The following is a 113933-nucleotide window of genomic DNA, read 5'->3' as shown; positions in this document are numbered from 1 at the left end:
GCTCTTCCGATCTAGCTCGTCGGGCGGCTTCGCGATCCGCCCGCGCCGCCCCGGTCATTGCCGCAACGATGCGCGTCGCCGCGCGCTGCGGCGTCGAACGCATCAAGCCGACAAGCGCGCGCACGATTTCGACGTCACGCGCGACGGCCGACTCGGCGCAAAGAAAGATCCGCGTCGCCGACTCGAGCGGGACGCCAATCGCCTTGAGCGCCAAAGCGAGCGCCTCGCCGAGATGGTCGGCGACAAGCGCCCGAGCGCGATCCTTCCGACACTCCAGCGTTTCGGCGAGGAGAGCCGCCATCGCGCCGCGGTCATCGCGTTGCGCCGCCGCTTCCATCGCCGCGACGAAATCCGCGTCGGCGCGAAGCGGGGCCTCGGTTGCGCCGCTCACCAGGATCTGCCGACAGACATTGAGCACGATCGCCCTTCTCTCGAGCCGGGTCGCCGCGAGGAACAGAGGCTCCGGATCCAGATCGAGATCGTCGCGATCAAGCAAAATGCGCGCGAGCGTCAGATCGTCTCTGGCCGCCATGACCAGCGCGCGCCGCGACGCCGCATCGAAATGCGCGGAGAGATTGCCGGCGAGCGCGCGCAACACCTTGCGCTCGCTGCGCGACGCCAGCGCCAGCATCGTCGAGCGATCGAGATCGCGCCGACGGGCGATGGCCGCCGCGAATTGCGCCGGCCCCTGCTCGGCGGTGGAGATCATGTCCCGCTGCGACAGATTGGGCGCGAATTGAAAGGCGAGCGCCGCGGCGGCCGCGCCCTTGTCGAAAAAACGGCCGAAAATCGAGGGCGGCGTTTCGGGATGGAAGCAGAGCGGCAGCGCAACGCGGGCGACCGTTTCAGAGTCGATGATATCAACGAGGCCGAGCGCGAGCTTTTCGAACTGCCTGATGTCGGCGGTGGGGTGCATCGATCGCTCGACAAATTGGTCGACGACCGCACGAAGCAGCGACGCATCGACGATCCGACGTTGTTCCTTACCGTCGCTCATCACAACACCACTCAGGACTCACACGCAACGTTGAGACGCTAGCATCCGGTCGTTGACGGAACATTAACCCTTGCCAATTCCTAATTGTCCCGGACGGCTGATTCATCGTCGGCGGAAGAAGCTTCGGAGGAGTCGCCATGGGAAAGGTCATCGCCCTCCAGCCGCGCATGCGAGCGACGTCGACGCGCAGACGCGCGCCGGAACGCGACGCCGAAATCCTGTTCTTTCTCGGCGTGCGCTACGTGCGCATGGAAGACGCTTTCGCCGATCGGTCGGAAGCCTGCGCCCCGAAATCATGCGACGCGCCGACCCGCGGCGGCAAACGCAGGCGCCGGGGCCGCGCCTGACTCAGTCCGCAAGAACAAGCGCCCAATAGACCTTATATTTTGCGCCGGGCGCATAGGCCGTCGCGATGCCCATTCGCCTCACGCGCCGATCCAGCATGCGCGCATTATGCGGCGCCGAGTCGCGCCAACCGGAAAAGGCTTCCGCCAGCGTGCGATAGCCCGCCGAAACATTCTCCACGGCGGCCGATGTCTGAATCCCTGCGCCGACGAGGCGGTCGCCGAGCGCGCCGCGCGCCGCAAGATCTCCGCTTCGCGCCATGTCCCGCGCCTGCGCCTCCGCGACGCGCTGCAACCCCTCATCAAGCGTCAGAGCGCCAAGCCCGCTGTTGCGTCGATACAGCGAGATCATGTCGCGCGCCGTCAATGGGTCGACGCGCGCGTCGTTCGACGCCAGCGAACGATACATCGACGGCTCCGAACCAGTCGCCGTCGTCGCTGGCTCCTGGCCGGCGTTGCACCCGCCGAGCGCGCCAAGCCCGAGAAGAACGGCGATACGAAGAAGAGGCGACGCGGACATGCGACGCATCTCGCGCCTCATTCTTTGACAAACAATGAACGCAAGGCGTTACTTTGCCGGCGCGCTGTCCAACGCGTGAGCGCTCTCTTTGGGGACATCGGGCCGTTCCGCTTTTTCGGCTTGGCTCTTGTCGCGCGCGAGACTGACCTCGACCGCAAGGGCGCCCGCAGTCGCCGCCGCGGCGATTTCGTCGAATTGCGGCATGTGCACGATCGTCTGCGTCGCCGCCGCCGCAAGGCCAATCGAAATCCCCGCCTTGTGGAGCCGCTGGTAGAGATCGAAGTGCAGATCGCTGCGCACGCGCACGGACTGCTCGACATCCTCGACATAGCACCACAGTTCGAATTTGAAGGCGTTCGACTCCATGCCGAGAAACATGACCTGAGGCGCGGGGATGCGCAGAACGCCTTCCTGCGCGCGCGCGGCGGCAAGAAGGATGTCGCGCAATTTTTCCGGATCGACCCCGGCATGGGGCGCGATCGCGATCTTGATGCGGCCGACCTTGCCGCCGCGCAGCCAGTTCTTCACGACGCCCGTGACGAGATTCGAATTCGGCACGATCATCGTCGCGCGATCGAAGGTTTCGATCTCGGTGGATCGAACATTGATGCGTTTGACATAGCCCTGTTCATCGCCGACCACGACCCAGTCGCCGACGCGAATGGCGCGCTCCCAGAGCAGGATAAGCCCCGAGACAAAATTGTTGACGATCGATTGCAGGCCAAAGCCGATGCCGACCGAAAGCGCGCCCGCGACGATGGCGAGCTTTTCAAATCCGAGCCCGACATAGGACAGCGCGAGCGCCGCCGCGAGAATGAACCCGGCGTAGCCGAGCGTCGCGCTGATCGAATTGCGCAACCCCGGATCAAGCCGCGTGAGCGGCAGGAAACGGGTGTCCAGCCAGCGCCGAAGGCCTTGCGCCGCTGCGAGCGCCGCGGCGAAGAGCAGCACCGCCACGAGGACGTTCGACGGAGAGACGGTGACGTCGCCGATCTTGAAGGAAATGAACGCCTGGCGAATATTGGCCAGAAAATCGCCCGACTCGAAGCCGAGCGGCGCGATCATCACCAGCGCCGCCGCGAGGAAACACAGCAGCGTGACGACGCCCGACAGCAGCACCGCAAGCGGCGCGAGCTGTTCCCGGCGAATGCCGAGGCCGCTGATCAAATTGCGGCCAAGAAAACTTGTCGGCGCAAGCGCCGCCTCGACGCCGCCGCGCAACAGGGTGACGACGACATAGAGAATCGCCAGGACCGCCGCGGTCCATCCAATTTGCAGAATGACGAAATTCGCGAACGTCACATAGCCGGCGCCGGCGGCCCCTAAGAGCACGAGGACCAGGAGAACGCCGAAGAATCGCGCAGCGCTCATCCAGTCGCGGCCCTCGGCGGTCGTCACGACGGCGCCTTCTTCGACCTGTTCGCGGCTCGGCAGATCAAAGAGTCCGATGACGATGAGCCCCGCAACGACCATCACGCCCAAGCCGCGCGTCACGATGACGAGCGGAAGGCCGGCCTGCACCGATTCCTCCAGCTGCTCGAGCAAACGCGCTCCGGAGAGAACCAGCGCGGCCAGGGTGATGAGTTTCGTGAGATGGCTGGCGAGACGATCGCCGGGATCAATGAGCCGCCACTTCGGATGCGACGGCGCAAACACCGCGCGCGCGATGGCGTAAGCGAAGGCGACGCTGGCGACGCCCTCGACGAAGCGCCGCCAGATCGGCTCAAACAGGGCGTCGATCAGATCGAAAGCGTCAAAGGCGAGACTTAGCGCGCCGACCGCCACAACCGGCGTGGCGGCGAGCACCAGCGCAGTCCATCCGGCGGCCGCCGCTTTGCGCACACGCGACGGAGAGGCTTCGTCGTCGGAACGCCGCGCGACGCGTTTCGAAAGGAAAAGCGTCAAGGCGACGCCAGCCGCGATCAGAACAAGGACGGCGATCAGCTGCGCGTGACGGCCGCTGTTGACGCGATCCGCGACATTCTTCACCCGATCGGCAAGAAAGCTTCCCGAGTCGCGAACAGTCTCGGACGCGCCATCCAGCGCTGCGCGCCACAGCGACGGCGTAAACAGGCCATTGGTGCGGAGAAACAGATTCTTCGCAAAGAGTTCCCGCTGGCGGGCGACGATCGTCGCAGAGATCTGCCGCGCCTCGAGCAACATCGCGCGCGCCCGTTTCAACGTCGCGTCGAGCGCGTCGTAGAGGCGACGCTGGTCCTCGAGTTCGGTATTGGCGCTGACGCGCGCCGCCGCGTCAGGCGAGCCGGGTTCGGCGGGCTTCGCCTCGGGAGCGGCGGCGGGCGGACCTCTCGCCGGCTGCGGCTTTTCGGCGCCGGTCTTCGCGGCGGGCTTCGCCGGCCGTTTGGGCTCCTCCTGCTTTTCAGGCGCTTTCTGAGGCTCCTTCGTCTCCTTGGGCTCCTCCGCCTTTGCGGCGATGGGCGCGAGCTCCTTCAGCCGCGCTTCAACCGCGACGAATTGCGGCGTCAGCTTCTCGATTGTTTCTTCCAGCTCGTGCGGCAGCGGTTCGATGCGCGCGCGCAGGTTGCGTAGCGCGCCGTCGGACAGATTGGGCTGCTCCAGAGCCTTCTGCATTTCGTCGAGCGTCGCGCGCGCGCGATCGAGGCGCGCGTTGAACTGTTCGATCGAGGCCCGCGTCTCGTCGGCGCGCAACGCGGAGGCGGCGAATGTCGCAATCAAGATGGCGATCAGGAGCGTCAGTTTGCGCACATGTTCTCCTTACGTGGCGAGCCGATGGAATCGGTTTCGAGCACAGGGAAGAAAGATCAGTCTTGCGGCGCTTCGAGCGCGTCGCGGTAGGACCGCGTCTCGCCGTTCCGGTCGACGATGGTCCATCCTCCCCGCCCGTCTGGCTCCGCCATGCCTTCGGCGACCCGCGCCTTGCCGAAGCCGCCGGGGATGTCGAGGACATAGGCCGGCAGCGCCACGCTGGTCACGCGTCGCGAGAGCTGCGCATAGATTCGCCGGCCTGTCGCGAGGCTCAGCCGAAAATGCGCGGTCCCCGGCGCGAGATCTGGATGGTGCAGATAATAAGGCCGGACGCCCAGGCTTGCCAACTCGCGCATCAAAGGCTCCAGAACGTCGGCGCTGTCGTTGACGCCCTTGAGCAGAACGGTCTGCGAGAGGAGGATCGCGCCCGCTGCGCGCAGCCGCGCGATCGCCGCGCGCGCCGCCCCGTTCAGTTCGCGCGCATGATTGACGTGCAGGGCGACGAGCAGCGTCTTGCCGCTGGCGCGCAGCGCCGAAAGGCGATCCGCCGTCACAAGCTCGGGCGCGACCGTCGGCGCGCGCGTATGAACGCGCAACAGGGAAACATGTGGGATTTCAGCAAGCCGGCGCGATACGGCGTCGAGTCGCCGCGCCGACAGCATCAAAGGATCGCCGCCGGTGAGAATCACTTCAAAAATCTGCGGCCGCTGCGCGACATAGTCGAGCGCCGCCGCGACATCCGGCTCGGGCAGCAGATCGCCCTTGCCGCGTCCGACGGTCTCGCGGCGGAAGCAGAAACGGCAGTAGACGGGGCAAACCGACAGCAGCTTCAAGAGCACGCGGTCGGGATAGCGATGCACGAGGCCGGGCAGCGGCGAATGGACGTCGTCGCCGATTGGATCGGCTCGCTCCTGCGGCGCAATCGTCGCTTCACGGAGGTCGGGAACAAACTGTCGCGCAATCGGATCGTTCGGATCGTCGCGATCAATCAGCGCAGCGACTTCCGGCGTGACGGCGATGCTGTAACGCTGCGCGACATCGTAGAGGCGCCGAGCGCTGATTTCCGCAATCAGGCGCGCCTCGACGAGATCGGCGAGCGACGTGAGCGCGTGCGACGGCGCGCGAGTTCGCGCAGCAGCGTCTCCCTCGTCCACGCAACTTATCCTTCCCCGCTTCGCGGGAGAACGACGCGACAGGGCGTCCGCCAAATCGATATTGAGGCGGTCCGTTATTGTTTCGCCCCGCGCGCGGCGCGCTTCGCCAGCGTCCTCAGCCGCAAGGCGTTGAGCTTGATGAAGCCTTCGGCGTCGCGCTGATCGTAGGTTCCGCCCTCTTCGAAGGTGACGAGGTCCTGATCATAGAGCGACCAGGGGCTTTCGCGGCCGACGAGCGTCGCCGAGCCCTTGTAGAGCTTGAGGCGCACGCGGCCGGTCACATGCTCCTGGCTCCTGTCGATCGCGGCCTGCAGCATCTCGCGCTCCGGCGAGAACCACAGTCCGTTGTAGATCAGTTCGGCGTAGCGCGGCATCAGCTCGTCCTTGAGATGCGCCGCGCCGCGGTCGAGCGTAAGGCTCTCGATCCCGCGATGCGCCACGAGCAGGATCGCGCCGCCGGGCGTTTCATACATGCCGCGCGATTTCATGCCGACGAAGCGGTTTTCCACGAGATCGAGCCGTCCGATCCCGTGAATACGCCCGAGATCGTTGAGCTTCGCGAGCAGCGCCGCAGGCGAAAGCCTGGAGCCGTCCACCGCCACGGCGTCGCCCTTCTCGAAGTCGATCGTGACATATTGCGGCGCGTCCGGCGCATCCTCGGGATTGCCGGTGCGCGAATAGACGTAGTCGGGCGTCTCCTGGCTCGGGTCTTCGAGCACCTTTCCTTCTGACGACGTATGCAGAAGATTGGCGTCGGTCGAGAAGGGCGCTTCGCCGCGCTTGTCCTTCGCGATCGGTATCTGGTTCTTTTCGGCGAAAGCGATGAGATCGGCGCGCGAGACGAAGTCCCATTCGCGCCACGGCGCGATGACCGTGATGTCGGGGTCGAGGGCGTAATAGCCGAGTTCGAATCGCACCTGGTCGTTGCCCTTGCCGGTCGCGCCATGGCAGACCGCGTCGGCGCCCATTTTATGCGCGATTTCGATCTGTTTCTTGGCGATGAGCGGACGCGCGATCGACGTGCCGAGGAGATAGAGCCCTTCATATTGCGCGTTGGCGCGGAACATCGGGAACACATAGTCGCGCACGAATTCTTCGCGCAGATCTTCGATGAAGATGTTTTCGGGCTTCACGCCCAGCAACAGCGCCTTCTCGCGCGCGGGCTCGAGCTCCTCGCCCTGCCCCAGATCGGCGGTAAAGGTGATGACTTCCGCGCCATAGGTCGTCTGCAGCCACTTGAGGATGATGGAAGTGTCGAGTCCGCCGGAATAGGCGAGGACGACGCGTTTGATTTCTTTCTTCGGGCGGTTCATTTTCGGCTCTGGCTCGGCGGGAAGCGAATGCGCGCGGACTATAGGCGCCGCGCGCGCGAGCGCAAGGCGGCGCGACGGTCCCGACGTCCACGCCAGGGAGAACGGCGTGCACCGAACACTGGCCCTGGCGGGCGTCCTTTCCATCTTCGCGCTTTCGGACCTCTCCGCCGAGACCGACCAGCGCGTCTGGACGCTTGGCGGTTTGGAGGAGAAAGCCTCCGACAGCGTCTATCTCGGCTATGGCGTGCCGGAGAGCGACGACAGCCTCGGCAGCTTCACCTGCGCGCCGGGGAGCGGCGTGGTCAAAATCTGGATCGCCGAGACAAGCGACAAGCTGAAAGCGGGCGGCAAGGCGACGGCGCTCCTGTCTGTCGGCCCGCAGTCGGCGAAGGTCGCCGGCAAGCTCTTCCCGAATGAAGAAGCGGGCGTGCCGAGCTTCGAGGGACGCCTCCCGGCGAAAGACCCGATCTTCGCCGCAATGGCCGGCGGGCAAACGCTCGACATCGCGATCGGCGGGGCAAAGCGCTCGGCGCCTTTGGCCGACGCGTCGGAGAAGTTCAGGAAGTTCGCGGCGGCCTGCGCCAAACGCTAAAGCCTCGTCTTTTGGGTCGGAGCCGCCTAAATTGACGCGATGACCAGTCGCACGACAAAAACCCTACGGCCCAGGGTCGCCGGCCTGACGCCGGCGCGCCGACGGGCGCTCGACATCCTCACGGAAGCGAACCGACCGGTCGGCGCTTACGAAATGATCGACCTCATGGCCGACGAAGAGGGCAAGCGTCCCGCGCCGGTGTCCGTCTATCGCGCGCTCGGCTATCTGATGGACAACGGTCTGGCGCATCGGCTGGCCTCAAAGAACGCCTATATCGTCTGCGGCCATGCGCATGAAGCCGAGGAGCCGGTGGTTTTCATCATTTGCGAGCAGTGCGGCGAGGTGAAAGAGGCGACCTCTCCAGGATTCGCCCGCGAACTCGGGGAGCTCATCGCGGCGGCGAATTTCAGCCCGCGGACGCGCGTCGTCGAGATCGCCGGGCGCTGCGCGCGCTGCGAAGGCAAATAGCGATGCGCGGCGCCGCGCGCTGGCTCGCGCCGCTTGTCCTGCTTCTGACGTCGCTGGTTCTGGGCTCGCTGGCCTTTGCGGCGGCGAATTATCCGCCGCTCACCGGCCGGATCGTCGATCAGGCGGACATCATTCCGCCGGCGACGAAGAGCGCGATCGAGACGAAGCTGAAGGCTCTTGAGGATAAGTCCGGCATTCAGCTCGTCGTCGCGTCGGTGAATTCGCTCGACGGCCGGGATGTCGAGAGCTACGCCAATGGCCTGTTTCGCGCCTGGAAGCTCGGAGAGGCAAAAAAGAACAATGGCGTTCTGTTCCTTGTCGCGCCGAACGAACGCAAGATGCGCATCGAGGTCGGCTACGGTCTTGAGGGGACGCTGACCGACGCGCTGTCGAAAGTCATTCTGACGAGCGCCGTCGCGCCGCGATTCAAGGTCGGAGACTTCGGCGCCGGCGTCGAACGCGGCGTCGAGGGAATCATCGAGGTGCTTTCCGGCGATTCCGCCGAATGGACCAAACGCGCGCGAGGCCCGCAGCCGACCGCCTTCGATCAGCTTTTCCCGCTCATCTTTTTCGCGCTGTTTCTGTTCATGTTCATCTGGATGGCGCGCAGCGCCCGCGGCCGGCCGCCGCCCTACCAGAGCTACAGGCGCGGCGGTCCGCCCGTCATCATTCTCCCCCCGAGCCGCGGCGGCTATTGGGGCGACGATTCCTGGGGCGACGGCGGGTGGAGCGGCGGCGGATGGAGCGACGGCGGCGGCTTTTCGGGCGGCGGCGGCTCGTCCGGCGGCGGCGGCGCATCGGGGGACTGGTGATGCAGCTCACTGCGCAGGATTTTGAGCGCATCGCCGAAACGATTCGCCGCGCCGAAGAAACCACGTCCGGCGAAATCGTCTGCGTGCTGGCGCGCCGCTCGTCCGATTACGCCTATGTCCCGCCGCTCTGGGGCGCCTTCGTGGCGCTGGCGTCGCCCTGGCCGATGCTGCTGTTCAGCGATCTTTCGACGCGGGAGATCTTTGCGGCGCAGATCGCGATCTTCATTGTCGCGACGCTCTTCGTGTCATGGGGGCCGGCGCGCTTCTTCCTGACGCCGCGCACGGTCAAACGCGCGCGCGCGGCGCGCGAGGCGATCGAACAATTCTTTTCGCGCGGCGTCGCCGCCACCAAAGGACGCACCGGCGTGCTGATCTTCGTCTCTTGCGCCGAGCGCTATGCGCGCATTGTCGCCGACGACGCCATCGCCGCCAAGATCGCCGACGACGAATGGCGTGACGCGCTCGACGCCCTGCTCGAGGACATGCGGCAGGAAAAAGTGGCGGACGGCTTCGTCGCGGCGATCGAGGCATGCGCGCGCCTGCTGGCGCAGCACGCGCCGCCCGGCGCGAGCGGCGGCGAACTGCCCGACAAGATCTACGTCATCTGATCTCGCCGGGCGCCCGACACAGGAACGCCCGCCGCGCGTCGCCGCTCAGCAGCGTTCTCGTTCGCGCGCGACCTCCCGCCAGCCGATGTCGCGGCGGCAAAAGCCGCCCGGCCAGTCGATGAGGTCGACGGCCGCGTAAGCGCGCGCTTGAGCTTCGGCGACGCTTTCGCCGAGCGCCGTGACGTTGAGCACGCGCCCCCCGGCGGCGACGAGTCGTCCGGCCTCCTCGCGCGTGCCGGCGTGGGTGATGATCGCGCCCTTGATGGATTGGGCGCTTTCAACGTTGCGGATCTCTGATCCGACGATCGGCGTCGCGGGATAGTTTTTCGCCGCAAGCACCACGGTCAGCGCCGCAAGCGGCGAGAAACGGGGCCGTTCCCGCGGCAATTCGCCTCGCGCCGCGGCAAGCATGAGCGCGAGGAGATCATCCTCGAGTCGGGGCAGAATGACCTGCGCCTCGGGATCGCCGAAACGGCAATTGTATTCGATGAGCTTTGGCCCCTCGCGCGTCAGCATCAACCCGGCATAGAGCACGCCCTTGAACGGCGCGCCCCTGTCGCGCATGGCGCGCATCGTCGGTTCGATAATTTCGTCGATGACGCGCGCTTCGATCTCCGGCGTCACGACGGATGCCGGAGAATATGCGCCCATGCCGCCCGTGTTGGGTCCGACGTCGCCGTCGCCGACGCGCTTGTGATCCTGCGCCGTGGCGAACGGCAGCGCGCGAAGCCCGTCGCAGATCGCAAAGAATGACGCTTCCTCGCCCTCGAGGCGCTCCTCGATCACCACCTCTGCGCCCGACTGGCCGAAGGCGCCGGCGAACATGGCTTCGACGGCGCGCTCCGCTTCCTCAAGCGTCTCGGCGACGACGACGCCCTTCCCCGCGGCGAGACCGTCGGCCTTGACGACGATCGGCGCGCCGACGTCACGCAGATGCCGCAGCGCCGGCTCAAGCGCGCCAAACCGCGCATAGCGCGCGGTCGGAATGCCGTAGTCGCGGCACAGATCCTTGGTGAATCCCTTGGAGCCCTCGAGCTGAGCCGCGGCCTGCGTCGGTCCGAAGGCGAGAATGCCGCGTCTGTCCAATTCGTCCACGAGGCCGCCGATCAGCGGCTGCTCGGGCCCGACCACGACCAGCGCGATTCCGGCGTCCCGACAAAAATCGATCACCGCGGCGTGATTGGCGACCTCGAGATCGACGTTATCGCCGACGCGCGCGGTTCCCGGATTGCCCGGCGCAACATAGAGCCGTCTCAGCAATGGGCTTCTCTTGAGCGCATTGGAGATGGCGTGCTCGCGGCCACCCGATCCGATCAGCAGTACATTCATCGCTACGCTCGCCGATTGCTTCGTTTCCGCTTCTTGAACGTGCGGAAGTCAAAAGGCAATCCGCGCCAAAACGCCATGCTTGCCCATTGCGTAAGCGACGCTAGCTAGCCGTCGGGGGGCCAGCGGCTGGAGTGTCCCACATGTCCATTACTCGAGATATCGCATCGCATGACAATGCGGTCGCTTATGGCGGCCTCATTGACGCGATAGGCGGCGTCGCCACGATCGTGCTGACCATTTGCGGTCTGGTCGGAATTGCGCCGCCTTTGATGGTGGCGATCGCGACGATCGTCTTTGGCGTCGCGCTCTTGATTCAAGGCGGAGCCATGCTGTCGGAATATGCGCAGGTCGTGTTTCCTGGCGGCGCCCGAACCATGTCGTCGGAGCAGATGGGCGGCAACAGCCTGGCGCTCGTTTTCCTCGTCGGCGCCGGCGGGATCGTGCTCGGCGTATTGTCACTCCTTGGCGTCAGCGCCGCGGTCCTGTCGCCGGTCGCGGTGATCGGCTACGGCACCGCTCTGCTTCTGAGCAGCAATGCGGTCTGGCGGCTTTATGTGCTGCGTCGCGCGGCCATGCATGCCGAGCCGACGATCGGGTCGCAGAACGTCGGCGCCGAAGTGCTGGCGAGCGAAATGGCGTCCGGTTCGGCCGGCATTCAGGCGCTGGCGGGACTGTCGGCGATCGTCCTCGGCGTTCTGGCGCTGGCCGGCAACACCGCCGATCTGACGCTGAATCTTGTCGCCCTGCTCGCGCTCGGCGCGACGCTCGTGCTCACCGGCAGCACGCTGAGCGCGACGGTCATGAGCTTCATGCGCAGCTGAGCGCAACGCCTCCTGAAAAACCCCCGGCCCCTGGCCGGGGGTTTTTTGCGTCCACGGCGGCGCGAACGGCTTTCCCCTCAACGCAAAAATGCTCTAAACACTGCGCCAATTCCATCGTTTGCGAGGCGATATGGCGCGCCAGTTCATCTACCACATGCAAGGACTCACCAAGACCTATCCGGGCGGCAAGAAGGTCTTGGACAACATCAATCTTTCCTTTTATCCCGACGCGAAAATCGGCGTTCTCGGCGTCAATGGCGCGGGCAAGTCGACCCTGCTGCGGATCATGGCCGGGATCGACAAGGAATATACGGGCGAAGGCTTCGTCGCCGAAGGCGCGCGCGTCGGCTATCTGCCGCAGGAGCCGCAGCTCGACCCCGCGCTCGACGTGCGCGGCAACGTCATGCTCGGCGTGGCGGAAAAGAAGGCGATTCTCGATCGCTACAACGATCTCGCCATGAATTATTCGGACGAAACCGCCGAAGAAATGACGCAGCTTCAGGACGAAATCGAAGCCAAGGGCCTGTGGGATCTGGACAGCCAGGTGGATCAGGCGATGGACGCGCTCGGCTGTCCGCCGGACGACGCCGACGTCACCAAGCTTTCCGGCGGCGAGCGGCGGCGCGTCGCATTGTGCAAGCTGCTGCTGGAGCAGCCGGAGCTGCTCCTTCTCGACGAGCCGACGAACCATCTCGACGCCGAAACGGTGAACTGGCTCGAAGGACATCTGCGCCAATATCCGGGCGCGATCCTGATCGTCACCCACGACCGCTACTTTCTCGACAATGTCACCGGCTGGATCCTGGAGCTCGATCGCGGCCGCGGCATCCCCTATGAAGGCAATTACACGAGCTGGCTGAAGCAGAAGCAGAAGCGCCTCGCGCAGGAAGCGTCCGAAGACAAGGCGCGCCAGCGCGCGCTCGAAGCCGAAAGCGACTGGATCGCGGCGTCGCCAAAGGCCCGTCAGGCGAAGAGCAAGGCGCGCATTCAGCGCTATGAGGAGCTCGTCGCCAAGCAGAACGACAAGGCGCCGACGACCGCCCAGATCATCATTCCGGTGGCCGAACGTCTCGGCGACAACGTCATCGAGTTCGACCATCTGTCGAAGGGCTATGGCGACAAGCTGCTGATCGACGATCTTTCCTTCAAATTGCCGCCCGGCGGCATCGTCGGGGTGATCGGCCCCAACGGCGCCGGCAAGACGACGCTGTTTCGCATGATCACCGGCCAGGAGACGCCCGACGCCGGATCGATCGAAATCGGCGACAGCGTGCAGCTCGGCTATGTCGACCAGTCGCGCGACGCGCTGCACGCCAACAAGACCGTCTGGGAGGAAATCTCGGAAGGCAATGACGTGATCTATCTCGGCAAACGCGAGATCAATTCGCGCGCCTATTGCTCGGCCTTCAACTTCAAGGGGGCCGATCAGCAGAAAAAGGTCGGCCAGCTGTCGGGCGGCGAACGCAATCGCGTGCATCTCGCCAAAATGCTCAAGAGCGGCGCCAATGTGCTGCTGCTCGACGAGCCGACGAACGATCTCGACGTCGAAACCCTGCGCGCGCTTGAAGAAGCGCTCGTCGATTTCGCCGGCTGCGCCGTCATCATCTCGCACGATCGCTTCTTCCTCGATCGCATCGCGACGCATATCCTCGCCTATGAGGGCGACAGCCACGTCGAATGGTTCGAGGGCAATTTCGCCGACTACGAGGAAGACAAGAAGCGGCGCCTGGGCGTCGACAGCGTCATTCCGCATCGGCTGAAATATAAGAAGTTCGCGCGGTAGCTGCGGAAAGCCGCTCTCAACGCGTCATGGCCGGGCTTGTCCCGGCCATCCGCGCCACAACAGCCCGGTCAGACATTTGCGCCGCGGGTCAACAACCCGCGCGCGCCGGCATGGGCGGCTCAAGCCGCAGGCCGCCCGAACGCCTTCCGCAGCTCGTCCTTCGCCCGTTCCAGCGCCTGCCGGCGTTCGTCGGGCAAATCCTTGCCCGCCCTGTTGATGTAGAAGGTCAGCATCGACATGGCGGAGCGAAACGGCGACGATTTCCGGCGTTCGCTCGCTTCCGCCGACCATTTCAGCGAGCGGGCGATCTTCGCCGGATCGTCCCAGGCGAACGCGCCCGGCTCCAGATCGAGCGCGTTGCTGTGGCGCGTGACCTCGCCGGACCAGTAAGCCGTTTCGGCCTTTGAGCTTTTGGCCGCGCCGCGACGCGGCGGCCGCTTCTGCGCCATCGCCATCCTCGTCTCCGGGCAGCTAGGCGACCGCCACCGGAAATCAACGGCGAAAAGCTTGGCCGCCACGAAATCGCCATGAGCGCATGGCGCATATCGAGCCTGGAAACGTCTCGCCAAAAGAGGGAATTGGAGCGATGCGCCTGTTCGGCTGGTCTAGCGCCTGCGCCGCTTTGAGCGCCCTCGCGCTCGCGGGCTGCGCGCCGCAGGAATCGCTGGTCGCGTCAGCCCCCGCAGCCTATGACGAGTCTGAAAAGGCGGCTGAACTCACCGGCCAGGACGGGCTGCACGCGCGAATCGCCCATTACGCCCGCGTCTACGACATTCCGGAATCGCTCATCCATCGCTCGATCCGCCGCGAGAGCAATTACAATCCCAACGCCCGGCACGGACCCTATTGGGGATTGATGCAGATCCGCCACGACACCGCGCGGCACATGGGCTATCACGGCCCGGCGCATGGCCTTCTCGACGCCGACACCAATCTCGCCTATGCGGTGCCGTACCTCGCCAACGCCTACAAGGTGAGCGGCGGCAATGAGGCGCGGGCGATCAAGCTCTACGCCGGCGGCTATTATTACGAGGCGAAGCGCAAGCACATGCTCGACCAACTCCTGACCGCGGCGCAGTAATTCTCGAAAATCTTACTGGCTCTTCGGGGTGAAGGTGCTGCGCACGCGGCCGCCCTGCGACGCCCCGCCCTGGACCGTCGCCAACCCCGTCCCGACGTCATAGACGAGCTTCTCGCCCTTCACGATATTCTCGCCCTGGGTGAGCGTGACGTTGCCCGTGAGATAGACCTTGTTTTCGGCCTTGTCATAGCTGCCGCGATCGCCCGTGCCGATCTGGTCTTTCGAAACGAGCGTGACCGGCCCGTCGGCGTCGATATGTTTGACGCGATCATTGTTCGTCGCCGCCGGCTCGCCGCCGCCCTTGCCTTCAAGGAAGATGACGAGGCGCGAGGCCTTCAGAGTGGTCGGGCCCTGCGTGACGATCACGCTGCCGGAATAGATGAGCTTCTGCTCCTTCTCGAAATAATCGAGCTTGCCGGCGTCGATATTGAGCGGGTCCTTGGCGGAGGCGCCCGGCAGGATGCCGCCCGAACGGCCGGCGGCGCTTGCCGGCGTCGCGGCGACGAGCGCAGCAATGAGAAGAGCGAAGGGTTGGGGGCGCATTTAGTCCTTGATCGCGGCGCCCGAAGCTTGCGGGGGCGTATCGCCCTCCCCGTATAGCACCGAATGGACGCCGCCTGCGAAACTCGCGCGACGCTCCTTTTGCGAGAATTCGACCGAATGCGCCGTGACCTCGCCGCCGTCGATTTTCAAGAGCACGGGCTTATCGGACGTCATCAGGCTGGCCTTCAAATCCAGCGCGGCCGACTCGAGCGTCATGTCGAAATTCTTGTCGTCCCGGATGGTCACGCCGCCGGACATGTCCGCGTGATCGGCCTTCCTGTTGTAGACGCCCTTCTCCGCGGCGAGGACAATGGAATTGTCCTTGGAGTTCTCGACCCGGACTTCGAGCTGTTCGAGTTCGAAGACGTCGGGCTTGGTCAAATCCTGTATGCCGACAACGGCGCGCACCTCGTAGGGACGTCCGTCCTTACGGTAGCCGACGAGCTTTGGGCTCTCAATGACGATGCGCGAGCCTTTGAGGGCGACGCGCGCCAGACTCAGATCGGCGGGCAGAAAGCGCAGCGAACTGACGAGCAGGCCAAGGCCGACGATTCCGACGACGCCGCCCGCCCCCCAGAGGATCCAGCGACGCAGGCGCGTGACCCGCGTCGTATGCCGCAGCGCCTCGGGAAAGGCGTTCCGGCGCGGCGCAACAAGCGCGTCAAGGCGATCGCGAGCGTTGGGCGTCGGGAAAACGTCGGTCATGGCGGGATCATGAGGCGCGCTGGTGGCGAATTCGAGGCGAAGCCAAAGCCTCACTCATGCGAGAAAATGTCCGTATCAGGCCAGCCGGCGAGGTCGAGGCGCGCCCGTGCGGGAAGAAAGTCGAAACACGCCTGGGCCAGTTCGGCGCGGCCTTCGCGGGCGAGCATGGCGTCGAGCCGGTCCTTGAGCTGGTGCAGATAGAGAACGTCGGAGGCGGCATAGGCCTGCTGCGCGTCGGAGAGGGTCGGCGCGCCCCAGTCCGAAGACTGCTGCTGCTTGGAAATCTCGACGCCCAGGAGTTCGCGCACGAGATCCTTGAGGCCGTGCCGGTCGGTATAGGTGCGCGCGAGCTTGGAGGCGATCTTCGTGCAATAGACCGGCGCAGGGACGAAGCCGAAAGTCTTGGCCAGGATGGCGATGTCGAAACGGGCGAAGTGGAACACCTTCAAAATGGCGGGGTCCGCCAGCAGGCGCTCCAGATTGGGCGCGCGCGTCTGCCCTTTGGCGATCTGGACCAGTTCGGCATGCCCGTCGCCGAAAGAAAGCTGCGCCAGGCACAGCCGGTCGCGGTGCGGATTGAGGCCCAGGGTCTCCGTGTCGATGGCGACGATGGCGCCGGCGCCGAACTCGTCGGGAAGATCGCCCTGGTGAAGGCGGATAGTCATGCGGCTCGAATCCGTTCGAGAGGGGTCGGACTGTCTATCGCAGAATGCGCGCGGCTTGTCGAAGCGGGCGCGCAGCGCCGGTCTCGCTCCCAAGCGCCCACGAAATGTGGTAAGCGTCGGGTTTAGGCCTTGGTCGACGGACCACGGCTCAGGAGTAGCCCCATGCGTTACATTCTCGCTGCGTTTCTCGTCTGCGCGCTCGCCGCGCCGGCCGCTGCGGCCGCATCGTCAAAAAACAGCGCCAAATCTTCTTCCGCGTCGAAATCGGATCAGGCGGCCAAGAGCGGCAAGCACAAACGGCAGCGCTCCGAGTCCAAGGGAGCCGGCGGCATTCATCCTTTGGTCGGCAGCGGCGATTATTAGTCGCGCGCACGCCGGCTCGCTGAACATCGGCTGGCGCGCGCGAACGGATGCTCTTGTCAGACGCGCGCCAAGTCGTCACCATATTGCGGTGCAACCTGAGCGAATGGCGAGAGAACGCCGGTGATCGATCCCACTAACGGCTTCAAGGGCGTGGAGCGCCGCTTCAATGCGCTCGTCATCGAACTGGCGATCCGCCTGCTGGTGATCGGCGTCCTTATCTATTGGACCTTCACCATCGTCCTGCCCTTCGCGGCGATCATTCTCTGGAGCGTCGTGCTCGCCGTTGCGCTCTACCCGATTTTCCGCGTCGTCGCGGAAATGATGGGCGACCGGCCGATCGCCGCCGCCATATTGATGACAATCGCCGGTCTCGTGCTGATCATCGGACCGGTCACCTGGATGGCGGTCGGCGCGATCGATCCGATCAAAACGGTGATGGCGGGAATCGAGACCGGCAATATCGCCGTGCCGCGGCCGCCGGCGTCGATCAAGGACTGGCCCTTTGTCGGCGAGCAGCTCTATTCCTTCTGGCTGCTGGCCTCGACCAATCTGCGCAGCGCCTTCACCCAGATCCTTCCGCAGCTGAAGCCCGCGGGAGAATTTCTGCTCGACATGGCGAAGAGCGCCGGCGCGGGCACGCTCAAATTCCTGGTCTCGGTTCTGCTCATGGGCTTCATTCTTGCCGGCGCGCCGCAAATGCTCTCCGGCGCGCGGGCGTTGTCGCGCCGCATCGATCCTTCGAGCGGCGAGAAATTCGTCGATCTCGCCGGCGCGACGATCAACGCCGTTTCGCGCGGCGTCATGGGCCTGTCGCTGTTGCAGGCCGTCGTGGGCGGCGTCGGCATGTATCTCGCCAATGTTCCCGGCGCGAGTCTGCTGACGATCGCCATTCTGGTGCTGGGCATCATCCAGATCGGTCCGCTGCTCGTCGTCGCGCCGGTCATCTTCTGGGCCTGGACGACGATGGCGTCGGGCCCCGCCCTGGCGCTGACGGTCTGCATGCTGAGCGTCAACTACATGGACAATGTGTTGAAGCCCTTCATCTTCGCGCATGGGCTGTCGACGCCGATCCCGGTGATTTTCGTCGGCGTGATCGGCGGCGTTCTTGCCCATGGAATCGCCGGCCTGTTCGCCGGGCCGGTCGTGCTCGCCGTCGTCTGGGAGCTGACCAAGGCCTGGATCGACGACGAACTCAAGGCGGTCGAACAACCGGACGTCGAGCCCGATTTCAACATCGAGACGTCGCCGAGCCTACCGTCCGCGCAAGGCGTTGAGAACCTTTAGGCCGGCGCGGCCGTTGCGCTGCATGCCGGCGCGCGACTGAAAATCGGCGATCGCCTCTTTCGTCTTCGTCCCGATCACCCCGTCGGCGTCGCCGACGTCATATCCGTGGCGGGTCAGAAGCGCCTGCAGTTCGCGGCGTTCGACGCGCGACAGGCCCGGATCGTCGGTCGGCCATGGAGTCTGGACGCCGGGGCGGCCGCGCAGCCGGTCGGACAGGATGCAGATCGCCAGCGCGTAGGATTCGGCCGCATTATAGGCGTAGATCGCGTCGAAGTTTTTCGTCACGAGAAACGCCGGCCCGTTGCGGCCCGCCGGCAACACCAGCCCCGCGCTCCCCTCGCCGAGGCCGCCCCCGTCGATGCGCGTCACGCCCTTCGAACGCCAGAAGCTCATCGACTGGCGACGCTTGCGTCCGGTCGGTCCCGAATAGCCTGCCGGCAGGCGCACCTCGAAGCCCCAGGGCATTCCCGCGCGCCAGCCGGCCTTGCGCAGAAAATTCGCGGTCGAGCCGAGCGAATCCGCCGCCGAGCTCGCGATGTTGCGCCTTCCGTCGCCGTCGAGATCGACGGCCGTTCCGAGGAACGTCGACGGCATGAACTGCGTATGCCCGAAGGCGCCCGCCCAGGAGCCGTAGAATTCCTCCGCCGCGATGTCGCCGCCGTCGAGAATCTTGAGCGCGGCGACAAATTCCTTGCGCCAGTATTCGTTGCGGCGCGGCGCCTCGCAGGCGAGCGTCGCCAGGCTCTGGACCACCGGGCGCTTGCCGAAATTCTTGCCGAAATCGGACTCGGCGCCCCAGACGGCGACGATGGTCGGCGCATCGACGCCATAGCGGCTCTCGGCGGCGTGCAGCGCGCGCGCATGCTGGCGCATCATCGCCCGCCCTTCCTCGACGCGCTCGTCGTCGACGAGCCCGGCGACATAGTCCCAGACAGGCGTCGTGAATTCCGGCTGCTTGTCCATGAAGCTGACGGCGTCATTGGCCGTCAGCCCATTCGTCGCCGAAGCGATCGTCTGCTGGCGGACGCCGGCACCGGCGGCGGCGGCGCGCAGACCGGAGAGACAGCTTGACCATTCGGCGCGCGCCGGCGCGATCGCGAACAGCAGCGTGGCGAACGCCACGAGAAGATGATTCGTCTTCATGTCGCGGACTCTAGCGGAAAGTCGCGGCTTTTTTGAGCCGCGGCCGTCAGGAACGCGCGTCACTCACAGACGCGGCGGGGGCGCGAGCCGATCACATCGCCATATTCGTCAAAGACCGGACGGCGCTCGATCCAGCACACGGGCGGCGGCGCGACATAGACAGGCGGCGCCGGATAGACGACGGGCGGCGCCGAATTGGCGAGCGCCCCGCCGGTGATGGCTCCAAGCGCAAAGCCGCCAATGCCCGCCGCGATGGCGGGCCCGGCGGAGTCGGCGCGCGCCGGCGCGATCGGCGCCAGCGCTGCGGCGCCGAGAGCCAAAGCCGCTGAAAGCGTCGCGATAGTTCTGCGCATCATACTCTCCCAAAACGGGCGAGCCGCAATCCGCGCGCGGCGCGGGACGGCTCGCACGAGCGGACAATAGGAGCGATCCCGTACACGAATCGTTAAAGGCCTGCGCGGCGAAGCTTAAGAGTTGGACACCTTCGGCTTGCCGGAAGGCTGCTTGGTCGTCGGCTTGACCGGCGCCGGTTCCGGGGTCTGCCGTCTTGCGCCCGCGCCGCGGTCCGTCTTCAGCGGCGGCGCGTCATTCGCCTCGGGCGCCGGCGCTTTGGCGCGGAACGCGGCGGCCAGCGCCTTGGCGGCGGCAAGCTCCTTCGAGTCGAGACGCGCCCCGATCTCATCGCGCTTTTTGGCCGCGTCTTCGTCGCCCTGTGCTGCGGCGGCCGAAAACCAGGCGTAGGACTGCTGCAGGTCGCGGCTGACGCCAAGACCGCGGGCGTACAGGATGGCGAGGTTGAACTGGCTGTCGCGAACACCGAATTCAGCAGCCCGGCGGAACCACTCCGCGGAGCCGGCGTAATCCGGCTTGCCGTCGCCGCCTTCGGCGAGCAGCACGGCGTAGTTATGCATCGCGCGCGCATTGCCCGCCTCGGCCGCGCGCTCGTACCACAGCCTAGCGCGGGCGTAGTCGCGCGCGACGCCAAGGCCGCGCTCATAGATTGAGCCAAGCCGGTATTGCGCGGGCGCCAGGCCGGTCTCGGCGGCCTTTTCGAACCAATGGGCGGCGGCCTTGGCGTCGCGCGGCGCGCCGCGTCCCTCAGAGAAACGCGCGCCCAGTTCATATTGGGCACCCGGATCGCCCTCGACGGCCAACAGCTTGATCGTCGCCAGAGCGTCGCCGGGCGACAGCGGCGGCGCCTCGATGGTTCCTGTCGGCGTCGGATCGATGCTGCGCGCGGCGACCGACGGCGCTGCGGACGCCGGCGGCGACGTTTCAGCCCGCGGCGGCCGCGCGCCCGTCTCGCCCGTCGCAGGAAGATCTGCGATCTTCTGCGATGGCGCGCGCTTCGACGCGAGCTTGCTTTCGGGCGCCCGCGTCGGTCGAACCGCTTTGGCCGGCGCCCTGGCCTCCTGCTGGTTGAGCGACGGCGCAACCGTCAGACCGTTCTGAACCCCGAGCCGCGCAACCTGATAGGCCCCGATCAGCAGCATCACGGCGCCGAGACCCAGCAGCAGCGGACGCTTTCGGTCGTGAAGAACGGCGGTGAATTTTACCACGGCGCCGCCCGGCGGCGCGTCGTCAGGCGTTCCGGACGCGCCTTCTGCGTCAGCCGCCGAAGCGTCGGAGACGGCGGCCGGGCGCGCCGCGCGCCGCGCCGCGGCGATGAAGTCGGACTGGACCGAGCTGCGGCCCCCAGCTTGGTCGAGCTCCACGCCCGGCGGCGCGATGAAGGGCTCGCGCCGTTCGCCGACCGGCAGCAAAAACTCCATCGGATCGACGAGCGCGAGCGCGCCGCTCTGATCCGCTTGCGACGCGCTGACGATCGGCGCTTCGGCGCCCTCGCCAGGAACATTGATTCCGGCGCCGGCCGTCGTATGCGGCTCGGCTTGCGGCGCCACGCCACGCGTTTCGTTCGATTGATCGTCGCCGCCGTCGAGCCGATCGACGACCCGCTCAAGCGTGCGCTGAAGCGCCGACAGAGTCTCATTCGTGCGCTGGCCGTTTGCGTCCTGCGTCTTGCGAAATTCGCTCAACTCGCGTTGCAGAGCGGCGCGAACCGCCCCCGGCTGAATGCTCGCCGCCTGACCGAGAATGTCGGAGGCCACCGCGCGGACCGCCGCTCCCGCGGCCTGCGTCGCTTCTGATCGCGTGTCCTCCAGGCGCGCCAGGAGGTCGTTCATCTTCGAGTCGAAGTCGACAGGCGCGCTTTTGCCCGCATCGATCCGCTCAAGCCGCAGCGCCAAGGCGTCGATCTGCGTTTCGAGCGCCTTCAGGCCGTCGGACCCGGCCGTGGGGCCAACCAAAAGGTTCAAACGGTCGGCGAGCGTCTCGACGAGCGCCGTCAGCTCGCCGTCTCGTTTCTCGGCGCCCTCTTCCACGCTCTGCGCGAAGGCGGCATGCATGCGATCGAGTCGCTCCGCGATCTCGTCGATTCTGGAATTCTGGTCGTTGAGCCTCGGCGCGGCGAACGGATCGTCGAGCCGGTCAATCTTGAAGGAAAGCTGCGCAAGTTGACGCTCGACCGCCTTCAGATCGAGGCTCCTTGCGTCGGCGGCGATCGCCGCGCCGACCTTCCTGTCGAGACCGCAGATGAGATCTTCGATGGCGGCGATACGTTTGGCGTCGTCCGCTTCGGCGACGCGTTCCGTCTGCGCGGCGATCGTTTGGCGAAGCTCATCGATATGCCGCGTCAGATCGGCGAAATGACGCTCGGCGTCCTGTTCGGCGAGAAGCGCTTCGATGCGCGCCAGAGACTCGGTCGACGCGCGCGCCGCGACGCGGCTATCGAGAAGGTCGAACCTGCGGCCGATCTCCTCGAACGCCGCAGCCTGATCCCCGCGCTCCAATGCTGAATCGATCTTCTTGGCGAGCGACGCGATGAGCGATTCAAGCGGCGCCACATTCGCCGCGCCGCGATCGATGCGCTGGACGAGCGTCTTGCCGAGTTCGTCGATGCGCGCGCCGATTTCGTCGAACCGCGCCGCCGCAGATTGTTCGACGACTTCGTCGAGCTTGCGCGCGAGCCGCTCGAGCCGCTTGTTGAAGGTCTCGAACCCCTTCCCGGTTTCTGTCGCCACGATAGCGCGGATCGTCTTGACGACTTCGCCAAGTTCCGCGCCGGACGCGCCATGCGAGAGCGTCAGTGCGTCAACGCGCTGCGCGACGTCAATGATGCGGGTTTCGATCCGCTCGAGCGGCAGCGGCCGCGCTATGAGCGCCGTCAGCTGCTCCCTGATGTCATGCGTATCGCGCGCGAGGTCGCGCACGGCCGCCGTATTGGCGACGTCTCCGGTCTGCAGCTTCTCCAGCCGGATGCCGATGGTTTCGACGTCCGAACGAAGATTGCGCACGATCGGCGTCGGATCGAGATCTTCGATCGTGGCGCGCAATTCGCCGATCATTCGCTCGGCGGGCGCAAGCGCCTCGTCGGAAGCGCCGCGATCGCGCTGGAGCTCGATGCGCTCGCGCAGATCATCCATCGCCGTTTCGACGGCGGCCACAGAGGCGCGCGGCGCGAGTTCGCCGATCGCTTGCGTCATGTCTCGGATTTCGCGCCGGACATTTTCGATCTGTCGCATCATCACGAGCTGCTGGTCGCCGCGTTCGGCGGCGTCCTCGCTGAAACTGTCCAAACGCTGCGCAACCGAGTCGATGGCGCGCTGCAGATCGCCGAAGCGAAACTCGGAAACCGGCTCCGAACCGACGCCGGCGTCATCGCGCGTGCGCTGGCTTCGGCGGAGTTCCGCGATCGCGTCGAGAAGCGGACGCCGCGCGGACGCATCGCCGCGCGCCTCGCGTTCGTCCAGTCGTTGCGAAACGCCGGCGAGATGCTGATCGAGGTCGTTCAGCTTCTTGGCGGCCTTCGCGCGGCGATCCTCGCTCGGCGGCCGGCCCAGTCGCGATTCAAGCTCCGCCAGCGCGCTGCGGATCGGCCGAGCGTTTGCGGAGGGCTGTTCCCCGAGCTGGCCATCGACGCGCCGTTTCGAGAGTTCGGCGATCGACCGCCAGATCGAATCGAGGTCGTTCTTGCGCTCGCGCGCCTCGGAGGCGTCGTCTGTGCGCGCGCCGCCGGCGTCGCGCCGCTGCGCATCTTCGGACGATGTCTCCCCTGCATGGCCTTGCGCCGCGCGTCCCGACTCGCGCGTCTCCGCGCGCGTCCCGGAATCCGAACGACCCTGATCAGGAAATTTCGCCTTGCTCATGTGGTGTCCGGCGGGAGTGGCCCGTGGAAATTTGGGAAAAAACGCGGTGAACCAACGCGAACGCGCGAATCGCGCGCGACCGTCGGCGCTCCGCCGATTGCGGCGACTTTCCGCCGACCAGGGTAAAGAAGCCGTTAAGAAACCGCTCTATAGCGGGCGTCGCGGTCCCGCGCGTCACGTGAGCGTCGCTTGCGCCCGCGGCGGCGCCTCTCTACCTATGACGCAGCCCAAGAGAATCGCGATGCGACGGCGCCGGCCGGGCGCCGCCTGCAAGTAGGAGGTGTTGATGCCGAACTACAAGGCGCCTGTGGACGACACCCTCTTCCTCTTGAACGACGTCTTGAATTTTCAGCGTTTCGGCAATCTCCCAGGCTTCGCGGACGTGACCCCGGACGTCATGTCGCAAATCCTCCTGGAGGCGGGAAAGATCTGCGAAGAGGCGCTCGCGCCGCTCAATCAGTCGGGCGACGAAAAGGGCTGCGTGCGCCACGACGACGGCTCCGTGTCCACCCCGCCGGGCTTCAAGGAGGCGCATGACGCTTTCGTTCAGGGGGGTTGGATCGGCCTGGCCGTGCCCGAGGCATATGGCGGACAGGGCCTGCCCTATACGCTGTCGATGGCGATGAACGAATTCGCCTCGTCGGCCAATATGTCCCTGGCGATGTATCCTGGCCTCACGCAGGGCGCGCTCGCCGCTCTTTTGCGTCACGGCGATGACGCGCAGAAAAGTCTCTATGCGCCGAAAATGACGGAAGGCCGCTGGTCGGGGACGATGAACCTGACCGAGCCGCAATGCGGCACGGATCTCGGCCTGCTGACGACCAAGGCGACGCCGCGCGACGACGGCTCCTACTCGATCACCGGACAGAAGATTTTCATCTCCGCCGGCGAGCATGATCTGACCGAGAACATCGTGCATCTCGTGCTCGCGCGCATCGAGGGCGCGCCCGCCGGCGTGAAGGGCATTTCGCTGTTCATCGTGCCGAAGTTTCTCGTCGACGGCGACGGCGCGCTCGGGCCGCGCAACGGCGTGAGCTGCGGCTCCATCGAAGAAAAGATGGGCATCCACGGCAACGCCACTTGCGTCATGAATTACGACGGCGCGCAAGGCTTTCTCGTCGGCGAAGCCAATCGCGGACTGAACGCGATGTTCGTGATGATGAACGAGGCGCGGCTCGGCGTCGCCATGCAAGGCCTCGCGCTCTCCGAGGTCGCCTATCAGAACGCGGCGCAATACGCCAAGGAGCGTCTGCAAGGCCGGGCGCTTTTGGGCCCGAAGGATCCCAGCAAGCCCGCCGACCCGATCATCGTGCATCCGGACGTGCGGCGGATGCTGCTCGAGATCAAGGCGTTCAACGAAGCGGCGCGCGGCTTTGCGCTGTCGGCCGCGCTCGACAGCGACATCGCGCACCGTTCGGACGACGCCGCGTCGCGCCAGGCGGCGGAAGATCGGCTCGGTCTGCTGACCCCCGTGCTCAAGGGCGTGCTCACCGACGTAGGCTTCGAAAACGCCGTGAAGGCCCAGCAGGTGTTCGGCGGTCACGGCTATATTCGCGAATGGGGCATGGAGCAGTTCGTGCGCGACGCGCGCATCAGCATGATCTATGAGGGCGCCAATGGCATCCAGGCGCTGGATCTCGTCGGCCGCAAGCTGCCGCGCGACGGCGGCCGGGCGATCATGGCCTATTTCAAGGACACGACAGAACTCCTGACGCCGCTCTTATCCGATGAGGCGATGAAGGTCTTCGCCGCGCCGGTCAAGGCGGCGCTCGACGATCTGCAAAAGGCGACGATGTGGCTGATGCAGAACGCGATGACAAAGCCCGACAACGCCGGCGCCGCCTCCTACGACTATATGCATCTCTTTGGCCGCGTCGCGCTCGGCGTGGTCTGGGTGAGGATCGCCCAGGCGGCGATGGAGAAGAAGTCGCAAGAGCCCCATGAGGCGGCCCGCATGGACGCCAAACTTCTCACGGCGCGCTTCTACATGGAGAGGATGCTGCCCGAAACGAGCCTGCGCCTGACGCGCATTTCAACGGGCGCCGACACGATGATGTCGCTGCCGGAGGAAATGTTTTAGGCGCTCGCCGGAAGGATTGTAGAGAGGACACGCTTGATGCCCGACGCATTCATCTACGACGCAGTCCGCACGCCGCGCGGCCGCGGCAAGCCGGATGGTTCGCTGCATGAGGTCTCCTCGCTCGGCCTCGCCGTCACCGCCCTGCAGGCGATCCGCGAGCGCAACGCGCTCGAAGGTCCAGAGGTCGACGACGTCATCCTCGGCTGCGTCGATCCCGTGGGCGAAGCCGGCGGCGACATCGCCCGCGCGGCGGCGATTTCGTCGGGCTATTCGTACAAAGTCCCCGGCGTGCAGATCAACCGCTTCTGCGCGTCCGGCCTGGATTCGGTGAATTTCGCCGCCGGCGAAGTGATGTCCGGCCAGCACGATCTTACGATCGGCGGCGGCGTCGAGAGCATGAGCCGCGTCGGCATCGGCGCCTCCGGCGGCGCCTGGCCCGTCGATCCGACGATCGCCATTCCTTCCTACTTCATGCCGCAGGGCGTGTCGGCCGATCTCATCGCGACGAAATACGGCTTTTCGCGCGACGATGTCGACGCCTATGCCGTCGAGTCGCAAAAGCGCGCGGCGAAAGCGTGGGAAGACGGCCGCTTCACACATTCGATCGTTCCGGTGAAGGACGTCAACGGCATTACGCTGCTCGACCGCGACGAGCATATGCGGCCCGGCACCGATATGCAGGCGCTCGCGGCGTTGAAGCCGTCCTTCGCCTTTTACGCCGAACAGGGCGGCTTCGATGCGGTCGCCATTCAGGCGCATCCCGAAATCGAGAAGCTGAACTATGTGCACCACGCCGGCAATTCGTCGGGCATTGTCGATGGCGCGGCGGCGGTGCTCGTCGGTTCGAAGGAGGCGGGCGAGAAACACGGCCTCAAACCCCGCGTCAAAATTCGCGCCTACGCCAATATCGGCTCTGAGCCGGCGCTGATGCTGACCGGACCGGTCGACGTGACGAAGAAAGTGCTTCACCGCGCCGGCATGAGCGTCGCCGACATCGATTTGTTCGAAGTCAACGAAGCCTTCGCCGCCGTCGTGCTGCGCTATCTCGAGGCCTTCGAACTCGATCCCGCCAAGGTCAACGTCAACGGCGGCGCCATCGCCATGGGCCATCCGCTCGGCGCGACCGGCGCCATGCTGATGGGAACCGCGATCGATGAGTTGGAGCGCACGGGAAAATCGACCGCGCTCGTCACGCTCTGCATCGGCGCCGGCATGGGCACGGCGACGATCGTGGAGCGGGTGTGAGGGTTGCAACATGTCCCCGTCCTTCGAGACGCGAGCTATCGCTCGCGCCTCAGGGCGGGGCAACGTTTTGAACCTTGTTCTGAGGCGCGCGCACAACGGGCGTCTCTAAAGGCGAGGTTCAAAATGGCGCAAGATCTTTTGGAGGCGAACTTATGAACCTCGTCAATTTCCGCTTCGAGACCGGCGCCGACGGCGTCGCGCTTGCGACCTGGGACATGCCCGAGCGCACGATGAACGTCATCACGCCGGACGTGATGGACGAGCTGGAGCAGATCATCGACGCGGTGGTCGCCGACCCCGACGTCAAGGGCTGCGTCATCGCGTCGGGCAAGAACGCCTTCTCCGGCGGCGCCGATCTCACCATGCTGCAGCATGGCGCCGCGCAATACGCCAAGGCGCTGAAAGAGCAAGGCGAAGAAGCGGCGAACACGCTGTTCTTCGAATTCTCGCGCCGGCTGTCGCTGCTCTATCGCAAGCTGGAGACCTGCGGCAAACCTTTCGCCGTCGCCATCCACGGCGTCTGTCTCGGCGGCGCCTTCGAACTCGCGCTCGCCTGCCACTATCGCGTGATGGCGGATGACGACAAAACCAAGGTCGGTCTCCCGGAAATCAAAGTCGGGCTGTTTCCCGGCGCCGGCGGCACGCAGCGCGTGTCGCGCATCATGCAGACGGGCGACGCGCTGCAATTCCTGTTCAGAGGCGATCAGCTCAAGCCCAAAGCGGCGCTCGGCGCGAAGCTCGTGCATGAGATTGCGCCGAAGGCGGAGATCGTGGACCGCGCCCGCGCCTTCATCGTCAAGGGCGGCAAGGCGCAGGCGCCATGGGACGTCAAGGAGTTCAAAAATCCTTCCGGCCGCGTGTTCTCGCCCACGGGCATGATGATCTGGCCCGCCGCCAACGCCATCTACCGTCGCGAAACATACGACAATTATCCCGCCGCCAAGGCCATATTGCACGCCGTCTATGAAGGGCTGCAATTGCCGATGGAACAGGCGCTGACCGTCGAGTCGCGCTGGTTCGCGCATATCCTGCGCTCGAAGGAAGCGGCGGCGATGATCCGCTCGCTGTTTCTCTCAAAGAATGAATTGGACAAGGGCGCGCATCGCCCCAAGGACGTCGGCCCGACCGATCTCAAGAAGATCGGCGTCATCGGCGCGGGCTTCATGGGCGCCGGCGTCGGCTATGTCAGCGCGCTGAACGGCCTCGAAGTCGTTCTCGTCGACCGCGATCAGGAGAGCGCCGACAAGGGTCTGGCGACGATCGACAAGCTGATGTCTGGCTCCGTCAGCAAGGGGCGCGCGACGGCGGCCGACAAGGACGCGCTGATGGCGCGCGTCGTCGCCACCGCCGATTACGGCGCGCTCAAAGGATGCGATCTCGTGCTCGAAGCGGTGTTCGAGGATCGCGCCGTCAAAGCCGAAGTCACCAAGCGCGCGCAGGACGTCGTTGGCGGCGACGCGATCTTCGCATCGAACACGTCGACGCTGCCGATCACCTCGCTCGCGGAGACTGCGCAGAAGCCCGAAAACTTCATCGGAATCCATTTCTTCTCGCCCGTCGAGAAGATGCTGCTCGTCGAAGTGATCCTGGGCGCGAAGACCGGCGACCGCGCGCTGGCGACCGCGCTCGATTTCGTCCGCATCATCAAGAAGACGCCGATCGTCGTCAACGATTCGCGCGGCTTCTTCGCCAATCGCTGCGTGCTCAACTACGTTCGCGAAGGACAGATCATGCTCGTCGACGGCGTGCCGCCGGCGATGATCGAAAATGTCGCCCGCATGGCGGGCATGCCGGTCGGGCCGCTGTCGCTCAATGACGAAGTCGCGCTCGACCTCGGATGGAAAATCCTGCAGGCGACGAAGAAGGATCTCGGCGAAGCCTCCGTCGATCCTGCGCAGGAGCGCGTCCTGCATTTCATGGTCGAGGAAAACGGCCGCTTCGGCCGCAAGAACGGCAAGGGCTTCTACGACTATCACGCCAATGGAACGAAAAGCCTGTGGCCCGGCCTTTCGGCCCTGGCGCAGAATGAACGCGATCCCGACACGCTCGACGTCGCCGAAATGAAGCAGCGCTTTCTCGTGACTCAGGCGGTGGAGGCGGCGCGCGTCATGGCGGACGGCGTCGTCACCGATCCGCGCGAAGCCGATGTCGGCTCCATCCTCGGCTTCGGCTTCGCGCCCTTCACGGGCGGCGTCATCTCCTACATCGACGGCATGGGCGCCAAAGCCTTCGTCGCGCTCTGCGACAAACTCGCCGCGAAATACGGACCGCGCTTCGAGCCGCCGCAACTGCTGCGCGACATGGCGGCGAAGGGCGAGACCTTTTACGGGCGGTTCATGCCGCAGAAGATGGCGGCGTGACTTGGCGCGCGGGTATTTCGGCGCGCGCGTGATTGGAAGGGCCGCCCCCGGGACATGACATCTGCAGGGCCGGCGGGTAAAAGACAGCCAGGGCGTGTAGGTTCGAAACCCGCGCCCGCGCCCGGACCTGGTGAATGCCCATTTTCGTCCTTCCCTTTCCAGTGGTCGATCCTGTCGTCGTCAACATCGGGCCGGTCCCGCTGCGGTGGTATGCGCTGGCCTATATCGGCGGCTTCATTTTCGGCTGGCTCGGCATGCGCGCGCTCGTCGCGAACGACGCGCTGTGGCGGCGCGGCCAGCCGCGGCCCACCCGCGAGTCGCTCGACGATCTGCTGGTCTTCGTCGCTTTCGGCGTCATCATCGGCGGGCGCCTCGGCCATGTGCTGATCTATGATCCGGCTTTCTATTTCGCGCATCCGCTCGAAATCCTGCAGACATGGAAAGGCGGCATGGCTTTTCACGGCGGACTTGTCGGCGCAATGATCGGCATGGCGCTTTACGCCCGGCGCAGCGCGATGCCGCTGCTGACCGTGAGCGACATTTGCGCGGCCGTCGCGCCCATCGGCATTTTCTTCGGCCGCCTCGCCAATTTCATCAAGCCCGAGATGTGGGGGCGCGAATCCGACGCGCCCTGGGCGATGGCGTTTCCAGGCGCAGGCGAGATCCCGCGCCATCCGAGCCAGCTTTATGAAGCCGGCCTCGAAGGCGTCGCGCTCGGCCTCCTATTATGGTTCGCGGCGCGTCACGGCGCGTTGAAGCATCCGGGACTCGTCACCGGCCTGTTCGGCGTCGGCTATGGATTGGCGCGGATTTTCTGCGAGTTTTTTCGAGAACCCGATCCGGTGCAGGAAGCGCTTCCCAATGGATTGACCATGGGCATGGTCCTGTCCGCGCCGGTTGTTTTGCTAGGCGCGGCGGCGATCATGTTCGCGCTGCGCCCAAGGAGCGCGACGGCATGAGCGCCTTGAAGAAAGAAATCATCGAGACGATCGCGCACGACGGCCCCATGTCGCTCGAACGTTACATGTCGCTGTGCCTGAGCCATCCGCGCTACGGCTATTACATGACGCGCGATCCTTTCGGCGCCGGCGGAGATTTCGTCACCGCGCCGGAGATCAGCCAGATGTTCGGCGAATTGCTCGGCGTTTGGGTCACCGAAGCCTGGCGCGGGGCGGGCGCGCCGGACGAGGCCCGGCTCGTGGAGCTCGGTCCCGGCCGCGGCACGCTGATGTCGGATGTGCTGCGCGTGACGCCGATCGCGCCGAACTTCTATTCGGCCGTGACCGTGCATCTTGTCGAGACCAGTCCGACGCTGCGCGAGGCGCAACGCCAGACGCTCGCCAGAGCCGCAAAGCCGGCGCAGTGGCATTCGGATTTCTCCGAAACGCCGCCCGGACCGGCTTTCATCATCGCCAATGAGTTTTTCGACGCGCTGCCGGTCAGGCACTATGTCAAGAGCGCCAGTGGCTGGCGCGAGCAACTCGTCGGGCTCGACGCCGAAGGCGAACTCGCCTTCGGACTGTCGGATCAGATCGAAACGGCGCTCAACGTTCAGGCGCGCGAAGGGTCGATCATCGAAGTCAACGTCGCGGCGCAAAAGCTCATGGCCGACATCGCCACGAGGCTTGTCGCCGAAGGCGGCGCGCTGCTGCTGATCGACTACGGCTATGAGCAGACGTCGCTCGGCGACAGTCTTCAGGCGGTGTCCCGCCACGCCTATGTCGATCCGCTGGCGGCGCCTGGAGAGGCGGATCTGACCGCTCATGTCGATTTCGCGGCTCTGGCGCGCGCCGCCGCCGCATGCGGCGCCAAGGTGATGGGCCCGGTGACGCAAACCGATTTTCTGCTGCAGCTTGGCATTGAACGCCGCGCCGAGACCTTGTCGAAAAAAGCCACGCCCGAACAGGCGCAGGCGATCGTCGACGCCTTTGAACGCCTCACCGGGATCGACAACGCGCGTCATCAGATGGGCGGCCTGTTCAAAGTGATGGCGGTCACGCATCCCGAGATGCCCGACCTGCCGGGATTTTTCGTGTAATATCGACGTGATGACGTCCGAAACGCCTGCGCTCACCGCGAAAAATCTCAATCTGCCGAACCTGCGCCACGCTTTTTTCACCCGCGCGGGCGGCGTCTCCGAAGGCGTCTACGCATCGCTGAACGGCGGCGTCGGTTCGCGCGACGCCCCGCCGAGCGTCCAGGAGAATCGCGCCCGCATGGCAGCGCGGCTCGGGGTCGACGCCGAGCGCCTGCTGGTGCCATTTCAGATCCATTCCGCAGAGGCGCGCGCCGTGCGCGAACCGTGGGACGCCGAGGCGCGGCCGCGCTGCGACGGCGTGGTCACGACCGAAGTTTCGCTCGCGCTCGGCGTCACCGGCGCCGACTGCGGCATGCTGCTCTTCGCCGATCCGAAGGCGCGCGTCATCGGCGCCTGTCACGCCGGCTGGAAGGGCGCACTCGGCGGCGTCATCGAAGCGACGGTCGGGGAAATGGAGGCGCATGGCGCGCGCCGCGCCGACATCCATGTCGCGCTCGGCCCGGCGATCGGCGCAATGAGCTATGAGGTCGGTCCGGAATTTGTCGCGCGGTTTCGCGACGCGGACGCCTCTTTCGCCCGCTTCTTTGCGCCGACCGACCGCGACGGCCACGCGACCTTCAATCTGCCGGGCTTTATCGCCTCCCGCGTCGAGGCGCTGGACGTAGCCTCCTTCGAAGACCTCAACGTCGACACTTACGCCGATGAAGCGCGCTGCTTCAGCTACCGGCGCAGCGTTCATCGCCGCGAGCCCGACTATGGGCGGCTCGTCTCGGCGATCGCGCTGGCGTAGGCAAGCGCGCCACGCAAGCCGCAAGCGCTACTTCGTCGCGTAGCTGAACAACATCGAATGCGGCAGTCCGCGCGGCGGCGGCGGGAATGGCGCGGCGCGGCGCACCGCCGCGAGCGCGGCGGCGTCGAGATCGGGCGCGCCGCTCGGCTGTTGCACGGCCTGATGGGTGAGATTGCCCCTCTCATCGATGTAGAATACGACCGCCCCCCTGCCGATCGCCCTGCTTCCGCGCACGCGCGGCGGAATGCGCATATGCGGCATGATCATGCCGTAGAGAATCGTCAGATAGGTCGTCTTCGCGCGGCCGCCGCCGACCGGAGAAAATTTGCGCGGCGCCGCGAGCTTATAGTCCGGAATCGGCGCAAGCGCCGCGAGCTGATCGGCGATCGAATTGGCCTCGCCCTTCTTGACCGACCCTTTCTCGTTCGGGTCGGGCTTCTCCTCCGGCTTCTTTTCCGGCTCGGCCTGCTCGATGATCTCGGCGTCGCTCTTGTCTTCGAGCGGGGTCTCCTTGGCCTCTTCCGGCGCCTTGGCCTTCCCCTCTTCGTCCTCGGCCTCCTTCATGCCCTGAGGCTTCTCGTCCTTGGGCGTGACATTTTCCTTCTCGGCCTCGTTCTTCGGCGTCTTGAGCTCCTTCTCCTCCGGCGCGTTGACGTCGGACTTGGTCTTGCTCTCGGCCTCGGGGGCGTCGAAGGCGGGCTTTTCGTCCTCGAGCGGCGGCGGGTGCGGCGGCTTCTGCTGCTTCTGCTGCTCCGGCGGCTTCTCCGGCTCGGGCTCTGGCGCAGGCGGTTGTTCCTGCTCGGGCGGAGGCGGCTCGGCGATCACCTCGACCGGGATTTCCTCAACGACGGCGGGCGCTTCGCGCGCGAAGCGCCAGTCCTGCCACAGCAGGAAGGCGAGAACCAACAGATGCGCCAGCAGGCACAGGAGGAGAAACGCGAGAAAGCGCGGGCGCGCGACGACGCCACGGCGGCGCCGAAGGTAATCCAAGGCCAAGGTCACGTTAGGGACGGATTGTCCGCTGCTGTCGTTCATAGCGAAGGAAAGCCGCGCTCCAGCGCCGCCGCTGCTTGCACAGTCGAACTGTGTCGGTGATCGGGCCGCGCCACTTTCGAAATTATAGCCGCCTTTAAACGAAAACGCGCCCCCACAAAACGATGACGCGTTTTGCCGCAGTTATCAATGGCAAGACTGCGCATATATAAGAGACCTCTAATTTAAGCGGCGCTCGAACGCCGCTCGGGGGAGGATTAATGGAGCGCTTCCGACCGTTGTCGCGGCGAGGGTTTCTGCTTGGCGTCGGAGCGGCGGCGATCGGAGCCTCGGCCTATGCCGAAGGCCATGCGATGCGCCGCATCGCGCCCAATCGGGCGTCAGACGCCTTTGATCCGGACGTCGACCTCGATTTGATCTGCAGGCGCGACGAGGCGTCGATCCTGACCGGCGCGCCGACGCGCGTCTGGCGCTATTCGGGCAATCTCATCAAGGGCCCGCCAAACGCCGTGACGGCGTCGCCCGATTCTTATCTCGGCCCGCTGCTGCGCTTCTCGAAAGGACAGAAGGTCCGCATTCGGCTGCGAAATGAATTGCCGGAAGAGACGATCACGCATTGGCACGGCCTGCATGTGCCGATGCTGATGGACGGCCATCCGACGGCGGCGATCGATCCCGGCGAAACCTATGTCTACGAATTCGAAATCCGCAACCGCGCCGGCATGTATTTCTACCATCCGCACACGCATGAAAAGACGGCGACTCAGGTCTATCGCGGCCTTGCCGGCGCAATCATCGTCGACGACGCTGAGGAGCGGGCGCTCGGCCTGCCATCCAGCGCATTCGAAATTCCGCTGGTCATCCAGGATCGCTCGTTCGACCGCGACAACCAGCTTGCCTATGGCGGCGACATGCATACGAGCATGTTCGGCTTTTACGGCGACCGCGCGCTGGTCAACGGACGATGCAATTTCGCGCTCGACGTCGCCAGTCGCGCCTATCGTCTTCGGATCCTCAACGGCTCCAACGCCCGCATCTACAAGCTGTGCTGGGACGATTCGACGCCACTGACCGTCATCGGCGTCGACGGCGGACTGCTGGAGCGGCCGGAAAAGCGGCCCTATGTGATGCTCGCGCCCGCCGAGCGCGTCGATCTCCTCGTCGATTTCAGCGGCCGTCCGCAAGGTTCGAAACTGACGATGCTGAGCGGCGAATTCTACGGCCTCGTTCCGCCCATGGCGCAGCGCATGATGGGAAGCGACCTGGCGATCGGGGAGGAATTCCCGCTGTTTACGGCCAAGGTGACGGAGGCCTCAAACGACTCCTGGAGGCTACCGGAGAAGCTCTCGAAGATCGAGCATTTCCGAAAGGAACAGGTCGCCAATCCAGATCAACCAATTCCGATCGCGATCACCATGGCGCATATGTCAATGCTCCTGAACGGGCGACCTTATGGCGACGACGATCTGCTGCCCTTCGAACGCATTCCGGTCGACACCACGCAGCTCATCGAAATTTATCATGAGCACGGGGGCATGGGCGGCGGAATGGGCATGGGCGGGGGCATGCGCGGGGGAATGGGCGGCGGCATGATGCGCGGCCGCATGGGCGGCATGGGCATGGGCGGCGGCGGCATGGGCGGCGGCGGCATGGGCATGATGCGCATGATGTCGATGGCGCATCCCATCCATCTGCATGGCCAGCAGTTCGAGATTATCGAACGCAGCTTCGAGGGCGACGAGGACGCCTACGCTTCCGTCCGCGACGGTTTCATCGACAGCGGCCTAAAGGACACGGTGCTCGTCGCGCCGGGCGAACGCGTGCGGATCGTCAAGCGGTTCGGCGATTTCAAGGGCCGCTTCATGTATCACTGCCACAACCTCGAACATGAGGATGCGGGCATGATGCGCGAATACTCGGTGGAATAGAACGATCGGTGGAATAGAACGACCGGCGACGCGCGCCGCGCGCCAATCGCATCCGCCAATTAGATCTGCAAAGCCATTCATCCAAATGCATCCCGGCCGGCCTGTCGCCAGCCGGGACGATTCTGCGCGCGGATCAGTGCTGCATGCCGCCCATTCCACCCATGCCGCCCATCATGCCGCTCATGCCGCCGCCCATGCCGCCCATGCCGCCGCCCATCATGTCGCTCATCGACTTGCCGACCTTCATGATCCCTGTCAGCGTCGCATTGGCGATCTTCCTCTGCTCTTCGCTCAAGGCGGTGAAGAGCGACTCGATGGCCGCCTTCTGCGCGCGAACGATCTCGAGATGGTCGGCCATATGGGTCTCCATCATGCTGAGCTGATTCAGCACTTCCGCCTTGGAGTGATCCATGCGCGTGTCGGTCGCGTCGCATTTTTGATTGGCCTTTTGCGCAACGGCGCGCCACGCTTCCTCAAAGGCGTTCCACGGCCCTGTTTGCGTGTCGGTCAGCTTCAATTCCGCCTTGAGATAGGCGAGACGCCCATCGAGATGTTCGGCAAAGCCGCAGACCATCTTCTTCATCATTCCGCCGCCGGAATGCGACATGCCGCCCATGCCGCCGCCGTCTTTGCCGCCGCCATGGCTCATTCCGCCCATGCCGCCCATGCCGCCGCCGCCGTGTTCCATGCCGCCCATGCCGCCGCCGTGTCCCATGCCGCCGCCCTGGTCGCCGCCGCCATGGCCCATTCCGGACATGCCGCCCATCATGCCGCCCATTCCACCCATGCCGCCATGATGGCCCGCATGACCTTCATCCGCCTTGCCCGCTTCGCTCTTCTGCTCTTCGGGCTTGCCGGATTCGGCGGCGTTCGTCTCCGATTTGCCGGGGTCCGCCCATTGCGTCGGGGCGTTCGCGCCGCCATGGTCCATCTTGCTATGGTCCATTTTGCTATGGTCCATGCCGCCGTGGTCGGGGCCGGCCTGTTGCGCCTGCGCAGCGGAGAGTCCGGCTGCGAGGAACAAAGCGGCGGCGCTCGCCGCAAGCAGTTTTCCGCGCGAGGCTTGTGTTCGCGTCGTCATGGCGCCCTCCCTGGCGATGTTGTCGCGAATGCTCCGTTCATCGCGAGCGCGATGAATCAGTTTTGGAGCTTCGCGCATATGACGCGCCTAGCCGAGCACCAGGCGCGATTGAACGTCTGCAACTTTGTCACAGATCAGGCTGTTCGGCGATAGGCGAATCGTCACGCGGGCGCGTCGATTCCCGACGCGATGCGGCGCATTTTCCGTGTGGATTCCGCGACGCGAAAAACGCGGGCCGCCCGATGCGGCGCCAAAAAATTATGCGGCCTTCTTTTCCGCAATGTCGACGAGCGCGCGCAGAATGCGGCGCGTGCCGGCGAGGCGCTGTTTCATGCCGTCGAATTCGCGGATGAAAACCACGCGCATGTCGGGACGCACCTTGGCGCCTGTCCCCTGCTCCGCGACATATCGCACGAGCCCTGCGGGATTGGCGAATTTGTCTTCGCGGAACGCGACGATGACGCCCTTCGGGCCGGCGTCGATCTTCTCGACATGCGCGCGCCGGCAAAGCGCCTTGATCGCGACGATCTCGAGCAGCTGTTCCACCTCTGGCGGAATCGGGCCGAAACGGTCGATCATCTCGGCGGCGAACGCCTCGATGTCCTGATCCGTTTCGAGCGTCGACAGGCGGCGATAGAGCTGCAGGCGCAGCGTCAGATCGGCGACATAGTCTTCCGGTATCGTCACCGGCGCGCCGATGGCGATCGTCGGCGACCAGGCCTCCTCCTGCGGCTCCTCGATTCCGGCTTTCAGCAGCGTGATCGCGTCGGCGAGCATCTGTTGGTAAAGCTCGTAGCCCACCTCCTTGATGTGGCCCGACTGCTCATCGCCCAACAGATTGCCGGCGCCGCGAATGTCGAGATCGTGACTCGCGAGCTGGAATCCCGCGCCGAGCGTATCGAGCGACTGCAGCACGTCGAGCCGCTTTTGCGCCTGCGGCGTGATCGTCCGATTGGCGGGCGTCGTGAACAGCGCATAGGCGCGCAGCTTCGAGCGCCCGACGCGGCCGCGCAACTGATAGAGCTGCGCGAGGCCAAACATGTCGGCGCGCCAGACGATGAGCGTATTGGCGCGCGGAATGTCGAGGCCCGACTCGACGATGGTCGTCGAAAGCAGAATGTCGAATTTGCCGTCGTAGAAGGCCGACATCTTGTCTTCGAGTTCGCTCGCGCTCATCTGACCGTGGGCGATGACGAATTTCGACTCGGGCGCATGCTCGCGCAGGAAGGCCGCCGCCTCTTCGAGATCGTCGATCCGCGGACAAACGAAAAAGGCCTGGCCGCCGCGATAGCGTTCGCGCAACAGCGCTTCGCGGACGATGAGCGGATCGAAGGGCGAAACAAAGCTGCGCACCGCGAGCCGGTCGATCGGCGGCGTGGCGATGATCGAAAGCTCGCGCACGCCGGTCATGGCGAGCTGCAGCGTGCGCGGAATGGGCGTCGCCGAGAGCGTCAGGACATGCACCTCGGCGCGCAATTCCTTCAGCCGCTCCTTATGGCCGACGCCGAAATGCTGCTCCTCGTCGATCACCACGAGTCCGAGATCCTTGAAACTCACCGTCTTGCCGAGCACGGCGTGCGTGCCGATCAGGATCTCGACGCGGCCGTCGGCGAGGTCCTTCTTCGTCTGGCGCGCTTCGGCCGCGCCGACCATGCGCGAGAGCCTTCCGACGCGCACCGGCAGACCGGCGAAGCGTTCGCTGAAGGTCTTGTAATGCTGGCGCGCAAGCAAGGTGGTCGGCGCGACGACGGCCACCTGCTTGCCGTTGATCGCGGCGCAGAAGGCGGCGCGCAGCGCGACCTCGGTCTTTCCGAAGCCGACGTCGCCGCAGACCAGCCGGTCCATCGGGCGTCCGACGGCGAGATCGTCGAGCGTCGCGTCGATGGCGGCGAGCTGATCCTCGGTTTCGCCATAGGGAAAGCGCGCGCAGAATTCGTCGTAGAGGCCTTCCGGCGGGACGAGCTTCGGCGCTTCGCGCAATTGCCGCTGCGCCGCAATCTCGATCAGCCCCTTCGCCATCTCGCGGATGCGATTCTTCATCCGCGACTTGCGCGACTGCCAGCCGGCGCCGCCGAGACGATCGAGCTGCGCTTCGGCGTCCTCGCCGCCGTAGCGCGTCAGAAGTTCAATGTTCTCGACCGGCAGATAGAGCTTGTCGCCGCCAGCGTAATGGAGTTCGAGACAATCATGCGGCGCGCCGGCCGCCGAGATCGTTTCGAGGCCGACGAAGCGGCCGATGCCGTGATCGACATGCACGACGAGATCGCCGGCGGAAAGCGCGGCGACTTCGCCGAGCAGATTTTCGCTCGGCTTGCGCGGGCGGCGGCGCCGGACGAAGCGATCGCCAAGAATGTCCTGCTCGCCCAAAACGGCATAGGCGTCCGTCTCGAACCCATGCTCGATCCCCAGCACGGCGACCGAGACGGCGTGGGCGAACGCCTGGGGAAGCGACGCGACGCGCGGCAGATCCTGCAAGCCATGTTCGGCGAGCACATGGCCAAGGCGCTCGCAGGAGCCGTCCGACCAGCCGGCGACGACGACCTTCCTGCCCGCGTCGCGCAGCGCCTGGACATGGTCGGCGGCGGCCTGGAACACGTTGACGTCGGGCGTATTGCGCTCCGGGCCGAAATCGCGGCCGAGCCGCGCGCCGCAGTCGATCGCCTTCTCGCCGTCATGCGCCGAAAAAGGCGAGAACTGCGCCGCCGGCCGCTGCGCGACGGCGCCGCGCCACTCCTCGAGCGACAGATAAAGTTCGCGCGGTTCGAGCGGCTTGTAGCTCGACGCGGCGGGATCGAGGTCATGCGCATATTTGCGCGCGTCGTAATAATCCTCGATCTGCTTGCACCGCTCCGCAGCTGCGTCGTCGACGAGCGGATCGAGCACGACGGGCGCGTCGCCGAGATAGTCGAACAGCGTGTCCATCCGCTCGTAGAAGAGCGGCAGCCAGTGCTCCATGCCATGAAAGCGACGGCCTTCGCTCACCGCCTCGTAAAGCGCGTCGCCGCGCGTCTGACCGCCAAAGCGCGCGGCATAGGACTGGCGGAACCGGCGCATCGTCTCGCTTGTGAGGCGCAGTTCGCTCATCGGCGTCAGGTCGAGCGCGCGGAGCTGGCCCGTGGCGCGCTGCGTGTCGGGATCGAAGGAGCGGATCGACTCCAGCGTGTCGCCGAAAAAATCGAGACGGATCGGCGCCGGGAGGCCCGGCGGATAAAGATCGACGATGCCGCCGCGCTGCGCATATTCGCCGGTCTCGCGCACCGTGCTCGCGCGCAGATAGCCGTTCGCCTCGAGCCAGAGCGCCAATTCGTCGAGCTTGACCACATTGCCCGGCGCGGCGGCGAAGCTTTCGGCGGCGACCAGCCTGTGCGGCGGAACCCGTTGCAGAAGACAATCGACCGTGGTGGCGACGACGCGCGGCCGTTCGACCGAGGATTTGGCGCGCGTCAGGCGCGAAAGCGCGGTCATGCGCCGCGCGACGATTCCGGCGTGCGGCGACACCCGGTCGTAGGGCTGGCAGTCCCACCCGGGAATATCGAGGATTTCGAGGTCCGGATTGGCGAAGCGCAAGGCCGCGCGAAAGGCCGAGGAGCGTGCGGCGTCGCGCGCGACATGGACGAAGACCGCGGCCCGCCCCTCCGCCTCGCGCGCCAGCGCGCGCGCGAGGTCGGCGCCGACGAAGGCGTCGAAACCGTCGGGCGCATGGGCGAAAATCAGCCGTTCGCCCTTGACGAGGCCGGACCGCGCCGCTTCGAGCCCGGCGGCGGCCTTCTTCTGCTTCGTCGCCGCCATGCTCAATGGATCGGCCCGTCGTGGCGGTGGAAAGCGATGATCTGTCGCAGGAGCGGCGTATCGCGCTCGACCGGCGGCTGTTCGGCCCCCGACAGCCATCGGTAAACGGCGGCGTCCGGCAGATCGAGCAGCGATTCAAGTTCGGCGAGCGCCTCCGCGGGCAGCGCCTCGACGCGCGCGTCCACGAAACGCCCCATCAAAATATCCATTTCGCGCATGCCTCGGCGCCAGGCGCGCACCCGAATGCGTCGCCTCCGCATGTCGTCGTTCAACGTCCGTCTCCTATGGCGCGAGGCTTAATGCAGGCGCAAAGGAAAGGCAAAAGGGACGCCAGCGAAGGGCCGAAGGCGGGCGCCTGCGACGCCCCCGCCAGACTGCGAACTTCCTTGACCTCCAGATGCGCCTGCGCTATCTGGCGCCTCTCGCGTCCAGATACGCACGCGGGGGAGTAGCTCAGTTGGTTAGAGCGCCGGCCTGTCACGCCGGAGGTCGCGGGTTCAAGTCCCGTCTCTCTCGCCAGAATTTCAGCGCTCTCTCCCAATGATGCACGCGGCAATGCGGCGCAGCTCCATGTGAACTGAAGCTTTCGCCAAGCGCTGACGATCAAATTCTTCAGTCGTCGCCAACGCCCGCGCTCACTAACCTTCCCGCTGTCGCCGATATGGCCGCTCGTCCAATGTAAGTTGGAACAAAGCTTCGTCTCGACGAGTTCCCGCAAGATCAAATCATCGGCTTATCTCGCTGATGGCGGATTGGAGGGACAATCATGAAGGGTCGAACGGCTTTCATTTCCGCGGCCTTGGCCGGCGCAGGGCTTGCGTGTTGTTTGAGCGTCAGCGCATTGGCCGAAACCACGGGGTCAGGCGTAACGAAATGGGCGCCTCCCAACGTTCCCGGCATGCCCGGCTATGATGAATCCCGCGCGAGCGCGCAAGGGAGTCATACTGCCGGGAACTGGGATGTCATCGCCGGGAACTGGAAGCAATTCTCCGGAAAGGTCAAAGAAAAATGGGGCAAGCTCACAGACGATGACGTTACGCGGATTGATGGCAGACGCGAACAGCTCGAGGGTCTGCTGCAAGAAAGATACGGCTATTCCAAGGATCAGGTTCGGCGCGAAGTCGATGAATGGACGCCGCCGGTTAACTGACCTCCTGGATCTGACATCTAGATTTGCGGCCTCGCCTCGGGGCGAGGTCGTTTTTTGTCCGCGCGCGTTCGGACCGCCCCTCGGCTTGAAGTTTTCGTGCTCCGCCCGCGCGCCCGTCACGCCGCTGTGGCGCGCGGCCGAGTCCGCGCTATTTCCTTCGTAAGCCTCGTTGTGGGCCCGTAAGAGGGAAGGTCATGCAGAGCAAATGGGCCTGGCGGCTGTCCCATTTCTTCCAGCAGCTCTGGGTGCGGGTCACGCTATACGCGATCGCCGCCTGCGTGACGGCGTTCGCCGCCTTCCTGCTGCGCGCCTATGTGCCGCACTGGGTCAACCAGGAGCTCGGCGCCGAAGCTCTGGAAAGCGTGCTGACGATTCTGGCGTCCTCGATGTTGGCGGTGTCGACCTTCTCGCTCGGCATCATGGCCGCGGCGATTGCGAGCGCCTCGTCAAATGCGACGCCCCGCGCGACGCAGCTTCTGCTTGAAGAGAAGACCTCTCAAAAGGTCATCGCGACCTTTCTCGGCGCATTCGTCTTCAGTCTTGTCGGAATCGTCGCGCTCAAAATGGGAATCTACGGCGGCGCCGGACGGCTCCTGCTGTTCTTCGTCACGCTTGTCGTGATCGTATTGATGTTTTGGAATTTCATTCGCTGGATTGATCTGTTGCGTGAATTCGGCCGCTTTTCGGACCTTCTGCCGCGCATTGAGAACGCCACCGCCCAAGCGCTGGAGGAACGGCTCGAATCTCCATATCTTGGATGCCATCCCTTGATCGCGCCTCCGCCCGAAGGCGCGATTCCGGTTCATGCGGATCGGCCGGGCTATGTCCTGCACATGGACCTCATCGCTGCGCAGGGCTCGACGGAAGAGGCGGGAGCGACCGTATGGATTCAGGTCAATCCGGGCTCCTTCGCGCATCGCACCAAGCCGCTGTGTTACGTCTCCTGTCCGAGCATCGACCAAGAGCGGATGGATGAACTGACGGAGACTCTGCGCGGCGTTTTCTCCATCGGCGACAATCGAACCTTCGAGCAGGATCCGCGCTTCGGCTTGATCGTGCTCAGCGAAACCGCCTCGCGCGCGCTCTCGCCCGCGATCAACGATCCCGGCACCGCGATCAACGTGCTCACGCGCGGCGCGCGCCTGCTCGCGCTTTGGGAGACCCGCAGCGAGGCGGAAGTGAACTTCCCCAACATTTATCTGCCGCCGCTCGACGTCGGCGATATGTTCGAAGATTTCTTCCGTCCCATCGCGCGCGATGGCGCCGCCATGATCGAAGTGCAGATCTGGCTGCAGAAAATCCTGCTCGGCCTGACGCGCGACGACGAAAAGACCTTCGGCAAGGCCGCTCTACGACAATCTGCGGAGGCCCTGACGCGCGCCGAGACGAAACTGACGCTGGAGTCGGAAAAGCAGCAGATACGCGCCATCGCCGCCGAGATCGCCGAGGCCGCCCAAATCGTCGACGCGCCGACGATCTGACGCGTCAGCGAACGTCGATCTCGCTTTCGACGACGTGATTGAGCGGCGTGCCGTCCGCGGTCAGCGCCATGCGCAGCTTCAGGCGTCCGTCGGCGACCTTGTGCTCGCGCACGATGCGCTCGATTTCGCGCTGCGAGGTCACGCCCACCTCTTTTAGAAACTTGCGCACCGCCATGTTGAACGCGTCTTCGTCCATCGCCCGACTCCTCGAAATCATCTCATATTTTAGGGAACCAGCTTATCCCCCACATGCTGATGGCACTAAGCGCCAACTGAGCTCGATACTGCTCCAATCAGAGTCACACATGGCCGTCTGACGCTGGGAGATGAAATAATCGACCTTTCTCGAGCTATTCCGTCACGCACCGCTTTCAAGACGGTTATTCTCAATGTTTCGTCGTGCTCGTTTGCTCTGGAAATGGGATCTGGCTCTTTGAATATTCCAAACTCTGCAGTCAACGGCAGTTTCAGCATTGCTTCGCGTGTTTTCGCTATAGCTTCACGCACGCGCAACTCAGACTCTCGTGGGGTGGCGACTACGCTTTTTCTGTCCGAAGAGCAAAGAATAGTCGCCAGTGGAAAAAAGAAAGCCTCCAAGTTGCTGATGCGTTTGAAGCCAGGCAACGCGCCATGGATAAGCTTTTGAATTATAAGCGCGTCCGCTAATACAATTCCGGGAATCTTGTTGGCAGATGCCGTTACAATTCGGCCATGGTTATAAAATGCGTAAAGTGGAATGCACTGACTGGAAGCACATAAGACGTCAACTTGGAGCGCCTTAATGGACTTTATCCTGTGATCGATGCATCGGTAATAGCTACTACCCCAAACAGGGCCTCTGCTTAATGTAAGCCTCTTCGCTTGAATTCGGTAATGCACCATATCCTTCGCGTCACTTTGCGTAATGACAAGATCGAAGTCGCTGCCAGTTTGCGCTTCCGACGGGGTGAGAATTAGCACCTGACGGGGCGGCAGCTTTAGGAAAGACGCTAATATTAAATCGGTGATTGAATCCTCCCTGAATGGTCTCTTTAGGTCCTTCTCAATGTCAATGAATTCCGCAATTTTGTTCGGCATTTGATGAGCGAAATCGCAGGGCGAGCGAAAAGTCTGAGCGATCGTCACGTAAAAATTCCAGGAAATTGCTTGAGACGCTACCCCGCCTTCGCCGTTTCGCGCTGCGCGAAGCCGAGCCGGACATTCAGCTCATATAACAACTTCTCCGCCGCGAGCGGAATATTGGTGCCGGGCGGGAAGATCGCCGCCGCGCCGGAATCATACAACGCCTGGAAATCGTCGGGCGGAATGACGCCGCCGACGACCATCATGACGTCGCCGCGCCCGGCGCGCTGCAGCGCGTCGCGCAGTTCCGGCGTCAGAGTCAGATGGCCGGCGGTCATCGTCGACACGCCGACGATATGCACATCGGCGTCCTTCGCCTTCTGCGCCACCTCGTCCGGCGTCGCGAAGAGGTCGCCGATGACGACGTCGAAGCCCATGTCCGTGAAGGCCGAAGCGATGACCTTCTGGCCGCGATCATGGCCGTCCTGCCCCATCTTGGCGACGAGAATGCGCGGCTTGCGGCCGGTGTTGTCCTCGAAATCGCGGGTCATGCCGATCACGCGGCCGACCTGGGCGCTCTCCTCGCCCGCCTCTCGCGCATAGACGCCGGAAATCACATTGGCCTTCGGCTTATGGCGCGAGAACACTTTTTCGAGCGCGAAAGAGATTTCGCCGACGCTGGCCTTGGCTCGCGCGGCTTTCACGGCGAGATCGAGGAGATTGGCGCCCGACGTGGCGCCTTCTGTCAGAGCGTTCAGCGCCGCCTGCGTGTTCGCCTCGTCGCGCTCGGCGCGCAGCCGCTTGAGCTTGTCGAGCTGCGCCGCGCGCACGGCGGCGTTGTCGACCTTGAGCACATTGGGCTTGGAATCGTTCACCGGCTGATATTTGTTGACGCCGACGACGACCTGCGCGCCGCTGTCGATGCGCGCCTGCGTCTTCGCCGCCGCTTCCTCGATGCGCTGCTTCGGCACGCCCGCGGCGATGGCCTTGGCCATACCGCCGAGCCCTTCGATTTCTTCGATATGTTTCCACGCGCCCTTGGCGAGCTCCGCGGTCAGCCGCTCGACATAATAGGAGCCGCCCCACGGATCGATGACGCGCGTCGTGCCGCTTTCCTCCTGCAGCACGATCTGCGTGTTGCGGGCGATGCGCGCGGAGAAGTCGGTCGGCAGGGCGAGCGCCTCGTCGAGCGCATTGGTGTGCAGCGATTGCGTATGGCCCTGCGTCGCCGCCATCGCCTCGACGCAGGTGCGGATCGCGTTGACGTAAACGTCTTGCGCGGTGAGCGACCAGCCGGAGGTCTGGCAGTGGGTGCGCAGCGTCATGCTCTTCTCGGTCTTGGCGCCGAGATCCTTCATCAGCCGCGCCCAGAGCAGGCGCGCGGCGCGCAGCTTCGCCACCTCCATGAAGAAATTCATGCCGATGGCGAAGAAGAAGGACAGACGCGGCGCGAAGGCGTCGATGTCGAGACCCGCCGCAACGCCGGCGCGCACATATTCGACGCCGTCGGCGAGCGTGTAGCCCAACTCCAGATCGGCCGACGCCCCGGCCTCCTGCATGTGATAGCCGGAAATCGAGATCGAATTGAACTTCGGCATATGCTTGGAGGTATAGGCGAAAATATCCGACACGATGCGCATCGACGGCTCGGGCGGGTAAATGTAAGTGTTGCGCACCATGAATTCTTTGAGGATGTCGTTCTGGATCGTGCCGGTCAGCTTCTCGGCCGGCACGCCCTGCTCTTCCGCCGCGACGATGAAGAGCGCGAGGACCGGCAGCACCGCGCCGTTCATCGTCATCGACACCGACATTTGATCGAGCGGAATGCCGTCGAAAAGCGTGCGCATGTCGTAGATCGAGTCGATCGCCACGCCCGCCATGCCGACGTCGCCCATCACCCGCGGATGGTCAGAGTCATAGCCGCGATGGGTCGCGAGGTCGAAGGCGACGGACAGGCCCTTCTGGCCGGCCGCGAGATTGCGGCGGTAGAAGGCGTTCGAATCCTCGGCCGTGGAGAAGCCGGCGTATTGGCGGATGGTCCAGGGCTGGGCGACATACATGGTCGGATAGGGTCCGCGCACGTAAGGCGCGACGCCGGGATAGCCGTCGACGAAGGCGAGCCCCTCGATATCCTGCGGGCCGTAGGCGTTCTTCACCTCGATCCCTTCGGGCGTCAGCCAGCGGCGCGGCTCCGACTCCTGCTCGGGCGCGACGGGCGCAAAGGGAATCTTGGTGAAATCGGGGATCGCGGACATTCTTTCCTCAACTATTTCGCCGCTTTCTCTTAGACCAGAGCGGCCGCTCCCGCAAAGCCGCGGCCCATAGGCCAAAGCGCGGCGATCTGAAGCAAGCGCCGGGGCGGCTGGGCGTCCCCCTTGCCCAGGTCGCGCCGGGCGGGCCACAATCCGGCGCGCGGGCGATCGTCTTCGTCCGGAACGCAAACCCCAGGACATCGATATGCGCCGTTCCTTGAGCCTGTTGCTGATCGCCCTCTGCTCCAGCGTCGCGCCGGCGCAAGCCCTGCCCGGGAACCAGATCCCCGACGACGTGAAGGAAAGATGCAAGGCGGATTATGCGAAGCTGTGCAGCGGCGTCATGCCCGGCGGCGGGCGGATCATCGCCTGTTTTCAAGCGCATAAGGACGAAGTCTCGCCCGACTGCCGCGACGCGCTCTCAAAGATGAAGAATTGACGGGCCGCTTCTCGCGTCCCATCCGACCGGCGATGCGGGCGCGCCGCGTCGCCGTCGCGCGCGTTCAATCCGTGTCCGTGCTGTCCGACGCGCCAGAGGAAAACCGCGCCGAGGCGTAGCGGATCGTCAGCACGGCGAACGAAAGAATGAGCGTCGCGCCTGCGAGGATCAATATGCCGACGTCCGGAACCGACTCCATCTGCACATAGCCGATCATGTGGCGGGTAAGCGCGGTGATGCCGACATAGAGCAGGAAGCGCACCGGCATATGGTTGGTTCGGAAATAGATGCCGACCATCGAGCCGATTTCGAGATAGATGAAGAGCAGCAACAGATCTTCGATCGTCGCGTGACCCTTCGTCGCCATGTCGAGAAAGGCTTTCGCCGCGGCCCAGACCGTCGCGCCGCCAATCGCGAACAGTCCGAGAAGGTGAAAGACTTCGGTCAGCAGGTAGCCGATCGGATCGATCCGATCCAGCATGCGACGCACCGTCGGGTGTTTCTTCCGGTCCATGTCTTTCATCGAATGCCTGCAGGGTTGGCGCAGCGACAAGGCGCGTCGGGGACGGCGGCGCTAAGCTGGCCCAGCGCGACGCCAAGCGCAAACGACTTTGTCGCCAAAGCGCCTTTGCGCCTATCCGCCAAGCCGCCGGGTCCAGTCTTCCACCTTGCGCGTTTCGATCCGCCGGCGCGCAAGGTCGCGCCAGTTTGGCGCAAGCTCCGGCAGCGCGGCCATCTCGGCGAGTTCGTCGAAGGCGCGCGTGCGCGCATAGAGCAAGGCGAACAGCCGGGCGAGCGGCCACTGCGGCTGCAGCCGGTCGACAAGCCGCAGTGGGTCGCCGGGGCGCGCCTCGCCCGTTTCGAGAACGCGATAATACCAGCCGCAGCGCATGCTTTCCTGGACGCGCCGCGCCATGTCGCGCCGGCCGAAGCGAAAATTGAGAGTCAGGCAGGGCTGTCGTCCCTGGCTCACCTGCAGCCGCGCGCCGCCGAGCGCGAAGACGTCGCCGACGCAGACCGACTCCTCGTCGACCCCGAACGTCGAAATATTCTCGCCAAAGGCGGCCGGCCGCCATTCTTGCGCGAGCTCCGGCAAATCGGTCCGCCAGGACGCGTAATGCTCGCGCGGATAGTGGTGCAGCGCTTTCTCGGCGCCGCCGTGATGGCGCCGATCCGCCTGCCGATCGCCGACGAGCCCCTCCGTCTCGATGCGCCACGGCGGCGCCAGCGGCGCCTTACGGATCGCGCTCCTGCGGCCCGGCGCAATCTCGCGCGGGCGCCCGGCGAAAAGCTCATGGATCGGATGGATTGGATGGATCGGAAGATTGGCCATCGCGCCCGCAGCGGAGCCGGCGCTATTTCTGAATGGAGGCGAGATAGGCGAGCAGCGCGTCGATCTGCGCGGCGTTGAGCCGGAATTGCGGCATGTCGAGCCCCTCATGGCCGACGACGATGCCCTCGGCCAGCGCCTCTTCGAGATTGCTCAGCGGATATTTTCGCGCGAGCGAACGAAACGGCGGCGACTTGGGATTGGCGCTCTCGCCGCGCGGGCCGACCGCATGGCAGCGGCCGCAATTTTCCTGCGCGATCGCCCGCCCGCGCTTGAGCAGCCGCGCCTCGCCCGGCGTTTTCGCGGCGGCGGCGCCGGCGGCGAACAGCAGGCAAGACGCAATCGCCAAAGTCGCGAATCGGAGCATGCGCCAAGTCTATCCGCGCGCTCGGCGCATGTCACCGCGCGCTATTTGCGCACGACAAGGACCGAGCATTTGGCGTGACGCACGATCGTCTTGGCGTTGGAGCCCAGAAGATAGGTCGCCATCGTCGGCCGATGTGAACCGACCACGACGAGATCGGCGCCCCATTCCTCGGACTCGGCGAGCACTTCAGGATAAACGGCGCCAAACCGCACGATCGATGAAATGCGCTCGGCCGGATAGGCGATCTTGCCGCGCAACGCCGCAAGATCCCTTTCCGTCGCTTCGCGCATCTCTTCGTCGAAATTCGGCGGGATATAGTCGATGAAGGCGACCGGCACGAGCGGCTGGACGTTGATCAGCCGGATCTGCGCGTCCTGAGACACTTTTGCCAGCGCCACCGCCGCGTCGAGCGCGAGTTCGGTGACGTCGGCCTCGCTGATATCCACCGCCACCAGAATTTTCTTGTACATCTCCGCCTCCCGATGCGCACGGCGTTCGCGCCGACTCGACTCTTGATAGCGCGGCTGGCGCCGATGAGCCACAGCCCGCGATTGATTAAGGAATCAATCGTAGGACGGTTCTACAGGCTCGACGACCGAGAGGTCCCGCTCCCAGCCCTCGTTTTCGAGCACGAGCCGCTGAACGGCGACCTCCGAGCCATTGGCGTCGAGCGCCGGCAGCGCCTCGAAACAGGACGGCCAACAGCGGCGGATGACATAGGCGATCGCCACCTGGCCTGCTTCGTTGAGAAGTTCGAGGACGACGTCCTTGCGGAAATCCTTGAGCGAGGATTCGGCGCCCGCCGCGCCGTCCAGGCTCCAGACCTTGTTCACCCAGCGCTCGAATTCGAGATCGTGCGAGACTCCGCGTTCGACCACAACCGGCTCGAATTTGGTCACGCCCGGCAGCTTGCGCGCCAATGACGGACTGGCGCCCTCCCGATATTCGATGACTTCCGTCGTGCGTCGCAACGGCCCGACTCGCGAGACGCCGGCGACATAGCGGCCATCCCATTTCAATCGGAACTTGAAATTCTTGTACGGGTCGATGCGATCGGCGTTTACGGTGAATTGCGACATTGAAATCCCCTCAAGCAATTTGCGCGCATGACTCGCGATCTCTTGTTCATTTGCGCGCCCGGAGCCGAGCGTCGAGACATCGCCGCTCGACCGCAAGACTTGGCCTTGTCAAAACCGGACAAGGGTCTAAACTTCCCGCGAAACAAGAGTCATCGTTCGACATCCGGCACTCTAGACAAGGCTGTAAGCAGGTCCAAGCGCGCCGCAAATCTGGCGGCGCAAATTGATTCATTGACGATCTATCGCAATGCACAATCTGCGGTGGACGTTCGTCAGATCGGCATAATGCAGCGCACAACTCGCGTCCAAGCACAAAGCGATTCACCGGAGGAAATTGAAATGTCCAGCAGCGGAAGAACGGTTCGAAGTTTCTTCATTAATGTGCTGGCGGCGCTGTCGATTATCGTCCTCCAATGCGGCGCTATCGTCGGCATTTCGCTGATGGGCGCGACGACCGCCGCCGCTCAGGCGCGCGGCGATAGGGGCGATAGGGGCGACCGGGGAGATGGAGGCGACCGCGGCGATCGGGGAGACCGAGGCGATCGGGGAGACCGAGGCGATAGAGGCGACCGCGGAGACCGAGGCGGGCGCGGCGACCGAGGCCGCGGCGATCGCGGCGGTTGGCGCGGCGGTCGAGGAGGCCGCGGCGGGCGCGGCTGCGGTTGGCGCTGGTGGCGCGGCGCGTGGGTATGGGGCTGCTGACCGCGAGCTGTTCGTCTCCGCTTCAGATTACGAAGAACTTCCGTAACGGATCTCCTCGCTCGGACCATTCGCCCGAGCGAGTTTTTGCGTTCGCCGCGTGAGCGCCTCTCTCGCGTCGCGCGCGCGTACCGCCGCCGAGCGACCAATGACAAAAAAACATAGCTATGTCTTAGGGATCAACGCCTACGACCATGACGCCAGCGCCTGTCTGCTGCGCGACGGCGAACTGCGCTGGGCGATCGCCAAGGAGCGCCTCACCCGGGAGAAGCACGACGGCGGCTTTTACCGGGAGCCCGTGGACTATTGCCTCGATGCGGAGGGCGTTTCGGTCGACGACATCGATCTTGTCGTCCGCAATTGCTACATCATGCCGCCCGCCGAAATGGAGCGCCGCATGCTCCACCAGCCGCTGCGCTATTTCGCGCCGGGCGAAGGCGACAAGCCCGCCGACTATCCGAAATTCTTCAAGAATGTGCGGGTCGAATATGTCTCGCATCATCTTGCGCACGCCTATAGCGCGTTCGCGCCTTCGCCTTTTGACGAGGGCGTCGTGATGGTCGTCGACGGCGTCGGCAGCTATCGCTCCGACGTGACGGAGCATGTGCCCGAGGCGGACGTCGCCTCGCCCTTGGCGCGGGAATCCGAAAGCTATTACCGTTTTTCGGGCTCAGACATCGAAACGCTGAAGAAGGTCTGGATGGAGCCGGTCCGCGGCTTTCTCAGCGAAGAGTTTATCAACATGCCGGGGCTCGGCGCCTATTACAGCCGCGCCTCGACCTATATTTTCGGCGACTGGAACAAATGCGGCGAGTTGATGGGACTCGCGCCCTATGGCCGGCCGGGCAACGTCGAACCCTTGCTGGAATTGGATGCGCAGAATTTGCGCGTTCTCGAATGGCCCGCGACGCTCGACCAGCCCTGGGGGCCGGCGACCGGCGGCAAATGGGAAGGCAATCCCGCCATGGCGCATTGGCAGGATCTCGCCTGGCGCGTCCAGGACGACGCCGAGCGGGTTCTGCTCGCCCGCGCCAGATGGCTGCGAGAAACGACCGGCGCGAAAAACCTCGTCATCGCCGGCGGCGTGGCGCTGAATTGCGTCGCCAATGGCCGGATCGCCCGCGAGGCCGGTTTCGACAATGTGTGGATTCAGCCTGCCGCGGGAGACGACGGAATCGCCATCGGTTGCGCCTTCTATGGCCGCTTGGCGCTGCAGAAGCATCCGCGGAACTTTGTCATGAAGCACGCCTATCTCGGCCGCGATTACTCAAACGACGAGATCGCGGCGGCGCGAAACGCCTTCCCCGCTCGTTTCGAGACGGACGCCGAATCTTTCGACGACATTTGCGCCGAGACCGCCAAACGCCTGTCAGAAGGCAAGGTGATCGGCTGGTTTCAGGGGCGGTCGGAATTCGGTCCGCGTGCGCTGGGCAATCGCAGCCTGCTCGCCGATCCGCGCAGCGCCGAGATGAAGGACCGGCTGAACAAGCGCATCAAATTCCGGCAGGGTTTCCGGCCCTTCGCGCCGATCGTCCTCGCCGAGCGGTCCAAGGAGATTTTCGAAGGCGATCATGATTCGCCCTTCATGCTGATGGCGCAGAATGTGCGGCCGGAATGGCGCGACAGGATTCCCGCCATCGTGCATGTCGACGGCACGGCGCGCGTGCAGACCGTATCCGAAGACACCAACCCGCGGCTTTATCGTTTGCTGACAGAGTTCGAGAAGCTCACCGGCGTCCCGGCGCTGCTGAACACGTCCTATAATGTGAAGGGCGAGCCGATCGTCGAAACGCCGGCGGACGCGGTGTACTGCTTCCTCCACACCAATATCGATTGTCTGGTGATGAACGACATGATCGTCACCAAGGCGCCGCTCTATAATTGGACATCGCCCCTGTTCAAATTCTTTCGCGACGTCGCGGCAAAGGTCCGGGCTGGCGTGCAGGCGGGGTGAGCCCGCTATTCATCTCCCAGGGACCGGACCGCGAAAGATTTTATGCGGCGTTCAATCGGTCGCCCTGAACGTCCGCAAGCCACAGTTTCGACGCCCGGCGCAATCGGCGCGACGCCGCACGCGCTCGACAAATTGCAGTGGAAAAGTCGGATTGCCGCGACGGCTGCGTTTGAAAAAGATCAAATACGTTTACCGTCGCTCGTCTTTTACATGAATCATCGGAGACATTTTATGAAGTCTTGGGCTCAGGCCGCTCTGGCCGCGTCAATCCTCACATCGTCCCAAGTCTACGCCGCCGAGAACGGCATCAATTACGACCCTGCGCACAGCGGCGCATATGTACACGCACAGCAGATAAATGACTTCGCGACGATGAAAAGGGTGATCGCCGACGATCTCACCCAGATCAGCAGGCTCGGCTTTTCGTTCGTCAAGACATTTTACTCGACCTATTGCACGATCAACGGTCAGCAATGCGTCAGCGCCGCCGAACTGGCCATGGGAAAAAATATCCGCCTGATGCTCGGCGTCTTCGAATTTCCCGATCACGCCGACTGGACGCAGTCGCAGGTCAACGCCGCCGTCGACGCCTCTTTCCGCTATCCCGGAACGGTCGTCGCCATCGCCGTCGGCAATGAAGACATGTTCGATTGGCAGGGAAATCCGCAACCCGCGATGCAGCAGCGGATCGTCGCCGACATGACCGCGCTCCGCAGTCGGATCAACAATCCCAAGGTGCTGGTCACGACGGCGCAGCGCGAGCCCGATTGGATTCGCCTCGTCGCCAGCGATCCTCAAAAAGTGCTGCAGAACGTCACCGTCATCGGGGCGAATATCTATCCATTCTGGGGCGGTTCGCCGGAAAAGGTGAACGGCAGGAGCGTCGCAAACGACATTCAGTCCAAGGTGGCCAACCTCCGCGCCAAAACGGGGAAACAAGTCGTCGTCACGGAGGAAGGCTGGCCGAGCTGCGGAAACAACAACGGCATGAAAGACATGAACATCGAGTCCGAAATCGATTATTTCAACACGTGGAAGACGCGCCCGCATGAATTCGACAGCTATTATTTTTCCGCCTACGACAAAATTTCCGGCGGCGGCTGTCCCAATGGCGACGACGCCGACAGGCACTTCGGATTGTGCTCCGAGTCCGGCCTGACGAAGGACGTCCGGTTGATGAAATGCAACTAGCGGCGCCCTGACGTCAGCCCGGCGCGCAACGCTTCATCGCGGGGACGACGTCGTCCCCGACACATCCGTTACGCGACCGGTCGAACCCTAGTCGACCGCTTCGGCCTTGACGAAATTCCAGGACGCCGTATCGACGACCCTGTTTTCGCGGCCTTCATTGCTGAGCTTGGCGCAGGTTCCCTCGACGGCGGTGACGGTCCAAAGCTCGCTTTCCTCGTCCCAGGCGCCTTCGCTATTCACGAGCGTCGTGACTTTATAAACTTTGCCGGCCTCAAGCATGCTGCAGTCCTTTGCTGAACGATGTCCCCTGGAACAACCCCCTCGGGAGACACACGGCATCGGCTTAACGCGACCATTCTCATGGTCGCCACGATGCGGGCAAAATTAGGGAAAGCTGCGGGCGATACGTAGAATAGCGGCCGCCAATTCTTAAGCTTACGGCGTATTGACGCCGCAGCGCATGTAGAGCGGAACCGCCAGCGGCAGCGTCGGCGGCTGCGCGCGCCACGCCGCCTCGAGCGCGTCATCGATCAGCGCCAGCGGGTCGCCGCCATGGCGCAGCCTGTATTTCTCGACCGCGGACCAGGTCCTGAGAAAGCTGACGAGATCGTCTTTCGAGCGCGCGATCGGCGTCTGAAACAACGGACTGTCGATTTCCCGGAAGGGAAACTCCAGCGTTTCGTAGCGGTTGAAGTAAAGCGAAGAACTCTCGCCCCAGAACGGGCCGAGAATATCGTCCTTCAGCCTGCGTAGAATCGAATCGAGCGGCGCGACGCCCGTCCAGGGCCAGTCATAGGTCCATGCCGCGATGATTCCTTCTGGGCGCATGACGCGCCGCGCGTTTTCATAGAATCCCGGCAGGTCGAACCAGTGGATCGAACAGGCGCAGGCGATGAGATCGACCTCGGCGCGCAGGCCGAGATCGTCTTCCGCCCGCGCGTTGCGATAGTCGACATTCGGCGCTTTCGGAGCGAGCGCCAGCTGCCGCTGATCCGGATCGGTCGCGAGCACCTTTGCGAAATGGCGCGACAGGCCGATCGCCGCCTGCCCGCTGCCTGCGCCGCAATCCCAGGCGAGGCGAGCGTCTTTCGCGACGCCCGCAAGCCAGGCGAACAGCGCGTCGGGATAATGCGGGCGATAGGCGCGATAGTCGTCGGCGTTGTCGCCGAACACCATCGTCTGGCGTGCGTCCATGGCTGCCGCCCTACTCCCTCTCCAGCAGGCCGCGCGGCCCGAGGCCTTTTCGCGCGAGCCATTGCAGGGTCGCGCGATCATGCCATGGCGTGACGCTGTCCGCCGCATGGAAGCCCATATGCCCGCCGCCGGACGTCAGCGCCATCTCAATCGCCGGCAATGTCGACCAGTCGATCGCCCGATAGCAGTCCGCCGGGATCCAGGGATCGTCCGAGGCCTGCAGGATCAGCGTCGGCAGCCTGGCGCCGGCGAGAAAATTCTTGGCGGCGTTCGCTTGATAATAATCCTGCGCGTCCCGATAGCCGAAATGCGGCGCGACGAAGCGATCGTCGAACTCATAGACGCTGCGCGCGCCGGCGATGGCGGCGCGCTCCGCCGTGGTGAGATCGGCGCCCGGCGCCAGCGCCTCGCGTTTCATCTCATTGAGCATGTAGCGATGATAGGCGAAATTGCGCGGCGCCATCATGCGGGCGCAGGTCGCCGCGAGGTCGATCGGGGTCGACACCGCGACGGCGGCGCGCACGGGCAAGCCGTGGCCGCCCTCGCCGATGAATTTCAGCACGAGATTGCCGCCGAGCGAATTGCCGATCAGCGCGACCCCCTGGCGCATGACGTCGGCGGGGAGCGCGCGCAGCGCGGCGGCGAGATCCTCGGTCTTGCCGGCGTGATAACGCCCGCCGGAGGTCGGCCGCGAGGGGGCGGCGCCGCGCAGGTTCAGGCGCAGCACCGGCCAGCCCTGGCCGACGAGATAGCGCGCCGTCGCGATCCCGTGCCGGCTTGATTCGGAGCCGGCAAGCCCATGCGCCAGAACGATCAGCGGCGCGCCGCCGTCCGTCGCCGGCCGATCAAGCCGCGCCGCCAGCCGGTCGCCGTCGGGCATGGCGAGCAGCAGCCGCTCGCCGCCGGCCAGTTCCGGCGGTCCGCCGCGAATGATGTTGCGCAGCGTCTGCAGATCGCCGCCGAACCACGGCGCCCGCTCGCGGAACGGCGGGAGAGCGGGGAGCGAGGGGGAAGGTTCTATTGGCATGACGTTTGATTTGGTTCTTCGGCCTTTTTGTAGTTCATGCCGATGTTCGCACATGTCGCCTTGACGCCGATTTTTCGTTCGTTATTGTTGAACTCCGGGCAGGCAAGATCTTTGAAATATTTGATTTTCAGAGACTTTCCAGCGTTGTTGCGAGGCAATCTTTGCGAAACGCAATTTCGATATATCAGCGCCGAAGGCCATCGCGCGCGCATCAGGCCGCCTCTCGTCGCACGCTGGTCGGCTTCGCAACATATAGTCCGTCGAAGGGCTTTTGCTGCCATCCCGCCGAACGCTAGATGATCCCCGTCGTCGAGCCCCCGCAACTCGAAAAGGACCTGAGGCTGTTCTTTGGTCCGAACGCTATGAAGTTCATGAGTCTGTGGCGCGCGCGCCGCTTGCGCGGCAAAAACATCGGATTTTCCTTCACGAGCTTCCTCTTCCCGCAAGCCTGGCTACTATACCGGAAGATGTACCTGACTGCGGCCGCTTTAACGGTTGCGCCAATCGCAATCGCGCTCTTTTTTCAGTCTACGGCGCTATCTAACGTCACCGGCGTCACAGTCTCCATCCTCGGCGGGCTGGGCCCCCGCTATTACGTGGACACAGCGGAAGCGCTCGTCATCGAGATCAGATCCCAGTCACAGACGGACGAGGAAGCGCGCTCGACGATCGCCGAAGCCGGCGGCGTTTCGAGGCCAGGAGCCGCTCTTGGATTCCTGATCTTTCTTTCTACCGTGGCGCTCGCCATCGTGACCAAACATATTCATTGAGGAGACTGGCGCTCTGGACAATTCGATGATCGCGGATTCATTCTGGCGGCTCGGCGCGCTGGTCGGCTCGCTCGTCCCCGGCGTTGTCATCGCTGTCATGCTGTTTCGCATCGGCGAACGGCGCCTCTCCCCACGGCTGCTCCTCGTCGCAATCGCCAGCGGCGCGATGATCGCGATCCTGCCGCTGACCGTGAACGCTTTCGAAGCTGTCGCTCGTACGCAAGTCGATGCAACGCTCGGGCTTTTGATCAAGGCGTTCGCCTTTGCCGGCCTTTCTGAAGAAGGCGCGAAGCTGCTTGCCTGCCTTTTCATTGTTGCGACCTATTATCAGAGGCGCAGCCGCACGGATCTTATCCTCGCTTGCGCAGGCGTCGGCCTCGGTTTTGCGCTGATCGAAAACATTTCATACGTGCTACACGCCTCGGACGAGTGGAAGGGCATCGCGATCGCCCGCGCCGTCAGTGCGGTCCCGATGCACGCTTTCCTCGGCATGGGAATGGGGTTTGGACTGGCTTGGGCGGAACTCGAAGCACGGACTTCGCTCCGCATTTTAAAGGTCCTCTTCACATGGTTGGTCTGTGCGACGCTACATGGCCTTTACGACTTCCCGCTCTTTCTCGGAGAACTTCTTCCGCTGTCTCTGCCGTTTGTGATCGAGATCGGCGATTATCTGTCCGCGACGACGCCAACGCTGCTATCGGGCGCTTTCCTCTTCGCGGTGGCGATGTACGCCGTGTTGGCCTTAAGGGCGATTGCAGTTTGTAGAGAGGATCTTGCCGCCCAAGAGACCCATCGCGTCTATCGTTTATCGCCGATGCTTGTTGACCGTATCGTCTTTGCGAAAGCGACGGGGCTCCTGCTGGGTGGGCTTCTGGCGTTGTTGGCGATAGTTCCAGAACTTGTCGGCGCCTTCGCAACCGCGTTGGGAGCCGCGCCGTTCGGAGCCCTGAACGCGGCGTCGATCGGCGTCGCTCTGGGAACGCTGAGTTGGGGCGTCGCAGGTCAGGAATTCCTCGCATTGCCTCGCGATGTAGACCGCTGGACGCGCGCCTTTCTGAACTTTTCTCGTCGCAACGGCATCGCGGCCGCCGCTCTTGTCACAGTCAGCGTCAGCGCCATCTTCGGCTTCCTTTATTGGAGCTATGTCGGCGTGCGCTATTCGATTGCCTATTCTCTCGTAAAGAGTGGCGCGTCCTTCGCTAATGTTGGCGCGATTGATCGTGCGATTTCAAACTTTAATACAGCGCTCAAACTGGAATCAGATCTGCTCGTTGCGTATCAGGCGCGCGCCGAAGCCTATAGTATTATGCAGGATTATGATCGCGCCATAACTGAACTTGAGCGTGCGGTCCAGCTTCATCCAAACAACGCCGTCGCATATGCGTCGCTCGCTCAACTGTATGGGACAAAGCATGACTATGCTCGTGCGCTCCAAGCTTTTGACCGAGCAGTAGAACTCGATGCGCAAAATCCTGAAATATACATCGCCCGTGGATTGGCCCTGAACGCGACCGGCGACGCCAACGGCGCCTGGCGCGATGCCGATCGAGCGCTCGAATTGAAGCCTAAATTGGCGGCGGCCCATGCGCTGCGCGCCCAGATTCACACGTCGCGAGATGAAGCATCGCAAGCCATTAGCGAATATGGCGAGGCGATCGGGATAGATTCAAAGAACGCAGGAGCATATTTTGCGCGCGGCCGCCTTTACTTTGAAGATCGTAATTTCAGCGCCGCAGCCAAAGATTTTGCGCGCGCCGCCGCCACAGGCGATCGTCGTTACGTCATCCTGTGGCTGTTTCTCGCAAGGGCCTATTTGGGAGAAGACGGCAAACGTGAGCTGGCGGTCTGGAGTGAGACAACGCCAAAGAACGCTTGGCCGTTCCCCTTGACCGAGCTCTACCTCGGCGTGAAGCCATTGGCGAAAGTCGCGGAAGCGGCGGCGACGAATGACCAGAAATGCGAACTGATGTTTTACGCGGGCGAGTTGCAGATTCTCGTTAAACTCGAAAAGGATGCGGCAGAGTCGTTGGCCCGCGCCAAACAGTTGTGCCCGGATGATTTTGTAGAAACACGACTCGCGCGGAAGGACTCACAACGTCTACAAGACGCGCTTGACTCCGCAAGATCGCCAGAAACCGCTGCGCAGAATGCGACGTCTGGCGCGGCTGCGCATCGGGACGCCATTGGCGCCTATGAGCGCGCCATTGGAACGCAGCCTTTAGATAGCGCCACGCGCGACGACAATGTTCGTAAATATCTGTCGTCGATCGAAGCTGAAGCAGCGCAATCTAAAATCTCCGTCGCTCTACTCGCAACGAAACTTTCACCCAACCGCAACGATCTGATCGTGACAGCGCGGGTCAAGAACAACTGGAATCAACCCGTCATACTTGGAGAACTGAGCGTCGACGCCTTCCGTTTTCTGAACCCCGATCTGTTCAAGGTCATCCCCGCATATCCCGAGTCGCTCATGTCGGCGAAGGCGCTAAAGGTCGCCATTGAGCCAATTGCCGCGGGGGAAACCAAAACGCTGACGATAAGAATTGAAAGCTTTCGGCGGCTCGGTTCACGTTTACGATCGAAAGCTCCAAGTCGACCGCAAAAAACGGCTCTGACGTTTTACGGACCGTCAGGACAACGCAATGTGGTCCGGATTGCGGCAATAGCTCAATTCGTCCAATAGCCGCACGCCCATGACGCCGGGGCGAACGCCCTTCTGTCCCAATTTCAAATTAGGTTGAGGCCGGGCCGAGCGTGCGGCAGTCTCTTAACCGGCTCCGCTCCGGCGAACAAAAAAAGAACTTGGCAAAAAGAACAAATCGTGCACACTGGAGTTCAGGGTCAGGCTTCAATTTCGCGCACGCCCCTGCCCCCGCGCCCCCGCGCAGCCCCCGTTGCCTGCGCCTAGCGAACCGTGTCAGAAGGAATTTTCAGCCGTGAGCCAAGCCAACCTCCGCCTCGTGGAAGGGACGTCCGTGGACAAGACCAAGGCGCTCGACGCCGCGCTGTCGCAGATCGAGCGCGCCTTCGGCAAAGGCTCGATCATGCGGCTCGGCAAGAACCAGAAAGCCGTCGAGATCGAGACGATCTCCACCGGCTCGCTCGGGCTTGACATCGCGCTCGGCGTCGGCGGGCTGCCGCGCGGCCGCGTCGTTGAAATCTACGGGCCGGAATCGTCGGGCAAGACCACGCTGACGCTGCATGTCATCGCCGAGGCGCAGAAAATGGGCGGCGTCTGCGCCTTTGTCGACGCGGAACATGCGCTCGACCCCGTCTACGCCCGCAAGCTCGGCGTCAATCTCGAAGAATTGCTGATTTCCCAGCCAGACACCGGCGAGCAGGCGCTCGAGATCACCGACACGCTGGTGCGCTCCGGCGCCGTCGACGTGCTCGTCGTCGATTCGGTCGCGGCGCTGACGCCGCGCGCGGAAATCGAAGGCGAGATGGGCGAGGTGCAGCCCGGCCTGCAGGCGCGGCTGATGAGCCAGGCGCTGCGCAAGCTCACCGCCTCGATCGCCCGCTCCAACACGCTCGTCATCTTCATCAATCAGATCCGCATGAAGATCGGCGTGATGTATGGTTCGCCGGATACGACGACCGGCGGCAATGCGCTCAAATTCTACGCCTCGGTGCGGCTCGACATCCGCCGCATCGGCGCGATCAAGGACCGCGACGAGACGGTCGGCAACCAGACCCGCGTCAAAGTCGTCAAGAACAAGGTCGCGCCGCCGTTCAAACAGGTCGAATTCGACATCATGTATGGCGAGGGCGTCTCGAAATTCGGCGAATTGATCGACCTCGGCGTCAAGGCCGGCGTCGTCGAGAAATCGGGCGCCTGGTTCTCCTACGACAGCCAGAGGCTCGGCCAGGGCCGCGAGAACGCCAAGACGTTTCTGAAACAAAATCCCGAGGCGGCGCAGCGCATCGAGCAGGCGATCCGCGAGAACGCCGGGCTGATCGCCGAGCGCATTCTCGAAGCGGCGTCGGACGACGACGCCTAAGCGATATCTGGTCCCCTCGCGATCCGGTCGACGAGAGCGCGCCTGACGCGCGCTGCGGCGACGTCGCGACAGAAGGCGGGAGAGGCGCCGGCCGGTTCGGCGCCCCTCCCGCCATTGCCGTTTGGCCCCGAAACTGTCATATCGCGCAGGGTGAAGCGCGCGAAGGCGCCGCCTGCCGCAGGCTTCGCAGCGACCTCGGGCCGCGGCCGTTTCGTTGACGCGAAAACACCGCCCCAGGTTATTGTTTTAAACGCGTCTCCCGCATCGGCGCGCCGCCGCTTCCGCGGATCCGGGACGCATCTACGAGCCGTGACCGCATGAGTGGCGTCAACCAGATCCGAACCGCCTTCCTCGACTTTTTCGCGCACAACGGGCACGAAAAGGTCGCTTCGTCGTCGCTCGTGCCGCACAACGACCCGACGCTGATGTTCACCAACGCCGGCATGGTGCAATTCAAGAATGTGTTCACCGGCGTCGAAAGGCGGTCCTATGCGCGCGCCGCGTCGGCGCAGAAATGCGTGCGCGCCGGCGGCAAGCACAATGATCTCGACAATGTCGGCTACACCGCGCGCCATCACACCTTCTTTGAAATGCTCGGCAATTTCTCCTTCGGAGATTATTTCAAGGAAGGCGCGATCGAACTCGCCTGGAGCCTGATCACGCGCGAGTTCGGATTGAATGTCGACCGTCTGCTCGTCACCATCTATCACGACGACGACGAGGCCTATGATCTGTGGAAAAAGATCGCCGGCTTCGACGACAGACGCATCATACGCATCGCCAGCTCCGACAATTTCTGGAGCATGGGCGACACCGGCCCCTGCGGCCCCTGTTCCGAGATTTTCTACGACCAGGGCGAGGCGCTCGCCGGCGGCCCGCCCGGCGGCCCGGACGAGGACGGCGACCGCTTCCTGGAATTCTGGAACCTCGTCTTCATGCAGTATGAGCAGGTGGCGCCAGGTCAGCGGGCGCCACTGCCGCGCCCTTCGATCGACACCGGCATGGGGCTGGAGCGCATCGCCGCGCTGATGCAGGGCGTGACCTCCAATTACGACATCGATCTGTTTCGCGCGCTGACCGGCGCGGTCGCCGATTTCACCGGCGTCCCGGCCGACGGTCCGCAGGGCGCGAGCCATCGGGTCATCGCCGACCATCTGCGCGCCTCGTCCTTTCTCGTCGCCGACGGCGTGACGCCCTCGAATGAAGGCCGCGGCTATGTGCTGCGCCGGATCATGCGCCGCGCCATGCGGCATGCGCAGCTGCTCGGCGCCAAAGAACCGCTGATGTGGCGACTCGCGCCGACGCTCGTCGCCGAGATGGGCCAGGCCTATCCGGAGCTCGTGCGCGCCCAGGCGCTGATCGCCGACACGCTGCTCACCGAAGAGACGCGCTTCCGCGCGACGCTCGCGCGCGGCCTCGCAATCCTCGACGAGGAGACGGCGGCGCTCGGCCAGGGCGCGAAGCTCTCCGGCGAAACGGCGTTCAAACTCTACGACACTTACGGCTTCCCGCTCGATCTGACCGAAGACGCCCTGCGCCCGCGCGGCATCGGCGTCGACAAGGACAGTTTCAACGCCGCGATGGAGCGCCAGCGCGCCGAAGCGCGCAAGGCCTGGGCCGGCTCCGGCGAAACGGCGACCGAAGCGCTGTGGTATGCGCTCAAGGAGCGCGTCGGCGCCACGGAATTTCTCGGCTACGAGACCGAGCGAAGCGAGGGCGTCGTCACCGCCCTCATTCATGACGGCGCCGAGGCCTTTTCGCTGAAAGAGGGCGCGCGCGGCGCGGTGATCCTCAATCAGACGCCCTTCTATGGCGAATCGGGCGGACAGGTCGGCGATGTCGGCGTGATGCGCGGCCATGGCGTGCGGTTCCGCGTCGAAAACGCCGTCAAGAAGCTTGGCGACCTGATCGTTCACGAGGGCGTCGTCGAAGAAGGCGAGATCACGCCCGGCCTCGCGCTCGAACTCGACGTCGACCACGCGCGGCGCAAGCAGGCGCGGGCCAATCATTCGGCGACGCATATTCTGCATGAGGCGCTGCGCCAGGTGCTCGGCGAGCATGTCGCGCAGAAGGGTTCGCTCGTTGCGCCGGATCGTCTGCGCTTCGACTTCACCCATCCGAAGCCGCTCACCGATGACGAGCTGGCGCGCGTCGAAACGCTCGCCAATGAAATCGTTCAGGACAATGCGCCGGTCGAGACCCGCGTCATGGCGCAGGACGACGCGATCCGATCCGGCGCGCGCGCGCTGTTCGGCGAGAAATACGGCGACGAAGTGCGCGTCGTCTCGATGGGCCGGCCGGACCCCGGCGTCGCGCATCCCTTCTCGGTCGAACTGTGCGGCGGCACGCATGTCGCCCGCACCGGCGATATCGGCCTGATCGCCATCGTTGGCGAGGGCGCAGTCGCGTCCGGGGTGCGCCGCATCGAGGCGCGCACCGCCGAAGGCGCCCGTAGCCAGTTCGTGTCGCAGGCGCGGGCGCTGCGCGACATGGCGGCGCTGATGCGCGCGCCGGTCGAGGACGCGCCGACGCGGCTGGCGGCGCTGCTCGAGGAACGCAAGCGGCTGGAGCGCGAACTCGCGGAGTCCAAGCGCAAGCTCGCCATGGGCGGCGGCGCCGGCGACGGCGCCGCGGACAAGCCGCGCGACGTCGGCGGCGTCAAGCTCCTCGCGCGGGCGGTCCAAGGCATCGAGGCCAAGGATCTGAAGTCGATGGTCGACGACGCCAAGAAGGCGATCGGTTCTGGCGTCGTCGCGATCGCCAGCGCCTCGCCCGACGGCAAGGCGGGGATCGTCGTCGGCGTCACCGACGATCTCACCAAGAAGTTCAGCGCCGTGGATTTCGTTCGCGTCGCCAGCGTCAAGCTCGGCGGCAAGGGCGGCGGCGGTCGCCCTGACCTTGCGCAGGCGGGCGGCCCTGACGCGACCGCCATCGATCAGGCGCTCGCTTCGGTCGAAGACGCGCTGCGCGGAAAAGCGGCGACGCCATGAGGGAGCCGGACCGGCGGCACGGTCTGGCCTTGTTGCGGCGACGAGTCCATGTCGTCCTTGACGGCGGCGCCCATGACCGCATCGCGCGCATCGTCCATCGCGCGCTGATCGGGCTCGTCCTGCTGTCGGTCGTTTCGGTGATCTTCGAATCGGTGCCCGAATATGGCGAGCGCTATGCGCTCGTCTTCAACGTCATCGAATATGTCGCCGTCGCCGCCTTCACGCTGGAGTATGTGTTGCGCGTCTGGTGCGCGCCCGAACATACGCTTTACGCCGACCGCTCGCCGACGGCGGCGCGGATCGCCTTCATGGGGTCAATCTGGGCGCTGATCGATCTCGCCGCTTTCCTGCCCTTCTATCTGTCGTTCTATTTCTCTACGGATCTGCGCGTCTTTTTGATGCTGCGGCTCCTGCGGTTCTTCAAATTCGCCCGCTATTCTCCGGGCATCCGCACATTGCTCGCGGTGATCGAGGCCGAACGCAAGGCGCTGCTCGCCTGGCTGACGATTCTATTCGGCGCTGTGCTGTTTTATTCGACAGCGATGCATCTCGCCGAACATGAGGCCCAGCCCGAAAAATTCGGCACCATTCCCGACGCGATGTGGTGGGCGATCGAAACGGTGACGACCGTCGGCTATGGCGAAGTGACGCCGCTCACGCTGATCGGCAAAATCATCGCCTCCTTCGCCATGGTGACGGGGTTCCTGCTGTTGGGCCTGCCGGTCGGCATCCTCGCCACGGCTTTCGCCGAAGAGATTCATCGCCGGGAATTCGTCGTCACCTGGACGATGATTGCGAGCGTGCCGCTGTTTCGCACGCTCGACGCGGCGGCGATCGCCGAAATCATGCGCTATCTTCGGGCGCAGTCCATCCCGCGCGGCGCATTGATCGTGCGCAAGGGCGACCCCGCCCATTCGATGTATTTCATCGCCGAGGGCGAAGTCGAAGTCGAATTGGCGCATGGGAACGTCCGTCTCGGCGAAGGCCAATTTTTTGGCGAAATGGCCGTGCTGCAAAAGACGTCGCGCACGGCCGACGTTCGGGCGACGGCGCGAACGAAACTGCTGATTCTCGACGCCTATGATCTGCAGACGCTGACCAGCCGCAATCCGGAAATTGGCGACGCCATACGCGAGGTCGCGCAATCGCGATCCGAACTCGCGCCCTCGGAGGAGCCCGGCGACATCATCGAAGCGGAGCTTGAAGAGTCGGCGGCGACGGAAGACGCGAGCGACGTTTAGACCGCGAGGCGTTTGGGCGATGCGCGGCGTTCGGCGCGTCTGCGCAATCGCTCGGCCGGCGCAATCGCACAGCCGTCATGGCGGGCGTGTCCCGGCCATCCACGCCGAGAGGCAGCGTAAAAGTTGGGATTTACGGGCGGCGGCGCATGGAGGACGCCCGGCTTTTCGCCGCGCGCTTCGATCAGCCGCCGATCGCCGTGCGCAATTCCTGCAGTTGCGCCAGCTTGTCGGACGCGGCGAGGCGCGCTTCGTCGGATTTGGCGTCGGCGATGTCTTCGCGCGCGTTCTGGATGTCGGCGTCGACCTTGGCGACATCGATTTCGGCGAGCGGGATCGCCTGTTCGGCGAGAATGGTGAAGCCCGACGCGCTGACGTCGGCGAATCCGCCGCGCACAAACAGCTTTTCGACCTTGCCGTCGCCGCCGGCGACGGTCACGACGCCCGCTTTCAGCGTGGTCATGACCGGCGCATGATCCTTGAGCACGGTGAACTGGCCGTCGGCGCCCGGCGCGACGACCGATTCGACTTCGCCGGAGAAGAGATGCTTCTCGGGAGAGACGAGTTCGAAGTGGAATGCGGTCATTTCAGTCTACCTCTAAAGACTTGGATCAGTTCCCGACCCATCTTCCAGCCTGTCAGACACACCAATCCACCAGCCGCTGCCCCGAGTGCGGCTCCGATCGCCGTGTAACGCCAACACTGCAACTCGGGACAGGGCTTGTCGCCAATGGGCAGCGTATAAAAGCACTGAAACCCACATTGGGCGCCGCCAATCACCGATGCAACTATTGCGGTGATCACGATAATCGCGCCGCACAGCACAAGGCGGTTGCGGCGCGACATCGGACGTTACGCCGCTTCCTTGGCGAGCTTGGCGGCCTTCTCGACCGCCTCTTCGATCGAGCCGACCATGTAGAAGGCGGCCTCGGGCAGATGGTCGTATTCGCCTTCGACGAGGCCCTTGAAGCCCTTGATCGTATCGGCGAGCGCGACGAGCTTGCCGGGCGAACCCGTAAACACCTCGGCGACATGGAACGGCTGCGACAGGAAGCGCTCGATCTTGCGGGCGCGGGCGACGACGAGCTTGTCCTCTTCGGAAAGTTCGTCCATGCCCAGAATGGCGATGATGTCCTGCAGCGACTTATAGCGTTGCAGCGTCGATTGCACCTTACGCGCGACGTCGTAATGCTCTTCGCCGACGATCGCCGGCGACAGCATGCGCGAGGTCGAGTCGAGCGGATCGACCGCCGGATAAATGCCCTTCTCAGCGATCGAGCGCGACAACACGGTCGTCGCGTCAAGATGCGCGAAGGAGGTGGCCGGCGCCGGGTCGGTCAAATCGTCGGCCGGGACGTAAATCGCCTGCACCGAAGTGATCGAGCCTTTGGTCGTCGTGGTGATGCGCTCCTGCAGCGCGCCCATGTCGGTCGCGAGCGTCGGCTGATAGCCGACCGCCGAGGGGATGCGGCCGAGAAGCGCCGACACTTCCGAACCCGCCTGGGTGAAGCGGAAGATGTTGTCGACGAAGAACAGCACGTCCATGCCGCGGTCGCGGAAATCCTCGGCGACGGTCAGGCCGGAGAGCGCGACGCGCATGCGCGCGCCCGGCGGCTCGTTCATCTGGCCGTAGACCAGCGCGCATTTCGAGCCCTCGCCGCCGCCCTTCTTGTTGACGCCGCCCTCGATCATTTCGTGATAGAGGTCGTTGCCTTCGCGGGTGCGCTCGCCGACGCCGGCGAAGACGGAATAGCCGCCGTGCGCCTTGGCGATGTTGTTGATGAGCTCCATGATCAGCACGGTCTTGCCCACGCCCGCGCCGCCGAAGAGGCCGATCTTGCCGCCCTTGGCGTAGGGCGCGAGCAGATCGACGACCTTGATGCCGGTTTCGAGAATCTGCGCCTCGGTGGCCTGCTCCGAATAGGAGGGCGCCGGCTGATGGATCGCGCGGGACTTGCCGGTGTTGAGCGGACCGGCTTCGTCGACCGGCTCGCCGATGACGTTGATGATGCGCCCGAGCGTCTCGTCGCCGACCGGAACCGAGATCGGCGCGCCGGTGTCGGTGACTTCCTGACCGCGGACCAGACCTTCGGACGAGTCCATGGCGATGGTGCGCACGGAGTTTTCGCCGAGGTGCTGCGCGACTTCGAGAACGAGGCGGTTGCCTTGATTCGTCGTCTCGAGGGCGTTCAAAATCTCAGGCAGATGCTCGTCGAACTGCACGTCGACGACGGCGCCGATGACTTGGGTGATGCGCCCGGTGGGCTTGTTGGCGGCCATGTTTCGTCCTCGTCCTAAAATGCGTCAGAGCGCCTCGGCGCCCGAGATGATTTCGATGAGCTCCTTGGTGATCATCGCCTGCCGCGACCTGTTGTAGAGGGTCGTCTGCTTGCGGATCATTTCGCCGGCGTTGCGCGTGGCGTTGTCCATCGCGCTCATGCGGGCGCCTTGCTCGGAGGCGGCGTTTTCGAGCAGCGCGCGAAACACCTGCACCGAGATGTTGCGCGGCAACAGCGTCGAAAGGATTTCGTCCTGTCCCGGCTCATATTCGTAGGCCGCCTGCGGACCTTCGACGGCCGGCGCGTTTTCGTTGGACGGGATTTGCGCCGGGATGATCTGCTGCGCCGTCGGAATTTGCGAGATCACCGATTTGAAGCGCGAGAAGAACAGCGTCGCGACGTCGAAGTCGCCTTCCTCGAACATGTGAATGATCTTCTTGCCGATCTCATCCGCATTGTCGAAGCCGAGCTGCTTGACGCCGCGCAGTTCGATCACCTCGATGATATTGCGCTCGTACTGGCGGCGGAGCTGCTCGTAGCCCTTCTTGCCGACGCAGAGGATCTTGACCGTCTTGCCCTGATCCTGAAGCCGCGCGACATGCTCGCGGGCGAGGCGCACGATCGAGGAGTTGAACGCGCCGCACAGGCCGCGTTCAGCCGTCGCGACGATCAGCAGATGCGTCTCGTCCTTGCCGTTGCCGGCCAGGAGCGGCGGCCCGCCCGCCGTCACGCCGGAAGCGAGATTGGCGAGCACCGACTCCATGCGCTCGGCGTAAGGCCGCGCCGCTTCCGCCGCAGCCTGCGCGCGCCGCAGCTTGGCGGCGGCGACCATTTGCATGGCCTTGGTGATCTTCTGCGTCGCCTTGACGGAAGAGATGCGGTTTCGGAGGTCCTTTAGCGAGGGCATGGGCTTGCTTCTGGCCTAGAGGGCTGCTGCCTCTCCCCGAAGCGGGAAGAGGAAGAAATTACGCGAAGGACTTGGCGAAGTTCTCGACGACAGTCTTGAGTTTCGCCGCCGTGTCGTCGGTCAGATCCTTCGTCGAGCGGATGCTCTCCAGAATGTCGCCGTGCTGCGAACGCAGCAGTGCGAGCAGGCCGTCCTCGAACGCGCGCACGCGGTTGACGGGCAGCGGATCGAGATAGCCGTTGACGCCGGCGTAGATCACGCAGACCTGCTCTTCCATCTTCAGCGGCGAGAACTGCGGCTGCTTCAGGAGCTCGGTCAGCCGCGCGCCGCGATTGAGCAGACGCTGCGTCACCGCGTCGAGGTCCGAGCCGAACTGCGCGAAGGCCGCCATTTCGCGATATTGCGCGAGTTCGCCCTTGATCTTGCCGGCGACCTTCTTCGTCGCCTTGGTCTGCGCCGAGGAGCCGACGCGCGACACCGAGAGGCCGACGTTCACCGCAGGACGAATGCCCTGATAGAAGAGATCGGTCTCGAGAAAGATCTGGCCGTCGGTGATCGAGATGACGTTGGTCGGAATATAGGCCGACACGTCATTCGCCTGCGTCTCGATGACGGGGAGCGCGGTCAGCGAGCCGGCGCCGCGGTCGTCGGACAGCTTCGCCGCGCGCTCCAGCAGGCGCGAATGCAGATAGAAGACGTCGCCCGGATAGGCTTCGCGGCCCGGCGGGCGGCGCAGCAACAGCGACATCTGGCGATAGGCGACGGCCTGCTTCGACAGATCGTCGTAGATGATGACCGCATGCATGCCGTTGTCGCGGAAATATTCGCCCATCGCGCAGCCCGAGAAGGGCGCGAGGAACTGCATCGGCGCCGGATCCGACGCGGTGGCGGCGACGACGATCGAATATTCGAGCGCGCCGCGCTCTTCGAGAACCTTGACGAATTGCGCCACCGTCGAGCGCTTCTGGCCGATGGCGACATAGACGCAGTAGAGCTTCGCCTTCTCGTCGTCGCCATCGTTCAGGGACTTCTGGTTGAGGATGGTATCCAACGCGATGGCGGTCTTGCCGGTCTGGCGGTCGCCGATGATGAGCTCGCGCTGGCCGCGGCCGATCGGGATCAGCGCGTCGACCGCCTTGAGGCCGGTCGCCATCGGCTCATGCACCGACTTGCGCGGAATGATGCCGGGCGCCTTGACGTCGACGCGGGAGCGCTGCGCGGCTTTGATCGGGCCCTTGCCGTCGATCGGATTGCCGAGCGCGTCGACGACGCGGCCGAGAAGCTCCTTGCCGACCGGCACGTCGACGATGGCGCCGGTGCGCTTGACCGTCTGGCCTTCCTTAATGTCGCGGTCGGAGCCGAAAATGACGATGCCGACATTGTCGGTTTCGAGATTGAGCGCCATGCCGCGCACGCCATTCTCGAATTCGACCATCTCGCCGGCCTGCACATTGTCCAGTCCGTAGACGCGCGCGATGCCGTCGCCGACCGAGAGAACCTGTCCGACTTCGGTGACTTCTGCCTCGGCGCCAAAATTGGCGATCTCATTCTTGAGAATCGAGGAAATTTCTGCGGCGCGGATATCCATCAGCCGACCTCTTTCATGCGTGTTCGGATTGAATTGAGCTTGGTGCGCACGGACGCGTCGACCATGCGCGAACCAAGTTTGACGATCAGGCCGCCGATGATCGACGGGTCTGTCTTGACGTTGAGATCGACGGTCTTGCCGCCGCTGACGCCGGCGAGCGCCTCGCGCAGCGCCGCTTCATGATCGGGCTTCAGCGGCCCGGCGACCGTCACGTCGGCGCGCACCAGGCCCTTCGCCCTGTCGTTCAGCCGGCGATAGGCGGCGATCATGTCGGAGATGACAAAGAGACGCCGCTTGGACGCGACGAGTCGGATAAAATTGGTGGCGACGCCGGAGATCTGCGCTTTGGCGAGAACGGCGTCGAGCGCCTTGACCTGCTCCTGCGCGGAGAACACCGGGCTTTTCACCAGCCGCTTGAGATCGGCGCTTTCGTCGATCAGAGACTGGAATTTGTCGAGCGCGGCGGCGACGTCATCGGCTGCGCGTTTTTCCGTCGCCAGATCATAGAGGGCTGAGGCGTAGCGACCTGCGACGCCTGATAAGGAATCTTCGGCTTGAGCCACCTGGTTCGCTCGTCAATCTACGCCGTTTTGAGAACGCCGCTCGCAGTGCAAAAAAGCACGATCGCGACGATAAGCGGTTAGCCTCAAACGACGGATGCTGTAGGAAAAGGAACGAGGGCCGCTGTGCCCTAGCTCCAAGGCGAGCGTCCCCTAACACAGGCTTTTTGGGGGCGCAACCCTGTCACATTGCCGCGATTTTCGGCGCCGGCGCTCGCCGGCTCATCAATGGCCAATTCAGCAGCTCAGCAGGAGACGTGATTCATGACCAAAGCGGTCGTCGGAATAATCGGCGGGTCAGGCGTTTATGATTTGCCGGGACTGACCAATATTCGTCGTGAGCGCGTTACGACGCCCTGGGGCGATCCTTCCGACGAGCTTTGCTTCGGACAGATGGGCGAGACCCAGGCGGTCTTTTTGCCGCGGCACGGGCGCGGCCATCGGCTCTCGCCGTCGGCCATCAACTACCGCGCCAATATCGACGCCATGAAACGCGCCGGCGTCACCGATCTGATCTCGGTCTCCGCCTGCGGCTCGTTCAAGGCGGAGCTCTTTCCGGGACTCTTCGTCCTCGTCAATCAATTCGTCGACCGCACCGTCGCGCGACAATCCTCATTTTTCGGCAATGGCTGCGTCGCGCATGTGTCGATGGCGCATCCGATCGCGCCGCTGCTGTCCGCGCGCATCGCCGCGGCGGCCAAGGCCGAGAACATCGATCACGTCGCGAGCGGCACATATGTCTGCATGGAAGGCCCGCAGTTTTCGTCCTACGCCGAATCGCTGACCTACAAGGCCGCCGGCTATGACGTGATCGGCATGACGGCGATGCCGGAAGCGAAGCTCGCGCGCGAAGCGGAAATCTCCTACGCCACCGTCGCCATGGTGACGGATTTCGACTGCTGGCATCCCGATCACGACAATGTCGACATCACTGCGGTGATCGCGGTGGTTCAGAAGAATGCTTCGGCGGTCGCGCGTCTGCTCGCGCGCATTCTGGCGGAGTTTCCGCGCGAGCACGAACCCTGCCCGGTCGGCTCGGACCGCGCGCTTGAGAACGCCATCCTCACCGCGCCCGACGCGCGCGATCCGGAGCTGTTGAAGAAGCTCGACGCGGTGATGAAACGGGTGAATGGGGGATAGGCGGCGCGGGCGCATTCCTCACAGGAAAAACGCGGATCAACCAACCGCCTGGCGTTCCTCCCAAAGCATCATAAGTATGATAATATATGATTTGATTTGGGAGACCCGCGCATGGCGGATATCGAGCGACTGACCATCACCCTGCCGACCGACATGGCGGCGACCATCAAGGACGCTGTTGAAGGCGGCGACTATGCTTCGGCGAGCGAAGTCGTTCGCGCCGCGTTGCGCGATTGGAAGCTGAAACGCGCCTTGCAGCTTCAGGAGCTCGAGGCGTTGAAGGCCGACATCGACAAAGGCCTTGCCGATGTCGCAGCCGGCCGCGTGAAGAAGTTTGACGCTGCGAAGATTATCGCCAGAGGGAGGAAGCTATTAGCCGACCGCTCGACCTCCACCTGACTGATGCGGCGGAAGCGGACCTTGCCGAAATCTGGGCTTATGTTGCGGACGACAGTTCTGAATCGATTGCGACGCGCTTGCTCGACAAAATCCGCGCAACCTTTTCCCGCTTGCAGGATTTTCCGTTTTCCGGCGCAGAGCGTCATCAACTCGCGCCTGATTTACGCGTCGTTTTGCACGGCAGCTACGCCATCTATTATCTGCCCTCGGATTCCGAAATCGAAATTGTTCGCGTGCTGCATGGCGCGCGAGACTCCGCCGCGATTGCTGATGTTAGCGGGTTTCTCGCATGAAACGCGCTTACGCTCGCGCGCTCGGGATGCTATTCTCACCGCGCCCGGCCCAAAGCGGCGCGCCCCCACCCGGCGGTCTTCGACCGCCGACCTCCCCGCAAGGTGGAGGTATTTGGCGCAACATCATCAAAGGCCGCTGTTCAGTCGATTGCCCGGGTTGCGCCCTCCCCCATTTGCGCCCCGCCCCGCCCTGCGTGTATCTCTGCGCGCGTGGCGGTTACGCCATGACCCTCCATGCGCGGCGACGCACGCCGCCGATCGAAGGCCGCCTTCATGCCCCTCGCCGACGCCATTCGCACCATTCCCGATTATCCCAAGAAGGGAATCCTGTTTCGCGACATCACCACGCTGCTCGGCGACGCCAAGGCGTTCCGCAAGGCGGTCGACGAACTCGTGCAGCCCTGGTGCGGCGACAAGATCGACAAGGTCGCGGGCATGGAGGCGCGCGGCTTCATCTTAGGGGGCGCCGTGGCGCATCAGCTTTCCGCCGGCTTCATCCCGATCCGCAAGAAGGGCAAGCTGCCGCATCGCGTCGTCTCGGTCGCCTATGAGCTCGAATATGGCGTCGACGAAATGGAGATGCATGAGGACGCGGTGACCAAGGGCGAGCGGGTGATCCTCGTCGACGACCTGATCGCCACCGGCGGCACGGCGGAGGGCGCGGTGAAGCTTCTGCGCCAGGCTGGCGCCAACGTCGTCGCCGCCTGTTTCGTGATCGACCTGCCCGATCTGAACGGCGTCAAGCGGCTCGAGGCGTTGGGCGTGCCGGTGCGCACGCTCGTCGCCTTCGAAGGCCACTAATCCGCCTTTTTCCAGTGGTCTTGCTCAGCCTTGGCTCACGTTCGGAATCTCGGCTTAGAATCTCCATGAGAGGCTGCACAGGCGCATGACGCCGCGACAGACCCAATTGGCGCTGGCGGCGGTCGCCGTCGCCGCGATCGTCGGCGGAGTCGCGGCCTTCCGCTATTTCCCGACGAGCGGGAGCAAATCGCCCGTGCTCGGCCCGGCCGCGCTCAGCGTCTGGGGCGGCGCGCTGCCGACCGGCTTGCGCCGAACCGCGCTTCGCATGCAGCCCGGATCCTTCCCGCCCGCGCCGCCGCCCGCGCCGCCGCCCGCGCCGCCGGCGTCCGCGGAAACGGCGCAGGAGCCCGCCGACGAAGTCGCGGCGCTGCCGCCGGGCGACGGCGTCGAGGCCTCGATCTCCTTCCCGCCCGCGCCGCCGCCGGCAACGCCCGAGATCGTCGAGAAAGTCGCGCCACTGCCGCCGTCGAGACCCGGAAATCTCGCCGCGCTTGCCGACAAATTCGCCGAAGCGGCGGCGTCTGCGGCGCAACCGCCGGCCGCCGAAGCCCCCGCGACGGCGCCGGCGCTGGCCAACGCGCCCTTGCCGCCCGCGCGTCCGCAGGAGCCTTCGGCGAGAGCCGCGCTGGAAGGGACGCCGACCGGTCCGGCCGAGCCGGCGCAGCAGCAGCCTACGCAGGTCGCGCGCGCCGTCGAGCCGAGCCTGCGCGCGGCGCCGGACGACGCCTTTCAACAGGAGGCGCCCATCCGCTACGGCATGGGCGATCAGGTCTTCGTCCGGATCTTCAAGCAGGAAGGCCAGCTCGAGCTTTGGCTCCGCAAGAGCAACAGCCGCTTCTCGCTCTACAAGACGTATCCGATCTGCAAATGGTCGGGAAAGCTCGGCCCCAAGCTCAAGGAAGCCGATTATCAGTCGCCGGAAGGCTTCTACAGCGTGTCGGCGAAGCAGCTGCACCCGCATTCGAACTACCACCGCGCCTTCAACATCGGCTATCCGAACGCGTTCGATCGCCAGAACGGACGCACCGGCGGCCTCGTGATGGTGCATGGCGCCTGCAAGTCGGTCGGCTGTTTCGCGATGACCGATCGCGGCATCGAGGAAATCTACGCCTTCGTCGAGGCGGCGATGCGCGCCGGCCAGCGCGAGGTGCAGGTGCACATCTTCCCGTTCCGCATGAGCGAGCAGGCGATCGCCCGCGAGACCGGCGGAAGCTGGCTCGCCTTCGTCGGCGCCGGCGGCAATTACAAGCACTGGACCGAGTTCTGGCACAATCTGAAGCAGGGCTACGACATGTTCGAACAGACGGGAGAGCCGCCGGTGGCGTTCGCCTGCGGCGATCACTACGCCTTTGGCGCGGGCGACTCGTCCTGCCGCCGCATCGCCGGCTGGTAATCGGACCTAAGCTCAGGCGGGACCGTTCAGCCTGTCTTCAGCCGGCCTCCGCAAACATCGATCGAAATGCGCTGGGGTGCGCAATCAGGGATAACGCCCGCATGCGGCTCTTGACCAGCAGCATCGTCGGCGCGGCTTGCGCCGTCGCCATTCTTTTCGCTTCGAACGCTCAGGCGGCCAATGCGCCGCTCTGTCTGGCGATCGCCGCCAACTACAACAAGTGCATGCGCCAGCATCAGCGCGGCTGGGGCGGCCCTTATGATTATGGTCCGGGCTATGGCCAGGCCTATCCGGGCGACTTTGGCGGGTATGACGGCGACGGCGGGTTCGACGGATACGATGGCTATGACGGCGGCTATCGCCGCCGCGTCTATGAGCGCGCGAAGGCGGCCTGCGCCGTCTGGTTCGCTCAGATGCAGGCCAGCGGCTGCTTCAACTAGCCGGAGATTGAGCGTGAGATACGGCGCGGCCCGAGTGCGCCGCGCCGTCACGCCGAAGCGTCACCGATAGGATTTTTCGCAGGCGCCGTCGGACTTTTTGCCGACCTTCGCAGCGCGACGCGCGCAGTCATTGCCATAGGTCTTGCCGTCGCAGCCGCAAACAGGGCGATACTCCCGCGTGCACACGTTGGAGATCGCGATGCATTTTCCAGAGATGTCGGCGCCGCCGCATACGCCTGGATCGGGATCGCACCACAGACCCTTGTCGCATTCGATCGGAACGACGCCGCCGCACATCTCGCCAAGCTTGGCGGCCGAGGCAGGCATGGAGGCCAATAAGGACAGGCCCAAAGCGACGATCAATTTGCAAAACGTCTTTCCCATAGCGTTCTCCTTTGAAAAAATGCGGCGTTCGCCCGGGCTGTTGGCGCGCCGAGGCCTAATGCGTGGAAACGCCAATAAATATTACTTGAGCAACGGGGGATAACGCTCAAGGAATGCGCCCGTTCCACCGGGCGCCGGCGGCGAGCCCGGCGGATATTCGGCCGATGGCTTGTCGTTTCCCGCCCCTGCGGCGGCCCGCCCACCGCCGCGGCCGAGGCTGCCCCCTTGGCCCGCCGCAATATTGACAGCCGCGTCCAATAGAGCGTAGATGATCGCCGCTTCGGCGCGGCGGTTTCCGCCGCGTTTTTCGTTTGCGCTTTGCGCAAGTCCGAGGCGGAGCCAATCAACTGCCAAGAAGCCGGCCGGCGGAACCGCCAGAGCCGGGACGAACACAGGACAAAAAGATGTTCGCAGTCATCAAAACAGGCGGCAAGCAATATAGCGTCGCCGCAGGCGACGTGATCACCGTCATGGCGCTCGACGGCGCGCCGGGCGACGCCGTCACCTTCGACGAAGTGCTGATGCTTGGCGGCGACAGCCCCAGGATCGGCGCGCCGACCGTCGCGGGCGCAAAGGTCTCGGGCGAGATCGCCGAGCAGACCCGCAGCCCGAAGTCGATCGCGTTCAAGAAGCGTCGTCGGCAGAATTCAAAGCGCAAGCGTGGCCATCGTCAGGACCTGACGCTTGTGAGAATCACCGCGATCGAGGGCTGAGCGCCCTCTCCGGAGATATAGATTAGAGCGGCCCAGGCGCCGCACGGGACATCGGAGCGAACAATGGCTCACAAAAAGGCAGGCGGCTCGTCGCGCAACGGCCGCGATTCAGACGGCAGACGCCTCGGCGTTAAGAAATTCGGCGGCGAATCCGTCGTCGGCGGCAACATCATCGTGCGCCAGCGCGGCACCAAATGGCATCCGGGCCGCAATGTCGGGATGGGCAAGGACCACACGCTGTTTGCGCTCGTCGACGGCGTCGTCGAATTCAGATCGAGCGGCGGACGCTCCAGCGTATCGGTAACGCCGGCGCCGACCGCAGCAGAGTAAGAAGGCGGTAGGGGACGACCCGCCGCCGGCCTTCCGGCGGAACATGGTCGTCTCGACTCGCTCGCTTATCGGATTCAGGCGGGAACGTTTCAGGCGAGATGTCCGGAAGAGCCGAGACGGGCCAAGGGGGAGCACGCTCCCTTGTGGCTCTTAGGGCGATATTTCCGATCTCGTTTGGAGCAATGAATGTTTCCCGAAATTACCCGCGACGACGTTTTTCGGCTGGAGACGGAACGACTCTGGCTGCGCTGGCCGCGCGCGGCTGACGCCGCGGAAATTCGCCGGCACGTCGGCGATCCCGACGTCGCGCTGATGACCGCGAGCATTCCACACCCTTACGCGCCGCACGACGCCGACGCCTTCATCGCCTCGGCGCGCGAAGAGAATGGCGCGGGCGGCGGCCTCAATCTTGTCGTCACCCCGAAGAACCGGCCGAACGAGCCGATTGGCCTGGTGAGCCTTCACGGCGCCGACCGGCGCGGCTCGGCGACGCTCGGGTTCTGGCTCGGCAAAGACTATTGGGGACAAGGCTTCACGACCGAAGCGGCCAGGGCGCTGATCGATCTCGCCTTTGGCATCACCTCGCTGGATCGCGTCGTGTCCTCGGCGCGGCCGGACAATCCGTCCTCCCTGCACGTCCATGAGAAGCTCGGCTTTCGGCCGATCGGGCGCGGCGTGACGTCGGCGCCCGCGCGCGGCGGCGACATGGAGGTGGAGCTTTTCGAATTGAAGCGCGGCGAAGCGCATACGCTGTTCGGCGCGCGACGGCCACGCTTTTTCTCACCGTGAGCGCGATATGAAGTTTCTCGACCAGGCGCGCGTTTGTGTCCGCTCCGGCGATGGCGGCGCGGGATGCGTCTCGTTTCGACGCGAGAAATTCATCGAATTCGGCGGACCGGACGGCGGCGACGGCGGACGCGGCGGCGACGTCGTCGCTGAATGCGTCGCCGGCCTCAACACGCTGATCGACTATCGCTATCAGCAGCATTTCAAGGCCAAGACTGGCGGTCACGGCATGGGCAAGAACCGCGCCGGCGGACGCGGCGCCGACGCCGTGCTGAAAGTGCCGGTCGGCACGCAAATTTTCGAAGAGGACGAGGAGACGCTGATCGCCGACCTGACCGAAGTCGGGCAGCGCGTCGTCATCTGCCGGGGCGGCAACGGCGGCTTCGGCAACGCCCATTTCACCACCTCGACCAATCGGGCGCCCCGGCGCGCCAATCCCGGCCAGGACGGCGAGGAACGCACCATCATCCTGCGGCTAAAGCTCATCGCCGACGCCGGTCTGGTCGGTTTGCCCAACGCCGGCAAATCAACATTTCTGGCCACGGTGACGGCGGCGAAGCCCAAGATCGCCGATTATCCCTTCACGACGCTTCATCCAGGTCTTGGCGTCGTGCGCAGCGACGATCGCGAGTTCGTGCTGGCGGATATTCCGGGGCTGATCGCGGGCGCCCATGAGGGTCACGGCCTCGGCGACCGCTTTCTCGGCCATATCGAGCGCTGCCGGGCGCTGTTGCATCTCGTCGACGCGACCGGCGAACACGCCGGCAAGGATTATAAGGTCGTCCGCGGCGAACTCGCCGCCTATGGCGCCGGCCTCGCCGAGAAACCTGAAATCGTCGCGCTGTCCAAGACCGATGCGGTCGACCCGGATCATCTCAAGAAGCAGCGGGAGCGGCTGAAGCGGGCGATCGCCGCCGCGGGACCGGAGACGGCCGAGCGCCATCCGCCGCCGCTGCTCCTGTCATCGGCGACCGGCACAGGCGTCAGGGAAGCGCTGCGGGAGCTGTCCGAGGCCATCGAAACGCAGAAAGAGCTCGAGCCTTCGTCGGACGAGGCGCGGCCCTGGACCCCGTGAAGGCGTCCATGAGGACGTCCTTGAGGGTGTCCATGAAGACGTCCTTGAGGGCGACTGTATCCAGCTCAATCGCCGCGCGCGCCGAAGCCGCCATTGACCTTAACAAGATCAGTGAATAGCTTCGACGTGCTATGAGCGCGCGCAGCGAAGTCAAAACTTGGCAGTACGGATCGACGGCAGTCACCCTGCTCGTCGCCTATCTGTTTGTTTTGCAAGGCCTTGCAGTCGGCGCTTCGTTCAGCGGACGCGCGCCGGGCCTGTTCGGCGGCGCCATCTGCTTCAATAAGTCTTCGGGGCCGCTGTCCGGCGACCCCGCGACGCCGGCGCGTCCGGCGCGGCATGGCGGCGACGTCTGCTGCGTCATGCATTGCGCGTCGCTCGGCGGCGCGACCGCCGCGTCGCCCTTCGTCGGCGAGACTCCGCCGCCGGCGGCCTATTCGACGATAAAGCTCGCCTTTGACGAGAGCTTTCTGCGTCCAGAGGCCGCAACTCCCCCCCTCGGCTCCCGCGCGCCTCCCGTCCTGATCTGACGCTTGCCGCAGCATGCGGCTCCGCGCTCCCGCCCCTGCGCACGCCGGGGCGGAGCAGTCAGAACAGCGTATCCGTCGATCGTCAGCGCGCGTGGTCACGCGCGCATCCGCCGCTCAGCTCAGATTGGCGGCGTCGTCGATCCAACGGACCGCCCAGCGATTTGGGATCATGGAACAGAAACCTCATTTGGCGACGCGTCTCGTGAAGACGTCGCGCCGCGCCGCCTCGGGAGAGCGGCGCTGCTCTCAGAACGGCAAGATCACCGCGGCGAACCACGGCGAAATCCGCGTGGCGCCGAAAGCGATCGCCGAGCCGGCGCCCACACGCGGAGGGGTCGAGGTCGTCGAGACCTATTTCGACCACGACGGGCGGCCGATGAAGCGCAAGAGCCTCGGGGCCGCCCGGGTCGCCCGCTTCTATGACGCCAAGGGCAATCAGGTCGAAGAGGCCTATTTCAACGCCGAAGGGAAGCCGACGGTCCGCAAGGATCTCGGCGCGGCGCGCATCTCCTGGCGCTATGACGACAGCGGCAATCAGGTCGAAGCGGCGCTGTTCGGCGCCGACGGCGCGCCGGTGCCGCGCAAGCGCCGCGGCAAACGGGCGTTCGAAAACGCCTGACGGCCGACGCAATCGGCGGCTATCTGACGCGCGCGATCAGGAAGCCGTCCCAGCCCTTGGCGCCGACAGTCTGCACCGCCGTCGCCTCCACCCGACCCTCCGCCGCAACTGCCTCAAACAGCGCGCGCGCCCCGAGCGCGCCGCTGTCGGTTATGGCGGGATCGGCGACCGCGCCCTCCCGCACGACATTGTCGACGATGATCAGGGCGCCGGGCCGCGACAGTTTCAGCGCGTAAGCGAAATAGGCGGCGTTGTTCGGCTTGTCCGCGTCGATAAAGGCGAAATCGAAGCGCGGCCCCTGCTCCGACTCAAGCTGCGGCAACATATCGAGCGCCGCGCCGACGCGCAGATCGACGCGCGCGCTCAAGCCTTCGCGCGCGATATTGTCGCGGGCGACCGCGGCGTGGCGTGGATCGACTTCGAAGGTGACGACCTTGCCGCCCTCTCCGACGGCGCGCGCCAGCCAGATTGTCGAATAGCCGCCGAGCGTCCCGATCTCGAGAATGCGCTTGGCGCCAATGGCGCATGCGAGCAGCTGCAGCAATTTGCCCTGCGGGGGCGAAACGTCGATCGGCGGAAGCTTCTCGCGCGCATTGGCGACGAGCGTCGTCTCTTGCGCTTCTTCCTTTGAGATCAACGCCTCAGCGATATAGTCGTCGACCCGACGCCAGCCTTCTTCCAACATTGAGCCATTGCCTTTCTTCAAATCGTTGACGCCAGCGTAATCGAATTTATTTGACATTGCGCATCGATTCACGCGTTGTCGCGCTTCGCGTTGGATGCGCGAAAAGCCGGATGGCTTTGGTGGCCGCATTTCTCAAGAGCCTCAGGGGTGGGCCGAAAATGCCGCCCATCGATAACTGTGGGAGCATCAAGGATGATCAAGATTGCATTGACGACGACGGCGATTGGGCTGGCGATGTGCGTGGCCGCCGCCGCCGAGACCACGAAATGGAGCGTGACCGAATCCAACGCGGTCGGCATCAAGGTCGCTTCCGGCACCTGGACGCTCAACAATGAAGGCGGCAAGGTTTCCGGATCCGCCAGCATGCAGTTCGATACCGGCAAGACGCTCGACTACAAGCTTGAGGGCACTGCTGAAGGCGAAGCGTTTACGCTCAACCTCGTCGACCGCACCGACGACAAGAAGAACTGCGTCTGGACCGGCAAGCCCGCCGCCACCGCCAGCGGCCATGTGCTCAGCGGCGAAGTCAAATGCGACAATTCAAAATTCGTGATTCGCGCCGGCAAGCAGTAAGCGGCAGCGGCAAGAAAAAAAGAAACGCCGGTCTCAGACCGGCGTTTTTTTGTGGTCGATTCGGCGCAGGCGAATGGCGCGGAGATCGCAATATTGCCGAGGACGACTTACGCCTCCTCCATCGCCTCCAGTTCCGCAATCAGACCTTCGATCATTTCGAGTCCGATGTTCCAGAACGCCGGGTCGCGCGCGTCCAGCCCGAACGGCTTGAGCAATTCATTGTAGGGCTTGGCGCCGCCTGCTTCGAGCAAAGCGAAATAACGCTCGGCGAATCCTTCATGCGCCTTCTGATAGACGCCATACAGCGAATTCACCAGGCAATCGCCGAACGCATAGGCGTAAACATAGAACGGCGAATGGATGAAATGCGGGATATAGGCCCAGAACGTCTCATAGCCCGGACCCAGGCGGATCGAAGGGCCAAGGCTTTCGCCCTGCACGCTCATCCATAATTCGCATATCCGGTCGGCGGTCAGTTCGCCCTCGCGCCGCGCATTGTGCACCTTTCGCTCGAAGGCGTAGAACGCCATCTGCCGCACGACGGTGTTGATCATGTCTTCGACTTTCGACGCCAGCATCGCGCGCCGCTGCGCCTTGTCCGACGCCTGCGCGATGAGCGCGCGGAAGGTGAGCATTTCGCCGAAGACGGATGCGGTCTCGGCCAGCGTGAGCGGCGTCGGCGCCATCAAGGCGCCCTGACGCGCCGCAAGCACCTGATGCACGCCATGGCCGAGTTCGTGCGCGAGCGTCATAACGTCGCGCGTCTTTCCTTGAAAGTTCAGCAGCACATAGGGATGCACGGACGGGACCGTCGGATGCGAGAAGGCGCCCGGCGCCTTGCCCGGACGCACCGGCGCATCGATCCAGTTCCGTTCGAAGAAACGGTCGGCGATCTCCGCCATCCGCGGCGCAAATCCGTCATAGGCCTTGAGCACGATCTCGCGCGCCTCCGGCCAGGAATAGCGCTTGGCCGGCGTCGCCGGCAGCGGCGCGCTGCGGTCCCAATAGTCCAGCGCCTCCTTGCCGAACCATTTCGCCTTGAGCTTGTAATAGCGGTGCGACAGTCGCGGATGCGCGGCGTCCACCGCTTTCGCGAGCGCCTCGACCACCTCTCGCTCAACGCGGTTGGAGAGATGGCGCGAATCCGCGACGTCCTGGAATCCCCGCCAGCGGTCCGAGATTTCCTTGTCTTTCGCCAAGGTGTTGGTGATTAGCGAGAAGGTGCGCAGATTGCTTTTCAGCGTCGCGCCGATCGCTTGCGACGCCTCCCGTCGCGTCTCTTCGCGCGGATCCTGCATGAGATTGAGCGCGGGCTCGATCGCGAGCTCTTCGCCGCCAATCTTGAAGCGTAGCCCGGCGATCGTCTCGTCGAACAGACGATTCCAGGCGGCCGCGCCGGAAATATATTTCTCGTGGAACAGCTCTTCGAGCTTGTCGTCGAGTTCGTAAGGCTTCTCCTTGCGGATGTCTTCGAGCCAGGGCTTCCAGCGCGCGAGCGGCTCCTTGCTCGCCGCCGCCATCAGCGTGGCGTCGTCCAGCCTGTTGAGTTCGAGCTGAAAAAACAGCAGCTGCGCCGAGGCGTTGGTGACTTTCTCCTGCACGTCGCCATAGAATTTCGCGCGCGCGGGGTCGGTCGTGTCGCCGCTGTAGAGAAGACCGGCGAAGGACATGAGCCGTCCGAGCAAATCCTGCAGCGCTTCATATCGCTTGACCGCTTCGCCCAGCCTGGCGCTGGCGTCGGCGCCTTGCGCGAGCGACTCCAGTCGGCCGCGATAATCCTTGCCGAATTGCGCAACGTCCTGCGCGGCCTTGGAAAGATCCGCGGCCATCTGCGGCGAATCCATCCCGGGATAAAGATCGGCGAGGTTCCATTCCGGCAGTCGCTCCGCCGTCGGGGCGGCTGCGGCTTCGGCGATCGAAAGTGGCGTCGAAAAAGCGCTGAACATGGTGGAGAACCGCAGGATGGGCGTCTCACGCGGAGACGCGAGGATGGAAACACGCCTAAATATGGCAGGAGGACGAATGGGATCAACCTGCCGTCAGGGTCGGCGCCGGCCCGCATTGCCGTTATAACGATGAAAGAGCCAAAGAATCAGCTTAGGTGCGCGCAATGGCGGGAGAGCCTGATTTTCTGAGTTCGGTGACATCGCGCTACGCGACGGCGCGCGACGTCTTCACGCGCATCTCCGCGTTCCTCAACAAGGCGACGTTCAAGATCAAGCGCGCGCCGCCGCTTGAAACGATCGACGAAATCGCAAAGCGGTTCAAAACCGACGACTATGACCGTCTGAAACTGAAGGAGCTCGCCGAGACCAAGACCGGCGTGGCGTTCATCGAGGAGAAGACGCAAGACATCAACCGCGCGAGCTTCCATCGTTCCGCATTCGCGCTCAACGCGTTCACGCATCTGTTCTTCGTCGATCTCGCCGCGCAACTGTCCTTCTCGTTTCTTCCGCTGAAATTCGCTTTGGCGATCGCCAACGTCATTCTCGCGCTGCTTGCGCATTCTTCGGAGCGTCAAAGCTATCGCGCGCTGATCGCCGGGCCGAATGCGCTGCCGCCGAAACGGCGTTTCTGGGGCATGTTTCCCAATCCCGCCTACAACCGCGCCGTCAAGAAGAACTCGCGCAGCTATGCGCAAAGCGCCTGGGAGGAAAAATCGCTGTTTCGTCCGGCCTATTTCGCCAACGCCGCCGTCATTTTTCTCGGCGCGCAATTCATCCTCCCGCCGGACCGGCTGATCTTTCCCGCAAGCTTCATCGTCGGAAAGATATCGGGATTGTTCACGACGCTGGTCATCGCGTTCGACGTCTGGCGCGGCGTTCGCGCCGGCGACGCGGCGCGCATCGCGCGCGAAAAGGAAGTCTCGGTCTACCGCCACCTCGACATCTGAACCGCGACGGCTCTACTGGCCGCGCAGCCGCGCCAAGACCGCTTTCGTCGCGAAGCCGTCGGCGGGCTGTATGCCTTCGCTCAGCTGGAACGCGTGGATGGCGTTGCGGCTCGCGCGGCCGAGCTTGCCGTCGAACGTTCCCTGATAGAGGCCGCGCTTGTTCAGGAGTTGCTGGATCGCTTTGACGTCGGCGGTCGACAGCGGCGTGATTTTCGGCCAGGGCGCGATCGGGATGTCGCGCCCGGCGATGCGGTCGGCCAGCAGCGCGACGGACATCGCATAGGCGTCGGACGTGTTGTATTGGCGGATGACTTCGAAATTGTCGGTGATGAGAAAGGCTGGTCCTTTCGCGCCGGCCGGCAGAAAAAGGCTGGCGGCGCCGGACGCCGGAAGCGCGCCGCCGTCGGCGCGGGTCACGCCGAGCTGCCGCCATCGGGCGAAGTCGAGATCGAAATCCGCATAGTCGAAGCCCTCGGGCAGGCGCGCTTCGATGACGGCGGGCAAGCCGGCGATCCATCCCGACTTCGCCAGAAAATTGGCGATGGACGCCACAGCGTCGGCGCGCGAACGCCAGATGTCCGGCGCGCCGGAGCCGCCGTCGCTTTCGGCATATTTGAGATAGGCGGACGGCATGAACTGCGGCTGGCCCATCGCGCCGGCCCAGGAGCCGCGCAATTGCGCGCGCGTCGCATAGCCCCTCTCCAGCATGACGAGCGCGGCGACGAATTCGTCGACGAAGGTTTCCGCGCGATGGCCTTTCCAGGCCAGCGTCGCCAGAACGCGGAGCGCGTCGGCGCCGCCGGCGGCCGTGCCGAAATTGCTCTCGACGCCCAGAATGGCGACGATGATTTCGCTTGGAACGCCGTGCCGCGCCTGGGCTCGGCCAAGCGGCGCCGCGAGTTCGGCGGCGACCGCCCGACCGCGCGCGACGCGACCATTCGTCACAGATCCGGCGAGATAGGCGGGAATCGTGATGGTGAATTCAGCCTGTGCGCGCGGTTTCGTCAAAACCGACGGATCGGGCGCAAGTCCGGCGATCGCCGCGTCAAAGGTTTGACGCGAGACTCCCGCAGCCTGCGCCGACGGCCACAACCCGTGCAAAAAGGCCGCGAACGTGTCGGCTTTGGCGCAATCTCCCGCAAGCCAGAGAGCGGCGGCCGCGCCAAACGACGCGCCGAACATTCCACGCCGACTAAACTTTGCACAGAGTATTGGCTCAAGGCGCCGCGTCATTAGCCAGTCCTTTGCTGCTTCTTTGGAAATATTACACCTTCCGCCATTTCGTTTGACAGGGGGCAGGCGCTGCCTTCTACTGAAAAAAGCTATTACAGGAATAGGGAGCGAGTGATGCTCGCCTGTCGTGAAGAATGACTCATCAACCCTCAACTACAAGTTTCGATCGTTCGATCAAACTGCGCGATCAGTCCCCGGAGAGTGCGGCGAAAATCTCCGACCTCAAAGCGCGGCTGCGCGGCGCAGGTCTGCGACCAACCGTTCAGCGGCTCTCTCTGAGCCGGCTGCTGTTCGGCAATGGCGACCGGCATGTGAGCGCCGAGGCGCTGCACGCCGAAGCGCGCGAAGCCGGTCTGACGATGTCGCTGTCGACGGTCTACAACACGCTCAATCAGTTCGCCGAAGCGGGACTGTTGCGCGAGATCGCCGTGCAGGGGCCGCGCACCTATTTCCACACGCGCACCTCGCCGCATCATCACTTCATGGATGAGGCGACGGGCCGCATGTTCGACGCCGCCGATGGCACGGTCGAATTTGCGCGACTGCCGGCGCCGCCCGAAGGGATGGAGGTCGTCGGCTGTGACGTGATCATCCGCATTCGCCCGAAGAGAGGGTGAGCGAGAGCCCGCCGCAAGACGGGCGATGGCGGCTTCTGCGTATCGCATGGCTGGTCTATGCGATCGCGACAATCGCCCTCTCGATCGCCGTTCTGGCGATCTATGTCACAGCATACGACGATTACGATCTCTCCGAACGATTGAGCGCCGCCGGCCGCTTTCTCCATCAAGCGATGCGCGCGCTCTCCTTTCCGCTCGGCGCGCCCGTCGGCGCGCTGCTGACTTCCCCGCTCGAACACTCCTTCGGCTGCGGCCATGTGAACGATCCCTGCGCTGTGTTCGTCGACTGGAACGCGCGTTTCGCCGCGTTGCTGACGCAGATCGTCCTACTGCGCTGGCTCATCGGACGCCGATGATTCGCGCGCGTCGTTTACAGTCGCTCACTTGCCCTGCGAGTCGCGCCACTGCTTCACGACGGCGAGCGCGTTTTGAATATGCTTCGTCGCGCCGGAATCCTCGACGACCGAAAGAATCTTTCCGTCGGGCGCGATGACATAGGAGATGCGGTTAGCGAACATCGCGCCGGCGACCGGAACCTTGAAGGCGGCGTCATAGGCGTTGATGACGGTGAAGTCGGGATCGGCGCCGACCGGAAATCTGTCCCGGCACTCCTTTGTCGAAAATTCGCGCTGCGTGGCGATCTTGTCGCTCGAAACGCCGATGACGCTCGCGCCCATGGCGGCGAATTGCGCCATCGCTTCGGCGAATTCATGCGCCTCGACGGTGCAGACGCTCGTGAACGACTTCGGATAAAAGTAGAGAACGACCGGTCCCTGCATGAGCGCCTGCCGCAGCGAGAAGGAGAACTCCTTGCCGGCCTGCGCCGCCTGCAGCGTGAAGTCCGGCGCGACGCTCCCAGGTTTGAGCGCGGCGAACGCGACGCTGGAAACGAGAGTGACCAGTACGGCGGCGATCATCCTCACGGCGGTCTCCTCGGCGGTCGACAGTCTTTCACATGGACATGGCCTTTCACATGGACATGGCGCCCGCGCGCGGCCAAGCCAAGGCCGACGTAATGTTGCAGCGCAACAACATCCGAAATAAAATCGGACTTCACCCTGACGCCTCGGCTTAAAGGACGGCGATGACGACTCACGCGAAGACTGCGCAAACCAACCAGACTCGTGCAGAGAAGACGTCGACCAGCCCTGTCCCGCCCAGCGCCGCCCACAGCTTTCCGCAGCTCGCGTCGCAAGCCTTCGTCCAGGCCTGGCCCAGCGCTTTTCTCGCCGCGGAGCGCGCCACCGACCATGAGTCCTTCGGCTACGCCGCGCTCGGCGACGTCATCGACCGTTCGCTGCATGCGAGCGTCGGACATCTGACCGGCGGCCTTTCGCCCGCCGCCATCGCGGGCGCCTATTGGGACTGGGCGGCGCATCTCGCGTCCTCGCCCGGCAAGCAGATGCAGCTGACCGAAAAGGCGATGCGCAAGACGTGGCGATTCGCCAATTACGCCTGGCGCTGCGCGCTGCAGCCGAACGCCGCCGCGCCTTGCATCGAGCCGCTGCCGCAAGACAAGAGATTTTCCGCCGAAGCGTGGCGGCGCTGGCCCTACGCCCTGCTCTACCAGGGCTTTCTCCTCAATCAGCAATGGTGGCACAACGCCACGACGGGCATCAACGGCGTCACCAAGCAGCATGAAAACGTCGTCGAATTCGCCTCGCGGCAATTGCTCGACATGTTCTCGCCGTCGAATTTCCTGCTGACCAATCCCGAAGCGCTGCAACGGACGATGGAGACCGGCGGAGTCAATCTCGTCTATGGCCTGCAGAATCTCCTTGAAGACATAGAGCGGCGCGCCGGCGGCAAACGGCCGGTCGGCGCCGAAGCCTTCGTCCCGGGGAAGAATGTCGCGATCACGCCGGGCAAGGTGATCTACCGCAATCGGCTGATCGAACTCATCCAATATGCGCCGTCGACCGAGACGGTGCGGCCGGAGCCGGTGCTCATCACGCCCGCCTGGATCATGAAATATTACATCCTCGATCTCTCTCCGCATAATTCGCTCGTCCGCTATCTGACCGCGCATGGCTTCACCGTGTTCATGATCTCCTGGCGCAATCCCGACGCCAATGATCGCGATCTCGACATGGAGGCCTATCGCAGACTCGGCGTGATGGCCGCGCTCGACGTGATTTCCCGCCTCATGCCGGACCGAAAAATCCATGCGGCCGGCTATTGCCTGGGCGGGACGCTGCTCGCGATCGCCGCGGCGGCCATGGCGCGAGACGATGATCGGCGTCTGAAGAGCGTGACGCTGCTCGCCGCGCAAACCGATTTCACCGAGGCGGGCGAACTGACGCTCTTCGTCAACGAGAGCCAGCTGAGCTTCCTCGAAGATTTGATGTGGGAGCATGGCTATCTCGACTCCAAGGAGATGGCCGGCGCGTTCCAGCTTCTGCGTTCCAACGATCTTGTCTGGTCCTATGCGCTCAAGTCATATCTCATGGGCGAGCGCAATCCGATGACCGACATGATGGCGTGGAACGCCGACGCGACGCGCATGCCCTACAAGATGCATTCCGAATATCTTCGGCGGCTCTTCCTCAACAATGACCTCGCCGAGGGTCGGCTTCGCGCAAACGGCGGCGCCGTCGCGCTCAATGACATACGCGCGCCGATCTTCGCGGTCGGCACGGAGCGCGATCACGTCGCGCCCTGGCGGTCGGTCTACAAGATTCACCTGCTCGCGGACGCCGAAATCACCTTCCTGCTGACGACCGGCGGCCATAACGTCGGCATCGTTTCCGAGCCCGCAAAGAAGCGCGGCGGCTACCGTTTCACGAACCGGGTGGACGGCGAACATTACGCCGAGCCCGAGGAGTGGGTGAAAATCGCGACGGTCAGGGAAGGCTCGTGGTGGCCGGAGTGGAGCGCTTGGCTCGCCGCGCGCTCGGGCGCGCCGGTTGCGCCGCCCGTGATGGGCGACGCGCTCTGCCATGCGCCGGGAACCTATGTGCTGCAGAATTGACGGCTGAGAGGCTCGCTCACGTTTTGTAGCCGGTTGGCTGACGTGTCATCCGCACGCGCGAAGCGCGAGCGGGGATCCAGAGCAGCGTCAAAGACCTTTGTCGCGCGTTCTGGATTCCCAATCGCGCGCGCGGCGCCCGTCAGCGACGACGCCTGGCGCCACCTCAAACATGAATCGCCCGGCCGTAGGCGGCGAGCACGCTCTCATGCATCGTTTCCGACAGCGTCGGATGCGGGAAGATCGTGCGGATCAGCTCTTCTTCGGTCGTCTCGAGATTCATCGCGATGACGAAGCCCTGAATCAGCTCCGTCGCTTCGACTCCGAAGAGATGCGCGCCGAGCAGCCGCCCGCTCTTGGCGTCGAAGATCGTCTTCACCAGCCCTTCGAGCTCGCCGAGCGCGATCGCCTTGCCGTTGGCGAGATAGGGGAAGCGGCCGATCTTCACGTCGATCCCCTGCTCTTTCGCCTTCGCCTCGGTCAGACCGACCGACGCGACCTGCGGATGACAATAGGTGCAGCCCGGAATGCGCGATCGATCGAGCGCATGCGCGTCCAATCCGGCGATCGCCTCGACGCAGGACACGCCCTCATGCTCCGCCTTATGCGCGAGCATCGGACCGCCGGCGACGTCGCCGATCGCATAGACGCCCTCGACATTGGTGCGGCCCAAGCCGTCGATCTTGATGACGCCGCGCTCCAGCGCGACGCCGAGCGCCTCCAGCCCGAGATTCTCGACATTGGCGACGACGCCGATCGCTGACAGCGCGCGTTCGACTTCGATCGTCTGAGGTTCGCCGTCCGCCGGTTTCAGCGTGACGGCGAGACTGTCGGCCTTCTTCTCGACGCCCGTCACCGTCGTCGCGACGCGAATGTCGACGCCCTGTTTCTTGAACGACCGATGCGCCAACGCCGCGATCTCTTCGTCTTCGCTCGGAAGAATATGCGGCAGCGCTTCGACGAGTATGACCTCGACGCCGAATGTCCGGTAGAACGACGCGAATTCGACGCCAATGGCGCCGGCGCCGACGATGAGCAGCGACTTCGGAAAGCGCTCCGGCTTCATCGCCTCGAAATAGGTCCAGACGAGCCGTCCGTCGGGCTCGAGGCCCGGCAATTCGCGCGGGCGCGCGCCGGTCGCGACGATGATGTGTTTCGCCTGGTAAACGCCGTGGCCGAGCGTCGCTTTCGGCGCCGGCAATTGCGGAGTCATTGGCGCCTTGTTCGGCGCTTCGACCCGGACCTCGCCCTTTCCGACGATCGTCGCCTCGCCCCAGATGACGTCGATCTTGTTCTTCTTGAGAAGGAAGGCGACGCCGCCATTCAGTCGCGTGGCCGCTTCGCGCGAATGCGCGACAATGCGCGCCACGTCCGCGTTCAACGCGCCCTCTGAAACGCCGAATCGCTCGCCTTCTTTCGCGAAGCGATAGACTTCGGCCGAACGCAGCAGGGCCTTCGTCGGGATGCAGCCCCAGTTCAGGCAGATGCCGCCGAGATGTTCGCGCTCGACGACCGCGGTCTTCAGACCCAATTGCGCTGCGCGGATCGCGGCGACATAGCCGCCGGGTCCGCCGCCAATGACGATGAGATCATATGTGTCGGCCATGCTCGCCTCAGCTCAAGTCGATTATAGAGCAGCCTATCGCCCAAAACGAGGCGACCGGAGACGCAGACGCGCGAACACACCGACATGCCGCAACGCCCGCTATGTGAGAAAAGATCTGCAACGCCGCAAAACAAAAAGCCTCCCGAAGCCGAGCCGCGGGAGGCTTTCATAATCTTCGCGACCGACCTCTTACGCGGCCTGCGGCAACGCCGACTTCGCCTGCGTCACGATCGCGGCGAAGGCGTCCGGCTGATGGATGGCGAGTTCTGACAGAACCTTGCGGTCGACCTCGACGCCGGCCTTAGCGAGCCCGTCGATGAAGCGCGAATAGGTCAGCCCATGCTCGCGCACGGCGGCGTTGAGCCGCTGAATCCACAGCGCGCGGAACACCCGCTTCTTCGCCTTGCGATCGCGCGTCGCATATTGCATCGAGCGATCGACGGCGGCCTTGGCGGCGCGAATAGTGTTCTTGCGCCGGCCGTAGAACCCCTTGGCGGCTTTGAAAGTCTTCTTGTGTTTGGCGTGGGCGGTGACGCCGCGCTTGACGCGAGCCATGACGAAACTCCTTTGCGGAAAAAGTGCGGGTCTGCGGATCAGCCGTTCGGCAGGAAGTATTTCTTGACGTTGTCGCCGTCAGTCTTGAACAGGACGTTCGTGCCGCGCAGATTTCTGATCTGCTTGTTCGTCCGCTTGATCATCCCGTGGCGCTTGCCCTGCTGGGCGTAGACCACTTTTCCGGTCCCGGTGATCTTGAAGCGCTTTTTCGCGCCGGATTTCGTCTTCAGCTTGGGCATTTTGCTCTCCTGGGCTCAAGGCCCTTTGATTTGCGCCGCGTCGGACCAGTCCGGCGGCGCTTTGTTCGCGCGAGCGAAAGAACCGCCACGGCAGCCCATCACTGGCCGGGCGGTTCTGTAGAGCGCGGTTTATTGCCCAAGGCGGGGGAAAACGCAAGTCAGCGCAAGCTTTGAGAGCGCCCGCGGTGGACTGCGCCGGCTCTTCGCGACATAGTCCGCCCACAAAAGAGGCGCTGAAAGTCGGCAAACCCGCGCAAGCCTGAGGCGAGCATCACATTAAACTTAAGAAATAGCACAGTTTTTCATAGGGTTTGAAGAACAGTCGGAAAGCGCTAGAAATCTCTCGCTGGAAACGATCCGGGGCGCATTATGAATATGCATGCATCTATGGGGACCGCGATTGCCGCGGATTGTCCAATCAACTCCCACAATGAATGGGATCCGTTGGAGGAAATCATCGTCGGCCGCCTCGAAGGTTCGACAATTCCCTCAGATCATGCGGTCGTCACCTGCAATATTCCCGGCATGGCGGCGCGCGCACAGTCGCTCGCCGCCGGATTCCGATTCCCCAAATTCATGATCGAGCCGGCGCAGCAGGAGCTCGACGGCTTTATCGCTCTGCTCGAATCGCTCGGCGTCAAGGTCACGCGGCCGGATGCGGTCAATCACAAGGCGAAATTCTCGACGCCGCACTGGTCGTCGCGCGGCTTCTGCAATTCCTGCCCGCGCGACTCGATGCTGGTGATCGGCGACGAGATCATCGAAACGCCGATGGCCTGGCCATGCCGCTATTTCGAGACGCATTCCTATCGCGAGATCCTCAAGGACTATTTCCGCCGCGGCGCGCGCTGGACCTCCGCGCCGAAGCCCCAGCTGACCGACGAACTTTTCGACCCGAAATTTACGCTGCCGGAGAAAGGCGAGGAGATTCGGTACATTCTCACCGAATTCGAGCCGGTCTTCGACGCCGCCGATTTCTTCCGCTGCGGCCGCGATCTTTTCGTGACGCGCTCCAACGTCACCAATGCGATGGGCATCGACTGGCTGCGTCGCCATCTCGGCGAGGGCTATCGCATTCACGAGATCAAGAGCCGCTGCCCCAATCCGATGCATATCGACACGACGATCCTGCCGCTGGGGCCGGGCCGCGTGCTGATCAATCCGGAATATATCAATCCGGACGAACTGCCCGACATTTTGAAGAAATGGGACGTTCTCGTCGCGCCCGAGCCGGACCCGATCAATGATCGCATTCTCGCGATCACTTCGATGTGCGGCAAATGGCTCAGCATGAACATTCTCATGATCGACGAGAAGCGCGTGATCGTCGATCCGCATCACACGAACATGATGCGGCAGATGGAGAAATGGGGCTACGAGCCGATCCCGTGCTCGTTCCTCCACTATGCGGCGTTCGGCGGCGCCTTCCACTGCGCGACGCTCGACGTGCGCCGGCGCGGAACGCTCGAAAGCTACTTCTGACTGAGGCCAAGAGCCGTCGAACCGCGACGTTCCCTCACGGGAGCGTCGCGCGCGCTTATTTCATGTCGACGCCGCCGAGCCGCAGGCCGATGATCCCCAGCATGATCAGGCCGATCGACCCTAAACGAATAAACGTCGTCGGTTCGTTGAAAAGATAGACGCCGACAAGAGTGGCCGCGGCGATGCTTGTGCCGGTCCACGCGGCATATGCCGTTCCGGCCGGAATCGTCCTCACCGCGAGGCCCAGGCATCCCACGCTCGCCGCCATGAAGAACACCATCATGATCGAAGGCCAGAGCCGGGTGAAGCCGCTCGAATATTTCATTCCGACGAGCCAACCGACCTCGCAGAGGCTGCCGATAAAGAGGATGATCCAGTCCATCTAACCGTCCTTGTTTGTCGTCGCTGGAGATTCGTCGTCAGGCCGACTTGTGGATTTTGGCCCCTGCTCCGTCAAGTTCGACGGACATTTGCATTCGACCCGATGCGGCCCACATAGGCTGCAGAGGAGCTGTCGTCATGAGAAGAATCATCGGCGTTTTCGCCGCCCCCGACTCCATGCACTGGGTCGGCGACGGGTTTCCCGTGCGTTCGCTCTTCTCGCATCACGAACATGGCGCGCAGGTGAGCCCCTTTCTACTGTTCGACTATGCGGGTCCGTTCGAGTTTCCGCCGACTGAAAGACGCCGCGGGGTGGGCGCGCATCCGCATCGCGGCTTCGAGACGGTGACCATCGTCTTGGACGGCGAGGTCGCTCATCGCGATTCGACAGGGGCTGGCGGGCTCATCGGACCCGGCGACGTGCAATGGATGCGCGCCGCCTCGGGAGTCGTTCATGAGGAGTTTCATTCGGAAAGCTTCGCAAAGTCGGGCGGACGTTTCGAGGTCGTGCAGCTTTGGGTGAATCTGCCGGCGCGCGAGAAGATGGCTGCGCCGCGCTATCAGACGCTTCTCGACGACGACATTCCGCGCATCGACCTGCCCGACGACTCCGGGCTCGTTCGGGTCATCGCCGGCGCATTCGACGGCCATCGCGGACCCGCGCAGACGGCGACGCCGATCGATCTCTGGGACGTGCGCATCGACGCAGGAAAGCGCGCGAGATTCACCTTGCCTGAGGGACACACGGTCGTCGCCGCGGTTCTCGAAGGAACGGTCGAAGCGAACGGCGAGAAAATCGCGCGCGCGACGGACGTCGTCGTGTTCGAAGCCAAAGGCGGCGACATCTCCTTTGAAGCCAATAATGATTCGAAGCTCATTCTGATGAGCGGCGAACCCATCGACGAGCCCGTGGCGCAGCAGGGTCCGTTCGTCATGAATACGCAGGACGAATTGCGGCAGGCCTTCGTCGATTATCAATCAGGACGCTTCGGCGTCATCGCGCCGCAGGGCCGCTAAAGCAGGTACCGAAAAAGTTGACAGACTTTTTCGATGAGAACCTGGTCCAACGTTTTTATTTTGAGCGATTCCTTATCGATCACATGATTCCATGTGATCGGGACGCGCTCTAGGATGCAGCGCTGCGCCGACGCGGCGCCAGTCTGAGTTCTTCGATGGTCGCCGCGAGCGAAGCGAACTCCACCGGCTTGGTGAGAAAGGCGTCGACTCCCGCGGCGCGCGCGGCGCGTTCGTCCTCCTCGCGCGCGCTGGCCGTCAGCACCAATATGGGCGTGCGCGGCGCGCCGGCGCGCGCTTCAGCCTCGCGAATGCGGAGGCTCGCTTCGCGTCCGTCGAAATCGGGCATGAAAAGATCCATAACGATCACGTCGTAAGGCGCGCCGGAGCCCTCGATGGCTTCGCGGGCGCGCGCCAGCGCAAGCGCGCCGCTTTCCGCGCGAGTCACATTCGCGCCGAGCTTCGCGAGATGACGCGTGAGGATGAGCGCGTTGATGTCATTGTCTTCGGCGATGAGCGCGTTCACGCCAGCGAGCGCCTGTGGCGGCGCGTCCTGCTCTGGCTTCGGCGCGCGCGCGGTCTCTGGCGACAATCGAGCCATGAGCGACGCGATCCGCACCGGCTTCACCAGCCAGCCGTCGAAGTCGCACAACGCCTCTTCGCCGAAGGCGCGCCGTTCAAAAGGCGAAAACAGAAGGAAAAGCTGTCGCGCCTGCGCCGCGCGCGCGGCTTCCGCCAACTCTGACGTCATATGAGGCCCCAGCGCGCAGTCGACGATGACGGCGTCGAACGGCGCCGCGCCGGGACGGCGCAAGACGCCATTCGCGTCGCGCGCCGCGACAATCTCCGCCTCCGCTCCAGCGGAGCGCAAGCTCTCCGCAAGATAGGGCGCTTCGAATACGCTTTGCGCGATGATCAGCGCCTGGAGTCCCGAAAGCGGGCCGGGAGCGCGATCTTCGCCGATCGGCGGCGCCGGCAGCGTGAAGGCGAAAACGGATCCCTTGTCGGACGAATCGACCAGCGCCAGCGCGCCGCCCAATCGCGCGACCAGGCGGCGCGATATGGCGAGGCCGAGGCCCGTGCCGGCGCGCGGATGATTCTCGGAGGGATCGGCCTGTTCGAACTCTTCGAAGATCGCTTCGCGCGCGTCGTCCGGAACGCCCGGCCCAGTGTCGTGCACCTCAAAGCGCAGTCGCGCGCCGTCGCGCGCGACGCGCACGCCGACGCCGCCGCGCTCCGTAAACTTTACTGCGTTGCCGACGAGATTGAGAAGCACCTGCCGCAGCCGAGCCGGATCGCTCTCGAGCTCGCGCGGCGTCTCGGGCGAAATGAAGCTGGCGAGCTCCAGCCCTTTCGCCATGGCGCGCGGCGCCAGCAGTTCGACGACGCTTTCGACGAAAGGCGCGAGCGCAAAGGTCTCGCAGCGCAGATCGAACTTCCCGGCCTCGATTTTGGAGAAATCGAGAATGTCGTCGATGAGCTGCGAAAGCGAGCGGCTCGAATCGCCGATCGCTTCGACATAGCTCGCCTGTTCCGCGGTCAGCTTCGTCATCGCGAGAAGCTGCGCCAGCCCCATGACGCCATTGAGCGGCGTGCGGAACTCATGGCTGACCGCTGCGAGAAAGCGCGACTTGGCGAGACTGGCGGCTTCGGCCCTGTCGCGCGCCGCCGCGGCGGCGCGCAGCTCCCAAATCTCATCGCGCAGGGATTCGAGCTCGGCCTCGACCTGTTCGCGGCCGCGCTTGCGCAACGCAATGAATATCGACGCCGCCAGCAGCAGTATGACGAGCTGCGCCGAAATCAAAATGCCAATGTGGGTTAAGGACATAGCCCATCATCAGGCCGCAAGCCGCCCCAATGCAAGCCCCGCGCGATAGGAAAGCGCTTCGGCGAGATGCCGACGGCCGACATGCTCCGCGCCGTCGAGATCGGCGATGGTGCGGGCGAGCTTCAGGACTCTGTGAAATCCCCGCGCGGTGAGGGCGAAGCGCTCGGAGGCGTCGCGAATCAGCGCCGCGCCGGCGGCGTCAAGACCGGCCGTGCGCTCGATCACGGCCGCCGGTGCGGCGGCATTGGCGGCGACTCCCGGCAGCGACAGCGCATCGTAACGGGCGCGCTGAATGTCGCGGGCGCGCGCGACGCGGGCGGCGACCTGTCGCGATCCCTCGCTCGGGGGCGGCAGCACAAGGTCGGCGGCGGTCACCGCCGGCACTTCAATCTGCACATCGAAACGGTCGAGCAGCGGCCCCGAGAGCCGCGCCTGATATTGCGCCACGCAGCGTTCGTTCGGCTGGCGCTTGCAGGCGTAGCCCGGGTCCATCGCATGGCCGCACCGGCAGGGATTCATCGCCGCGACAAGCTGAAAGCGCGCCGGATAGACGGCGCGATGATTGGCGCGCGACACCGCGACCTCGCCGGTCTCGAGCGGCTGGCGCAGGCTGTCCAGCGCTTGCGGCTGGAACTCCGGAAGTTCGTCGAGAAACAGCACGCCATTGTGGGCAAGCGAGATTTCGCCCGGCTTCGCATGAACGCCGCCGCCAACCAGCGCCGGCATCGACGCGGAATGATGCGGCGCGCGAAACGGCCGCCGGTCGGTGAGTTCGCCGCCTGCGATCTGCCCGGCCACCGAATGAATCATCGAGACTTCGAGCAATTCGCGCGGCGTGAGCGCCGGCAGGATCGACGGCAGCCGCGCGGCGAGCATCGACTTCCCCGCGCCCGGCGGGCCGCTCATCAGAAGATTGTGGCCCCCGGCGGCGGCGATTTCGAGCGCGCGCTTGGCGCTCTCCTGCCCCTTGATGTCCGAGAGATCGGACTGATCGGCGGCGCGCCTGCGCACGGCGGGCTGCGGCCGCGCCAGAACTTGGACGCCCTTGACGTGATTGACGAGCTGGATGAGCGAGCGCGGCGCGATCACCTCCATATCGTTCGACGCCCAGGCCGCTTCCGGCCCGCATTCGCTCGGACAGATCAGACCCAATCCGCGCGCGTTCGCGGCGACCGCCGCCGGCAGGACGCCCGCCGTCGGCGTCAGCGTTCCGTCGAGCGCGAGTTCGCCGAGCACGACGAAACCTTCAAGCGCGTCAGATGGAATCGCGCCGATCGCGGCCATCACGCCGAGCGCGATCGGCACGTCGTAATGGCTGCCCTCTTTCGGCATGTCCGCAGGCGCGAGATTGACGGTGATTCGCTTGGCGGGCAGCGCGAGGCCGGAGGCGATCAAGGCCGCGCGCACCCGCTCGCGCGATTCGGCGACCGCTTTGTCGGCGAGGCCGACCACATTGAATACGACGGCCCCGCTCGAAATCTGCACCTGAACATCGACCGCGCGCGCCTCGACGCCTTCGAAAGCGACCGTCGCCACCCGCACCGCCATCGCGCGCTCCCGCAAAAATGCTTATCGAAATGACGTTTGCGAGCTTAGCTCTCGCCGGCGGGCGACGCAAGAACAATATGAGAACAAAAAACACGTCGAACGAACCGAGTCGCGATTATCAATCGCCAAGTCCCGGCGTGAACGCAGATCTCTTGCCGGCCCTAATGGCCGCGCCGCTGGCCCAAACTGAAGCTCAATAAATTGCCGGGACGGCGAACCGTCCCGGCGCCTTGACGGCTCCCCTCCCGAGCGCCGTCAGGGTTTTGGCGTCGAGCTGCGGATTCCGGTCGCGCCTTTCGGCTTTGGCTTTTCCGGGGCACTGGGCGGCGGCGCCGCCGGCGCGTCGCTTGGCGCCGTCGGAGAGGACGAGCCCAGCGAAACCGAGAGGCCGAAGAGCTTCCACTGGCCCTGAACGGGCGCATAGAGCACTTCGAAGCGGATCTGAGTCGGCACGGACGGGAAAAACCCCGCCATATGCATCATTCCGCTCGATTCGATTTGCGGCAGCATGCTGAGTTGCGGCTCCAACACCGCAACGCCGGAGAGGTCCAGATTCTGGGCGCGCTGCGAGGCGAAGATCTCCCCAAGTCGCGCGGCGGTGTTCGTCTGGAATCCGGGCGCGCCGAGATCGCGCAGAACCGTATAATTGCCGGTCTTGTTCGCCTGATCGAGCGCGAGCAGAGTCGAGCGGATCAGAATCAGCACGCCGTTCTTGTCGATATCTGCCGGCTTTGGCGCCGGCGGAGGCTTCGTTGGCTTTTTTTCGGACTTCGCCGTCCGGTAAGGCTCAGGCGTCTGCGCCCAGGACGTCGCCGCCGGAAAAAAACTCGCGGCCACAAGGGCCGCGAGCATTGTTTGCTTGATCTTCACGATCATGGATCACCAGGCCATGGTCACGCCCGCACGGCCGGCGACGCCGCCGTATTTCAGACCCGCGCCGACGCCGGCGTTGACGACCATCCAGTCGTTCACGCGCAGTTGCGCCTGAGCGGCAAGGCCGTACTGACCGCGGAAGGTGCCGAAGTTGCCGGTGACCGCGAACCACTTGTTGTCCGGCAGATAGCTCGCGCCGCCGAGCGCGACGGCGACCGCCGTGCCCTCATAGCCGCGCTTCACCGACCTGCCGAGGTCATACACGCTCTGCGACAGACCCAGGACGCCGGCCTGGAGACCAGCAATGTCCTGCGGACCGAAGTTGGAGGTCGCGAGATGACCTTGCGCATCGGTCGTCGTAAAGAACGTCGGACCGACCTGCGAGGCGAGGCTCGCCGCTGAGGTGATGCCCGGCGCCTGGTAGGTGGTGGTCGCCGTTCCGAGCATCATCTGATTCGGAGCGTTAGCAACTGCGCCGGCGCCAAGCGCCGTCGAGTTCGCGAAGGCGGCCGTCGCGCCTGTGCCAACCGCCGTCGAGTTAAAGCCCGTCGCCGATGCTCCTTGTCCATAAGCAGCCGAGTTAACCCCGGTCGCGGTCGTGAAGTCGCCAACGGCCGTGCCATTGTTCGACGCACTCGAATTGAGACCGATCGCGATCGAGTCCGTCGCCTTTGCATTGGTGCCGATCGCGATGGCGTTCGGACCTACCGCTCCGGCCTGAGCATTATTGCCGATGGCGACAGCGTTCGCGCCAAGCGCCTGCGAACCGACGCCGCCCGCGAAGGAGTTGGCGCCAATCGCGCTGTTGGAAACACCAACCGCCGTAGACTGAAATCCCGACGAGTTGTTATGAGAACCAAGGGCTACGGAATGATTGCCAGTCGCATTGTTGAACGCGCCGACCGCGACCGTATGTGCGTTGGTGGACGTGTTGCTCACGCCGACCGCGGTGGCGCCCAACCCCGTGCCATCGCTATTCGCAATATTGCCGCTACCGATGGCGGTGTCGTCCGTGGCAAGCGCTTTACTGTTGGCGCCGACCGCAGTCGATCGAGTGCCAGCAGCCGTGTTGTTGGCGCCCATCGCTGTGGACTGCGCCTTCGAAGCGCTGTTGCCAGAACCGGTCGCCGTCGAATCATCCCCAGTGGCGGAGTTATTGGCGCCGACCGCCGTAGCCTGGGCCTTCGAAGCGTTGTTGGTGCTGCCGAAAGCCGACGCCTGGAACGCCGATGTGGTGTTGTTGTTACCGACGGCGGTGGAGAAGGTGCCGCTCGCGGTGGTGTTGGCGCCGATCGCCACGTCCTCGAGGCCCGTCGCTTTCGCGTTCGAACCGCCGATCGCCGTGGAGAAATCGCCGGTGGCCTGGGTGCCGGAGCCGAGCGCCGTGCTGGCGTTGGCTGTGGACTTGGCGTTGGTGCCGAACGCGGCGGAGTTGTTCTTGCCGGTGGCCGTCGATCCATCGCCGACCGCCGTGCCGTTGTTAGACGCCTTGGAGTTAAGACCGATCGCAACCGAGTCGGTGGCCTCGGCGTTGGTGCCGATGGCGATCGCATTGGGGCCGTTGGCGCCAGCCTCGGCGCCAGTGCCGATGGCGATGCTGTTCTTGCTCAGGACGCTCGCGCCGGCCGTCGTGCCGTCGCCGCCGCCAATCGCGGTGCCGCCCGTCGCCGTTTTCGCGACAGTCGCGCCGGCCAGGCCCGACTTGCTGCTGCCGCCAATCGCCGTCGAGCTGTTCGCGCCGGCGACCGACTGGTTGCCGATCGAAATCGCGCCCTTGCCATTGGCGACCGCGCCAGGCGTGCCGCCCGTAGATTCCACGCCGCCGATGGCGACCGAGCCCTCGCCGTTCGCCTGGGCGCCGGGATCGATATTGCCGCCCGCGCCGATGGCGGTGGCGCCATGCGCCGTAGCCTTGGTCGCGTTCGCGGGGTCGGGCGAGCCGCCGATGGCGATCGATTCGCGTGCGTCAGGCGTCGTCTGAGCGTTATGGCCGATCGCGACCGACTCGGTGCCTTCCGCCTTTGAGGCGGCGCCGAGCGCCGTGTCACCGTCGCCAACAGCCTCGGCGTCCGCGCCGAAGGCCGACGAGTCCGCGCCGAACGCCGACGCGCCTGAAGGACCATTCTTACCGTTATCGCCGCCGACCGCCGTGCTGCCGTCGCCCGGCGCGAAGGCGTCGCCGCCCACCGCAGTCGAGTTCTTGCCAGTGGCCGATGTGCCAATGCCGTTGCCGTCAGTGTCCGATCCGATCGCGACGGAGCCTTTGGCCGTCGCTTTGGTGTCATTGCCGACCGCTGTGCTGTTCGTGCCGGTGGCGGTCGCGTCCAGTCCACAGGCGGTATTTTGGGAGTTGCCGCCGTCGGTAGAGCCGGAGAAGCCGGGGACCGGCGGAAGGGCGCCGTTCAAAGCGTTGGCGCATTCAAACGCGCTCGCCGACGTCGGAACGAAGGCGACGCCCATCGCCACGGCGGCGGAGCCGCCCATCAGGGCGCGGCGCAATGCGATGGAACCATTTTTGGGCTTGATGAGTTTCTGAGACAGTTTGGTCATGGTCAGTTCCCATTCCTTGGACTGCGAAGAGCACCGAACCGCGATTTTTGCCAAGCCGCGGGAAGTGGTCCCGCTGAATAAAATTTAGACGCCCATGCACAGTCAACGACGAACGCCCCGTTCGGCGTGCGCTTTGGCCACATTTCCGGGAGCTGTGATAAAAAGGAGACAGTGCCGGTTGGGCCCTAAAAAGCGCTGCAAACGCGCCAACTCGTCGCAAATGATTGAACTGAAGCGCTGAACTTATCGCGCCTTGAATTTGGCGCCGTAGAACTACGTAGCCGCCTTTTCTGACAGACGCATCGCGCGTTCGAATATCGTTAACGCGCGAGCGTCGAGTTTAAATGTGGTTAACAAACGATTCTCGAGCGCGAGGCGCGCAGCGAATCTCGCGACATTGCAAATTGACCGGGCCAAGGGGAGAATGAATCTCCTTTAGGCATCGGAAACTTGCTTATGACGACTCACTTCGGGACGGCCGTGCAGGCCGCGATCGCGCGCAACGCCGCTTCGTACGACGACCTCCCCTATGTCTCGCATCCGTTTCCGCAGACAAATCCGGCGCGACTGGGCGCAATCGCCCGCATTTTCAAACTAAAGGCGGGCGACCTTTCGCGCGCGCGCGTGTTGGAGCTCGGATGCGCCGCCGGGGGCAATCTTATTCCGCTCGCGGCCCGGCATCCTGACGCCTATTTTCTCGGCATCGACCTCTCGCAGCGGCAAATCGATGAAGGCCAGCAGCGAATCGCCGCCCTGGGGCTTTCCAACGTCAATCTGCGCCGCCAAAGCCTCACCGACCTTCGCGCGAAGGACGGCGGCTTCGACTACATTATCTGTCACGGCGTCTACAGCTGGGTTCCCGAACCGGTCCGCGACTCGATTCTGCGGATCGCCCGCGAGAATCTGGCGCCGCATGGCGTCGCCTTCATCAGCTACAATGTTCAGCCCGGATGGCGATTGCGCCAGACGTTGCGCGATGCGCTGGCGTTGCATGTCGGGTCGCATGGATCGCTGCGCGAGCGCGTGGCCCGCGCCCGCGAGATGCTGTCCTTTCTGGAGCAGAATACGCCGGCGGAGACCACCTGGGGCCAGATCTTCCGCGCCGAAGCCGCAAGTTTGAGGACGGCGGACGATTCCTACATCGGCCACGAATTTCTCGAAGACTGCAACGAGCCTTGCAGTTTCTCCGAATTCATGGCGGCCGCCGGAGGCCGCGGACTGGCCTATCTCGGCGAGTCGGTGCTCTCCGCGATGATGCCCGAGAACATGAACCCGGCCGCGGCGCCTCTGCTGCGTTCGCTCGCGGGCGATAATCAGGTTTCGCTCGAGCAGCACATGGACATTTTCACCGGCCGGACCTTCCGCCAGACGTTGCTTATCCATAAGGAGCGCGAAAGCGCATGCGTCCGCAGGATATTGCCTGAGGCGACCGAGGGGCTTCATTTCACTGCGCGGCCGAATTTCGAATTTTCGCGCGAGGAAGACGGAAAGGCGTTCTTCGCCGACGGCTCCGGCGCCTGGTTCTCGACGCCGGACGCCGGCGTCCGCAAGGCGATCGAAGCGCTCGTCGCGCGACTGCCGGATTCGAGTTCGATCGACGAACTCGTTGCGGCGATAGAAGTGCACGGCGTCTCCGTGGACGACGGACTGCGCCACAGGATCGCCGACGCGCTGCTGCGCATGGCGCTCGTCGGCCTGGTGACCGCCTCGACCGAGCCCTTCCGGATGGCGAGGTCGCTCTCCGCGAAACCCGTCGCCTGCCCCATGCTGCGCGCCGACGCGGCCGCCGGGGTGCTGCATTCGGCCAATCTGCGGCACGAACCGATCCGGCTCGATATCGTCGCCCAGGTGGTGACGCCGCTGCTCGACGGCGGCAATGACCGCGAGGCCCTGATCGCAGCGACCATCGCCGCCGCAGAGGCCGGACGCGTGACCTTCCAGCGCGCCGGCCAGACCGTGGAGGAGCCGCAGGACATCGCCGCCTGCGCCGTCGAGCATGTCGATCGCGTGCTGAACCATCTTCAAACCAACGCCTGCCTCATCGCCTGAGACCGCCTGCAGACCGGGCGCGGATCAGCTGCTTGCCGGCGTGTGCGACGGCATCACGGGGGCGGAGCGCCCGGCGAGGCAAGCGACGCAGTCGGTTGCGAACGTCACTAGCCGCTTCGGGGTAAGCCGCTGGCGTGCGCCGGCATGGCCGCAGCCTGTTTGCGCGGCGCCGGACGTTCTTTGGGCGCTGGCCAGCCTTCCCGCTGCCGTCCGCGCTCGCCGTCCGTTTCCTCCGTCTGATCGTGGAACAGGATCTGATAGGTCGGGAAGGGCATATCCACGCCGGCCGCGGTGAGAGCGGGCGCGATCGCGCGATAGACTTCATCTGTCGATTCGACGACCTCGCGCATGATCGTCGGCTGTATCCAGTACCGCACTTCGAGATTGACGCCGAAATCGCCAAGGCTCTGAAACAGCACAGCCGGCCACGGTTCATGCAGCACGCGCTCGATTTTCGCGATTTCCTCGAGAATGATCGCGCTGGCTTTGGCGACGTCATCGCTGACCCCGATCGTGATCATCAGGTGAATGCGGCGCGCGTTATAGGCGGTGTTGACCACGACCCGGTTCGTATAGAGCTCGCTGTTCGGAATCACGACGCGGCGACTGTCATAGGTGCGCAGCAGAGTCGCGCGGATCTGAATGTCTTCGACCGTCCCCTCATGCGCGCCGCTGACGATCTGGTCGCCGATATGGAAGGGACGCGTCACCAGCAGCAGAATGCCGGCGAGCAGATTCTGAAAGATGTCCTTCGCCGCGAAACCGACGGCGACGCTGCCAACGCCAAGCGCGCCGAACACCGAAGCGGCGTCGAGCGAGGGCAAAACGACGGACAATGCGATGATCGCGCCGATGAGATTGACCGCGCCGCGACCGAGCCTCGAGAAGATCTTGACGATGTGTCGCGGCTGTCCGGAACGCGTCGCAACCCTTGCGATCCCGCGTCCAACGCCCAAGGCGATCAGGAAAAAGACGAAATAGACGAAGAGTCCGAACGCCAGATTCGGCAAGAACGCGATAAACCCCTGCCAGATGTTCTGAAGCCTCTCCCAGCCTGCGTCCAGTTGAAAATCCATGATCTGATCCCTGCGGTGAGGCTTAAACGCCGGGATGGGGGCGAGGTTCCTCCTGAAAGGGCGCTTCCTTTCGATAACAAACCGCGAATGCTGGATTGTGGACGGCCGCGGCCGATATAGTTCTTATGCGGGCGACGCCGATCGATAACAGCGCAGCGCCGACGAAAGGCGCTTCGGTTTCGCAATCAGAGGCGCTGATCGCGCTCCTCGTCGGCTGTGCGGTGGGACTCGTGGTTTTCGCAGGCCCGGGCTTGGGTCCCCGCGCATCGCATATGGCCAGCCATATTTTGCTGATGAGCGCCGTCGCGCCGTTTCTGGCCGTCCTGTGGACGCGATTTGCGCCAGCGCCGAAGCTGGCCGCCGGCGGCGCCCTGGCGGTTGTCGCCACGGCGCAGATCGCGCTCCTCTATGCGTGGCATGCGCCTGGTCTCTCGGGCTATTTGGAGGCGCGTCCCGCCGCACATTTTTCGATGCATGCGGCGCTGCTGGCGGTTGCGCTGCTCTTCTGGCTCGCGATACTCGGCGATCCCGGCGCGGGTCGGTGGCGCGGGGTCGCCGCGCTGGCGATCACCGGCAAGCTCGCCTGCCTCCTCGGCGTCCTGCTCGTATTCGCGCCCCGCATCCTCGACCCAAGCGCGCCGGGCGTGTCCGCGTCCTCCGAAACAGCCCTGGCGGATCAGCGGCTCGCCGGCCTGCTGATGCTGGCGGCCTGCCCCTTGAGCTACGTGCTGAGCGGGGTGGCGATCGCGTCGCGCTGGCTTTCGGACATGGAGGCTAATCGCGCCGCCGCCTGCGCACAGGCTTTCCATCCGGACGGCGCCGCGGGCGACGGACACGGATCACGTTAGCGAATGCAATGGCGCACGTTTAGATTGAATATCTGGCGGGAAGGCCAACGGCCGTCCGAGCGCGTCGTGGGACACGGCTCACCGGACGACGGTTGCGCCAAAGACGCCCCGGCGCTCCTCGCGCCGGTACAAAGCATATGCGTCCGCCTCTCGAAAAGGCGATCAGCCGAGTCGCGCGCGACTCTCCGCGCCCGCGTTCGAGGCTCAGGCGGCCGGCTTGGCCTGTTGTTCGGCGACCTTGACCGGAAGCTGCGTGCGAATCGCATCGACGATCCGCTGAACGGAGGCTTCCGCCTCGGCGCCGCGCTTCTCCGCCGCGACCGCGCGCTGCTCCATGGCCAGGAACTCAGCGTGTTTTGCAGCGAGCTGCGACTGCAGCGCCTCAAGGTCTTTCCGGGTCTGAACCAGGGCCGCCGAGAGCTCGGCGGCCTCGGCCTCCGATTTCTGCAGGCTGGCTTCGGCGCGATCGCCGCGGTCTTCAGCGCGCTCGAGCTTCTCCCTCACCGCGTTCGCGGCGCTATGCGCGCGCGCAACCGCCTGAGCGGACTGCTTTTCGAGCTCCTTTATCGCTGCGGCCGCCTGGGACACAAGGTCCAGCGCCGCCGTAGCGTCGTCATTGGCGCGCGGCCGCTGACGGGGCGGAAAGTTCATCGCCGGCGGAGGCGCCGGCGGCCTGTTGTCCCCTCTCGGGATGATTTCGTCCATCACCTGATCCAGATCCAGCGAATCCATTTGCGTCTCCCGCCATCGCACGAGCTGGATTGGGCCAGCCGTCCAGTCGGATTCCCATTATGGTCAAGAATCCGGCTAAATCTCGACCGCCACGCCAAGCTTCAGCCGTGAACTGCGGGATCAGCGCCTTTCCCAGGATAAAGCGGCCTCCTCGACTCCATGGTTAAGCTAACATGGTCGCCGAAGCGACCAAAAATGTACACGGGCCAAAACAAATTCTGTGCAAAGGCGATTGGCGCCGCGCCTTCGCAATAATTGTAGCCCAATCGCCGTAAGGACCCCGCACCATGACTTCCCAACAGAAGAGCTCGTCATGAATGAATCGGCCAATCCAAGCATTTCCCGTGACGCAAAGCCTGCAGATCCGGCCTCCGGTCAGTTCATTCGGTTTTTCAGCGAGGTCGGCATCGCCGACGTGCCGCTTGTGGGCGGCAAGAACGCCTCGCTTGGCGAGATGTATCAGGAGCTGACGGCGAAGGGCATCCTCGTGCCCAATGGCTTCGCCGTCACCGCGGACGCCTATCGCTACACGATCGACCAGGCGGGCGCCTGGACCGCGCTCAAAGAAGCGCTCGAGGGGCTGGACCCGTCTGACATCGACGATCTCGCCAAGCGCGCCGCGCGGGCGCGCGACATCGTCTATGGCGCGCAACTGCCCGCCGATCTCGAAGCCGAGATTCGAACCGCCCTCGCGCGCCTCACAGCGGAATACGGCGACGACCTGACGGTCGCCGTGCGGTCTTCGGCGACGGCCGAAGATTTGCCCAACGCGAGTTTCGCCGGCCAGCACGATACCTATCTCAATGTGCGCGGCGCCTCCGCCGTCCTCGACGCCGTCCGCCACTGCTTCGCCAGCCTGTTCACGGACCGCGCCATCCGCTATCGAATCGACAACGGCTTCGATCACTTCAAAGTGTTCCTTTCCGCCTGCGTGATGAAAATGGTGCGTTCGGACGTGGCGGCCTCGGGCGTCGTCTTCACGATCGACACCGAAAGCGGATTCGAAGACGTGGTGTTCATCACGGGCGCCTACGGCCTTGGCGAAAACGTCGTGCAAGGGGCCGTCGATCCCGATGAATTTTACGTCTTCAAGCCGACGTATCGGCAGGGCAAGCGCGCCGTGCTGAAGCGCGCGCTCGGGCCCAAAAAAATCAGGATGATTTTTTCGGATCGGGGCCGAGCGACGACGCGCAATATTCCCACGGACGCCAAGGAAAGAGAAAAGTTCTGCATTTCCGACGAAGAGGCGCTGCAGCTCGCCGGCCAGGCGATCCAGATCGAAGACCATTATAGCGCCATGGCGGGCGCGCACCGCCCCATGGATATCGAGTGGGCCAAGGTCGGCCTCGACGGCAAACTCTACATCGTGCAGGCCCGCCCGGAAACCGTGGCGTCGCGCCGCGACCGGAACGTCGCCGAAATTTACAAGGTCAAGACGCATGGGGCGCTGAAAATCGAAGGACGCGCGGTCGGCGCAAAGATCGCGAGCGGCAAGGCGCGCGTGATCGAGCGCGCCAGCGAGCTCTCGACCTTCGTTCCGGGAGAGATCCTCGTCGCCGACACGACGTCGCCCGATTGGGGGACGGTGATGAAATCGGCGGCGGCCATCGTGACGAACCGCGGCGGCCGGACATGTCATGCGGCGATCGTCGCGCGCGAACTTGGCATTCCCGCAATCGTCGGCACCGATGCGGCGACGCGCCTCATCCGCACCGGCGACCTGATTTCGGTGAGTTGCGCCGAGGGCGACGTCGGAAAAGTCTACGACGGCCCGATCGACTTCGACGTCGAGAAAGTCGACCTCAAGACTCTGGCGAAGCCGGCCACGCACATCATGATGAACGTCGGCAACCCCGATATCGCCTTCGGCCTTGCGGCCGTGCCCAATGACGGCGTCGGACTTGCGCGCATGGAGTTCATCATCGCGGACTCGATCAAGGCGCATCCGATGGCGCTCATTCATCCCGAGCGGCTCGGAGCGCGCGAACGCGCCGAAATCGAGAGACTGACGGCCAATTACGAAAGCCCGAGCGAGTTCTTCGTGAAGCGCCTGTCCGAGGGCGTCGGCACGATCGCCGCGGCCTTCTATCCGAAGCCTGTCGTGGTGCGCATGTCCGACTTCAAGAGCAATGAATATGCGTCATTGCTCGGCGGAGAGGTTTTCGAAACGCCGGAAGCCAATCCGATGATCGGCTTTCGCGGCGCGTCGCGCTATGCGCACCCCGCCTATCGGGAAGGTTTCGCGCTCGAATGCGCAGCGATGAACCGCGTGCGCGACGAGATGGGCCTGACGAACGTCAGATTGATGATTCCTTTCTGCCGCCGCATCGAAGAAGCGGAGAAGGTCATTGCGCTGATGCGCGAGCTTGGCCTCGAACGCGGCAAGAATGGACTCGAGATCTATGTGATGTGCGAGATCCCGAACAATGTCATGCTGATCGATCAATTCGCCAAGCATTTCGATGGCTTCTCGATCGGATCGAACGATCTGACGCAGCTGACGCTTGGCGTCGACCGCGACTCGGAAATCGTCGCCTTCGACTTCGACGAACGCGACGACGGCGTCAAGGAGATCATTCGCTTGGCGATAGAGGGCGCGAAGCGCAATGGACGCCACTGCGGCATCTGCGGCCAGGCGCCATCGGATTATCCCGAGATCGCTGAATTCCTCGTGCGCCTGGGAATCGACTCGATCAGTCTCAACCCCGATACGGTTTTGCAGACGACAAGACGCATCGTCGACTTGGAGACGCATCTCGGTCGAGGGACGAGAACAACCGATTGACCGCTCTGGCCAGCGCAGATCCCTCCCGCTAAACGACGCTCCCAACATTCTGATAGCGCGTTGATCGACCTGTGGCGCGCGTCGCCCGAAACGAGGAAAAACAAATGAACGCGGCGGCCAACGGCAAAGTCCTCGCGACGATGGCTCCAGCGGCAGGACTTGTCGGCGTCGCCGCCGCGTTGCATTTCGCAGAAACTGACCCGATCTTCAACTTCGTCGCTTCGGCTTTGGCGCTGGCCAGCGTCGCGCATGTCATTGGCGAAGCCACCGACCAGCTCGGCAACCATTTGTCGGCGGCGACGACGGGCATTGTGCAGTCGGCGGTCGGCAATCTCCCGGAGCTGTTCGTCTGCATCTTCGCGCTGCGCGCCGGCCTGTTGACCGTCGTGCAGGCCTCGCTGATCGGCTCCATTCTGTCGAACGCGCTCTTCGTCCTGGGGCTCGCCTTCATAGCCGGCGGCTGGCGATTCGGCGTGCTTCACTTCGAAAATCAGACGCCGCGGATGATTGCGACGCTGCTCCTGCTGGCCGTTTCGGCGCTGGTGCTGCCGACGCTTGCGCAGGAACTGCACCTGCCAAGCGGCGCGCATGAGCAGGAGCTCGCCGTCGTCTGTGCCGTCGTTCTTCTTTTCGTCTTCGTTGTGCTCACCCATACGATGCTTCGTCAGGGGCAGCGCGCGCTGCCGCCTGAGACGCACGCCCGCTTGCACGCCTGGCCGCTCGGCGTCGCGATCGGCGTTCTGGCGGCCTGCGGCGGCGCCGCCGCCTTCATCTCGGACTGGTTTGTCGAAGCGCTCGGACCGGCGATCAAGATGCTGGGCATCAGCGAAGCCTTTTCCGGCCTCGTCGTCGTCGCCATCGCTGGCAACGCCGTCGAAAATGTCGTTGGGGTTCGGCTCGCCGCGCAGGGCAAGGCGGATCTGGCGGTCAGCGTCATTCTCAATTCAGCGCTTCAAGTCGCGGTCGCGCTTATTCCGATTCTCGTGCTCGTCAGCTTTGCGATGGGCGGCGCGGCGCCCTTCACGCTCGCGATACCGCCCATTCTCGCGGCGGCCCTGTTTCTTTCGGTGCTGGTGGTCACGGTCGTGACTGTCGACGGCAAAGCGGACATGGTCGACGGCGCCGCGCTTGTCGGCCTTTACGTCATCGTCGCCGCAATCTTCTGGTGGGGCTAGCGCGCGTCGACACCATGGCGGGCGGCCCCAATCTCGCAATTTTTCGAGTCTGTCAGGGGGTGAGCGCAGCCGCGCCCGCACTATATCTCCGGCCCTGAAGGCGCGCCCAGGCAGCTGGCGCGATCTGCGGCGATTGGAGTGACTCATGAAACCGAAGATTGCAATTCTCATCGGCGGCGTTCTCGCCTTGGGCGGAGCGGCTCTGGGCGGAGCGGCGTTTGGCGGAGACGTCGAGACGCACCACGTCTTTCTTCCCCAGGACATCAAATGGGAGCCCGCGCCCAGTTCGCTGCCGGGCGGCGCCGAGATGGGCGTTCTGTACGGAGATCCGACGAAAGAAGGCGAGTTCGTCGTGCGGATCAAGGCGCCGAAAGGCTATCGAATCCCGCCGCACACGCATCCCAAAGCGGAGCTCATCACGATCATCTCCGGCGCGTTCAGTTTCGGTAGAGGGCAAGCGGCCGATCGCGCCAGCGTCGAAAAGCTGCCGGCGGGGAGTTTCATTTCGATGCCGGCGGGCGTCCTCCATTATGCCTTCGCCGACGAGAGTTCCATTCTCCAGATCAACGCGGTCGGCCCCTTTAAGATCGACTATTACGACCCGAAAGACGACCCGCGTCTGAACATCGCGCCCGCAGAAGGAGCGCCGCTTCGGTAAAAAACAAGAGAGCCCGCAAGAAAACGGCTCGCGCCTTTACATCCGAGGTCGCGAGCCGTTCCGAAACTGGCCGCCGCCCGAGCGGCCGCCTATATTTCTCAGATAGGCGCGACGCGGTCGAAAGCAATAAGCCGATTCCGGCATCGACTGGAGCGCGACAAGGAACTTAAAGCCCAGCAGGAGAGTTCCGCCTTCAAGGCGCAATGGCGCCGACCAAGGGGAGTTCAACCATGCTCTCAATCGTTCTTGTCATCATCCTCTTGATGTTGCTGATCGGCGCGCTGCCGACGTGGCCCTATAGCGCCGATTGGGGCTATGCGCCGGGTGGGATCATCGGCGCGATTTTCGCCATTGTCCTGGTGATGGCGCTGATTGGCCGAGTGTAGCTCAGGGGCCGGCGCGGCGCCGCTTCGACACGTATGGCAGAGCGGAGTTGCACAATGACGGAGACGAACAGGGCCGAGCCGCTGGGCCGCACGGGAGGAGACCTTGAGCGTCAACCATTGAGCGCAGCTCCATCGTCCAGTCTCGTTAGAGGCCATCCGATCGTTGCGTCCGCAGGCGCGGCGTTTCTGATTCTTCTCGCGCTCAGCGCCTATGTTTACTGGGATTATGCGTCGCGGTTCGAGACGACTGACGACGCGTTTCTGGACGCGCGTCAATTTTCAGTTTCTCCGAAAGTGTCCGGCTACATCACCGCCGTCGACGTCACGGACAATGAGCATGTCTCCCCCGGCGACGTCATTGTGCGCATCGATCCGCGCGACTATCGGATCGCTCTCGAAGAGGCTGAGGCTCAACTTTCCGCGGCGCAAGCCACAGTGACACACGTCGACGCGCAGATCTCCGCGCAACGCGCGCAGATCGAGGCGTCGGAAGCGCAAGTGGCGCAGTCACAGGCGGCGCTCCGCTTTGCGCAGCAGGAAGCGACAAGATCTCGCACGCTGGTCAAACGCGGCACCGGGACCCTGCAGCGCCAGCAGCAAACCTCATCTGAACTCGTGCAGGAGCAGGCGCGGCGCCAAGGCGCCGGCGATACGCTCGAGGCGGCGCGCGTGCAAGTCGAGTCGCTGGAGGCGCAGCGCAAGAGCGCCGAAGCCCAGGTCGCCCAAGCCAAGGCGCAAGTCAACGCGGCGCGCCTCAACCTCTCCTATACGACGGTGACGGCCGCCGAGCCAGGCCGCATTGTCCGACTGACGGCGGCCGTCGGTCAGCTTGCGCAGGTCGGCGCAAGCCTTGCGATGTTCGTTCCCGACGATATCTGGGTGACCGCGAACTTCAAGGAGACGCAGCTCGATGACATGCGGCCCGGCCAGCCCGCGCAAATCCGCATCGACGCTTATCCCGAGCGAGAGCTTGGAGGCCGCGTCGTGAGCATTCAGCCGGGATCCGGCACGGCGTTCTCTCTGTTGCCGGCGGAAAACGCGACAGGCAACTACGTCAAGATCGTTCAAAGGGTGCCGGTGAAAATCTCGATCGGCAATTTGCCTTCCGACGTCGCGCTCGGCCCTGGGATGTCGGTCGTCCCGAGCGTTCGCGTCGACCCCCGGCTCTCCATTTACGAACGGCTGAGACGGCTGTTGTGAGCGTCGCAGGCGACTTCGGCGGCGCCTCGACTTCGATGAAGGCGTCGGATTCTCCAAATCCCTGGTTGATCGCCGTCGTCGTCTCTGTTGCGACCTTTATGGAAGTGCTGGACACGACGATCGCCAACGTCGCCCTGCCTTACATCGCCGGCGGAATGGCCGTGTCTCCCGACGAAGCGGCCTGGGTGGTGACGACCTATCTCATCTCGAATGCGGTGATCCTGACGGCGAGCAGCCATCTGGCGAAGGCGCTCGGCCGGAAGTCGTTTTTCCTCATCTGTCTAGCGCTCTTTACCGTCAGCTCAATCTTGTGCGGCTTCGCCTGGGACATCCGCTCACTGCTCTTCTTTCGAATCCTGCAGGGTCTCGGAGGCGGCGGCATGGTGCCCGTGTCGCAGTCGATTCTGGCTGACGCCTTTCCGCCCGAGAAACGTGGGCAGGGGTTCGCGCTTTTTGGCATTGCGGTGGTGGTGGCGCCGGTCGTCGGTCCGACGCTCGGGGGCTGGCTCTCGGACAATTATTCCTGGCACTGGTGCTTCTTGATCAATGGACCAATCGGGCTGGCGTCGATTGCGATGGTCGCCGTGGTGCTGAACGAACCGACGAACAAGCCATCGGCACCGCGCTTCGATTTCGTCGGATTTTTTCTCGTTTCCGCCTTCCTCGGTTCGCTTGAAGTCGTGCTTGATCGTGGTCAGCGCGACGACTGGTTTGGGTCCAACTTCATCATCGCGTTCGCCTGCGTCACGGCAGCCGCCTTTGCGCTGATGATCCCATGGGAGATCACGCGCAAGAATCCCGTGGTTGATCTCCGAATGATCGCAACACGGCAGTTCGGCGCCTGTTTTCTGGTGATGATGGCGGTGGGCGCAGTCCTCATCGCGACGACGCAGATCCTGCCGCAGCTTTTGCAGCTCTCTTTCGGCTATTCAGCGATGCTCGCCGGGCTGGTGCTGTCCCCCGGAGGCCTGGTCACCATGGCAATGATGATCGTCGTGGGGCGGCTGTCGAGCATGACGCAGCCGAAATATCTCATCATGACGGGGGCGGCGGTCGTCGCCGCGTCAACCTATTATCTTACGCAGCTCTACAGCGACGTCGGCTTCTGGTATTTCGCCAGCGCGCGGATCTTTATTGGCGTCGGCCTGCCGCTCATCTTCATCCCTGTCACGACGGCGTCCTACCACGGGCTTCCGCCAAGCAAGACGGATCAGGCGTCCGCGCTCATCAATGTCGCGCGCAATGTCGGCGGTTCAATCGGCGTTTCGCTCGCCCAGAACATCCTCGCGCGACGTGAGCAGTTCCACTTGAGCCGCCTAGCGGAACACGCCATTCCCTCCAATATCGAGTTTCAGGAGGCGTTGCGCCGCGCCACCGAATATTTTTCTTCGCTCGGCGGAACGGCGTCGGAAGCGCGGCGGCTGGCTCTGGCTTGGGTTGGCCGGCAGATCCAGACGCAGGCCTCCATTCTGGCCTATATCGACGTCTTCTACGCGCTCACCGTCATTGCAGCGATCATCATCCCGCTCGCCTGGCTGTTGCGCCGAGTCCCGCTCGGCGCTTCGCACCCCGCCCCGACGCAATGACGCGAGGCATTGACGCGACGCTTGAACCCGATCTTGAACCCGATGCTTGGAGGCGATGCTTGGATTTCTTCGAAATTGCGGTTGCAGCCGACTGCAAACCGGTTGTGCGCCGATCATCCGGCGCGCGCCTAAGGCTTCTCCACGGGGTTACTTTTTGCTTGTTTCGCCATTAGAGTTCCGCTGCGCGGCTTAAGTTCCGCAGCCATCCATGGAGTTCGATAATGGTTCATTCTTCGCTTCGGCGTACGATTTGCGCGCTATCCTTTTGCGCGCTTTCGTCCAGCGCCGCCATGGCTCAATCCGTGCAAGTCGGCACCCTTCTTTGCCATGTCTCTGGCGGCGTCGGCATGATCATCATAGAAAATCAGGCGCTCGATTGCGTCTACACGGACACCAAAGGCAACCCGCCCCAGCATTACATCGGCAGACTGACGAACGTCGGCGCCAATATCGGAATCAGCGGTCCTGGCCAGCTCATCTGGAAGGTGCTTGCGGCCACGAACAGCATCGAACCGGGCGCATTGGCGGGAGATTACGTCGGCGCCGAAGGATCGCTTGCGGTCGGAGCCGGCGCCGGCGGCGCGCTCCTCGTCGGCGGCTCGAACAAGACCATTTCCCTGCAGCCGCTCTCGGTCTCCCTGGGCACCGGCGCCAATCTTTCGGCCGGCATCGGCAATGTCAGCCTGCAATATATGCCGGTGACGCCGCCGCCCCCGCCCCCGCAGACCTCGGCCAAGCCGAAAAAAGGCCGCGCGCATCGGTAATCTGCGACGGCGCAATGGACGCAAAACGGGCGCGCCGCCGGCGCGCCCGTATTTTTTTGCCCACTACTTTGGATGCGGCGTCCCGAGGTAGGGAAACTGTTTCAAAGTGTCGGCGTGCGGCTCGAGCCCATCCGGCGGGATGTCGCCCTTCGAGAGAAAGGACAGCCTAAAATTGATGACATCGTCGGCGAAGGTGCGGCCATTCGGATAGCCGGCGGGCCTGGTTGGATCGAAGCTCAGCATATCCGGCAGGATGCCATGCGCGTCGATCGCCGCAATCGCCTCGTCCCTGGCGTAGTCGCCGGTATGGCCCATCAGATGGATGAACTGTTCGAGCCAGCGCGTGCGGTCGTTCACGGGCTCGCTGGCGTTATATTCCTCCTTCGTATCGTCGGTGTTGAAGAAGCTGCTGACCGACGGGTGGCCGGCGCGATCGGCGTGAACGAGCTTGCCGTCGCGGCGCACGCTGCAGCGTCCCCAGATCCGAAGGCCTGGATTGCCGCCAAGGACGCTCGTCGGCATCTCGACGACCGTCGAAAGAATATTAGCCTCCGTGTTCGAATCCTTTCCCGTCCAGGGAGATTTGCCGCCGAGATGCGGCGCGGTGAAATTTCTGCCGCCCGACGTATCGTACAGGGCGAGAATGCCGTCAAAGTCGAAAAAGAACGCGTCGCTGCGAACGCCGGCAAAGAAGGTGAAGTCGCCCGACTTCACGATGTTCGGCGCGTCGCCGAAGGAAACCTCGGCGCCGGAGACAACCTTCTCGCCGACAGGCTCAGGCGAGCGCGATTCCGCGCCGCGCGCCAGAAACACGTCGAACGTCTGCCTGCCGTCCTTCTTGGGCGAGAACACATAGCTGATGGCGATGTCGGTCAGGCAATCGCCGTCGTTATCGATATTGAGGCGATAGATCGCGTCAGGGTGAAACTCGTCGCAGGAGGGATTGGCGTTCAGGATGATCGCCGTCCGAGACGGGTCGGTCGGAGACTGGAAGGCGTAGAGATCGCAAAGGTCCAATCTCTGATCGCCGAGCGGCGGACCGAGACTGAGGCCGGTGAAATGATTCGACATGCATCGCCTCCATCAAACACGTGAAGAAAATAACGACTGAACTTTAGACGCGTTGGCGCCTGCACGCTATGTCGCCTCTGTTTCTGCATCATGATTGGCCGTCCTCGCCCGGCGGGCGCGCGCGATCGCCCCGAATGAACCTGATGATGCTCGAGAAATCGGCGTCGCCCTGGCCCGCGGCCTGATGGAGCGCGTAGAGCTGCGTCGCCGCGGCGCCGAGCGGCGCGGCCGCGCCGGCATGGGCAGCCGCCTCTTGCTCAAGCCTTAAATCCTTCAGCATCAGCGCGGTCATGAAGCCCGGCCTGTAGTCATGATTCGACGTCGACGTCGAGAACA

The 113933-nt window shown here is 64.2% G+C and carries 106 protein-coding genes and 1 tRNA gene; 57 read left to right on the top strand and 50 right to left on the bottom strand.

All coding sequences use genetic code 11. From position 1 onward, the window contains the following. Positions 1–997, bottom strand: a 997-nt coding sequence (locus AB7F41_RS02795; protein ID WP_428406434.1) for a DUF2336 domain-containing protein, incomplete at its 3' end; no start/stop codon positions are given. Positions 998–1134: 137 nt separating this feature from the next. Between AB7F41_RS02795 and AB7F41_RS02790 the strand changes: the two genes are divergently transcribed. Continuing rightward, positions 1135–1344 (top strand): hypothetical protein, encoded by a 210-nt coding sequence (locus AB7F41_RS02790; protein ID WP_428380096.1) that lies wholly within the window; start codon positions 1135–1137, stop codon positions 1342–1344. 1 nt (position 1345) lies between these two features. Here the strand turns inward: AB7F41_RS02790 and AB7F41_RS02785 are convergent, their stop codons facing one another. From AB7F41_RS02785 to AB7F41_RS02770, 4 genes are all read right to left on the bottom strand, one after another. Next, entirely contained in the window at positions 1346–1870 is a 525-nt protein-coding gene (locus AB7F41_RS02785; protein WP_428380097.1) for a CAP domain-containing protein, read from the bottom strand. Between the two features lie 39 nt (positions 1871–1909). Next, entirely contained in the window at positions 1910–4588 is a 2679-nt protein-coding gene (locus AB7F41_RS02780; protein WP_428380099.1) for a DUF3772 domain-containing protein, read from the bottom strand. 56 nt (positions 4589–4644) lie between these two features. Then, complete coding sequence (locus tag AB7F41_RS02775; protein WP_428380101.1) at positions 4645–5742, bottom strand: lysine-2,3-aminomutase-like protein; 1098 nt, start codon at positions 5740–5742, stop codon at positions 4645–4647. 74 nt (positions 5743–5816) lie between these two features. Continuing rightward, positions 5817–7055 (bottom strand): argininosuccinate synthase, encoded by a 1239-nt coding sequence (locus AB7F41_RS02770; RefSeq protein ID WP_428380103.1) that lies wholly within the window; start codon positions 7053–7055, stop codon positions 5817–5819. A 106-nt stretch (positions 7056–7161) separates the two neighbouring features. Between AB7F41_RS02770 and AB7F41_RS02765 the strand changes: the two genes are divergently transcribed. Genes AB7F41_RS02765 through AB7F41_RS02750 form a run of 4 tightly spaced genes read left to right on the top strand, consistent with a single transcriptional unit; the run spans position 7162 to position 9535 of the window. Further along, a complete protein-coding gene (locus AB7F41_RS02765; RefSeq protein ID WP_428380105.1) occupies positions 7162–7647 on the top strand; it encodes a hypothetical protein in 486 nt (161 codons plus the stop codon). A 39-nt stretch (positions 7648–7686) separates the two neighbouring features. Continuing rightward, entirely contained in the window at positions 7687–8115 is a 429-nt protein-coding gene (locus tag AB7F41_RS02760) for a transcriptional repressor (RefSeq protein ID WP_428380107.1), read from the top strand. A 2-nt stretch (positions 8116–8117) separates the two neighbouring features. Continuing rightward, positions 8118–8927, top strand: a complete 810-nt coding sequence (locus tag AB7F41_RS02755) for a TPM domain-containing protein (RefSeq protein ID WP_428380109.1) — start codon at positions 8118–8120, stop codon at positions 8925–8927. Beyond that, positions 8927–9535, top strand: coding sequence for a TPM domain-containing protein (locus AB7F41_RS02750; RefSeq protein ID WP_428380111.1), 609 nt, complete (start codon positions 8927–8929; stop codon positions 9533–9535). The genes AB7F41_RS02755 and AB7F41_RS02750 overlap by 1 nt, the downstream gene beginning before the upstream one ends. A 45-nt stretch (positions 9536–9580) precedes the next feature. Here AB7F41_RS02750 and purD read toward each other — a convergent pair whose 3' ends face one another. After that, positions 9581–10864: a phosphoribosylamine--glycine ligase gene (purD, locus tag AB7F41_RS02745; protein ID WP_428380113.1), complete on the bottom strand. Its 1284-nt coding sequence runs from the start codon at positions 10862–10864 to the stop codon at positions 9581–9583. 140 nt (positions 10865–11004) lie between these two features. Here purD and AB7F41_RS02740 point away from each other — a divergent pair, with 140 nt between their 5' ends. After that, a complete protein-coding gene (locus AB7F41_RS02740) occupies positions 11005–11685 on the top strand; it encodes a hypothetical protein (RefSeq protein ID WP_428380114.1) in 681 nt (226 codons plus the stop codon). Between the two features lie 130 nt (positions 11686–11815). Next, positions 11816–13468 carry an energy-dependent translational throttle protein EttA gene (gene ettA / locus AB7F41_RS02735; RefSeq protein ID WP_428380116.1) on the top strand — a complete coding sequence of 551 codons (1653 nt, stop codon included), beginning with the start codon at positions 11816–11818 and terminating at the stop codon, positions 13466–13468. 119 nt (positions 13469–13587) lie between these two features. On the opposite strand, the gene AB7F41_RS02730 is transcribed toward ettA, so the two are convergent. After that, positions 13588–13917: a DUF3175 domain-containing protein gene (locus tag AB7F41_RS02730; protein ID WP_428380117.1), complete on the bottom strand. Its 330-nt coding sequence runs from the start codon at positions 13915–13917 to the stop codon at positions 13588–13590. Between the two features lie 86 nt (positions 13918–14003). On the opposite strand from AB7F41_RS02730, the gene AB7F41_RS02725 reads away from it, so the two are divergent. After that, entirely contained in the window at positions 14004–14549 is a 546-nt protein-coding gene (locus AB7F41_RS02725) for a transglycosylase SLT domain-containing protein (RefSeq protein WP_428406433.1), read from the top strand. A 12-nt stretch (positions 14550–14561) separates the two neighbouring features. Here AB7F41_RS02725 and lptA read toward each other — a convergent pair whose 3' ends face one another. From lptA to AB7F41_RS02710, 3 genes are read right to left on the bottom strand one after another with little or no spacing between them, the layout of a single operon-like run. Next, positions 14562–15092, bottom strand: a complete 531-nt coding sequence (gene lptA, locus AB7F41_RS02720; RefSeq protein ID WP_428380121.1) for a lipopolysaccharide transport periplasmic protein LptA — start codon at positions 15090–15092, stop codon at positions 14562–14564. Continuing rightward, a complete protein-coding gene (gene lptC, locus AB7F41_RS02715; protein ID WP_428380122.1) occupies positions 15093–15797 on the bottom strand; it encodes an LPS export ABC transporter periplasmic protein LptC in 705 nt (234 codons plus the stop codon). It lies immediately after the preceding gene. Between the two features lie 50 nt (positions 15798–15847). Next, positions 15848–16462 (bottom strand): ribonuclease D, encoded by a 615-nt coding sequence (locus AB7F41_RS02710; protein WP_428380124.1) that lies wholly within the window; start codon positions 16460–16462, stop codon positions 15848–15850. Positions 16463–16624: 162 nt separating this feature from the next. On the opposite strand from AB7F41_RS02710, the gene AB7F41_RS02705 reads away from it, so the two are divergent. Together AB7F41_RS02705 and AB7F41_RS02700 are read left to right on the top strand one after the other, a co-directional pair. Then, a complete protein-coding gene (locus AB7F41_RS02705; RefSeq protein WP_428380126.1) occupies positions 16625–16825 on the top strand; it encodes a hypothetical protein in 201 nt (66 codons plus the stop codon). Positions 16826–16945: 120 nt separating this feature from the next. After that, positions 16946–18109, top strand: a complete 1164-nt coding sequence (locus tag AB7F41_RS02700; RefSeq protein ID WP_428380128.1) for an AI-2E family transporter — start codon at positions 16946–16948, stop codon at positions 18107–18109. Here AB7F41_RS02700 and AB7F41_RS02695 read toward each other — a convergent pair. From AB7F41_RS02695 to AB7F41_RS02685, 3 genes are all read right to left on the bottom strand, one after another. After that, a complete protein-coding gene (locus AB7F41_RS02695; RefSeq protein ID WP_428380129.1) occupies positions 18077–19252 on the bottom strand; it encodes a lytic murein transglycosylase in 1176 nt (391 codons plus the stop codon). The genes AB7F41_RS02700 and AB7F41_RS02695 overlap by 33 nt on opposite strands. Positions 19253–19311: 59 nt before the next feature. Continuing rightward, positions 19312–19605: a hypothetical protein gene (locus tag AB7F41_RS02690; protein WP_428380131.1), complete on the bottom strand. Its 294-nt coding sequence runs from the start codon at positions 19603–19605 to the stop codon at positions 19312–19314. Between the two features lie 114 nt (positions 19606–19719). Then, complete coding sequence (locus tag AB7F41_RS02685) at positions 19720–23457, bottom strand: peptidoglycan-binding protein (RefSeq protein ID WP_428380133.1); 3738 nt, start codon at positions 23455–23457, stop codon at positions 19720–19722. A 286-nt stretch (positions 23458–23743) separates the two neighbouring features. On the opposite strand from AB7F41_RS02685, the gene AB7F41_RS02680 reads away from it, so the two are divergent. The 6 genes from AB7F41_RS02680 (at position 23744) to AB7F41_RS02655 (ending at position 31970) form a co-directional block, all read left to right on the top strand. After that, a complete protein-coding gene (locus AB7F41_RS02680; RefSeq protein WP_428380134.1) occupies positions 23744–25537 on the top strand; it encodes an acyl-CoA dehydrogenase C-terminal domain-containing protein in 1794 nt (597 codons plus the stop codon). Between the two features lie 36 nt (positions 25538–25573). Then, the gene (locus AB7F41_RS02675; protein ID WP_428380136.1) at positions 25574–26782 is read left to right on the top strand and encodes an acetyl-CoA C-acetyltransferase; all 1209 of its coding nucleotides are present in this window, start codon (positions 25574–25576) and stop codon (positions 26780–26782) included. 152 nt (positions 26783–26934) lie between these two features. Further along, on the top strand, positions 26935–29142 hold the full coding sequence (locus tag AB7F41_RS02670) for a 3-hydroxyacyl-CoA dehydrogenase NAD-binding domain-containing protein (protein WP_428380138.1): 2208 nt from the start codon (positions 26935–26937) through the stop codon (positions 29140–29142). A 134-nt stretch (positions 29143–29276) separates the two neighbouring features. Continuing rightward, positions 29277–30101, top strand: coding sequence for a prolipoprotein diacylglyceryl transferase (gene lgt / locus AB7F41_RS02665; RefSeq protein ID WP_428380140.1), 825 nt, complete (start codon positions 29277–29279; stop codon positions 30099–30101). Continuing rightward, a complete protein-coding gene (locus tag AB7F41_RS02660) occupies positions 30098–31180 on the top strand; it encodes a class I SAM-dependent methyltransferase (RefSeq protein ID WP_428380141.1) in 1083 nt (360 codons plus the stop codon). Before lgt ends, AB7F41_RS02660 begins: the two co-directional genes overlap by 4 nt. Positions 31181–31190: 10 nt before the next feature. Beyond that, the gene (locus AB7F41_RS02655; RefSeq protein WP_428380143.1) at positions 31191–31970 is read left to right on the top strand and encodes a polyphenol oxidase family protein; all 780 of its coding nucleotides are present in this window, start codon (positions 31191–31193) and stop codon (positions 31968–31970) included. A 27-nt stretch (positions 31971–31997) separates the two neighbouring features. Here AB7F41_RS02655 and AB7F41_RS02650 read toward each other — a convergent pair whose 3' ends face one another. Beyond that, the gene (locus AB7F41_RS02650; RefSeq protein ID WP_428380144.1) at positions 31998–32972 is read right to left on the bottom strand and encodes a TonB family protein; all 975 of its coding nucleotides are present in this window, start codon (positions 32970–32972) and stop codon (positions 31998–32000) included. A gap of 251 nt (positions 32973–33223) precedes the next feature. Here AB7F41_RS02650 and AB7F41_RS02645 point away from each other — a divergent pair, with 251 nt between their 5' ends. Continuing rightward, the gene (locus AB7F41_RS02645) at positions 33224–34891 is read left to right on the top strand and encodes a multicopper oxidase family protein (protein WP_428380145.1); all 1668 of its coding nucleotides are present in this window, start codon (positions 33224–33226) and stop codon (positions 34889–34891) included. A 133-nt stretch (positions 34892–35024) separates the two neighbouring features. Here AB7F41_RS02645 and AB7F41_RS02640 read toward each other — a convergent pair whose 3' ends face one another. The 3 genes from AB7F41_RS02640 to AB7F41_RS02630 form a co-directional block, all read right to left on the bottom strand. Further along, positions 35025–35972, bottom strand: coding sequence for a Spy/CpxP family protein refolding chaperone (locus AB7F41_RS02640; RefSeq protein ID WP_428380147.1), 948 nt, complete (start codon positions 35970–35972; stop codon positions 35025–35027). A 258-nt stretch (positions 35973–36230) separates the two neighbouring features. Further along, positions 36231–39761 (bottom strand): transcription-repair coupling factor, encoded by a 3531-nt coding sequence (gene mfd / locus AB7F41_RS02635; protein WP_428380148.1) that lies wholly within the window; start codon positions 39759–39761, stop codon positions 36231–36233. A gap of 2 nt (positions 39762–39763) precedes the next feature. Beyond that, the gene (locus AB7F41_RS02630; protein ID WP_428380150.1) at positions 39764–39958 is read right to left on the bottom strand and encodes a succinate dehydrogenase assembly factor 2; all 195 of its coding nucleotides are present in this window, start codon (positions 39956–39958) and stop codon (positions 39764–39766) included. A 245-nt stretch (positions 39959–40203) separates the two neighbouring features. Here AB7F41_RS02630 and AB7F41_RS02625 point away from each other — a divergent pair. The 3 genes from AB7F41_RS02625 to AB7F41_RS02615 all read left to right on the top strand — a co-directional run bounded on the left by AB7F41_RS02625 (position 40204) and on the right by AB7F41_RS02615 (position 42392). Next, positions 40204–40280: transfer RNA gene (locus AB7F41_RS02625), tRNA-Asp, on the top strand. Between the two features lie 445 nt (positions 40281–40725). Continuing rightward, on the top strand, positions 40726–40911 hold the full coding sequence (locus AB7F41_RS02620) for a CsbD family protein (protein WP_428380263.1): 186 nt from the start codon (positions 40726–40728) through the stop codon (positions 40909–40911). Positions 40912–41105: 194 nt separating this feature from the next. Then, positions 41106–42392: a DUF2254 domain-containing protein gene (locus AB7F41_RS02615; protein ID WP_428380152.1), complete on the top strand. Its 1287-nt coding sequence runs from the start codon at positions 41106–41108 to the stop codon at positions 42390–42392. A gap of 4 nt (positions 42393–42396) precedes the next feature. On the opposite strand, the gene AB7F41_RS02610 is transcribed toward AB7F41_RS02615, so the two are convergent. The 3 genes from AB7F41_RS02610 to scpA form a co-directional block, all read right to left on the bottom strand. After that, positions 42397–42588 carry a DUF6494 family protein gene (locus tag AB7F41_RS02610; protein ID WP_428380154.1) on the bottom strand — a complete coding sequence of 64 codons (192 nt, stop codon included), beginning with the start codon at positions 42586–42588 and terminating at the stop codon, positions 42397–42399. 65 nt (positions 42589–42653) lie between these two features. After that, the gene (locus AB7F41_RS02605) at positions 42654–43517 is read right to left on the bottom strand and encodes a DUF6615 family protein (RefSeq protein ID WP_428406432.1); all 864 of its coding nucleotides are present in this window, start codon (positions 43515–43517) and stop codon (positions 42654–42656) included. Between the two features lie 29 nt (positions 43518–43546). Continuing rightward, entirely contained in the window at positions 43547–45709 is a 2163-nt protein-coding gene (gene scpA / locus AB7F41_RS02600; protein WP_428380157.1) for a methylmalonyl-CoA mutase, read from the bottom strand. 202 nt (positions 45710–45911) lie between these two features. Between scpA and AB7F41_RS02595 the strand changes: the two genes are divergently transcribed. Next, complete coding sequence (locus AB7F41_RS02595) at positions 45912–46145, top strand: hypothetical protein (RefSeq protein WP_428380159.1); 234 nt, start codon at positions 45912–45914, stop codon at positions 46143–46145. A 64-nt stretch (positions 46146–46209) separates the two neighbouring features. Here the strand turns inward: AB7F41_RS02595 and AB7F41_RS02590 are convergent, their stop codons facing one another. The 5 genes from AB7F41_RS02590 to AB7F41_RS02570 form a co-directional block, all read right to left on the bottom strand. Next, a complete protein-coding gene (locus AB7F41_RS02590) occupies positions 46210–46659 on the bottom strand; it encodes a phosphate-starvation-inducible protein PsiE (protein WP_428380160.1) in 450 nt (149 codons plus the stop codon). A gap of 120 nt (positions 46660–46779) precedes the next feature. Further along, positions 46780–47478: an MOSC domain-containing protein gene (locus AB7F41_RS02585; protein ID WP_428380161.1), complete on the bottom strand. Its 699-nt coding sequence runs from the start codon at positions 47476–47478 to the stop codon at positions 46780–46782. A gap of 22 nt (positions 47479–47500) precedes the next feature. Then, the gene (locus AB7F41_RS02580) at positions 47501–47842 is read right to left on the bottom strand and encodes a c-type cytochrome (protein WP_428380162.1); all 342 of its coding nucleotides are present in this window, start codon (positions 47840–47842) and stop codon (positions 47501–47503) included. Between the two features lie 41 nt (positions 47843–47883). Further along, the gene (locus AB7F41_RS02575) at positions 47884–48312 is read right to left on the bottom strand and encodes a universal stress protein (RefSeq protein ID WP_428380164.1); all 429 of its coding nucleotides are present in this window, start codon (positions 48310–48312) and stop codon (positions 47884–47886) included. A 93-nt stretch (positions 48313–48405) separates the two neighbouring features. Beyond that, on the bottom strand, positions 48406–48921 hold the full coding sequence (locus tag AB7F41_RS02570; RefSeq protein WP_428380166.1) for a phage tail protein: 516 nt from the start codon (positions 48919–48921) through the stop codon (positions 48406–48408). Positions 48922–49426: 505 nt separating this feature from the next. On the opposite strand from AB7F41_RS02570, the gene AB7F41_RS02565 reads away from it, so the two are divergent. From AB7F41_RS02565 to AB7F41_RS02555, 3 genes are all read left to right on the top strand, one after another. After that, positions 49427–49669: a hypothetical protein gene (locus AB7F41_RS02565; RefSeq protein WP_428380168.1), complete on the top strand. Its 243-nt coding sequence runs from the start codon at positions 49427–49429 to the stop codon at positions 49667–49669. Positions 49670–49768: 99 nt separating this feature from the next. Continuing rightward, positions 49769–51574, top strand: a complete 1806-nt coding sequence (locus tag AB7F41_RS02560; RefSeq protein ID WP_428380169.1) for a carbamoyltransferase family protein — start codon at positions 49769–49771, stop codon at positions 51572–51574. 231 nt (positions 51575–51805) lie between these two features. Then, positions 51806–52765: a glycoside hydrolase gene (locus AB7F41_RS02555; protein ID WP_428380171.1), complete on the top strand. Its 960-nt coding sequence runs from the start codon at positions 51806–51808 to the stop codon at positions 52763–52765. 87 nt (positions 52766–52852) lie between these two features. Here the strand turns inward: AB7F41_RS02555 and AB7F41_RS02550 are convergent, their stop codons facing one another. The 3 genes from AB7F41_RS02550 to AB7F41_RS02540 form a co-directional block, all read right to left on the bottom strand. Continuing rightward, positions 52853–53044, bottom strand: coding sequence for a hypothetical protein (locus AB7F41_RS02550; protein ID WP_428380173.1), 192 nt, complete (start codon positions 53042–53044; stop codon positions 52853–52855). Positions 53045–53200: 156 nt separating this feature from the next. Beyond that, on the bottom strand, positions 53201–53959 hold the full coding sequence (locus AB7F41_RS02545) for a class I SAM-dependent methyltransferase (RefSeq protein ID WP_428380175.1): 759 nt from the start codon (positions 53957–53959) through the stop codon (positions 53201–53203). Positions 53960–53969: 10 nt separating this feature from the next. Then, on the bottom strand, positions 53970–54986 hold the full coding sequence (locus AB7F41_RS02540; RefSeq protein WP_428380177.1) for a YheT family hydrolase: 1017 nt from the start codon (positions 54984–54986) through the stop codon (positions 53970–53972). A 296-nt stretch (positions 54987–55282) separates the two neighbouring features. On the opposite strand from AB7F41_RS02540, the gene AB7F41_RS02535 reads away from it, so the two are divergent. The 5 genes from AB7F41_RS02535 (at position 55283) to AB7F41_RS02515 (ending at position 63988) form a co-directional block, all read left to right on the top strand. Further along, positions 55283–55756: a DUF2628 domain-containing protein gene (locus tag AB7F41_RS02535; RefSeq protein WP_428380179.1), complete on the top strand. Its 474-nt coding sequence runs from the start codon at positions 55283–55285 to the stop codon at positions 55754–55756. Positions 55757–55781: 25 nt separating this feature from the next. Beyond that, positions 55782–58439, top strand: a complete 2658-nt coding sequence (locus AB7F41_RS02530) for a PrsW family glutamic-type intramembrane protease (protein ID WP_428380180.1) — start codon at positions 55782–55784, stop codon at positions 58437–58439. A 253-nt stretch (positions 58440–58692) separates the two neighbouring features. Beyond that, complete coding sequence (gene recA / locus AB7F41_RS02525) at positions 58693–59757, top strand: recombinase RecA (RefSeq protein ID WP_428406431.1); 1065 nt, start codon at positions 58693–58695, stop codon at positions 59755–59757. A gap of 317 nt (positions 59758–60074) precedes the next feature. Then, positions 60075–62747 (top strand): alanine--tRNA ligase, encoded by a 2673-nt coding sequence (gene alaS / locus AB7F41_RS02520; protein ID WP_428380184.1) that lies wholly within the window; start codon positions 60075–60077, stop codon positions 62745–62747. Then, on the top strand, positions 62744–63988 hold the full coding sequence (locus AB7F41_RS02515) for a cyclic nucleotide-gated ion channel (RefSeq protein WP_428380185.1): 1245 nt from the start codon (positions 62744–62746) through the stop codon (positions 63986–63988). The genes alaS and AB7F41_RS02515 overlap by 4 nt, the downstream gene beginning before the upstream one ends. A 181-nt stretch (positions 63989–64169) precedes the next feature. Here AB7F41_RS02515 and AB7F41_RS02510 read toward each other — a convergent pair whose 3' ends face one another. From AB7F41_RS02510 to AB7F41_RS02490, 5 genes are all read right to left on the bottom strand, one after another. Continuing rightward, complete coding sequence (locus tag AB7F41_RS02510) at positions 64170–64571, bottom strand: F0F1 ATP synthase subunit epsilon (protein WP_428380186.1); 402 nt, start codon at positions 64569–64571, stop codon at positions 64170–64172. Positions 64572–64837: 266 nt separating this feature from the next. Beyond that, positions 64838–66265: a F0F1 ATP synthase subunit beta gene (atpD, locus tag AB7F41_RS02505; protein ID WP_428380187.1), complete on the bottom strand. Its 1428-nt coding sequence runs from the start codon at positions 66263–66265 to the stop codon at positions 64838–64840. 24 nt (positions 66266–66289) lie between these two features. Continuing rightward, positions 66290–67171: a F0F1 ATP synthase subunit gamma gene (locus AB7F41_RS02500; protein ID WP_428380189.1), complete on the bottom strand. Its 882-nt coding sequence runs from the start codon at positions 67169–67171 to the stop codon at positions 66290–66292. Positions 67172–67229: 58 nt separating this feature from the next. Further along, positions 67230–68759 (bottom strand): F0F1 ATP synthase subunit alpha, encoded by a 1530-nt coding sequence (atpA, locus tag AB7F41_RS02495; RefSeq protein WP_428380191.1) that lies wholly within the window; start codon positions 68757–68759, stop codon positions 67230–67232. Then, on the bottom strand, positions 68759–69322 hold the full coding sequence (locus AB7F41_RS02490) for a F0F1 ATP synthase subunit delta (protein ID WP_428380193.1): 564 nt from the start codon (positions 69320–69322) through the stop codon (positions 68759–68761). The genes atpA and AB7F41_RS02490 overlap by 1 nt, the downstream gene beginning before the upstream one ends. 261 nt (positions 69323–69583) lie before the next feature. Here AB7F41_RS02490 and AB7F41_RS02485 point away from each other — a divergent pair, with 261 nt between their 5' ends. The 6 genes from AB7F41_RS02485 to AB7F41_RS02460 all read left to right on the top strand — a co-directional run bounded on the left by AB7F41_RS02485 (position 69584) and on the right by AB7F41_RS02460 (position 73785). Beyond that, positions 69584–70459: an S-methyl-5'-thioadenosine phosphorylase gene (locus AB7F41_RS02485; protein ID WP_428380195.1), complete on the top strand. Its 876-nt coding sequence runs from the start codon at positions 69584–69586 to the stop codon at positions 70457–70459. Positions 70460–70570: 111 nt separating this feature from the next. After that, positions 70571–70858: a ribbon-helix-helix domain-containing protein gene (locus tag AB7F41_RS02480; protein ID WP_428380197.1), complete on the top strand. Its 288-nt coding sequence runs from the start codon at positions 70571–70573 to the stop codon at positions 70856–70858. Then, the gene (locus AB7F41_RS02475) at positions 70831–71151 is read left to right on the top strand and encodes a type II toxin-antitoxin system RelE/ParE family toxin (protein ID WP_428406435.1); all 321 of its coding nucleotides are present in this window, start codon (positions 70831–70833) and stop codon (positions 71149–71151) included. The genes AB7F41_RS02480 and AB7F41_RS02475 overlap by 28 nt, the downstream gene beginning before the upstream one ends. A 273-nt stretch (positions 71152–71424) precedes the next feature. Continuing rightward, positions 71425–71952, top strand: a complete 528-nt coding sequence (locus tag AB7F41_RS02470) for an adenine phosphoribosyltransferase (protein WP_428380199.1) — start codon at positions 71425–71427, stop codon at positions 71950–71952. 85 nt (positions 71953–72037) lie between these two features. Next, positions 72038–73345 (top strand): L,D-transpeptidase family protein, encoded by a 1308-nt coding sequence (locus AB7F41_RS02465; RefSeq protein WP_428380201.1) that lies wholly within the window; start codon positions 72038–72040, stop codon positions 73343–73345. A gap of 101 nt (positions 73346–73446) precedes the next feature. Further along, entirely contained in the window at positions 73447–73785 is a 339-nt protein-coding gene (locus tag AB7F41_RS02460) for a hypothetical protein (protein ID WP_428380203.1), read from the top strand. A gap of 60 nt (positions 73786–73845) precedes the next feature. Here the strand turns inward: AB7F41_RS02460 and AB7F41_RS02455 are convergent, their stop codons facing one another. Next, positions 73846–74169: a Kazal-type serine protease inhibitor family protein gene (locus AB7F41_RS02455; RefSeq protein WP_428380205.1), complete on the bottom strand. Its 324-nt coding sequence runs from the start codon at positions 74167–74169 to the stop codon at positions 73846–73848. Positions 74170–74573: 404 nt separating this feature from the next. Here AB7F41_RS02455 and rplU point away from each other — a divergent pair, with 404 nt between their 5' ends. From rplU to AB7F41_RS02425, 6 genes are all read left to right on the top strand, one after another. Next, positions 74574–74882, top strand: a complete 309-nt coding sequence (rplU, locus tag AB7F41_RS02450; protein ID WP_428380207.1) for a 50S ribosomal protein L21 — start codon at positions 74574–74576, stop codon at positions 74880–74882. Positions 74883–74945: 63 nt separating this feature from the next. Continuing rightward, positions 74946–75212 (top strand): 50S ribosomal protein L27, encoded by a 267-nt coding sequence (gene rpmA, locus AB7F41_RS02445; protein WP_428380209.1) that lies wholly within the window; start codon positions 74946–74948, stop codon positions 75210–75212. Positions 75213–75398: 186 nt separating this feature from the next. Next, positions 75399–76001, top strand: coding sequence for a GNAT family N-acetyltransferase (locus AB7F41_RS02440; RefSeq protein WP_428380211.1), 603 nt, complete (start codon positions 75399–75401; stop codon positions 75999–76001). Between the two features lie 7 nt (positions 76002–76008). Continuing rightward, on the top strand, positions 76009–77073 hold the full coding sequence (gene obgE, locus AB7F41_RS02435; protein ID WP_428380213.1) for a GTPase ObgE: 1065 nt from the start codon (positions 76009–76011) through the stop codon (positions 77071–77073). Between the two features lie 131 nt (positions 77074–77204). Beyond that, positions 77205–77603 (top strand): DUF2946 family protein, encoded by a 399-nt coding sequence (locus AB7F41_RS02430; RefSeq protein WP_428380214.1) that lies wholly within the window; start codon positions 77205–77207, stop codon positions 77601–77603. 169 nt (positions 77604–77772) lie between these two features. Continuing rightward, on the top strand, positions 77773–78222 hold the full coding sequence (locus tag AB7F41_RS02425) for a hypothetical protein (RefSeq protein ID WP_428380216.1): 450 nt from the start codon (positions 77773–77775) through the stop codon (positions 78220–78222). A gap of 19 nt (positions 78223–78241) precedes the next feature. Here AB7F41_RS02425 and AB7F41_RS02420 read toward each other — a convergent pair whose 3' ends face one another. Continuing rightward, positions 78242–78907 (bottom strand): O-methyltransferase, encoded by a 666-nt coding sequence (locus AB7F41_RS02420; protein WP_428380266.1) that lies wholly within the window; start codon positions 78905–78907, stop codon positions 78242–78244. 192 nt (positions 78908–79099) lie between these two features. Between AB7F41_RS02420 and AB7F41_RS02415 the strand changes: the two genes are divergently transcribed. Beyond that, entirely contained in the window at positions 79100–79480 is a 381-nt protein-coding gene (locus tag AB7F41_RS02415; protein ID WP_428380218.1) for a hypothetical protein, read from the top strand. Positions 79481–79587: 107 nt separating this feature from the next. Here the strand turns inward: AB7F41_RS02415 and AB7F41_RS02410 are convergent, their stop codons facing one another. After that, a complete protein-coding gene (locus AB7F41_RS02410; RefSeq protein ID WP_428380220.1) occupies positions 79588–81426 on the bottom strand; it encodes a M3 family oligoendopeptidase in 1839 nt (612 codons plus the stop codon). A 164-nt stretch (positions 81427–81590) separates the two neighbouring features. On the opposite strand from AB7F41_RS02410, the gene AB7F41_RS02405 reads away from it, so the two are divergent. Further along, on the top strand, positions 81591–82373 hold the full coding sequence (locus AB7F41_RS02405) for a hypothetical protein (protein ID WP_428380222.1): 783 nt from the start codon (positions 81591–81593) through the stop codon (positions 82371–82373). A 12-nt stretch (positions 82374–82385) separates the two neighbouring features. On the opposite strand, the gene AB7F41_RS02400 is transcribed toward AB7F41_RS02405, so the two are convergent. Further along, a complete protein-coding gene (locus tag AB7F41_RS02400; RefSeq protein WP_428380223.1) occupies positions 82386–83555 on the bottom strand; it encodes a lytic murein transglycosylase in 1170 nt (389 codons plus the stop codon). A gap of 185 nt (positions 83556–83740) precedes the next feature. Between AB7F41_RS02400 and irrA the strand changes: the two genes are divergently transcribed. Continuing rightward, positions 83741–84223, top strand: a complete 483-nt coding sequence (gene irrA, locus AB7F41_RS02395; protein ID WP_428380225.1) for an iron response transcriptional regulator IrrA — start codon at positions 83741–83743, stop codon at positions 84221–84223. Beyond that, positions 84220–84579, top strand: a complete 360-nt coding sequence (locus AB7F41_RS02390; RefSeq protein ID WP_428380227.1) for a hypothetical protein — start codon at positions 84220–84222, stop codon at positions 84577–84579. Before irrA ends, AB7F41_RS02390 begins: the two co-directional genes overlap by 4 nt. A gap of 24 nt (positions 84580–84603) precedes the next feature. On the opposite strand, the gene AB7F41_RS02385 is transcribed toward AB7F41_RS02390, so the two are convergent. Further along, complete coding sequence (locus AB7F41_RS02385) at positions 84604–85146, bottom strand: peroxiredoxin (RefSeq protein WP_428380229.1); 543 nt, start codon at positions 85144–85146, stop codon at positions 84604–84606. A gap of 161 nt (positions 85147–85307) precedes the next feature. Between AB7F41_RS02385 and AB7F41_RS02380 the strand changes: the two genes are divergently transcribed. After that, a complete protein-coding gene (locus tag AB7F41_RS02380; RefSeq protein WP_428380231.1) occupies positions 85308–87194 on the top strand; it encodes a PHA/PHB synthase family protein in 1887 nt (628 codons plus the stop codon). A 163-nt stretch (positions 87195–87357) separates the two neighbouring features. Here AB7F41_RS02380 and lpdA read toward each other — a convergent pair whose 3' ends face one another. From lpdA to rpmI, 3 genes are all read right to left on the bottom strand, one after another. Next, complete coding sequence (lpdA, locus tag AB7F41_RS02375; protein ID WP_428380233.1) at positions 87358–88797, bottom strand: dihydrolipoyl dehydrogenase; 1440 nt, start codon at positions 88795–88797, stop codon at positions 87358–87360. Between the two features lie 189 nt (positions 88798–88986). Beyond that, a complete protein-coding gene (rplT, locus tag AB7F41_RS02370) occupies positions 88987–89352 on the bottom strand; it encodes a 50S ribosomal protein L20 (RefSeq protein WP_428380234.1) in 366 nt (121 codons plus the stop codon). 38 nt (positions 89353–89390) lie between these two features. Continuing rightward, positions 89391–89591 (bottom strand): 50S ribosomal protein L35, encoded by a 201-nt coding sequence (rpmI, locus tag AB7F41_RS02365; protein ID WP_014890449.1) that lies wholly within the window; start codon positions 89589–89591, stop codon positions 89391–89393. Positions 89592–89960: 369 nt separating this feature from the next. On the opposite strand from rpmI, the gene AB7F41_RS02360 reads away from it, so the two are divergent. Further along, positions 89961–91073, top strand: coding sequence for an amidinotransferase (locus AB7F41_RS02360; protein WP_428380235.1), 1113 nt, complete (start codon positions 89961–89963; stop codon positions 91071–91073). Between the two features lie 55 nt (positions 91074–91128). On the opposite strand, the gene AB7F41_RS02355 is transcribed toward AB7F41_RS02360, so the two are convergent. After that, entirely contained in the window at positions 91129–91455 is a 327-nt protein-coding gene (locus AB7F41_RS02355; protein ID WP_428380237.1) for a DMT family transporter, read from the bottom strand. A gap of 137 nt (positions 91456–91592) precedes the next feature. On the opposite strand from AB7F41_RS02355, the gene AB7F41_RS02350 reads away from it, so the two are divergent. Continuing rightward, positions 91593–92471, top strand: coding sequence for a pirin family protein (locus AB7F41_RS02350; RefSeq protein WP_428380239.1), 879 nt, complete (start codon positions 91593–91595; stop codon positions 92469–92471). Between the two features lie 109 nt (positions 92472–92580). Here AB7F41_RS02350 and AB7F41_RS02345 read toward each other — a convergent pair whose 3' ends face one another. The 4 genes from AB7F41_RS02345 to AB7F41_RS02330 form a co-directional block, all read right to left on the bottom strand. Beyond that, complete coding sequence (locus tag AB7F41_RS02345; protein WP_428380241.1) at positions 92581–94296, bottom strand: ATP-binding protein; 1716 nt, start codon at positions 94294–94296, stop codon at positions 92581–92583. A 9-nt stretch (positions 94297–94305) separates the two neighbouring features. After that, complete coding sequence (locus AB7F41_RS02340) at positions 94306–95844, bottom strand: YifB family Mg chelatase-like AAA ATPase (protein WP_428380243.1); 1539 nt, start codon at positions 95842–95844, stop codon at positions 94306–94308. 255 nt (positions 95845–96099) lie between these two features. Beyond that, entirely contained in the window at positions 96100–96696 is a 597-nt protein-coding gene (locus tag AB7F41_RS02335; protein WP_428380245.1) for a hypothetical protein, read from the bottom strand. Positions 96697–96723: 27 nt separating this feature from the next. Continuing rightward, positions 96724–99177 carry a YadA family autotransporter adhesin gene (locus AB7F41_RS02330; RefSeq protein WP_428406430.1) on the bottom strand — a complete coding sequence of 818 codons (2454 nt, stop codon included), beginning with the start codon at positions 99175–99177 and terminating at the stop codon, positions 96724–96726. Positions 99178–99723: 546 nt separating this feature from the next. Here AB7F41_RS02330 and AB7F41_RS02325 point away from each other — a divergent pair. Then, positions 99724–101316 (top strand): methyltransferase regulatory domain-containing protein, encoded by a 1593-nt coding sequence (locus AB7F41_RS02325; RefSeq protein ID WP_428380248.1) that lies wholly within the window; start codon positions 99724–99726, stop codon positions 101314–101316. Between the two features lie 107 nt (positions 101317–101423). Here AB7F41_RS02325 and AB7F41_RS02320 read toward each other — a convergent pair whose 3' ends face one another. Continuing rightward, on the bottom strand, positions 101424–102392 hold the full coding sequence (locus tag AB7F41_RS02320; RefSeq protein WP_428380250.1) for a mechanosensitive ion channel family protein: 969 nt from the start codon (positions 102390–102392) through the stop codon (positions 101424–101426). A 125-nt stretch (positions 102393–102517) separates the two neighbouring features. Here AB7F41_RS02320 and AB7F41_RS02315 point away from each other — a divergent pair, with 125 nt between their 5' ends. After that, positions 102518–103240 carry a cytochrome c oxidase assembly protein gene (locus AB7F41_RS02315; RefSeq protein WP_428380251.1) on the top strand — a complete coding sequence of 241 codons (723 nt, stop codon included), beginning with the start codon at positions 102518–102520 and terminating at the stop codon, positions 103238–103240. Positions 103241–103444: 204 nt separating this feature from the next. Here AB7F41_RS02315 and AB7F41_RS02310 read toward each other — a convergent pair whose 3' ends face one another. Beyond that, entirely contained in the window at positions 103445–103972 is a 528-nt protein-coding gene (locus tag AB7F41_RS02310; RefSeq protein ID WP_428380252.1) for an ABC transporter permease, read from the bottom strand. A 313-nt stretch (positions 103973–104285) separates the two neighbouring features. Here AB7F41_RS02310 and ppsA point away from each other — a divergent pair, with 313 nt between their 5' ends. The 7 genes from ppsA to AB7F41_RS02275 all read left to right on the top strand — a co-directional run bounded on the left by ppsA (position 104286) and on the right by AB7F41_RS02275 (position 112526). Beyond that, positions 104286–106757: a phosphoenolpyruvate synthase gene (gene ppsA, locus AB7F41_RS02305; RefSeq protein ID WP_428406429.1), complete on the top strand. Its 2472-nt coding sequence runs from the start codon at positions 104286–104288 to the stop codon at positions 106755–106757. A 104-nt stretch (positions 106758–106861) separates the two neighbouring features. Further along, positions 106862–107932: a sodium:proton exchanger gene (locus AB7F41_RS02300; protein ID WP_428406428.1), complete on the top strand. Its 1071-nt coding sequence runs from the start codon at positions 106862–106864 to the stop codon at positions 107930–107932. A gap of 145 nt (positions 107933–108077) precedes the next feature. Then, positions 108078–108590 carry a cupin domain-containing protein gene (locus AB7F41_RS02295; RefSeq protein WP_428380256.1) on the top strand — a complete coding sequence of 171 codons (513 nt, stop codon included), beginning with the start codon at positions 108078–108080 and terminating at the stop codon, positions 108588–108590. A gap of 230 nt (positions 108591–108820) precedes the next feature. After that, positions 108821–108976, top strand: a complete 156-nt coding sequence (locus AB7F41_RS02290) for a DUF3309 domain-containing protein (protein WP_428380257.1) — start codon at positions 108821–108823, stop codon at positions 108974–108976. A 54-nt stretch (positions 108977–109030) separates the two neighbouring features. Further along, positions 109031–110176 (top strand): HlyD family secretion protein, encoded by a 1146-nt coding sequence (locus tag AB7F41_RS02285; protein WP_428380258.1) that lies wholly within the window; start codon positions 109031–109033, stop codon positions 110174–110176. Between the two features lie 35 nt (positions 110177–110211). Further along, positions 110212–111762, top strand: coding sequence for a DHA2 family efflux MFS transporter permease subunit (locus AB7F41_RS02280; protein WP_428380267.1), 1551 nt, complete (start codon positions 110212–110214; stop codon positions 111760–111762). A gap of 221 nt (positions 111763–111983) precedes the next feature. Beyond that, complete coding sequence (locus tag AB7F41_RS02275; RefSeq protein ID WP_428380259.1) at positions 111984–112526, top strand: DUF992 domain-containing protein; 543 nt, start codon at positions 111984–111986, stop codon at positions 112524–112526. Between the two features lie 63 nt (positions 112527–112589). On the opposite strand, the gene AB7F41_RS02270 is transcribed toward AB7F41_RS02275, so the two are convergent. Beyond that, a complete protein-coding gene (locus tag AB7F41_RS02270) occupies positions 112590–113597 on the bottom strand; it encodes a DUF4331 family protein (protein ID WP_428406427.1) in 1008 nt (335 codons plus the stop codon). 88 nt (positions 113598–113685) lie between these two features. Next, the coding region (locus AB7F41_RS02265; RefSeq protein WP_428406426.1) for an NAD-binding protein at positions 113686–113933 on the bottom strand (248 nt) is incomplete at its 5' end.

Source organism: Methylocystis sp., from assembly GCF_050251305.1.
GTDB lineage: Bacteria > Pseudomonadota > Alphaproteobacteria > Rhizobiales > Beijerinckiaceae > Methylocystis.
The sequence above is the reverse complement of the archived record's forward strand: the minus strand, read 5'-3'. Positions and strand labels throughout refer to the sequence as shown.

Coding starts and splice junctions, on each gene's coding strand:
- lptA (WP_428380121.1), bottom strand. CDS start 15,092: ATGCGCCCCCAACCCTTCGCTCTTCTCATTGCTGCGCTCGTCGCCGCG.
- AB7F41_RS02320 (WP_428380250.1), bottom strand. CDS start 102,392: ATGGATTTTCAACTGGACGCAGGCTGGGAGAGGCTTCAGAACATCTGG.
- AB7F41_RS02570 (WP_428380166.1), bottom strand. CDS start 48,921: ATGTCGCAATTCACCGTAAACGCCGATCGCATCGACCCGTACAAGAAT.
- atpA (WP_428380191.1), bottom strand. CDS start 68,759: ATGGATATCCGCGCCGCAGAAATTTCCTCGATTCTCAAGAATGAGATC.
- AB7F41_RS02640 (WP_428380147.1), bottom strand. CDS start 35,972: ATGACGACGCGAACACAAGCCTCGCGCGGAAAACTGCTTGCGGCGAGC.
- AB7F41_RS02630 (WP_428380150.1), bottom strand. CDS start 39,958: ATGGGGCGTTTCGTGGACGCGCGCGTCGAGGCGCTGCCCGCGGAGGCG.
- AB7F41_RS02660 (WP_428380141.1), top strand. CDS start 30,098: ATGAGCGCCTTGAAGAAAGAAATCATCGAGACGATCGCGCACGACGGC.
- AB7F41_RS02545 (WP_428380175.1), bottom strand. CDS start 53,959: ATGGACGCACGCCAGACGATGGTGTTCGGCGACAACGCCGACGACTAT.
- AB7F41_RS02615 (WP_428380152.1), top strand. CDS start 41,106: ATGCAGAGCAAATGGGCCTGGCGGCTGTCCCATTTCTTCCAGCAGCTC.
- AB7F41_RS02565 (WP_428380168.1), top strand. CDS start 49,427: ATGGAGGCGACCGCGGCGATCGGGGAGACCGAGGCGATCGGGGAGACC.
- AB7F41_RS02410 (WP_428380220.1), bottom strand. CDS start 81,426: ATGTTCAGCGCTTTTTCGACGCCACTTTCGATCGCCGAAGCCGCAGCC.
- AB7F41_RS02785 (WP_428380097.1), bottom strand. CDS start 1,870: ATGCGTCGCATGTCCGCGTCGCCTCTTCTTCGTATCGCCGTTCTTCTC.
- AB7F41_RS02430 (WP_428380214.1), top strand. CDS start 77,205: ATGAGCGCGCGCAGCGAAGTCAAAACTTGGCAGTACGGATCGACGGCA.
- AB7F41_RS02510 (WP_428380186.1), bottom strand. CDS start 64,571: ATGACCGCATTCCACTTCGAACTCGTCTCTCCCGAGAAGCATCTCTTC.
- AB7F41_RS02580 (WP_428380162.1), bottom strand. CDS start 47,842: ATGCTCCGATTCGCGACTTTGGCGATTGCGTCTTGCCTGCTGTTCGCC.
- AB7F41_RS02460 (WP_428380203.1), top strand. CDS start 73,447: ATGCGGCTCTTGACCAGCAGCATCGTCGGCGCGGCTTGCGCCGTCGCC.
- AB7F41_RS02685 (WP_428380133.1), bottom strand. CDS start 23,457: ATGAGCAAGGCGAAATTTCCTGATCAGGGTCGTTCGGATTCCGGGACG.
- AB7F41_RS02405 (WP_428380222.1), top strand. CDS start 81,591: ATGGCGGGAGAGCCTGATTTTCTGAGTTCGGTGACATCGCGCTACGCG.
- AB7F41_RS02680 (WP_428380134.1), top strand. CDS start 23,744: ATGCCGAACTACAAGGCGCCTGTGGACGACACCCTCTTCCTCTTGAAC.
- purD (WP_428380113.1), bottom strand. CDS start 10,864: ATGAATGTACTGCTGATCGGATCGGGTGGCCGCGAGCACGCCATCTCC.
- AB7F41_RS02645 (WP_428380145.1), top strand. CDS start 33,224: ATGGAGCGCTTCCGACCGTTGTCGCGGCGAGGGTTTCTGCTTGGCGTC.
- AB7F41_RS02485 (WP_428380195.1), top strand. CDS start 69,584: ATGACCAAAGCGGTCGTCGGAATAATCGGCGGGTCAGGCGTTTATGAT.
- AB7F41_RS02295 (WP_428380256.1), top strand. CDS start 108,078: ATGAAACCGAAGATTGCAATTCTCATCGGCGGCGTTCTCGCCTTGGGC.
- AB7F41_RS02300 (WP_428406428.1), top strand. CDS start 106,862: ATGAACGCGGCGGCCAACGGCAAAGTCCTCGCGACGATGGCTCCAGCG.
- lptC (WP_428380122.1), bottom strand. CDS start 15,797: ATGACCGACGTTTTCCCGACGCCCAACGCTCGCGATCGCCTTGACGCG.
- AB7F41_RS02590 (WP_428380160.1), bottom strand. CDS start 46,659: ATGGACCGGAAGAAACACCCGACGGTGCGTCGCATGCTGGATCGGATC.
- AB7F41_RS02470 (WP_428380199.1), top strand. CDS start 71,425: ATGCCCCTCGCCGACGCCATTCGCACCATTCCCGATTATCCCAAGAAG.
- AB7F41_RS02530 (WP_428380180.1), top strand. CDS start 55,782: ATGATCGCGGATTCATTCTGGCGGCTCGGCGCGCTGGTCGGCTCGCTC.
- AB7F41_RS02755 (WP_428380109.1), top strand. CDS start 8,118: ATGCGCGGCGCCGCGCGCTGGCTCGCGCCGCTTGTCCTGCTTCTGACG.
- AB7F41_RS02380 (WP_428380231.1), top strand. CDS start 85,308: ATGACGACTCACGCGAAGACTGCGCAAACCAACCAGACTCGTGCAGAG.
- AB7F41_RS02275 (WP_428380259.1), top strand. CDS start 111,984: ATGGTTCATTCTTCGCTTCGGCGTACGATTTGCGCGCTATCCTTTTGC.
- AB7F41_RS02480 (WP_428380197.1), top strand. CDS start 70,571: ATGGCGGATATCGAGCGACTGACCATCACCCTGCCGACCGACATGGCG.
- AB7F41_RS02420 (WP_428380266.1), bottom strand. CDS start 78,907: ATGTTGGAAGAAGGCTGGCGTCGGGTCGACGACTATATCGCTGAGGCG.
- AB7F41_RS02415 (WP_428380218.1), top strand. CDS start 79,100: ATGATCAAGATTGCATTGACGACGACGGCGATTGGGCTGGCGATGTGC.
- AB7F41_RS02355 (WP_428380237.1), bottom strand. CDS start 91,455: ATGGACTGGATCATCCTCTTTATCGGCAGCCTCTGCGAGGTCGGTTGG.
- rpmI (WP_014890449.1), bottom strand. CDS start 89,591: ATGCCCAAGCTGAAGACGAAATCCGGCGCGAAAAAGCGCTTCAAGATC.
- AB7F41_RS02790 (WP_428380096.1), top strand. CDS start 1,135: ATGGGAAAGGTCATCGCCCTCCAGCCGCGCATGCGAGCGACGTCGACG.
- AB7F41_RS02730 (WP_428380117.1), bottom strand. CDS start 13,917: ATGGCGCAGAAGCGGCCGCCGCGTCGCGGCGCGGCCAAAAGCTCAAAG.
- irrA (WP_428380225.1), top strand. CDS start 83,741: ATGACTCATCAACCCTCAACTACAAGTTTCGATCGTTCGATCAAACTG.
- AB7F41_RS02440 (WP_428380211.1), top strand. CDS start 75,399: ATGTTTCCCGAAATTACCCGCGACGACGTTTTTCGGCTGGAGACGGAA.
- atpD (WP_428380187.1), bottom strand. CDS start 66,265: ATGGCCGCCAACAAGCCCACCGGGCGCATCACCCAAGTCATCGGCGCC.
- AB7F41_RS02315 (WP_428380251.1), top strand. CDS start 102,518: ATGCGGGCGACGCCGATCGATAACAGCGCAGCGCCGACGAAAGGCGCT.
- AB7F41_RS02610 (WP_428380154.1), bottom strand. CDS start 42,588: ATGGACGAAGACGCGTTCAACATGGCGGTGCGCAAGTTTCTAAAAGAG.
- AB7F41_RS02560 (WP_428380169.1), top strand. CDS start 49,769: ATGACAAAAAAACATAGCTATGTCTTAGGGATCAACGCCTACGACCAT.
- AB7F41_RS02695 (WP_428380129.1), bottom strand. CDS start 19,252: ATGAAGACGAATCATCTTCTCGTGGCGTTCGCCACGCTGCTGTTCGCG.
- rpmA (WP_428380209.1), top strand. CDS start 74,946: ATGGCTCACAAAAAGGCAGGCGGCTCGTCGCGCAACGGCCGCGATTCA.
- AB7F41_RS02285 (WP_428380258.1), top strand. CDS start 109,031: ATGACGGAGACGAACAGGGCCGAGCCGCTGGGCCGCACGGGAGGAGAC.
- AB7F41_RS02340 (WP_428380243.1), bottom strand. CDS start 95,844: ATGGCGGTGCGGGTGGCGACGGTCGCTTTCGAAGGCGTCGAGGCGCGC.
- AB7F41_RS02270 (WP_428406427.1), bottom strand. CDS start 113,597: ATGTCGAATCATTTCACCGGCCTCAGTCTCGGTCCGCCGCTCGGCGAT.
- AB7F41_RS02335 (WP_428380245.1), bottom strand. CDS start 96,696: ATGCTCGCGGCCCTTGTGGCCGCGAGTTTTTTTCCGGCGGCGACGTCC.
- AB7F41_RS02770 (WP_428380103.1), bottom strand. CDS start 7,055: ATGAACCGCCCGAAGAAAGAAATCAAACGCGTCGTCCTCGCCTATTCC.
- AB7F41_RS02760 (WP_428380107.1), top strand. CDS start 7,687: ATGACCAGTCGCACGACAAAAACCCTACGGCCCAGGGTCGCCGGCCTG.
- AB7F41_RS02725 (WP_428406433.1), top strand. CDS start 14,004: ATGGCGCATATCGAGCCTGGAAACGTCTCGCCAAAAGAGGGAATTGGA.
- AB7F41_RS02675 (WP_428380136.1), top strand. CDS start 25,574: ATGCCCGACGCATTCATCTACGACGCAGTCCGCACGCCGCGCGGCCGC.
- AB7F41_RS02515 (WP_428380185.1), top strand. CDS start 62,744: ATGAGGGAGCCGGACCGGCGGCACGGTCTGGCCTTGTTGCGGCGACGA.
- alaS (WP_428380184.1), top strand. CDS start 60,075: ATGAGTGGCGTCAACCAGATCCGAACCGCCTTCCTCGACTTTTTCGCG.
- ppsA (WP_428406429.1), top strand. CDS start 104,286: ATGAATGAATCGGCCAATCCAAGCATTTCCCGTGACGCAAAGCCTGCA.
- lpdA (WP_428380233.1), bottom strand. CDS start 88,797: ATGGCCGACACATATGATCTCATCGTCATTGGCGGCGGACCCGGCGGC.
- lgt (WP_428380140.1), top strand. CDS start 29,277: ATGCCCATTTTCGTCCTTCCCTTTCCAGTGGTCGATCCTGTCGTCGTC.
- AB7F41_RS02595 (WP_428380159.1), top strand. CDS start 45,912: ATGCGCCGTTCCTTGAGCCTGTTGCTGATCGCCCTCTGCTCCAGCGTC.
- AB7F41_RS02360 (WP_428380235.1), top strand. CDS start 89,961: ATGAATATGCATGCATCTATGGGGACCGCGATTGCCGCGGATTGTCCA.
- AB7F41_RS02500 (WP_428380189.1), bottom strand. CDS start 67,171: ATGCCCTCGCTAAAGGACCTCCGAAACCGCATCTCTTCCGTCAAGGCG.
- AB7F41_RS02310 (WP_428380252.1), bottom strand. CDS start 103,972: ATGGATTCGCTGGATCTGGATCAGGTGATGGACGAAATCATCCCGAGA.
- obgE (WP_428380213.1), top strand. CDS start 76,009: ATGAAGTTTCTCGACCAGGCGCGCGTTTGTGTCCGCTCCGGCGATGGC.
- AB7F41_RS02710 (WP_428380124.1), bottom strand. CDS start 16,462: ATGACTATCCGCCTTCACCAGGGCGATCTTCCCGACGAGTTCGGCGCC.
- rplT (WP_428380234.1), bottom strand. CDS start 89,352: ATGGCTCGCGTCAAGCGCGGCGTCACCGCCCACGCCAAACACAAGAAG.
- AB7F41_RS02540 (WP_428380177.1), bottom strand. CDS start 54,986: ATGCCAATAGAACCTTCCCCCTCGCTCCCCGCTCTCCCGCCGTTCCGC.
- AB7F41_RS02345 (WP_428380241.1), bottom strand. CDS start 94,296: ATGTCCTTAACCCACATTGGCATTTTGATTTCGGCGCAGCTCGTCATA.
- AB7F41_RS02585 (WP_428380161.1), bottom strand. CDS start 47,478: ATGGCCAATCTTCCGATCCATCCAATCCATCCGATCCATGAGCTTTTC.
- AB7F41_RS02330 (WP_428406430.1), bottom strand. CDS start 99,177: ATGGGCGTCGCCTTCGTTCCGACGTCGGCGAGCGCGTTTGAATGCGCC.
- AB7F41_RS02465 (WP_428380201.1), top strand. CDS start 72,038: ATGACGCCGCGACAGACCCAATTGGCGCTGGCGGCGGTCGCCGTCGCC.
- AB7F41_RS02670 (WP_428380138.1), top strand. CDS start 26,935: ATGAACCTCGTCAATTTCCGCTTCGAGACCGGCGCCGACGGCGTCGCG.
- ettA (WP_428380116.1), top strand. CDS start 11,816: ATGGCGCGCCAGTTCATCTACCACATGCAAGGACTCACCAAGACCTAT.
- AB7F41_RS02350 (WP_428380239.1), top strand. CDS start 91,593: ATGAGAAGAATCATCGGCGTTTTCGCCGCCCCCGACTCCATGCACTGG.
- scpA (WP_428380157.1), bottom strand. CDS start 45,709: ATGTCCGCGATCCCCGATTTCACCAAGATTCCCTTTGCGCCCGTCGCG.
- AB7F41_RS02280 (WP_428380267.1), top strand. CDS start 110,212: ATGAAGGCGTCGGATTCTCCAAATCCCTGGTTGATCGCCGTCGTCGTC.
- AB7F41_RS02290 (WP_428380257.1), top strand. CDS start 108,821: ATGCTCTCAATCGTTCTTGTCATCATCCTCTTGATGTTGCTGATCGGC.
- AB7F41_RS02555 (WP_428380171.1), top strand. CDS start 51,806: ATGAAGTCTTGGGCTCAGGCCGCTCTGGCCGCGTCAATCCTCACATCG.
- AB7F41_RS02425 (WP_428380216.1), top strand. CDS start 77,773: ATGGAACAGAAACCTCATTTGGCGACGCGTCTCGTGAAGACGTCGCGC.
- AB7F41_RS02655 (WP_428380143.1), top strand. CDS start 31,191: ATGACGTCCGAAACGCCTGCGCTCACCGCGAAAAATCTCAATCTGCCG.
- AB7F41_RS02455 (WP_428380205.1), bottom strand. CDS start 74,169: ATGGGAAAGACGTTTTGCAAATTGATCGTCGCTTTGGGCCTGTCCTTA.
- AB7F41_RS02325 (WP_428380248.1), top strand. CDS start 99,724: ATGACGACTCACTTCGGGACGGCCGTGCAGGCCGCGATCGCGCGCAAC.
- AB7F41_RS02750 (WP_428380111.1), top strand. CDS start 8,927: ATGCAGCTCACTGCGCAGGATTTTGAGCGCATCGCCGAAACGATTCGC.
- AB7F41_RS02535 (WP_428380179.1), top strand. CDS start 55,283: ATGATCCCCGTCGTCGAGCCCCCGCAACTCGAAAAGGACCTGAGGCTG.
- AB7F41_RS02575 (WP_428380164.1), bottom strand. CDS start 48,312: ATGTACAAGAAAATTCTGGTGGCGGTGGATATCAGCGAGGCCGACGTC.
- AB7F41_RS02400 (WP_428380223.1), bottom strand. CDS start 83,555: ATGTTCGGCGCGTCGTTTGGCGCGGCCGCCGCTCTCTGGCTTGCGGGA.
- rplU (WP_428380207.1), top strand. CDS start 74,574: ATGTTCGCAGTCATCAAAACAGGCGGCAAGCAATATAGCGTCGCCGCA.
- mfd (WP_428380148.1), bottom strand. CDS start 39,761: ATGGCGGCGACGAAGCAGAAGAAGGCCGCCGCCGGGCTCGAAGCGGCG.
- AB7F41_RS02740 (WP_428380114.1), top strand. CDS start 11,005: ATGTCCATTACTCGAGATATCGCATCGCATGACAATGCGGTCGCTTAT.
- AB7F41_RS02705 (WP_428380126.1), top strand. CDS start 16,625: ATGCGTTACATTCTCGCTGCGTTTCTCGTCTGCGCGCTCGCCGCGCCG.
- AB7F41_RS02550 (WP_428380173.1), bottom strand. CDS start 53,044: ATGCTTGAGGCCGGCAAAGTTTATAAAGTCACGACGCTCGTGAATAGC.
- AB7F41_RS02690 (WP_428380131.1), bottom strand. CDS start 19,605: ATGCGCAGAACTATCGCGACGCTTTCAGCGGCTTTGGCTCTCGGCGCC.